This is a genomic window from Saccharothrix sp. NBAS 001 (assembly GCF_056640475.1).
The window spans coordinates 2,284,458-2,399,800 of record NZ_CM153251.1 but is presented as its reverse complement, the minus strand read 5'-3'; the positions used below and the strand labels follow the sequence as shown (position 1 = coordinate 2,399,800).

Annotated in this window: 68 protein-coding genes (2 of these 68 cut by a window edge); 27 read left to right on the top strand and 41 right to left on the bottom strand. The window is 74.4% G+C overall.

Annotation, left to right across the window (positions count from 1 at the left end; all coding sequences use genetic code 11):
* From AC0HI0_RS09955 to eccD, 12 genes are all read right to left on the bottom strand, one after another.
* On the bottom strand, window positions 1-334 hold the 5' portion of the coding sequence (locus AC0HI0_RS09955) for a hypothetical protein (protein WP_480932006.1). It extends 122 nt beyond the left edge of the window; 334 of the gene's 456 nt are visible here — the first part of the coding sequence; its start codon is at window positions 332-334; its stop codon lies off the left edge, out of view.
* A gap of 90 nt (window positions 335-424) precedes the next feature.
* Window positions 425-24,439, bottom strand: a complete 24,015-nt coding sequence (locus AC0HI0_RS09950; protein ID WP_480932005.1) for a WXG100-like domain-containing protein — start codon at window positions 24,437-24,439, stop codon at window positions 425-427.
* A gap of 116 nt (window positions 24,440-24,555) precedes the next feature.
* Window positions 24,556-25,653 carry a hypothetical protein gene (locus tag AC0HI0_RS09945; protein WP_480932004.1) on the bottom strand — a complete coding sequence of 366 codons (1,098 nt, stop codon included), beginning with the start codon at window positions 25,651-25,653 and terminating at the stop codon, window positions 24,556-24,558.
* A 27-nt stretch (window positions 25,654-25,680) separates the two neighbouring features.
* Window positions 25,681-25,998, bottom strand: a complete 318-nt coding sequence (locus AC0HI0_RS09940; RefSeq protein WP_480932003.1) for a hypothetical protein — start codon at window positions 25,996-25,998, stop codon at window positions 25,681-25,683.
* Window positions 25,937-27,904: a hypothetical protein gene (locus AC0HI0_RS09935; RefSeq protein ID WP_480932002.1), complete on the bottom strand. Its 1,968-nt coding sequence runs from the start codon at window positions 27,902-27,904 to the stop codon at window positions 25,937-25,939. Before AC0HI0_RS09935 ends, AC0HI0_RS09940 begins: the two co-directional genes overlap by 62 nt.
* A gap of 3 nt (window positions 27,905-27,907) precedes the next feature.
* Window positions 27,908-28,282, bottom strand: coding sequence for a YbaB/EbfC family nucleoid-associated protein (locus AC0HI0_RS09930; RefSeq protein ID WP_480932001.1), 375 nt, complete (start codon window positions 28,280-28,282; stop codon window positions 27,908-27,910).
* Window positions 28,257-30,326, bottom strand: coding sequence for a hypothetical protein (locus AC0HI0_RS09925; RefSeq protein ID WP_480932000.1), 2,070 nt, complete (start codon window positions 30,324-30,326; stop codon window positions 28,257-28,259). The genes AC0HI0_RS09930 and AC0HI0_RS09925 overlap by 26 nt, the downstream gene beginning before the upstream one ends.
* 6 nt (window positions 30,327-30,332) lie before the next feature.
* Complete coding sequence (locus AC0HI0_RS09920; protein ID WP_480931999.1) at window positions 30,333-30,758, bottom strand: hypothetical protein; 426 nt, start codon at window positions 30,756-30,758, stop codon at window positions 30,333-30,335.
* Window positions 30,759-30,794: 36 nt separating this feature from the next.
* Window positions 30,795-31,085, bottom strand: coding sequence for a WXG100 family type VII secretion target (locus tag AC0HI0_RS09915; RefSeq protein ID WP_480931998.1), 291 nt, complete (start codon window positions 31,083-31,085; stop codon window positions 30,795-30,797).
* 14 nt (window positions 31,086-31,099) lie between these two features.
* Window positions 31,100-31,456, bottom strand: coding sequence for a WXG100 family type VII secretion target (locus AC0HI0_RS09910; RefSeq protein ID WP_480931997.1), 357 nt, complete (start codon window positions 31,454-31,456; stop codon window positions 31,100-31,102).
* A 105-nt stretch (window positions 31,457-31,561) separates the two neighbouring features.
* Window positions 31,562-32,962, bottom strand: a complete 1,401-nt coding sequence (gene eccB, locus AC0HI0_RS09905; protein WP_480931996.1) for a type VII secretion protein EccB — start codon at window positions 32,960-32,962, stop codon at window positions 31,562-31,564.
* A 3-nt stretch (window positions 32,963-32,965) separates the two neighbouring features.
* A complete protein-coding gene (eccD, locus tag AC0HI0_RS09900) occupies window positions 32,966-34,336 on the bottom strand; it encodes a type VII secretion integral membrane protein EccD (RefSeq protein ID WP_480931995.1) in 1,371 nt (456 codons plus the stop codon).
* A 129-nt stretch (window positions 34,337-34,465) separates the two neighbouring features.
* Here eccD and eccCa point away from each other — a divergent pair, with 129 nt between their 5' ends.
* Window positions 34,466-38,434, top strand: a complete 3,969-nt coding sequence (gene eccCa / locus AC0HI0_RS09895) for a type VII secretion protein EccCa (protein WP_480931994.1) — start codon at window positions 34,466-34,468, stop codon at window positions 38,432-38,434.
* An 897-nt stretch (window positions 38,435-39,331) separates the two neighbouring features.
* Here the strand turns inward: eccCa and AC0HI0_RS09890 are convergent.
* Complete coding sequence (locus tag AC0HI0_RS09890) at window positions 39,332-40,498, bottom strand: S8 family serine peptidase (RefSeq protein WP_480931993.1); 1,167 nt, start codon at window positions 40,496-40,498, stop codon at window positions 39,332-39,334.
* Between the two features lie 145 nt (window positions 40,499-40,643).
* Here AC0HI0_RS09890 and AC0HI0_RS09885 point away from each other — a divergent pair, with 145 nt between their 5' ends.
* Window positions 40,644-43,943 carry a right-handed parallel beta-helix repeat-containing protein gene (locus AC0HI0_RS09885; RefSeq protein WP_480931992.1) on the top strand — a complete coding sequence of 1,100 codons (3,300 nt, stop codon included), beginning with the start codon at window positions 40,644-40,646 and terminating at the stop codon, window positions 43,941-43,943.
* Window positions 43,940-46,291: an ATP-binding protein gene (locus tag AC0HI0_RS09880; RefSeq protein WP_480931991.1), complete on the top strand. Its 2,352-nt coding sequence runs from the start codon at window positions 43,940-43,942 to the stop codon at window positions 46,289-46,291. The genes AC0HI0_RS09885 and AC0HI0_RS09880 overlap by 4 nt, the downstream gene beginning before the upstream one ends.
* A 1-nt stretch (window position 46,292) precedes the next feature.
* Here the strand turns inward: AC0HI0_RS09880 and AC0HI0_RS09875 are convergent, their stop codons facing one another.
* Both AC0HI0_RS09875 and AC0HI0_RS09870 read right to left on the bottom strand, forming a co-directional pair.
* The gene (locus tag AC0HI0_RS09875) at window positions 46,293-47,327 is read right to left on the bottom strand and encodes a peptidoglycan recognition protein family protein (RefSeq protein WP_480931990.1); all 1,035 of its coding nucleotides are present in this window, start codon (window positions 47,325-47,327) and stop codon (window positions 46,293-46,295) included.
* 211 nt (window positions 47,328-47,538) lie between these two features.
* Window positions 47,539-48,540, bottom strand: coding sequence for a hypothetical protein (locus AC0HI0_RS09870; RefSeq protein ID WP_480931989.1), 1,002 nt, complete (start codon window positions 48,538-48,540; stop codon window positions 47,539-47,541).
* A gap of 526 nt (window positions 48,541-49,066) precedes the next feature.
* On the opposite strand from AC0HI0_RS09870, the gene AC0HI0_RS09865 reads away from it, so the two are divergent.
* On the top strand, window positions 49,067-50,230 hold the full coding sequence (locus tag AC0HI0_RS09865; protein ID WP_480931988.1) for a S8 family peptidase: 1,164 nt from the start codon (window positions 49,067-49,069) through the stop codon (window positions 50,228-50,230).
* 930 nt (window positions 50,231-51,160) lie between these two features.
* Here AC0HI0_RS09865 and AC0HI0_RS09860 read toward each other — a convergent pair.
* The 5 genes from AC0HI0_RS09860 to AC0HI0_RS09840 form a co-directional block, all read right to left on the bottom strand.
* Window positions 51,161-56,632 (bottom strand): ATP-binding protein, encoded by a 5,472-nt coding sequence (locus tag AC0HI0_RS09860; protein WP_480931987.1) that lies wholly within the window; start codon window positions 56,630-56,632, stop codon window positions 51,161-51,163.
* Window positions 56,633-56,923: 291 nt separating this feature from the next.
* The gene (locus AC0HI0_RS09855; RefSeq protein ID WP_480931986.1) at window positions 56,924-60,184 is read right to left on the bottom strand and encodes an NACHT domain-containing protein; all 3,261 of its coding nucleotides are present in this window, start codon (window positions 60,182-60,184) and stop codon (window positions 56,924-56,926) included.
* Window positions 60,185-60,267: 83 nt separating this feature from the next.
* Window positions 60,268-62,439 carry a glycoside hydrolase family 3 C-terminal domain-containing protein gene (locus tag AC0HI0_RS09850; RefSeq protein ID WP_480931985.1) on the bottom strand — a complete coding sequence of 724 codons (2,172 nt, stop codon included), beginning with the start codon at window positions 62,437-62,439 and terminating at the stop codon, window positions 60,268-60,270.
* Between the two features lie 90 nt (window positions 62,440-62,529).
* Window positions 62,530-63,435 (bottom strand): serine hydrolase, encoded by a 906-nt coding sequence (locus AC0HI0_RS09845; RefSeq protein ID WP_480931984.1) that lies wholly within the window; start codon window positions 63,433-63,435, stop codon window positions 62,530-62,532.
* Window positions 63,432-64,334, bottom strand: a complete 903-nt coding sequence (locus AC0HI0_RS09840) for a LysR family transcriptional regulator (protein WP_480934276.1) — start codon at window positions 64,332-64,334, stop codon at window positions 63,432-63,434. The genes AC0HI0_RS09845 and AC0HI0_RS09840 overlap by 4 nt, the downstream gene beginning before the upstream one ends.
* A gap of 100 nt (window positions 64,335-64,434) precedes the next feature.
* Here AC0HI0_RS09840 and AC0HI0_RS09835 point away from each other — a divergent pair, with 100 nt between their 5' ends.
* The 3 genes from AC0HI0_RS09835 to AC0HI0_RS09825 are packed head-to-tail and all read left to right on the top strand — an operon-like array spanning window position 64,435 to window position 66,338.
* The gene (locus AC0HI0_RS09835) at window positions 64,435-64,761 is read left to right on the top strand and encodes a hypothetical protein (protein WP_480931983.1); all 327 of its coding nucleotides are present in this window, start codon (window positions 64,435-64,437) and stop codon (window positions 64,759-64,761) included.
* Between the two features lie 49 nt (window positions 64,762-64,810).
* Window positions 64,811-65,734: a class A beta-lactamase gene (gene bla / locus AC0HI0_RS09830; protein ID WP_480934275.1), complete on the top strand. Its 924-nt coding sequence runs from the start codon at window positions 64,811-64,813 to the stop codon at window positions 65,732-65,734.
* 34 nt (window positions 65,735-65,768) lie between these two features.
* Window positions 65,769-66,338 (top strand): D-alanyl-D-alanine carboxypeptidase family protein, encoded by a 570-nt coding sequence (locus AC0HI0_RS09825; RefSeq protein WP_480931982.1) that lies wholly within the window; start codon window positions 65,769-65,771, stop codon window positions 66,336-66,338.
* Between the two features lie 106 nt (window positions 66,339-66,444).
* Here the strand turns inward: AC0HI0_RS09825 and AC0HI0_RS09820 are convergent, their stop codons facing one another.
* A complete protein-coding gene (locus AC0HI0_RS09820) occupies window positions 66,445-66,993 on the bottom strand; it encodes an EF-hand domain-containing protein (RefSeq protein WP_480931981.1) in 549 nt (182 codons plus the stop codon).
* A gap of 294 nt (window positions 66,994-67,287) precedes the next feature.
* A complete protein-coding gene (locus AC0HI0_RS09815; RefSeq protein WP_480931980.1) occupies window positions 67,288-70,470 on the bottom strand; it encodes a S8 family peptidase in 3,183 nt (1,060 codons plus the stop codon).
* A 249-nt stretch (window positions 70,471-70,719) separates the two neighbouring features.
* Here AC0HI0_RS09815 and AC0HI0_RS09810 point away from each other — a divergent pair, with 249 nt between their 5' ends.
* The 4 genes from AC0HI0_RS09810 (at window position 70,720) to AC0HI0_RS09795 (ending at window position 74,776) form a co-directional block, all read left to right on the top strand.
* Window positions 70,720-71,247, top strand: coding sequence for a hypothetical protein (locus tag AC0HI0_RS09810; RefSeq protein WP_480931979.1), 528 nt, complete (start codon window positions 70,720-70,722; stop codon window positions 71,245-71,247).
* Window positions 71,244-71,684 carry a hypothetical protein gene (locus AC0HI0_RS09805; RefSeq protein WP_480931978.1) on the top strand — a complete coding sequence of 147 codons (441 nt, stop codon included), beginning with the start codon at window positions 71,244-71,246 and terminating at the stop codon, window positions 71,682-71,684. The genes AC0HI0_RS09810 and AC0HI0_RS09805 overlap by 4 nt, the downstream gene beginning before the upstream one ends.
* A gap of 78 nt (window positions 71,685-71,762) precedes the next feature.
* Window positions 71,763-74,495: an AfsR/SARP family transcriptional regulator gene (locus AC0HI0_RS09800; RefSeq protein WP_480931977.1), complete on the top strand. Its 2,733-nt coding sequence runs from the start codon at window positions 71,763-71,765 to the stop codon at window positions 74,493-74,495.
* A gap of 101 nt (window positions 74,496-74,596) precedes the next feature.
* The gene (locus AC0HI0_RS09795) at window positions 74,597-74,776 is read left to right on the top strand and encodes a hypothetical protein (protein WP_480931976.1); all 180 of its coding nucleotides are present in this window, start codon (window positions 74,597-74,599) and stop codon (window positions 74,774-74,776) included.
* A gap of 16 nt (window positions 74,777-74,792) precedes the next feature.
* Here AC0HI0_RS09795 and AC0HI0_RS09790 read toward each other — a convergent pair whose 3' ends face one another.
* Entirely contained in the window at window positions 74,793-75,605 is an 813-nt protein-coding gene (locus AC0HI0_RS09790; RefSeq protein WP_480931975.1) for a hypothetical protein, read from the bottom strand.
* A 177-nt stretch (window positions 75,606-75,782) separates the two neighbouring features.
* Here AC0HI0_RS09790 and AC0HI0_RS09785 point away from each other — a divergent pair, with 177 nt between their 5' ends.
* Complete coding sequence (locus AC0HI0_RS09785; protein ID WP_480931974.1) at window positions 75,783-76,928, top strand: cytochrome P450; 1,146 nt, start codon at window positions 75,783-75,785, stop codon at window positions 76,926-76,928.
* Window positions 76,929-77,046: 118 nt separating this feature from the next.
* Here AC0HI0_RS09785 and AC0HI0_RS09780 read toward each other — a convergent pair whose 3' ends face one another.
* On the bottom strand, window positions 77,047-78,960 hold the full coding sequence (locus AC0HI0_RS09780) for a Xaa-Pro dipeptidyl-peptidase (RefSeq protein ID WP_480931973.1): 1,914 nt from the start codon (window positions 78,958-78,960) through the stop codon (window positions 77,047-77,049).
* A gap of 124 nt (window positions 78,961-79,084) precedes the next feature.
* Here AC0HI0_RS09780 and AC0HI0_RS09775 point away from each other — a divergent pair, with 124 nt between their 5' ends.
* On the top strand, window positions 79,085-79,450 hold the full coding sequence (locus tag AC0HI0_RS09775; RefSeq protein WP_480931972.1) for a PIN-like domain-containing protein: 366 nt from the start codon (window positions 79,085-79,087) through the stop codon (window positions 79,448-79,450).
* Window positions 79,342-80,277: a PIN-like domain-containing protein gene (locus tag AC0HI0_RS09770; protein WP_480934274.1), complete on the top strand. Its 936-nt coding sequence runs from the start codon at window positions 79,342-79,344 to the stop codon at window positions 80,275-80,277. The genes AC0HI0_RS09775 and AC0HI0_RS09770 overlap by 109 nt, the downstream gene beginning before the upstream one ends.
* 101 nt (window positions 80,278-80,378) lie before the next feature.
* Here the strand turns inward: AC0HI0_RS09770 and AC0HI0_RS09765 are convergent, their stop codons facing one another.
* The 4 genes from AC0HI0_RS09765 to AC0HI0_RS09750 all read right to left on the bottom strand — a co-directional run bounded on the left by AC0HI0_RS09765 (window position 80,379) and on the right by AC0HI0_RS09750 (window position 83,954).
* Window positions 80,379-81,626, bottom strand: coding sequence for an MFS transporter (locus tag AC0HI0_RS09765; RefSeq protein WP_480931971.1), 1,248 nt, complete (start codon window positions 81,624-81,626; stop codon window positions 80,379-80,381).
* Window positions 81,623-82,786: a PLP-dependent cysteine synthase family protein gene (locus tag AC0HI0_RS09760; protein WP_480931970.1), complete on the bottom strand. Its 1,164-nt coding sequence runs from the start codon at window positions 82,784-82,786 to the stop codon at window positions 81,623-81,625. Before AC0HI0_RS09760 ends, AC0HI0_RS09765 begins: the two co-directional genes overlap by 4 nt.
* A gap of 283 nt (window positions 82,787-83,069) precedes the next feature.
* Entirely contained in the window at window positions 83,070-83,489 is a 420-nt protein-coding gene (locus tag AC0HI0_RS09755; RefSeq protein WP_480931969.1) for a hypothetical protein, read from the bottom strand.
* A 315-nt stretch (window positions 83,490-83,804) separates the two neighbouring features.
* On the bottom strand, window positions 83,805-83,954 hold the full coding sequence (locus AC0HI0_RS09750) for a hypothetical protein (RefSeq protein ID WP_480931968.1): 150 nt from the start codon (window positions 83,952-83,954) through the stop codon (window positions 83,805-83,807).
* A gap of 317 nt (window positions 83,955-84,271) precedes the next feature.
* On the opposite strand from AC0HI0_RS09750, the gene AC0HI0_RS09745 reads away from it, so the two are divergent.
* A complete protein-coding gene (locus AC0HI0_RS09745; RefSeq protein WP_480931967.1) occupies window positions 84,272-85,126 on the top strand; it encodes an NYN domain-containing protein in 855 nt (284 codons plus the stop codon).
* Between the two features lie 500 nt (window positions 85,127-85,626).
* Here AC0HI0_RS09745 and AC0HI0_RS09740 read toward each other — a convergent pair whose 3' ends face one another.
* The gene (locus AC0HI0_RS09740) at window positions 85,627-85,998 is read right to left on the bottom strand and encodes a hypothetical protein (protein ID WP_480931966.1); all 372 of its coding nucleotides are present in this window, start codon (window positions 85,996-85,998) and stop codon (window positions 85,627-85,629) included.
* Window positions 85,999-86,128: 130 nt separating this feature from the next.
* Between AC0HI0_RS09740 and AC0HI0_RS09735 the strand changes: the two genes are divergently transcribed.
* Window positions 86,129-88,888 carry an AfsR/SARP family transcriptional regulator gene (locus tag AC0HI0_RS09735; protein WP_480931965.1) on the top strand — a complete coding sequence of 920 codons (2,760 nt, stop codon included), beginning with the start codon at window positions 86,129-86,131 and terminating at the stop codon, window positions 88,886-88,888.
* Window positions 88,889-88,904: 16 nt separating this feature from the next.
* Here the strand turns inward: AC0HI0_RS09735 and AC0HI0_RS09730 are convergent, their stop codons facing one another.
* From AC0HI0_RS09730 to AC0HI0_RS09720, 3 genes are read right to left on the bottom strand one after another with little or no spacing between them, the layout of a single operon-like run.
* Window positions 88,905-89,531: a response regulator gene (locus tag AC0HI0_RS09730; RefSeq protein ID WP_480931964.1), complete on the bottom strand. Its 627-nt coding sequence runs from the start codon at window positions 89,529-89,531 to the stop codon at window positions 88,905-88,907.
* A 2-nt stretch (window positions 89,532-89,533) separates the two neighbouring features.
* Entirely contained in the window at window positions 89,534-90,646 is a 1,113-nt protein-coding gene (locus tag AC0HI0_RS09725) for a sensor histidine kinase (RefSeq protein ID WP_480931963.1), read from the bottom strand.
* A gap of 33 nt (window positions 90,647-90,679) precedes the next feature.
* Complete coding sequence (locus tag AC0HI0_RS09720; RefSeq protein ID WP_480931962.1) at window positions 90,680-91,879, bottom strand: hypothetical protein; 1,200 nt, start codon at window positions 91,877-91,879, stop codon at window positions 90,680-90,682.
* A 234-nt stretch (window positions 91,880-92,113) separates the two neighbouring features.
* On the opposite strand from AC0HI0_RS09720, the gene AC0HI0_RS09715 reads away from it, so the two are divergent.
* A complete protein-coding gene (locus AC0HI0_RS09715; protein ID WP_480931961.1) occupies window positions 92,114-94,819 on the top strand; it encodes an RICIN domain-containing protein in 2,706 nt (901 codons plus the stop codon).
* A 16-nt stretch (window positions 94,820-94,835) separates the two neighbouring features.
* On the opposite strand, the gene AC0HI0_RS09710 is transcribed toward AC0HI0_RS09715, so the two are convergent.
* Entirely contained in the window at window positions 94,836-95,564 is a 729-nt protein-coding gene (locus AC0HI0_RS09710) for a hypothetical protein (RefSeq protein WP_480931960.1), read from the bottom strand.
* 102 nt (window positions 95,565-95,666) lie between these two features.
* Complete coding sequence (locus AC0HI0_RS09705; protein ID WP_480931959.1) at window positions 95,667-96,617, bottom strand: DMT family transporter; 951 nt, start codon at window positions 96,615-96,617, stop codon at window positions 95,667-95,669.
* Here AC0HI0_RS09705 and AC0HI0_RS09700 point away from each other — a divergent pair.
* Complete coding sequence (locus AC0HI0_RS09700) at window positions 96,616-98,022, top strand: aminotransferase-like domain-containing protein (RefSeq protein WP_480931958.1); 1,407 nt, start codon at window positions 96,616-96,618, stop codon at window positions 98,020-98,022. The genes AC0HI0_RS09705 and AC0HI0_RS09700 overlap by 2 nt on opposite strands.
* A gap of 32 nt (window positions 98,023-98,054) precedes the next feature.
* On the opposite strand, the gene AC0HI0_RS09695 is transcribed toward AC0HI0_RS09700, so the two are convergent.
* Entirely contained in the window at window positions 98,055-99,437 is a 1,383-nt protein-coding gene (locus AC0HI0_RS09695; protein WP_480931957.1) for a 4-hydroxyphenylacetate 3-hydroxylase family protein, read from the bottom strand.
* Window positions 99,438-99,446: 9 nt separating this feature from the next.
* Window positions 99,447-100,094: a GntR family transcriptional regulator gene (locus AC0HI0_RS09690; protein ID WP_480931956.1), complete on the bottom strand. Its 648-nt coding sequence runs from the start codon at window positions 100,092-100,094 to the stop codon at window positions 99,447-99,449.
* A 120-nt stretch (window positions 100,095-100,214) separates the two neighbouring features.
* Here AC0HI0_RS09690 and AC0HI0_RS09685 point away from each other — a divergent pair, with 120 nt between their 5' ends.
* Both AC0HI0_RS09685 and AC0HI0_RS09680 read left to right on the top strand, forming a co-directional pair.
* On the top strand, window positions 100,215-100,823 hold the full coding sequence (locus tag AC0HI0_RS09685) for a PadR family transcriptional regulator (RefSeq protein WP_480931955.1): 609 nt from the start codon (window positions 100,215-100,217) through the stop codon (window positions 100,821-100,823).
* An 18-nt stretch (window positions 100,824-100,841) separates the two neighbouring features.
* A complete protein-coding gene (locus AC0HI0_RS09680; RefSeq protein ID WP_480931954.1) occupies window positions 100,842-101,255 on the top strand; it encodes an SgcJ/EcaC family oxidoreductase in 414 nt (137 codons plus the stop codon).
* A 4-nt stretch (window positions 101,256-101,259) separates the two neighbouring features.
* Here the strand turns inward: AC0HI0_RS09680 and AC0HI0_RS09675 are convergent, their stop codons facing one another.
* Both AC0HI0_RS09675 and AC0HI0_RS09670 read right to left on the bottom strand, forming a co-directional pair.
* Window positions 101,260-102,861, bottom strand: coding sequence for an amidohydrolase (locus AC0HI0_RS09675; RefSeq protein WP_480931953.1), 1,602 nt, complete (start codon window positions 102,859-102,861; stop codon window positions 101,260-101,262).
* Window positions 102,858-104,384: an APC family permease gene (locus AC0HI0_RS09670; protein WP_480931952.1), complete on the bottom strand. Its 1,527-nt coding sequence runs from the start codon at window positions 104,382-104,384 to the stop codon at window positions 102,858-102,860. Before AC0HI0_RS09670 ends, AC0HI0_RS09675 begins: the two co-directional genes overlap by 4 nt.
* Before the next feature lie 130 nt (window positions 104,385-104,514).
* Between AC0HI0_RS09670 and AC0HI0_RS09665 the strand changes: the two genes are divergently transcribed.
* The 5 genes from AC0HI0_RS09665 (at window position 104,515) to AC0HI0_RS09645 (ending at window position 110,746) form a co-directional block, all read left to right on the top strand.
* Window positions 104,515-106,035 carry a PucR family transcriptional regulator gene (locus AC0HI0_RS09665; protein ID WP_480931951.1) on the top strand — a complete coding sequence of 507 codons (1,521 nt, stop codon included), beginning with the start codon at window positions 104,515-104,517 and terminating at the stop codon, window positions 106,033-106,035.
* Window positions 106,036-106,220: 185 nt separating this feature from the next.
* Window positions 106,221-107,516: a flavin monoamine oxidase family protein gene (locus AC0HI0_RS09660; protein ID WP_480931950.1), complete on the top strand. Its 1,296-nt coding sequence runs from the start codon at window positions 106,221-106,223 to the stop codon at window positions 107,514-107,516.
* Window positions 107,516-108,454, top strand: a complete 939-nt coding sequence (speB, locus tag AC0HI0_RS09655; protein ID WP_480931949.1) for an agmatinase — start codon at window positions 107,516-107,518, stop codon at window positions 108,452-108,454. The genes AC0HI0_RS09660 and speB overlap by 1 nt, the downstream gene beginning before the upstream one ends.
* A complete protein-coding gene (locus tag AC0HI0_RS09650) occupies window positions 108,451-109,878 on the top strand; it encodes an aminobutyraldehyde dehydrogenase (RefSeq protein WP_480931948.1) in 1,428 nt (475 codons plus the stop codon). Before speB ends, AC0HI0_RS09650 begins: the two co-directional genes overlap by 4 nt.
* A gap of 202 nt (window positions 109,879-110,080) precedes the next feature.
* Window positions 110,081-110,746, top strand: coding sequence for a hypothetical protein (locus tag AC0HI0_RS09645; RefSeq protein WP_480931947.1), 666 nt, complete (start codon window positions 110,081-110,083; stop codon window positions 110,744-110,746).
* 18 nt (window positions 110,747-110,764) lie between these two features.
* Here the strand turns inward: AC0HI0_RS09645 and AC0HI0_RS09640 are convergent, their stop codons facing one another.
* The 3 genes from AC0HI0_RS09640 to AC0HI0_RS09630 form a co-directional block, all read right to left on the bottom strand.
* Complete coding sequence (locus tag AC0HI0_RS09640) at window positions 110,765-111,154, bottom strand: bacteriophage spanin2 family protein (RefSeq protein WP_480931946.1); 390 nt, start codon at window positions 111,152-111,154, stop codon at window positions 110,765-110,767.
* A 579-nt stretch (window positions 111,155-111,733) separates the two neighbouring features.
* Complete coding sequence (locus AC0HI0_RS09635) at window positions 111,734-112,300, bottom strand: M15 family metallopeptidase (RefSeq protein ID WP_480931945.1); 567 nt, start codon at window positions 112,298-112,300, stop codon at window positions 111,734-111,736.
* A 265-nt stretch (window positions 112,301-112,565) separates the two neighbouring features.
* A complete protein-coding gene (locus AC0HI0_RS09630; protein WP_480931944.1) occupies window positions 112,566-113,936 on the bottom strand; it encodes a serine hydrolase domain-containing protein in 1,371 nt (456 codons plus the stop codon).
* 106 nt (window positions 113,937-114,042) lie between these two features.
* Between AC0HI0_RS09630 and AC0HI0_RS09625 the strand changes: the two genes are divergently transcribed.
* Together AC0HI0_RS09625 and AC0HI0_RS09620 are read left to right on the top strand one after the other, a co-directional pair.
* Window positions 114,043-114,726 (top strand): TetR/AcrR family transcriptional regulator, encoded by a 684-nt coding sequence (locus tag AC0HI0_RS09625; protein ID WP_480931943.1) that lies wholly within the window; start codon window positions 114,043-114,045, stop codon window positions 114,724-114,726.
* Window positions 114,727-114,918: 192 nt separating this feature from the next.
* Window positions 114,919-115,343 carry the 5' end (the start) of an S-(hydroxymethyl)mycothiol dehydrogenase gene (locus AC0HI0_RS09620; protein ID WP_480931942.1) on the top strand. Its footprint extends 661 nt past the window's final position, so the window shows 425 of its 1,086 coding nt (coding positions 1-425); it begins with the start codon at window positions 114,919-114,921; the stop codon falls past the right edge of the window.

Below are 115,343 nucleotides of genomic sequence, written 5' to 3'. Positions count from 1 at the left end.
GGACGTGCGCGAGCAGGCCGGGTTCCGGGGCCAGGCCGTAGCGTTCCAGGTAGTAGTGCACGGTGTCGGTCCACACCCACGTGCCGTCGGTGACGAAGTTCGTCGGCACGACCGCGCCGCGCGCGGGCTCCACCACGTCCTCCAGCAGGGTCGGGGTGACCAGCACGCGGGTACCGCTCGCCAGGTAGGCCGCCAGCCCGGCGCGCTCGGCCGGGTCGTCCACGCGCGGGTGGTCGGCGGTGAACCCCGGACCGGTCGCGGGGTCGACGAAGTCGAACACCCGGGCGAGTTCGAACGGGCGCGCGGCACCCGGGCGCTCTCCTGTCTGCTCCATTCGCCAAGCAGACCGCGTCCGGGGCCCCGGGTCAACGCAGGAGGACCGGCAGGACCCACCGGCAGTTCCGCGTGCCGCGACCCCGGCGGGCTACCAGCGCTGCGCGAAGGCACCCTGGCTCAGCGGGATTCCGGCGGCCACCAGCGCCTCCGCGACCTCCAGCACCCGGCGGCGGGCCGCCGCGCGGTCCCCGACCGGGCCGCCGACCGCCGCGGCCAGCGCGTCCACCCGGTGCAGGAGGCCGAACAGCTCGCTGGCCTCGAACCTCGGGCGCCCGGCGGCCGCCGCGATCGCGTGGACCGCCGCGATCCGCCCGGCGGTCACCTCCGCCGGAGCCCGGAACACCTCCTCCACCACCATCGCCGAGGTCCAGACGGACCGCCCGTCTACGACGCCGAGCCGCGCGGCGAGGGCGTCGAGGATGCCGGGGCCGACGACCGGCACCCCGCCGGACAGGGCGGTCAACGCCTCCAGCAGGTGGGCCCGGCCCTCGCGCCGCCGCCGCTCGTCCAGCACCTCCCGGTCGCCCGGGGGCTCGTCCGCGCCGATCGGCTCGTCGGCTGGCCGGGCCGGCGGGAAGGGCAGGTCCGGCCCGACCTCCACGACGGTGAGCAGCTCGTGCGCCGGTCCGGACAGGTCGGCCGGGACCGCCCGCCGGTCGGTCACCAGCGCCACCATGTCGGGCAGGGTCAGCACCTCGTCCTCCTCGATGCCCATCCGGGAGAACGGCTCGATGTGGAACCCTCCCCCGCCGGTGGTCTCCAGCCGCAGCAGCACCCGGTCCGGGGCCTTCATGAACTCGGCCGCACCGGCCCGGCTGCGGCTCGTGCTGGTGAACTCGCCCAGCGCGACCGGCACGCCGTCGCCGACGTGGTCGCGCGCCCGGTACGGGAAGGCACCGGGGTCCTCGGCGTACCCGGTGCCCCGCCACACCGGGCCGAGCGCGGGCGGCAGCTGGCGCAGCGCGTCGGCCAGCATGTGGCCGTGCAGCGCGGTCTCCCGCAGGATCGAGGGCAGGAAGGGTTCCAGCGCAGGCATCAAATCCTCCAGGAACTCGACCCGCTCGTCGGAGCGCGCGGGCGGCAGGCCGTCCTCGGTCGCGGCCATCACCACCTCGTTCTCGTTGAGGATCTTCGGCCAGTCGTCCGGTTCGCCCTTGTACAGCAGGCTCTCCACCTTGGTCCGCAGCACGTCCGGGGCCTGCGCCTCGGGCACCTCCAGCGCGTTGATCAGCTGGTGCATCTGGCCGGTGTAGACGTCGAGCGCGATGAAGTGCGCCAACCCCAGGCGGTCGACGACCTCGGCCCCGGTCGTCCGGTGCCGGGTGAGCCACTCCTGGACGCCCGCCGCGCCGGTCACGAACGCCTGCCGCCGCTCCTCGGCGTCGGCCCGCTCGTCCTCGGTCACCTCCAGCAACTGGCGGGAGTCCACGCGGGTCAGGTAGACCGACTCGTGCGGCAGCCCGCCCAGGGCCCGGAGGTCGTGCGCGGTCAGCCCCGGCACGCCCCGGTACAGCGCGGCGTCGTCGCCGGCCGTCGCGGCGGGCAGGGCCGGGAACGCACCGCCGAGCCGCGCGCCCACCAGCGCCTCGCGCAGCGTGCCGGGCCACCGCTCCAGCACGTGGCCGAGCACGCCGTGCAGGTAGTCCACCGGGTTGTGGCCGCCCACGACCTGGAACACGTACATGGCCTGGGCCACGACCACCGCGGCCTGCCCGCCCGGCCCGCCGGTCCACACCACCCGGGCCAGGTCGAACACGTCCCGCTCCCAGCCCTCGTCGCGGGTCACCATCGAGTCGATCACGGCCGCCCACCGCTCGACCGACGCGGGCGGCGGCGTGCCGAGCGGGTGCGCCCGGCGCAGCAGGTCCGCCACCGCGCCCGGTCCGGCGGCACGCCGCCGCGCCTGCCGCTCCAGCGGTTCCGGGGCCAGGCCGAGCACACCGGCCCGGGCCGGGCCGACGTCGTCGATCACCATGTCCACCATGGCCGACAGCGTCTGGGCGCCGCCGGTCGTCGGGTCGAGCAGCCAGCCCAGCCGGGCGGCGAGGGTGGTCGCGGTGGGCGGCAGCACCAGCACCCGCCCGAGCCGCTGCGCGGTGTCCAGGACGGCCGCCTGCGCGGCGGGTTCGTCGCGCAGGCGCGCGCCCAGGGCGTGCTCGAAGGCACCGCGGAACGTCGGGTAGAGCGGGTCCCGGAACAGCGCCTTGTCGGCGGCGGCGAACATCACCGCACCGGGCAGCTCGCCCAGCGGGCCCGGCCCGACCTCCGCGTACCCGGGCGGCACGTCGGCACCCGTCGTCGCGGGCCCCTCCTCCACGACGACGTGCGCGCCCGAAGGCACCGGCTCGGCGTCGTGCGCCAGCTTCAGCCACTGGCCGCCGCCGATCACCGACGGGCGACCGTCCGCGCCGATCCCCACGCCCGCCGACACGACCAGGTGGCCCGGCCCGTCCGCGTCCTGCCGGTCCGGCACGAAGAACACCGGGCCGTCCGGGGCCAGCGCCGTCGCGTCGATCCCGAGGCCGCGCAGCTCGGCCAGCACCTCGCCGACGAACGTACGACCGGAACCGCACGACACGAACATCACCGGGCGCACGCCGTCCCACGTGCCGCGCTCCCGGGCCTGCGCCAACAGCTCCGCCACCGCGCGCGCCGACACCGGCCGGCCGCCCACCACCGGGCGTCCGTCCGCGTCGCCGTGCGCGGCGAAGGTGAAGAACCGGTCGTCCACCGGGAACTTCGCGACCACGTCGGCCATCCGCCGGTCCGCGTCCGGGTCGTCCAGCCACAGGCCGCGACCGCCCTCGAACTCGCCGACCACCGGCCGCCGCTCCCCCGCCGGGGCGCCGAACTCGCGCGCGCCGGGCACCGGGGCCAGGACGTCCGCGCCGAGCGCCCGGCGTGGCCGGATCGCCTCGCCGTCCTCCGCCAGGTACGCGGAGTGGGCGAACTGCTCGACGCGACCGTCCGGCCCGCCCCGGAACTCGACCCAGAACCCGTTCTCCCGGTAGGACAGCGCCCCGCCGACCCCGCCGACCTCGGCACCGACGACGAGCAGCCCGGTCGGCGGCCCGGCCTCGACCGCCACCGGGATCGACCACACCGGACCGGTCGGCGCGAACACCCGCACGTCGGCCGCCGGCAGCGGGCGGTGCCGGGACAGCTCCAGCGCCAGGTCCGAGGCGACCGAGCGCAGCCCGCGCGGATCGGCCGACGCGCACGACACCAGCCGGATCGGCCGTGCGCCGTCCCACGTCCCGTCGAGCCTCGCGTGGAGCAGCACGTGGGCGAGCGAGCGCCCGTCGAGCCGCTGCCCGTGCCAACTCACCGTCGCCGCGCCGGGGGTCGTGTTGTGCACCACCAGCGTGAAGTAGGTCCCGCTCGGCCGGATGTCCGCAGCGGCCCGGTGCAACGCCCGCCGCTGGTCGACCCCCAGGCCCGGGTCGTCGACCAGCGCCCGGTCGTCGCCGAAGCGGTGCAGGTTGTCCACGACCTGCCACTGCGCCGCGGTGAGCACGGGGTGCGGCGGGCCGTCGCCCGACGTCGGCGCGGCCGGCCGGACGTGCCCGACCAGCGACGGCAGGTCGACCGGAGCCTGCCGGCGCACCAGCTCCTGCGCCGCCATGAGCGCGGCGTGGAACCGCGTCGGGCGGTTCGGCCCGGGCATCGCGACACCGATGCGCGCCTCGACCGAGCGCAGCACGTCGGCCGGCCGGCCCGGCGGGAACCGGTGCAGGCCGACGGCGTCGAGCAGCGAGCGCAGCGCGCCGAGCCGCTCGACGGCGATCGCGCCGGGCGTGCCCCGGTAGACCTCGTCCAGCACCAGTGCCAGGCCCCAGACGTGCCGGCCGTCCGCCGCGCCGACCCGGCGGGCGAGCGCGTCCAGGCGGTCGGCGGAGACCACCGGCACCTCGGAGTTCAGGCGCGTCAACGCCTCCGTCACGCGGGCGTGCGCGGCCCGCCTGCGCTGTTCGTCGGCGGCGTCGGGGTTCGGCCCGCGCGGCGGGAACGGCAGGTCGGGTTCGGCCTCGACGGCCCGGATGGCCAGGTGTTCCGGGAACCAGGACCCGTTCTGGCCGACCACGACCGGCGGGACGCGCACCCGCGCCGAGGCGTCCGGCAGGACCAGCACCTCCTCCTCGTCCTCGATCCGGGAGAACGGCGCGATGGAGTACGCCTTGCCGCCCGAGGTCTCCAGCGAGATCAGCACCGGGGCGTCCTTGTCCCGCAGGAAGTTCAGCGTCGCCTCGCGCAGGAACGTGGTGCTGGTGAACTCGCCGAGCCGCAGGTCCGCGCCCCGGCCCGCGTCCTGCACGACCCGGCGCACGAAGGTGTCCGGGTCGTCGTCGAACCCGGTGCCGCGCCACACGTCGCCCAGCGCGGGCGGCAGCTGCCCGAGCGCGTCGGCCAGCATGTGGCTGTGCAGCGCGACCTCCCGCGCCAGGTCGCCGAGCACGGGCTCCAGCTCCCGCACGACGGCCGCGATCTCCTCCTCGGTGGCGGACTCGCCCTCGGGCAGCCCGGCCCGCACGACGGGGTTGGCGCGCAGGACCTCGGGCCACTTCTCCTCGTCCTTGCCCAGCACGGTCGCGACCTTCGCGCGCAGCGCGTCCTCGACCCCGGGCCCCGGCTTCTCCAGCACGTTGATCAGCTGGTGCAGCTGGCCGGTGTAGACGTCGAGCGCGATGAAGTGCGCCGGTCCCAGGCGGTCGAGGAGTCCGTCCGGGGTGAGGCCGTGCCGGTCGAGCCAGGTCCGGATGTGCTCGGCCCGGTTCTGCGCGAAGGCCGTGCGCCGGCCGGCGGCGTCGTCCAGCTCGTCCTCGCCGACGTCGGCGAACCTGCCCTCCCGCGCGTAGGACAGGTAGACCCGCTCGTGCGGCAGGTCGCCCGCCTCCCTCAGGTCGCGCGCGGTCAGGCCCGGCACGCCCCGGTAGACGGCGGCGTCGTCATCGGCCAGGACCGCCGCCAGAGCGGGGAACTCGCCGCTGAGCCGGGCACCCGCGAGCGCCGCCCTGGCCGTGCCCGGCGCGGCGCCGAGCACGCCGCCCAGGACGCCGTGCAGGAACCCGGCCGCGTCACCGCCGCCCAGCACCTGGAACCCGTACAGCGCACGGGCGACGGTCATCGCCGTCACGGCCTCCGGGCCGCCGGACCACAGCACGGCCGCCAGCGCGCCGGCGTCGGCCTCCCACCCGGTGGCGCGGGTCAGCAACGGCCGGATCGCGGACGCGATCTCCTCGACCCGGCCGGGCGCGGCAGCGGCGGCGGCCGGGTGCGCCCCGGCCACCAGCCCGGCGAGCACCGCCGGGTCGGCCGCGCGGTGCGCCGCCTGCGCCCGCACCGGACCCGCCGCCAGGCCCAGCGCCGCCGCGCCGTCCCAGCGCCGCTGGTCGATCACGACGTCGACCAGGAAGTCCAGCGTCACCGGACCGGTCATCGTCGGGTTCAGCAGCCAGCCCAGCCGGTCGGTCACGGTCCGCACGGTGGACGGCACGCCCAGCTCCAGCGCGGCCGACAGCCGGGTCACGGTGTGGTCGACCGCGCGCACCGCACGTGCCCGCCCGCTCAACAGCTCGCCGAGCGACCGTTCGTAGGCCGTGCGTTCGGCGTGGTACCGCTCGTCGGTGAACAACGCCTTGTCCGCAGCGGCGAACATCACCGCGCCCGGCAGGTCGCGGGTCGGCGTGCCGACCTCGAAGCCGGCCGGCGCGTCCTGCGCCGCCGGCGTGGGTTCCCGTCCCACGACGAGGTGCGCGCCCAGCGGCACGGGCTCGGCGTCGTGCGCCAGCCGCAGCCAGTTGCCCTCGCCGCGCACCACGGGCAGGCCGGCCGCGTCGAACCCGACGCCCGCCGTCACGACCAGGTGCCCCGGCCCGTCCGCGTCCTGCCGGTCCGGCACGAAGAACACCGGGCCGTCCGGCGCGACCGCCGTCGCGTCGACGCCCAGGGCGTGCAGCTCGGCGAGCACCTCGCCGGCGAACGACTGCCCCGAACCGCACGACACGAACATCACCGGCTTGGCGACGTCCCAGTCGCCGCGCCGGCGCGCGCCGTCGAGCAGGTCGGCCACCGCGCGCGCCGACACCGGCTCGCCGCCCAGCACCGGGCGGCCGTTCGGGTCACCGTGCGCGGCGAAGGTGAAGAACCGGTTGTCCACCGGGAAGCGCCGGACCGTCGCGGCCACGTCGCCGTCCCCGTCCGGGTCGTCCAGCCACAGGCCCCGGCGGTCGGCGAACTCGCCGATCGAGGACGGGTCGACCTCGCCGAACGACTGGTGGTCCTCGGCCGCCCGGACGTCGTTGTCGAACGCCGTCGCGCCGGGGATCGGCGTCAGGTCGTCGTCCTCGTTGCGCGTCCACGATTCGCCCGGGTCCCGCGCGCCCGCCTCCGGCAGGAACGCCGGGTGCTTGGTGAACGCCACGTCCCCGTCGTCGTCCTGGTGGAACTCGACCCACCCGCCGCCCTCGCGGTAGGACGGCGCGCCGCCGACCGTGCCGACCTGCGCGGCGACCACGAGCACCGCGCCGGTGCCCGGGGCCGGGGCGGCCGCCCACACCGGGCCGGACGGCGCGAACACCCGCACCGGACCGGCCAGCAGGTCGGGGTGCGCCAGCAGCGCCTCGGCCAGGTCCGAGCCGACCGACGTCCCGTCCTCCGGGTCGGCGGTCAGCGAGGAGACCAGCCGGATGGGGCGGGCGCCGTCCCACGCGCCGGTCGCCTTCAGGTAGAGCACCACGTTGGCCAGGTGCCCGCCGGTCAGCGATTCCCCGTTCCAGCCGATGCCCTCCTCGCCCGGCGTCAGGTTGTCCACGGCCAGCGTGAAGTAGCCGTCGTCGGCCGGGAGGCCCGCCACGGCGGCGCGGAACGCCCACCTGCGCCGCAGGTCGAGCACCGGGTCCTCGATCAGCACCCGGTCCCGGCCGAAGTGCAGCAGGTGGTCGACCACCCGCCACTCCAGGTCGTCGAGCACCGGGTAGTCCACGGCCTCGATGACCGGCCCGGTGTCCTCGGCCGCCGCCGGTTCCGGTTCCGGCTGCCAGGCCGCGACCAGGGCCTGGTGGGTGACCGGGATTCCGTTGTCGGCCAGCTCCGCCGCCGTGTCGACCAGCAGGCGCAACCTCGTCGCGGCGTCGCCGGACGGCACGGCACCGCCCAGCACCAGGTCGAGCTGCCCCAGCACGCCGTAGAGCTGCGCGGCGGTGAACGACGGGATGCCGACGGCACCCACCAGGTCGTGCAGCGCGCCCATCCACTCGACGGTGATCGCGGCGGGCGTGCGGTACAGCTCCTCCAACGCCATGGCCAGGCTCCACACGTACCGGCCGTCGCGGACGCCGAGCTGCCCGGCCAGGTCGGCCAGGTCGGCGGACGAGGTCACCGGCACGCCGCCGTTGAGCGCCGTCAGCACCTCGACCAGGCGCGTGTGCGCTTCCCGGCGCCTGCGCTCGTCGGCGACGTCGTGCTGCCCCGAAGGAGGCGGGAACGGCAGGTCCGGCTCGACCTCCACCGCGCGGACGTAGTGGTGCGCCACGTAGCTGCCGTCCGTAGCCGGCCCGCGCACATCGCCGTCCTGCACCACGATCATGGCCTCGGGCAGCAGCACGACCTCGTTCTCGTCGGAGTACTTGACGAACGGGTCGATGTCGTAGCCGTGGCTGCCGGAGGTCTCCAGGTCCAGCAGGAGCGGGTCTTCCTTCCACCCCAGGAACTTCGCGGCGGCGGCGAAGTCGCGGCTGGTGCTGGTGAACTTCCCGACGCCGATCGGGACGCCGTCGGCGTAGTGGTCCCAGACCTGGTCGGCGAACCCGCCGGGTTCCGGGACGCCGGTGGTGCCGCGCCACACCCGGCCGAGCGCCTTGGGCAGTTGGCCCAGCGCGTCGGCCAGCATGTGGCTGTGCAGCGCCACCTCCCGCACCAGGTCGGCCAGGTCCGGTTCCACCGCCCGGACCGCCCGGTCCACGAACGCCGTCAGCTCCGGGGTGTTCGAGCCCGGCAGCCCGTTGGCCAGCTCCGCGACCACCGCGGGGTGCCCGCGCAGCCACGTCGGCCAGCTGCCGAGCGGCTGGTGGAACGTCCGCCGGATCCGGTTGCGCAGCGCCGGGAGGTTCGGCGGGCCCGGCTGCTCCAGCACGTTCATCAGCGGGTACAGCACGCCGGTGTAGACGTCCAGCGCGACGAAGTGCGCCACGCCCAGGCGGTCGAGCACGTAGCTGCCGGCGAGACCGTGCCGGTAGAGCCAGTTCGTGGTCTCCGGCCGGGTGGGGTTCGCGAACTCCTGACGCCGCGCGGTGACGATCGGCAGCTCCGCCGGGGGGAACTCGCGCAGCCCGCCCCGGTTCAGGACGTCGAGGAAGACGCGTTCGTGCGGCAGGTCGCCGAGCACGTGCCGCACGCTCGGCGGCACCCCGGGCACGCCTCGGTAGACCGCCGCCTCGTCGCCGGACAGCACCGTCGACAGCGTCGGGAACCGGCCGCTGAGCGCCGCGCCCGCGAGCGCCGCGCGCAGCGAGCCGGGGTCGTCCGTCAGCCGCGCGCCCAGCACGCAGTGCAGGAACGCCGCCGAGTCGACCCCGCCGAGCAGGCGGAACGCGAACATCGCCTCGGCGGTCATCGTCGCGGTGAGGACGGTCTGCGGGTCGTCGGACCACATCGCCGCGGCGTAGGTGCGGACGTCGGCTTCCCAGCCGTCCGCGCGGGTCAGCAGCGGCCGGATCTCCGCGGCGATGCCCAGGACCCGGCCGGGCTGGGCGGCGTGCCCGGCCGGTGCGGCCAGGGCCACCGCCGCCGCCAGGTCCCCGGTGCCCTGCCCGCGCAGCGCCGCCTGCGACCGCAGGACGTCGACGTCGAGCCCGAGGTCCTCGGCCCCGGTCCAGTCGCCCTGCGCGATCAGCCGGTCGACCAGGGCGGGCAGCCCGCCGTCGGGGTCGAACGCGTGCTCCTGCAACCACTCCACCTGCGCCCGGAGGTCGCCCGCGGGCGGCCCGGCCAGGCCCAGCGCGCCCGCCAGCCGGTCGTTGGTCGAGTGCACCACGATCTGCTCTTCGTTGGCCGCCAACAGGTGCAGGCCCAGGGCCCGCTCGTAGTCGACGCTCGCCCGCCGGTAGGCCGGGTGCCGGAAGATCGCCTTGTCGGCGGCGGCGAGCACGACGGCACCGGGCAGGTCGTCCACCGGCGTGCCCGCCTCGTAGCCCGGGGGCAGGCCGTCGCCCGGGGCGTCCGGTCCCACGTGCGGGCCGACCGGCACGGGTTCGGCGTCCGGCGCGAGGTGCAGCCACCGGCCGCCGTCGCGGACCACCGGGCGGCCGTGCGCGTCGACGCCGACGCCGGCCGTCACCACCAGGTGGCCCGGCCCGTCCGGGTTCGCCCGGTCCGGCACGAGGAACACCGGGCCGTCCGGGGCCAGCGCCGTCGCGTGGACGCCCCGGGCCGTCAACTCGGCCAGCACCTCGGCGACGAACGTGCGGCCGGCGCCGCAGGAGGCGAACAGCAGCGGTTTCGCGACGTCCCAGGTGCCGCGCTCCTCCGCGTCGGCCAGCAGGTCCGCCACCGCGCGGGCCGAGACCGGGCGGCCGGCCAGGACCGGCCGCCCGGCCGCGTCGCCGTGCGCGACGAAGGTGAAGAACCGGTCGTCCACCGGCAGGTGCGGCACGACGTCGTCCAGCGTCGGGTCGGCCAGGCGCACGCCGCGACCGCCGTCGAGTTCGCGGACCGCCGCCGGGTCGATCCGGCGGTACTCCGCCCGGTCCTGGTCGAACGGCACCGCGTCGACCGGGCCCAGCTCGGCGTCGTCGGCCGCGCGCCGCAGCCGGTCCGGGGTGTCCGCGCCGTCCTCCGGCAGGAACGCCGATCCCTCGACCTGCTCGACGGTGCCGTCGGGCATCTGCTCGAACAGCGTCCAGGACCCGCCCTCGCGGTAGGACAGCGCGCGGTCGGCCAGGCCGACCCGGTCGGCGACCACGAGCATCCCGGCGGGCAGCCCGGCCTCCGGCCTCGGCGCGACCGACCACACCGCACCGGTCGGCGCGTGGACCCGCACCGGGCCGGGCAGCAGCGTGCGGTACCGGGCGAGTTCGAGCGCCAGGTCCGACGCGACCGAGCGCAGCCCGTCCGGGTCCGCGGTGGCGCACGACACGAGCCTGATCGGGCGCGCGCCGTCCCAGCCCGCGCCGAACTGCCGCAGGCTCAGCAGGACGTGGGCCAGCGCCCGCCCGTCCAGTTCGGTCCCGCCCCAGCCCACGGTGGCGTGCCCGGGCCGGGTGTTGCGCACCGCCAGGGTGAAGTAGGTCCCGCTCGGCGGGATGTCGCCGACCGCGGTCTCCAACGCCGCCCGCTGGTCGGCGTCGAGGGCCGGGTCCTGGATCAGCATCCCGTCGCCGAACGGCCGCAGGTGCCCGATCACCCGCTGGACCAGCGCGTCGGGTTCCGGGTACCACAGGGTCTGCCCGGTCCCGGCGGGCTCGGCGGCGGACTCGGCGGGCTCGGCGGCCGGCGGGTCGACGGCGGGCGGCTCGGGTTCTGCCGGGGCCGACGCCGCCACCTCGTCGGCCAGGGTCTCGGCGGTGATCCCGATCCGGGCCCGCTGGAGGGATTCCGCCGCGTCGAGGACGGCGCGCGCCCGCGTCCGGACCTCACCGGGCGTGCCGGGCACCAGGTCCGCGACGGCGGCCACCGCGTCGTGCACGTCGGCCGCACCGACCGACCCGGGGAACCCGGTCGCCAGCAACGACTTCACCAGGCTCAGCCGGCCCGCGGTGATCGCCGCCGGATCCCGGAACACCTCCTCCACGACCATCGCCAGGCCCCAGACCTCGGCACCGCTCGCGGCGCGCACCTGGCGCGCCACGACGCGCAGGTCGCCTGCCGTGGCGACCGGCGCGCCCCGGTTGAGCGCGGTCAGCGCCGCCACCACGGTCGTGCGGGCCCGCCGACGGCGCTTCATCGCGGCGGTCGCCTCCCTCGACGCGTTCAGCCCGCGTTCGGCCGCCGGGATCGCCGACGCCGGCCGGACCGGCGGGAACGGCAGCTCCGGGCCGACCTCGACGACGGTGAGGACGGTGTGCGCCGGTCGGCCGAAGGGCGAAGCCGGGACCTCGGTGCGACCGTGCACGAGCGCGGCGGCGTCGGGCAGGACGAGCACCTCGTCCTCGCCGTGGTGGCTGGAGAACGCCCCGATGTCGTACGCGCCCGCGCCGGTCGCCTCCAGGCGCACCAGCACCGCGCCGGCCGCCGCCTTCTTGCGGAGGAACCCGCCCGCCACGGACTCGTCGCGGCTGGTGCTGGTGAACTTCCCGAACCTGACCGGGACGCCGTCGCCGACGTGCGCGGCCGCCGCGTCGGCGAAGACGTGCGACTCGTCGGTCCAGCTCGTGCCGCGCCACACCGGGCCGAGCGCGGGCGGCAGCTGCCCGAGCGCGTCGGCCAGCAGGTGGCTGTGCAGCGCCAGTTGCGCCACGAGGTCCGGCAGCCCGGGTTCCAGGTCGGCCATCACCCGGTCCACGAACTCCGCCCGTTGCGGGGAGTCCGCCGGCGGCAGCCCCCGGGCCAACCGGTCGGCCACCAGGTCCCTGGTGGTGAGGAACTTCGGCCAGTCGTCGCCGTTCGGCGCGGACAGCACGCTCCGGACCTTGTCCGCCACGTCGGACAGCGCGACGGGTCCGGGCCGCTCCAGGAAGTTGATCATCGAGTGCAGGTGGCCGGTGTAGACGTCGAGCGCGACGAAGTGCGCCAGGCCGAGCCGGTCGAGGACCTCCTGGCCGGTCAGGTCGTGACGCTCGCGCCACGACCGGACCTCGCGCCAGGTGTCGTCGCGGGCGAACGCGTCGCGCACGTCCTCGGCGCGTTCCAGTTCCGCCCGGCCGACTTCGGCGAACCTGCCGTCGTCCACGTAGGACAGGTAGACCTGTTCGTGCGGGAGCGCGCCGAGCGCCCGCAGGTCGTCGGCGGTCAGGCCCGGGACGCCCCGGTACACCGCCGCCTCGTCACCGGCCAGCACCGTCGGCAGCGCCCGGAACTCGCCGCTGAGCCGCGCCCCGGTCAACGCCGCCCGCAGCGTGCCGGGGTGCTCGGCCAGCACGTGCCCCAGCACCGCGTGCAGGAAGGCGGTGGCGTCGCCCTCGCCCGCCAACTGGAAGGCGAACACCATCTCCGCCGTGGTCGACGCCGCCGCCATCGCCTCCGGGTCGCCGGACAGCATCACGGCCGCGTAGGCGCGGAAGTCGGATTCCCAGCCCGAGACCCTGGTCAGCAGCGCCCGGGCCTCCTGCGCGACCCAGCCGGCCTGCTCCTGCCCGGCCCCGGGGGCCGAGTTCAACGCCTGGATGACGAACGGCGCGAAGTCCGACCGGTGGTGCTCGGCCACGATGTCGAGGCGGTCCTCGTCCAGGGCGAAACCGCTGCGGTCCGGCTGGGTGGTCAACCAGTCGACCAGGCCGGGCAGCCGCCGCTCCGGGCCGAACGCGACCGCGCGCGCGAACGCCACGAAGTCCTGGTCGACGCCGGCTTCCGGCGGCGCGAAACCCAGCACGGGCGCCAGGTGCGCCGCGAACCGGGCGGCGGTGTCGCGCGCGGCCTGCCCGCTCGACAGGTGCAGGCCCAGGCGGTTCTCGTAGTCCGTGCGCCGCCCCTCGTAGCGCTCGTCGTGGAACAGCGCGCGGTCGGCGGCGGCGAACTTGAACGCACCGGCCAGTTCCGGCGTCACCGACGATTCCCGCTCCGCCTCCTGGTAGCCGGACGGCGCGGCGGCGGTCGACACCTCGGCGTCGGTGTCCACGACCACGTGCGCGCCCAACCGCTCCGGCTCCGCGCCGTGCTCGAACCGCACCCACCCGCCGCCGGCGACCACCGCCGGCCGGCGGTCGCCGTCCAGGCCCACCGCCGCCGACACCACCAGGTGGCCCGGCCCGTCCGCGTACTCCGGATCCGGCACGTAGAACACCGGGCCGTCCGGGGCCAGCACCGTCGCCTCGACGCCCAAGCCGCGCAGCCCGGTCAGCACCTCGGCCGCGAACGACCCCGCACCGCCGCGCCCGGCACCGCACGAGACGAGCATCAGCGGCTTGGTGACGTCCCAGGCACCGCGTTTGCGCGCGCCGTCGAGCAGTTCGGCCACTGCGCGCGCCGACACCGGCCGGCCGCCCACGACCGGACGGCCGTCCGCGCCGCCGTGCGCGACGAAGGTGAAGAACCGGTCGTCCACCGGGAAGTCGCGGACCACCTCGGAGATCCCGTCCGGCGACGCCGGGTCCGCCAAGCGCACACCGGTCCCGCCGGGCAGGTCGTGCACCAGGTCGGGGTCGATTCGTCCCGTGGTCGACGTCTCGACGGGAGCGGCCACGAGCGCGTTGAACACCGAATCGCGCGCCGTCTCGGGAGCGGGCTCGACACCGACGACCTCGCGGACGGTGACGCGCATCCGTTCCAGGGCCAGCCGTTCGTCCGGGTGGTGCGGCGCGTTCGGGTCGTCGCGCAGTCCGGGGTCCGGGATGAGCGCGGCGGCACCGGCTGCGGGGTCGTCGGCGAACGCGGAGCCCCGCCGGTCCAGGCCGTGGGCGGCGGAGAGGGTCCGGAACGCTTCGGTGAGCACGTCGGCGTGAACGGCCAACTCCCGCATCAACGCGGGCAGGTGCTCGTCCACGGCGGCGCGCAACGCGTCGGGCGTCGCGCCGAGAGCGTCGCGGATGCCGGGTGCCCGGGACAGGATCGGCGGCAGCTCCCCGCCCGCTGCGGCCAGGCGCACGGCCAGGTCGCGCACGGCACCGGCGCGTTCCGGGCCGGAGTGGCGCAGGAACGCGTCGACCAGCGGGAAAGCCGGTCCACTGTGGACGGTGAGGGCGACGAAGTGCGCCTCCGACAGCCGGGCCGCCGGGCCGTCGCCCCGGGCGAGGCGCGCGAACCGGCGGGTGGCGGCGGCACGGGCCCGCGGGCCGGGTTCCCCGAGGTCCCCGCGCGCGGACCGGTCCAGGTAGAGCCGCTCGTGCGGCAGCGGGCCGTCGAGCACCTGCCGGGCCTCGATCAGCCCGATCCCGGGCAGGCTGCGGTACATCCGGGACACGTCGGCCAGGTCCACGGCCGGCAACGGCCACACCATGGACGTGCCGGCCAGGATCTCGTACAGGGAGTGGTCGTGCAGCGGCAGCATCCAGCCGATCAGCGCCTGCGTGAAGCCGTCGTGGTCCTCGATGCCCAGGAGCTTGGCGGCGTTGGCCATTCGCGCGGCCGTGCCGGACAGCCCGGCCACCAGCCGGAACCCGCGCGCGGTGCGCTCGTCGTACCAGGGTGTGGCGTCCCGCAGGGTGTGCGCCTGGCGGCCGGTGAGCCACGACAGCGGCAGTTCCGGCCCGGCCGCGCCGGGCAGCGGGTCGCCGATCCGCAGCGTGGGCACCGGGCCGTCGTCGCGCGTGCGCCCGCGCTGGAAGGCCCGTTCCCGGTCGCCGAGCCTCATCCCGAGGTCGCGGAGTTGGCGCGGGCCCCGGGTGATCGCGCCCTCGAACCGGAGGTCGGCCGGGCGCGGCGTCCGGCTCATCATGCTCGCCATGTACTCGGTCGCCGCCGCGAACCGCTGCGGGGCGGCGGCCATCACGTTGCCCGGGGCGAAGACGTCGCGGACGAACAGCCACCGCAGTTCCGGAACCGGCTGGACGATCTCGTGCAGCACCGTGCGCAGCGCGCCGTCGAGGTAGGCGGCCTGCTCCCGGAGCGCGCCGACGTCGAGGCCGAGCCGCCGCGCCCGGTCCCAGTCCTGCCGCCCGGCGATGTCCAGCAGCAGGTTCTTGAGGTTGTGCGGTGAATCCGCGTTGTAGGCGGCGTTGAAGAACGCCGTCATCAGCTCGCGCGGGTTGCCGTTGGCGAGCATCCGCTCGAACTGCCGGCGGGTCAGCTCGCCGACCTGGCCGGCGGAATCCGCGCCGGACCCGAGGAACGCCCGGTGCAGCACGTCCGCGTGGTCGGGGTGGGCCGCCCGCAGCAGGTCGTGCAGCCGGTGCAGGGCGGCGCGGGCGGCTTTGCGGACCCGGGGCGACCGGTAGGCCAGCGCACCGATCCGCTCCTCGAAGTCGGCCACCCGCTGCCGGTACTCGGCGTCGTGGCGCAGGTCGCCGAACACGGCCGACGCCACCGGGCCTGTTCCGTCCACAGTGGATGGACCGGGCTCGGCCAGGTAGGCGCCCAGGTCGGTGTGGGCGATCCCGGAGTCGTGCGTCCCGTGGTAGGCGTGCCACGCGCCGCGCCGGTCCGGGTCGGCGGTCCCGGAAGCCGGGGCGGCCACCAGCAGCCCGGTGGGCGGGTCGCCCGCCGGCGGACCGGGCACCGACCAGACGGGGCCCGCCGGGGCGAGCACCCGGACCTCGCCCTCGGCCGGGTCGCGCAGCCGGGCCAGCTCGACGGCCATCGCCTCGGCGAGCGCCGGCAGGCCGTCGTGGACCACGGCGGCGGTGGACACCAGCCGGATCGGCCGCGAGCCGTCCCAGCCGCCGCGCTGCCGCAGCGCGAGCACCTGGTGCGCGAGGTCGGCCCCGGTGACCGTGCGGCCGTTCCAGGGCAGGCCGGCCGAGCCCGGCGTGGTGTCGCCGACCACCAGCGTGAGGTAGGCCGGGTTCGGCCGGACCAGGTCGGCGGCGGTCCTGGCCGCCGCCCGCCGGTCCTCGGTCGCCGCCGGGTCCTCCAGCAGCACCCGCCCGCCGCCGAGGTCGACCACGTGCTCCGCCGGCTCGCGGTGCGCCCGGTCCGCGACCACGGGCGGCGCAGCGGTGTCGACCCGCGTCTCCGGCTCGGGGTCGGGGTGGTCGGGCCCGGTCACGATGGTGTCGAACACCGACTGGGACACCCGCACCGGGGACGGCTCGGGGGCGCGCCGGGTGGTCGTGCGGGGTTCGTCGGGGGCCGGGCCGGGCAGCGGGTCGGCGCCGCCGTCCAGCAGGCGGCTGCCGACCTGGTCGTGCAGGACCCGGTCGATCATCCAGGCGTGCCGGGGCAGCAGGGCGCCCTGGTCGGCGCTCATCAGGCCCCGGTCGGCCGCGGTGGACGCGCCGTCGTCACGGCGCTGGAACACCCGGTCCGGGTCGGTGTACTCGTCCCCCGGCCCCAGGTAGTGGACGACCTCGTGCACCAGGGCCGCGCCGGACGCGGTGGTCCGCCACGTCGTCTGCGAGGTGGGCTCGTCGTCGCGGACCACCACGTCGTAGCGCCCGTGCACGGGCCGGCCGGTCTCGTCGTGGCGCTGGTCGTGGGTGAACTCGACGCGCACGTGCAGCTGTTCGCCGCCGGGCAGCCGGTAGCGGCCGTTGACGGTCGTGTCGAGGTCGGCGGTGACCCGCTCGACCAGCTCCCGGACCTGGTCGGCGGTCACGCCCGGCCCCGGCACCACGTTGAGCGGCACGGTGAACTCCAGGACCGGGCGGCCCTCCACCACGAACCGGCTCACGCCGTACCGGACGAGACCGTCGTGCCGCTGCTCGGACGACGAATCCCGCACGGTGGTCAGCACGTCGGCGACGGAGGTGTCCACCACGCGCCGCGCGGCACCCTCCCGCTGCGCCGCCCACTGCTCGGGCCGCAACGGGTCCTCGGCCCGGAACCACGCCGCGGTCTCGACCCGGCTGTGCCGCCACGCCTCGTCACGCGGCGAGTCCGGTTCGGCCGTGGGCCGGTCGAGTTCGGCCGCCAGCTCCCGCTTGGCCTGCCACCACGCGTCCTGCCGGGCGTCCGCCAGGTCCAGCCACGCCGCCTGCAGGACCGTGTGCGCCCGCACGTGCTCGGCCGCCAGGCCGTCCTGGCGGGCCGCCTCGCGGGCGATCCGGTCCGGCAAGGCCGCCACCCGGCGCTCCAGCCGGCGCAACGTCCGCCGGGCGTGGTCGCGCAGCTCGCGCTCCTCCGCGAACGCCCGCACCTCGGCCGCCTCGTCCAGCCCGGCGGCCCGGCCGGCGCGCACCGCGCGCAGCCGGGCGGCCCGGTCCCGGACCTCCCGCTCGCCCTCCTCGACGATCGTCCGGACCCCGGCCAGGTCGGTCTCCAGCCCGGCCAGGTCCTGCCGGAGCCCGGCCAGCCGGGCGTCGTTGGCCGCCACGGCGTCGCGCGCCGCCTTCAGCCGCTGCTCCGCGAGCCGGTGCTCCCGCTGCGCGCGGGCCTCGTTCTCCGCGACCTCCCAGCCGCGCCGGGTCAGGTCCGCCCCGGTCGGCTCGACGCGCGGCGCCCGCAGCGCGTCCACCGACCCCTCCCACGACTCGCGCAGGCCGAGCCCGTCGAGCAGCGCCTCCGCCTCGTGCAGGTGCTTGCGGGCCTTCTCCTCCGCGTCCCGCCACGCCTTCGCGGTCCGGGTGACGTGCCCCGCCTTGGCCTGCACGGCGTGCGGCACCTTGCGCCCCAGCACCTGCTCGGCGTCCGCAACCGGCATCCGGACGTCCGCCGAGCCCGGCAGCCGGACCTCGACCACCTCGCGGCGCCCGCCGGCCTCGACCACCACCCGGTAGGCCACGTCGAACCGCACCAGCCCGGTCCGCCCGGTGGGTTTGAGGTTGCCGACGTCGGCGGAGGTCGCGCCGTCCACCTCGGCGTCGGCCGGTTCCCCCGCCCAGCGCGCCTCGGCCGGGTTGACCAGGCCGGTGAGCGTGTCGTCCAGGTTCGCGGGGGTGACCGTCGGACCCGCCAGACCCAGCTCGCCGACGTCGACGTGCCGGCTCTCGGCGGACGTGGTGGCCGACCCGCCCGTCCGGTTCTCGTGCTTCACGCCGTCGCTGAGGGCGACCAGGCGGGGCGCGTCGACCCGGGCGTGCACCTCGACGGTCGCCTTGCCGCCGCGCAGCGGCACCGAGTCGCGGAGCACCACCACGGGCAGGCTGCCGGAGGTCATCGCGGGCAGGAACGCGTGCAGCGCCTGCGGGCTCAGCGACGACCACAGGGCGTTGAGCGGGGCCGTGCCGTAGCCGGTGATGCCCAGGCCCGCGCGCGCCCGCGTCAGCGCGTCCCGGGCGGCCTCGCGCAGGGTGCGCGCGCCGTGCACGGACTCCACCGACGCGTTCGCCGGGAGTTCCGCGACACCGCCGCGCCGCCACTCCTCCAGCGACCCGGCCTCGGCGGGCGACAGGGGCAGCGTGACGACCCCGGCGTCCTCCGCGTGCGCGGGCCCCGCCGTCGGCAGCGGCGGGAGGTTGTCGGCGACGAACCACACGCCGAGCGGCTGCGCGGGCGACGCCGCCCGCGCGACCACGTCGTCGCCCCGCCGCACTTCGAGGACGAACTCCACGTCCACGTCGAAGCGCGCCGCCGGGCCGCTCCCGGTGCGCTGCCGGGCTTCCTGGTCGACGGTGACCGAGGTCGCGGCGGTCGTGCGGACGGCCCCGGCCGCCGCCGACCCCGTCCCGCCGACGCCCGCCTTCGGGTCGTCGAACTTGTGCTGCCCGCCCAGCCGGGGCGCGACCGACCACGACCGGGACGTGCCGCGCAGCGCGGTCTCCCGGGTGGAGCGCACGGTGTTGTGCTCGACCGCGCGGCCGTCGTGCACGACGTCGCGGAACACCGCCGGGCCGACCACCCGCGCGCTGAGCAGCACCAGGTAGCCGTCGTCCACGAACACCCCGGGCAGGTGGGCGTGCAGCGGCGCGCCGCCGTCCAGCGCGCTGTCCACCAGGGCTTCGACGCTGCCCGGCGACATCAGGTCCAGCAGCCGCACCCAGTTGTTCATCGCGTCGTCCACCGACGCGGTCGGCAGCAGGTCCACCCCGGCCCGGGTCAACTCCCGGCCCAGGTCGGCCACCAGGTTCGACAGGTCGGGCAGCCGCTCCACCGCGCCCAGCCCGAGCACGCCGCGACCGGAGGTGAGCACGGACGGCGCGGCCAGCCGGTCGGCCCGGGGCGACGCGCCGCGCGGTTCGGGCACCAGCAGCCCGCCGGCCCGCGCCCGCTCCTCGGTCAGCCACAGGTAGGCCGCGCCGGGCAGCACCGCGCGCTGCCCGGCGACCTGCGGCTGCGGCCGGTACACGGCGTTCTGCTGCCGCGACTCGGCCAGCACGGTCACGTCGAGGTCGTAGCGGACCAGCACGCGCCGCGTCCCGGACGCGGCGGTGACCTTCCGGTCCACGGTCACCGTGGTCTCCAGGCCGGTGGCCCGGTTCGACCCGGCCGCCCACGGCTTGCCGCCCACGCCACCGGTCCCGGTCCGGGCCCGGTCGTCGGCCGAGGTGCCGCTGAGCGCGACCCCGCCGGTCAGCGCCGCGCCCGAGGACCGCGCGGACCCGTGCTCGACCCGGTGGCCGCCGCTGGACAGCCGTTCCAGCGCCGAGTCGTCCGCGACCAGCACCAGCCGGGGCCGGGCCAGCCGCGCCACCACACCCAGCCGGCCGACCCGGTCGGCGACCCGGCGCGGGTAGACCAGGTCGGTGCCCAGCGTGCCCTGCACGAACGCGCGCAGCGCCGCCTTCACGTTGTCGGGGCTGAACATCGCGTCCAGGGCGGTCCGGGCGTCGCTGCCCGGCAGGGTCAGCGCCCGGTCCCCGTCCGACGCCTCCACCAGCGCGGCGACCGCGGCGGCCGCCATCCGGTCGGTGTGCAGGACGGTCTCCACGGCCAGCCAGTCGGCGTGCTCCGGCCGGCCCAGCGCGGACAGGTGCGCGGTGATCGACGCGGGCGGCTCGGCCAGCGGGTCGACTCGCGGGTCGGGCAGCGGGAGCGCGTCGCGGACGGCACGCGCGGCCGTGCCCGGCGTGGCCGGCGACGTGAGGCTGTGCGGCACCAGGAGCGTGTAGACCACCGGAACCGCCGGCAGCGCGGCGGATTCCCGCACCGTCGGGGTCTGGGTGCCGGGCAGGCCGGGCGTGACGTGCCGGAGCATCGGGTTGGGGCGGGAGAACGACGTGATCGAGATCCGCAGCACGCCCCGGTGCCGGAACACCTGCGCGTCCGCACTGCCGATGCCGGTCACCGTGGAGTCCGCGACCGGGCCGGCGGCGGTGCGCCGGGTGCGCGTCCGCCCGCCCTTGAGCGCGGCGTTCGCGCCGAAGCCGAGCTTGCCGGCGTCGGTGTCGAACCCGACCGCCACCCGGCCCTCCGGCCCGACCGACCAGCCCTTGGTCGTGGCGGACGAGGAGGTCAGCGCGGGACCGGTGGTGGTGGCCGAGCGGATCGCCCGGCCGGGCGCGCGGCCCAGGTGCTCCCCCGGACCGGGTTCGAGCCGCACCGAGATCCGGATCCGGTCGTGGCGCAACGCGTCGCGGTGCCGCAGCACCACCGACACGCCCGTGCTGAGCAGGGCGTCCATGCGGTTGCGCAGCGCCGCCGACGACAGCAGGTCGCGCAGCCGGCGCTCGTTGGACAGCAGGTGCTCGACCTCGGTCTTGTCCTTGAGGCCGGTGCCCCGGGCGTCCCAGTCGGGCAGCAGCCCGCCGTAGCGGGGGTGCCCGGCGAGGTGCCGGTGCACCTCGGCCAGCACCTGGTCGGCACCGGCGAACCGGCTCACCTTGGCGCTGCCGACCGCCAAGCCGTCCACCAGGTACTGGGGCTCGACCCGGGGCGCCGGGGTCGGCACGGGTGCCGACGGCGTGCCTGGCGGGACCTCCAGCCCGTGGTCGGCGGCCTCGGACAGGCCGACCCGGGTGTAGACGGTGGCGGTGGTCGTCTCCTTGCCGCCGTCGAGGGTCTCGACCTCCAGCCGGACGGACATCCGGTACAGCGCCACGTCCCCGGTGACGTCCAGCCCGGACCGCAGGGTCGACGTCCGGCCGGCCGTCGTCGTGTCCACCACGTGCGCGGACAGCCCGCCGCCGACCCCCGCCTGGACGCGTGCCACGCCCGCCTCGAAACCGACCCCGACGCCGAGCGAGCCGTCCACGCCGCGCTTGCTGGAGGACGACACGGCCGAGCTGGTGCCCACCGACTCGTTGAGCCGCAGCACCGCCTTCTTGGTGGTGCCGAGCAGTTCCGCACCGGTCAGCGTGGCCCGCATCCGGACCGCCGCCGCGCGCTCGTCGCGGCGGCTGGACAGCGACGGCGACGCGACCCAGCCCTCCAGCAGCGCGCCGAAGTTGTTGCGGACGCTGGTCCCGCCGAGGAAGTCGCGCAGGGCGTCCCGGCCGGGCGCGCCCAGCTTCGTGACCGACCGGGGCAGCCGCGCGGCCACCTCGGCGAACACGTCCCCCAGGTCGGTGATCGCCTCGGCTGCCGGGAACAGCAGCGCGCCGGGGTTCGGGGCGGGCTTGACGACCGCCGCCGGGCGGGTGACGCCGATCAGGTCGTCGGGCACGCGCAGCGCGACCTCGCCGTCCGCCGTGCCGCCGCGCAGCTCCCGGCCGCTCTCGTCGAACGCGGTCACCTGGAAGGTCACCGGCAGGTCGACCTGCCGCGCGCCCTCCCCGGACCGGATCTCCCGCTGGTCGGCGGTGGACCGGGTGACCACCTGCGACGAGCCGGGCGCGGCGAACGCGACCTTGGCACCGGCCGAGGCGTAGATCCCGCCCACGGACTGCACCATGCCGCTGAGCCCGAGGTCGCCGGTCTTGTAGGCGGTCAGGTTCTCGGTGTTCGCGCTGCCCGCCTGGGAGGTGAGGTCGACCTTCGTCTTCTCCCGCCCGGTGCCGATCGCGGTGCCCTCCGGCGGCCGGCCCAGCGTCGCCACCACCCGGACCTCGAACTGCCGCTTGCCGTCGCGGACCCGGAAGTACCGGCCGCCCAGCAGCGACTCGAAGTCGTCGGCCACGGCCCGCGCGACGGTGTCGAGGTCCGCCTCCCGCACGCCGGGCAGCAGCTGCCGGACCTCCGCCCGGACCCGCTCGTCACCCTGCACGGCGAGCACCGCCGCCGAGCCGATGGCGTTGCCCGAGGTGAGGAACGGCGGCAGGGCGTCCCACGCGACACCGCGGTCCCCGGTGGCGACGGGCGCCGCGCCCTGCGGCAGCGGCGGCGGGACGTTCGGCGGGGTGTCCTCGCCCGACGCACCGGCCGCCACGATCGTCGCGGGCGCCACCTCCTCCACCGTCTCGACCGGCTCCCTCTCGACGTGCTCGGTCTCGACGTGCTCCGTCTCGACCTGTTCGGTGACGACCTGTTCGTTCTCGACCTGTTGCGTGACGACCTGTTCGGTCTCGACGTGCTCGGTCACGACCTGGGTGACCTCGACGGCAGAGGTCGTGATGGTCGTGGTCTGGACGGAAGTCTCCTGCTCGGTCACGTGGGCCGGCGCGTCCTCCGCCGACACCGTCGCCACCGGGGACGCGGACTGCCCGGCCTCGGCCGACACCACCTCGCCGGTCCCGTCCACCTCGGACAGCGACGGCACGGACTCCGACTGCGTCCGAGGGGCGTCCGGGACCGGCACCGCGCCGTCCACAGTGGACTCATCCTGGGACGCCGCATCAGTCGTGCCGACGGTCGACCTGCTGCCGCCCGCAGCCGCGCCCCCGCCTTCGGTCCGCGGACGGGTGACCCCGGCAGCCGCCGCCGCGCCCGTCGCACCGGCCGCCGCCGTGCTGCCGCCCGCCGTGGACCCGCCCGCCGCGACCACGTTCGAACCGCCCGCCGCCACCGTGTTCGCCGACGTGGACGGGGTCATCGTGCGCGGCTGGGCGGAGTTCTGGCCGCCGGCCGGGGCGTAGGGCGGCGGTTGGTCCGTCGGCACGTCTTTCCCGGGCGGCCCCGACGGATCGTCCTTGCGGTACAGCGGAAGGCTCTCGTCGCCCGGGCTGTAGGCGGGCGGGCCCGCGTCGGTGGTGCTCGTGGCGTCCGGGAGCGAGAAGTCGCCGCGCAGGCTGCCGAGCTTGTCCTTGAGCGCGCCGAGCGTCGAGTCCAACGCCTTGGTGCCCAGGTGTTCCAGGCCGTGGCCGATACCGCCCATCACGACCCCGCTCGCGAACCCCATGCCGAACTCCTCGGCACCGGGCTGCTCGCCCTCGATCGCGCCCATCACGCCCATCGTCACCAGGCCGGACACGCCCTCGGACAGGAACATCGTGCTGTACATGGCGGCCTTGGCCGCGAGGTCGCCGCCGAGCCGGTCGACGGCGTTGCGGGACAGCACGTCCGGCAGCTGCTTGGTGAGCAGGTCCGCGGTGCCCGCGCCCAGGTCGTCGGCGCGCTTGCCCAGCGCCCGGCCCAGCGAGTCCGACAGCGCGCCGGTCGCGGCCCGGGTCAGGCCCTGCGCGCCCCAGCCCTCCACGAACGCGCGGGCGTACTCGCGGCCGAGCCGCCGCGCCGACTCGTCACCGAGTTCCTTGCCGAAGGACTTGACGAACTGCTTCTCCACCGCCTCGGCGAAGCCGTCGACCATCTTCCTGGTGAACGCCACGCCGGGGTTGCCCAGTTGCAGCGCGGCGCGGTCGGCGAGGATCTTGCCCAGGTCGCCGGACAACCCCGGCGGGAGCGTGGTCGGCAGGTCGAGGTCTTCGAGGTCCTTGAGGACGAACTTCGTGAAGTCCTTGCCCAGCAGGCCCGCGACCTTCTTGGCCAGGTGCTCGCCGAGTTCGCCCAGCACGCCGCCGATCGCGCCGCCGATCAGGCCGGAGATCAGGGTCTGCGTGGTGGCCTCGGTGTTCCACTCCTGGCGTTCCTTCTGCAGCCGCTGCACCACGACGTCGACGATCAGGCCGCCGGTCACGCCGATGAACGTCTCCAGGCTCACCACCCGCACCATCTGCTTGAACAGCGCGACCAGGAAGCTGCGGGTCGCGGCGGTCTGCCAGGTGAGGTTGGCCAGCGAGAGCCCGCCGGTGACCGACGCCAGCGCGTACTCCAGCGCGATCTCGTAGGCCAGCAGGAAGAGCTGGCCGATCGCCGAGTACTTCGCGTACTCGATCTCCAGCGCGGCTTTGCGGCTGCCGTCGGCGATCCCGTTGGCCGCCGTGGTCAGCTCGTCGAACAGGCTGGGCGACCCGTGCGCCAGCGGGGCCATGTGGCGGTCGAACTCCTGCGCCGTCTCCATGTCGATCTCGGCGAGGATCCGCTGCTTGACGCTGTTGACCTCGTCGGACATCTTCGAGATCTTCTTGGCGACGCCCTCGTACTCCGCGCCGGCGGCCCGGAACTTGTGCTGGTTCGCGGCGGGCCACGACATGCCCAGGATCTCCAGGATGGTCCTCGCCCAGGGCGGCAGGTCGCCCATGCCGCCTTCGTCGACCCGGATGGGCAAGGCACAACCTCCTGACCAGAACACCGCTCCGCCCTCGGCAACGCGGGGCGGGCGGTGTTCGGTTCACTCGACTTGCCGGACCGTCCCGATCGGACGGTCCGGGAGTTGCGGACGGGTCAGGCCTGGCAACGCGCCTTGACCGCCGCCGCCGCGTGGTGGGCGTAGGTCCTGGTCGAACCGGACCAGTCCTGGCCCCTGGTCAGCAGCTGCACGGCGAGCTTCGCCCCGTCGATCCGGAACGTGCCCACCTCGACCCACTGCCCGCGCCGGTCGACCTGCTTGACGTCGAACGCGCCGACCTGGCCGCCCTTCGCCACCTCGAACCGGTTGAACACGCGGTAGGACGTCGGGCTCCCGCCGACCTCCTGGACGTCGCCGTTGGGCACGAACACCGACACGGTGCACGAACCCGCCGTCACCGGGCCGGTGTTGAACGTCCACAGGCCGTGGGCACTGGCGTCGTCCTTGCCCGCGTCGCCGGACATCGGGATCGACACGAACGCCGTGCCGCAGCCGCTGCCGTGGTCGACCCAGCCCTCCTTGCCCTTGCTGTACGCGCCGACGCCGGTGAACTTCGTGCTGCCGCCGCACCCCGGCCCGGCGGTCGCCTCGTAGGTCGGGGCCGCCTTCTGCGCCTGGGCGGGCGGAGCCGGGTTGTTCGCCGCGCCGGGCTGTCCGGCCGGGTTCGGCTGCCCCGGCCGGGCGGCCTGCTCGCCGCCCGCCGGCGCGGTGTTCCCGGTCTCGCCCGGGACGCCCGCCGGGTCACCCTGCGCGGTGCCGCTCTCGCCGGTCGTCCCGGGAGGCTGGGCCGAGCCGGACGGCGTCTGCCGGTCGTCCTGCCGGTCGGCCACCCCGGGCACGAAACCCGAGCCGGAGCCGGGTTCCTGGGCGTAGCCGGCGACCGACGGTCCCCCGGTGCCGGGATCGGTGCCGTCGTCGAAGCCGGACAGCGCCAGCGGCACGGCGATCAGCACGACGCCCGCGATGGCTGCGGCCACGATCACCGGCTTGGGCACGCGCCCCGGCACGGTGGTGACGACCGTCGAACCGCCCTCGGTGACCGGGGGCACCGCGCCGGCGGCGGCGACCGCCTTCGGCGCGGCCTCGGCGACGGGTGCGGCGGGCGGGGCCGCCGCACCCGGTGCCGGCGGTGCGGGCCGGGCCTCCGGTGGCGCGACCGCCGCCGCGGCCTGGGCCTGTGTCTGTGTGGACATGGGTCTTCGCTTTCCCCGCCGGGCCGGCTAGTGCCGGAACCCTTGGCGGACGTTCATCACGTTGGTCAGTTCGGTGGCCTTCAGGTGGGCGGACAGCGAGGTCATCACGTCGACCTTGTTGCGCACCTCCGCGCCGAGGAACGCGATCGCCTCCTCGAACGCCTTGGCCCCCGAGAACTGCTCGCGCATCTCCAGCCCGTCGGAGTCGTCGCCGCACGCGTCCATCAGCAGCGAGTACCGGTCGTCGGACTGCTCGCCGAGCGCGTCGATGGGATCGGCGACGTCACCGAAGTGGCGTCCCAGACTCTCGATCGCCTCCGGGTTCGCGCCGATTCTGGATGCCATGGTCGTCCTCTCGTCCGGACGCGGTGGTGGGCCCGACCGCGTGCTGTTGCAGGCTTGCGGGGCGGATGCCGCGGATCGCGCGCAGCGGACCGGGGCCGAGCGGCACCGGGACCGGCGTCGGGCGTCGGGCCCGGCCGCCCAGGACGGCCGGGGCGGCGCCGGGGTCGGTGCCCCAGTTCCGCTCGTCCTCGGCCAGCCAGCTGGTGCGCTCGCGGTCCTTGCGCCCGCCCGCCTCCGCGCCGACGCCGCCGACCGTGGCCGGCGGCAGGTAGTTCACGCCGCCGCTGCCGCGCGCGCCCTGGCCGCCCGCCGTCGACACGGTGGCGGGGTGCCCGGTCTCGGCGGACGGCGGCAGCGCGGCGGTCGGCGACATGCCGACCCGGACCCCGGCCGGTGCCGGTCCGCCGATGAGCCGCAGCGGATCGGCACCGCCGACCGGCAACGCGGACGCCGGACCCGGCGGTGCCGGGGACGGGTTGCGGCGCAACGACTTCAGGTAGGTCTCCAGCACCGCGCCATCGCCCGGCACGCCGTCGTCCGGGCCGGCTCCGGCGCGCGTGCGGCCCCGGTCGCGGGACCGGCCGGCGGTCGCGCCGACCACGCCGAACGGCCCCAGCCACGCCCCCGGCGGCACCGCGACCGGGCGGCCGTCGCCGTCGAGCACGATCCTGCCGTCCGGGCCGATCACCGTGCCGTCGCCGGAGATCCGCGATCCCGCCGGCAGCCCCGGCACGCCTCGGGGTGTGCGCGACGGGAACGTGGAGCCGTTCGTCGGCACGGTGGTCGGGCCGGGCGGGCCCGGCGGCGGCGCAACGGTCGGCGGCGGCACGGAAAGCGTGGTGACGTGCGGGGACCCGCCGCCGTCGACCGGGCCCGCCGACGGACCGTCCGGCGGGCCGGTGCCCTCGGGCGGCGGCGGGGCCGACGCCTCGGTCGCCGACCGCGTGACGACCGTCGGCAGGTACCGGCCCGCGTCGGTGTAGGCGGTTTCCAGCTGCCGCACCGCCGGTGCCGCCGCGTTGTCCAGCACGGCCACCTGGTGCGCCACCCAGACCCGCTTCGCGGCCTCCTCCAGCCTGCCCCACACCGCCGCGTCGGAGACCTCGCCGCCCAGCAGCGAACTCTCCGGGTAGCCCGGCGCCCCCGCGACCGGTGCGGTCGGCCGGTGCGCCGCGAAGTCCCGGACGAGTTCCGGCGCGGACCAGATCGCGCTGATCACCCCGTTGGGCCAGGCCAGTTGCGAGCCCGTGGCGGTGATCCGCAGGCCGCCCAGCCCGGTGTCGTAGGTGAAGGACTCGCCACCCTCCCACCGGTCGAACGCCCGCGCCACCGTGCCGACGAACGCGGCTTCGGCGTCCTTCGCCCCCCGCAGCGCGTCCCAGACGGTGCGCTCACGGCTGAGCTGGGCGACCAGGTTCGTGCAGCGGTACACCAGGTCGTCCATCTCGGACCAGTACGCCGCCGCCGTGCTGCCCTGGAAGTCGTCGCCGCCGTGCGCGGTCCGGTCCCGCCACGTCCGCAGCACCGGCGCTTTCGCGGTCAGCCAGTTCGCGACGCCCTCCAGCGTGCCGGCCGCGGTGTCGAAACTGGACCGCCTGCCCGCCGAGTTGGTGTCGTTCGCCAGCGTGCCCAGGATGTGCGACGCGTTGTCCCGGTAGGACTTCGCGGCGGCGAGACCGGCGGGGGTCGGGTCGGCCACACCCGCGTACGAGGTGGGCGGCACGGTGTTGACCACGTGCCAGGTGTTGCCCGGCGCGGCCACGCCGGTCAGCGCCTGCCACGACAGCCAGCTCTGCGACACGACCGCGCGCCGGTCGGGCACCGGCGGGTCCGACGGGCCGCTGAACAGGTTGAGCGCCTGGTGCCACCACCATCCGCCCGGACCGCCGAGCAGGTCCTCCGCCACCGGTCAGCTCTTCCGGCCGTCGGGGAAGATCGGCGGGGCCTGCTCCCAGACCTGCGCGAAGGCCCGGTCCACCGGGGTCTCGCCGGCCATCGCGGCGCGCAGCTCGTCGCGCTGCGCCACGAACGGCCGGAACACCTCCTCGACCGCGCCCGCCATCGAACGGCGGGCCTGGCCGAGGGTGTCGACGAGCAGCTCGGACAGCTGGGCGGGCGGCATCGAGCGGTACCTGGTGGTGTGGAACTCGATGCCCACCACGGCGTTCTGCGCGTCCACGGTCACGGTCACCATGCGGTCGCGGGAGGTCGCCGACGCCGTGCGGGTCTCGATCTCGGCCTTGGCCGCCTCCAACCGGTCACGCTGTTCCCTCAACGTGACCATGGTCCGCCGAACGTGATCCTCCAGCCATTCCGCCATCGAACCCTCCCATCGCGTGGTTGCGCGTCGTCGTGGCCGGGGCCGGCCTGCCCCGCCGGCGGCGGCCGAGCACGGCGGGGCCGACCTTCGGGTCGGTGCCCCACGTCTGCTCGTCCTCGGCCAGCCAGGTGGTCCGGTCCCGCTCGCCCTTGCCCTGGTCCCCCGCGCCGCCCGCGCCGGGACCGCCCGCCGTGGGCGGGTAGAACGGCACGCCGCCCATCCCGTTCGCCGCGCCGCCCGCCGCGGTGCCGCCCTTGAGCAGCGACGGGCCGCTCTCCGTGGCGACCGTCTTGACCGGGGTGCCCGCCGGCGCGGGCGGTTCCCTGACCGGTTGCAGCTGGCCGAGTCCGGATCCCTTGCGCAGCGCGGCTTCCAGCGCGCTGCCGGACAGCGGAGCGCCCGACGGGCCGCCGGGTGTCAGCAGCGTCGGCAGCGACACCTGGTCGCGGCCGGTCAGCGATTTGAGGTACCGGTCGAAATCGGTCTCCACCGGCTTCGGCGTGCCGGTGACCGGGCGGGCGACCCGGTCCTTCTCGGTGAGCTTGGCCCCGCCGGGGCCGACGATCTCGCCGTCCGGGTTGACCCGCGAGCCCGGCGGCACCACGATCGGCCGGCCGTTGCGGTCCAGCACCGGTTTGCCGTCCGGGCCGAGCACCGTGCCGTCCTCGCCGATCCGCGAGCCGGTCGGCACCTTCAGCAGGTCGTTCGGCCCGGTCGGCTTCGGGAGCCCGGGGACGTTGCCACCGGGACCGGGCACACCGGGACCGGGCGGCTTCTTGCCACCGTCGAGGCCGGGCGGCTTCTTGCCGTCGCCCAGCCCCGGGACGGGCTGCGGACCCGACGGGCCGAGGATGTCCTTCGGGTCGGGGACGTTGCCGCCGCCCTTCTTGTCCTTCAGGTCCTTCAGGTCCGGCGCGCCCTTGTCGGGGTCCTTGGTCGGGTCCTTCGTCGGATCCTTGGTGGGGTCCTTGGTCGGGTCGACCACCGGGGGCGGCGGCAGCGAGACGGGCGTGCGGATCGGCGGCAGGTGCTTGGCGACGTCCGGCAGGCTGCCGCCCTTCTCGTAGGCGCCCAGCAGCGTCAACGCCTCCTTGGCCGCCGTGTCGAGCTTCTGCTGGTGCAGCAGCCAGACCTGCTTGGCGACCGAGTCCATCGACTCCCAGAAGGTGGCGAGCTTGACCGACGAGCCGAACAGCGTGCTGCTCGGGTAGGTCTCGCCGCCCTTGCGGTTCTTCCACGCCTGGCTCATGTCCTCGACCAGGGTCGTGCTGGTGCGCACGGCCCGGATCGCGCCGGAGGGCCAGGCCAGCGCGGACGGCTTGCCGGTGACCGGCCCGAAGCCCGGGACGGTGACGGTGACCTCGGCGTCCCCGTCCATCCCGAGCCACTGCCGGTAGGCGGTGAGCAGCTTGCCGATGGCGGCGGAGAGCTGCCCCTTGCCGGTGTCCAGGTGTTCCCAGGGCTTCGTCGCGTCGAGCTTGGTCACCACCTCGGCGCACCCCGACCTCAGGTCCTCGAACGCGGTCCAGTAGGCCGAGGCGGTGTTGCCCTGGAAGTCGTCCCCGTCGTGCGCGACCCCGTTCCGGTGCCCCAGGAACACACCGGTCTTCTTGTCCAGCCACTCGCGGACGCCGAACAGCACCTCGCGGGCCGTCTGGAACGTCCCGGGCACCGCCGGTTTGCCCCCGAAGTTGTTGGCCACCTGCGAAACCGCGCCGTAGAACTTGTCCATCGGGTCTTTCAAGCCCTCTTCGTTGATGCTCGCCACCCCGTAGCACGAGTAGCCCGGGGGTTGGGTTTCGAAGAGGATCTGGTGCTTGCCGCTGGTCGCGTGGTCGTTCCAGACGCCGACGAGCGTCCAGAAGTAGTTCGCGTTGATGATCCACGGCGGTGTCGTGACGCTGTGCCGGTCCGGGACGTCGCCCTCGACCTGGAAGACCTTGAACGCCTGCTCCCAGGTCGGGCTGCCGATCCCGGACTCGCTGCCCCACGGCGGAAAGGCGACCACGTCCGGTCAGCCCCCCTGGCCGGGGTCGGGCTTGACCGGGTCGGGGCGGAAGATCTGCGCCACCTGCTCGGGCTTGAGCTCGGCGGCGATCTTGAAGTTCTCCCCCTCTACCCGCATGGCCTCCTTGCGCACCAGGTAGATGTGGTCGTCGATGGACTTGAGCCGGCCGTCGAGCCAGTCCAGCGCGGCGCACAGCGACGGCGCCGTCCCGGTCGGCCCCTGGTAGCGGTCGACCAGCAGGGCCACCGCGCCCCAGGCCGGGTTGCCCGCCTGGAGCTTGGCCTCCTCGTTCTTGGGGTCCTTCGCGTTGCGCAGCCGCACCATGAACTGGTCGGTGCGCAGCTCCTCGCGGATCGCCGCCAGCTCCACCTGGAGGCCCTCCAGGAACTCGAACGATATCTTGATGTTGCGGCTGCCCGGCTCGACCGACACCGCCGCCACCTCCCTCCGCGCGGCCCTTCCGCCGCTCTAGAACTTCGCCGAGAGCGTCTTGTCCATGTGCTGGTAGTTGCCCAGCACGTGGCCGAGCGCGAGCTGCGCGCCGCCGAACCGGGACGTCATCTCGTCGAACTCGGTGTTCCAGTTGCCCTGCGCCGTTTCCCAGGCCGCGGCGGCCTCGCCGGACCAGGTGGCCTTCATCGGCTTGATCTCGTCCTGGAGCGCGTCGAGCGCGCCGCGGATCTCGCTGGTGATGCCCGCCATCCGGTCGACCAGCTCCGCCACGTAGGCGTTGACCGTGAAACCGTCCTGTGCCACCATTTTCCGCTCCTTCTTCAGCGCGCGTCGGGGGCCATGACCCCGAAGACGTGGTTGCCGGCGCCACCGGAGAACGCGCTCTTGGACACGATCGTGGCGTCGTGCTCGGTGTTGGTCATCTGCACGTCGCTGGACTTGACGTCCTCGCCGATCTTGTCGAGCACGGCGACGATGTCGCGGTAGTCCTGCTCCCACATGGTCAAGCTGTCCAGGAACGACTGGGAGGCCGCGCCCACCCAGTTGTCCTTCAGGTCCTTGCGGACGTCGGTCACCTTCGCGTGCGCGCGCTCGCAGGCGCTCAGGCACGTGTCCAGCGCGGTCTGACCGCTCTTCATCCCCGAGTCGGTCTTCTGGATGGCTGGGTTGTAGACCATCGGCGGTCTCCTCCTCCGGACGGGTTGCTCCGCACAGGACACCAGAGCGCCGGTCCGGCCGACCAGGAAGATCGACCGGCAGAAAGCCGCCGGCGGTTCCTCCGGTCAGGAGCCGCACACGCCGACCGGCGGCAGCACCGTCCCGCCGGTGCCCAGCGCCGCCGGGTCCAGCGGCCCGCCGGTGGCCAGCAGCTCCAGCAGCGGCGCGGGCAGGCCGATCGCGGACGCGCCGGAGTAGCCCAGGGTCTGGGCGGCCTCGCCGGGCAGCGGGTACTTCACCCCGTTGTCCGCCACCAGGTACTGCGCGTCGCCGGGCCGTCCGGCCGCCGTCGTCGCCCGGACGAGCGCGCCCGAACCGGGGCGCACCCCGATCCGGTCCACGCGCGCGCACGGCGGCGTGACGCCCGGTCGCTGCGACATCGCCGCACCGCCGCCGGGCATCGTCGCGGCCAGCGCGACGTGCGTGCGCGGGGTGTTGCCGTCCGGGGTGACGCGGGCGCACAAACCCTGCTGCCCCACCAGCTTCGCCGCGCGCGGGGGCGCGCCGGACAGCAGCTCCGGGCTCGGGTCGGCGGACAGGTGGTCGCTGACCACGCGCCCGGGCAGCGCCGTCACCTCCGCCGGAACCTGGCGGCGGGTCTGCGGGTCGACGGTGAGCAGGCGCGCGCCCAGCGCCGAGACCGGCACCAGGCCGGTGGCGGTCGCCACGTACTGCTGCGCCTCGCCGTGCACGGTGAACAGCTGGCCGATGCGGGAGTCCACCGCGCCGAGCTTCGGTCCCGGCCCGCCCAGGCCGGCGATCGCCGGTGGCGCGAAGTCCGGGCCCACCGGCAGGGCGTCGAGCAGCGACGCGGGCACCGGCACCGGCTGCACGACACCGTCCACCGCGTCCAAGGCGTTGCGGTCGGTGGCGATCCGCGACCGCCGCCCCTTCCAGAGCAGGGCGGTCGCCCCGTCCGGGGTGGTCGCCACCACCGCCTCGTCGTCGGTGACGGGCGTGCCGGACAGCGGGCCGCCGATCCACACCCGGACCTCGCCCGGCCGGTCGCGCCCGATCGACGCGCACACCTCCCACGGGTCGGCGGCCAGCCCCGGCAGCGCGTCGGGCGCGCCGACGATGCCCAGCGGGTCGCCGCGCGGCACGTCCTTGAGCGACGCCTCGGCGACGTGGTGCACCACCAGCTTGTCGCCGGCGACCAGCTTGGCGGAGACGAGGTTGAGCACCGGCAGCAGCCGGCCGCCCGCGTACAGGAAGCGCGCCCCGGTTTCGTCCACCACGACCAGCGCGCCGTCGACCCGCCACGTCTTGTTGCCGCCGGGCGAGACCAGCCCGAAGATCAGCAGCCCGACGCACGCCAGCGCGGCGACCAGCGCGCCGATGAAGCTGCCCCGGTAGGTGCGCCGCAGCGGGCTCTCCTGGGCGTCCGGGTCGATCCGGAGCAGCGCCGAGGACAGCCGCTCCAGCATGAACTTGTGGGCCTGGACCTGGTCGGTCTTGGAGTTCACCGGTCAGCCCCCGATACCGCGGACGTAGCCGAACACGCCCAGCAGCCACAGCGCCAGCGGCAGCAGCGAGATCGCGGCCAGGCTCTCCGCGATGTCGGCGAGCCTGCCCCACTGCGGCGCCACCCGCCGGCCGGGCAGCGTCCAGCGCGCCACCAGCAGCACGGCGGCCAGCCCGAACAGGCACGCCACGGCGGTCACCGAGCGGTCGGTGTGCAGCACGAGCGCCACCACGCCGTAGATCCCCGGCGTGACCACCGAGAGCCGCTGCCACACGCTGCCCAGCGCACGCCCGTGCACCAGCAGCAACGCGCTGAGCACCGCGACGAACGCGGTGGCCTGCCACGCCTGGTCGGGCGCGACGAACGTGATCACCACCACGCACGCCGCGCCGATGGCGGCGAACAGCGCGGTCACGTACCCGTCCGCGATCCTCCCCCGGACCACGACCTCGTCGCCGGCGTGCGGCTGGAGGTCTTCCTGGAGTTCCTGCGCGTTGGTGGGCAGCGCGGGCAACCGCAGACCGGCCATCCGGAACGCGATGCGCGGCACGAACGCGCCCAGGACCACCGCGACGACCGCGATCACCGCGGCCGACGCGGCGGCGCTCGCGCCGGTGAGCATCATCACCAGGCCGCCGGTCGCGCACAGCAGGGCGAACGTCGCCACCGACACGAACACCGGGGCCGCGCCCGCCACCGCGGCCAGCGCCAGGGCCGCCGCGCCCGCGCAGGTCACGCTCGCCGCCAGCGCCCGCGCGCCGAACAGCACCTCCCCCGCCGGGCCGTCCGGGACCAGCGCGCCGGCCAGCCCGAAGAACGGGATCGCGGCCAGGCCGAGCGCGAGCCCGGCCGGGCCGTCGCCCAGCGCGCGGGCCGCCGTCGCCGCGCACACCAGCAGGAACACCGCGCCGACGGCGGCGGCGAGCAGCCGTTCCCCGGACCCGGTCGAGGTGGCCAGCAGGCCGAAGCCCACCACCACCGCGACCAGCGCGCAGCCCAGCAGCGTCCAGCGGGCGGCGGCCGGCCGCCACGAGTCCGGCCGGGCGCGGGCCTCGGTGGACAGCCCGTCGATGATGTCGTCGAAGTGCACGGCCGGGATGTGGTCCCGGCGCGGCCGCAGGTGCAGCGTCTCGCCGTCGCGCAGCTTGAGCGACTCGGCGGTCGCCTCCTGGTCCAGCGGCGGCTCGCCGAGTCGTTGCAGGATCCAGCCGTCGTGGTCGAGCCCCTGCTCGGCCAGGCCGGTCCCGGCGTAGCCGAGGATGGTCGGCATCAGGTCGACCAGCGGTATGTCGGTGGGCACCGCGAGCGCGAAGCCCTTGTCGGGGCCCCGCACCCGGAGCCGGCACAGCCCGGGGGACGGCGAGGTGGTCGCCATGTCACGCGCCTTCCGTCGACGACCGGCGCGCGGGCACGCAGAGCAGTGAACCGCGGCGTGGTCGGATTTCGTCACCTGTTGCGGAGCTGCCACCACAGCGCGTCCGCGACGGAACGGAAGGAATCCGGGTTGAGTGTAATCCTGTTCCGCAAGGGGCCCCGCCGCCCCGGCCCGGAGATGCCCGAGGGCGAGCTGAGCATCCAGGAACCGCCCACCCTGCCCGAGGTGCAGCGCAGCGCGGGCACCGTGCTGATGTACCTGCCGATGGCGCTGTCCTCGACGGCGACCGTGCTGCTGTTCGTGCGGCCCGGCGAGAACGGCGCGTTCAGCTACCTGGCGGCGGGCCTGATGACGGTGTCGTCGATGGCCATGCTGGTCGGCCAGCTGGGGCGCAGCGCGGGCGAGCGCAAGCAGAAGCTCAACGACGCCCGCCGCGACTACCTGCGCTACCTGGCGCAGTCCCGCAAGAAGGTGCGGGAGGTCGTGGTGCGGCAGCGGCAGGCGCTGGCGTGGCGGCACCCCGACCCGACGTCGCTGTGGTCCGTGCCGGGCACCTCCCGGATGTGGGAGCGCGGCGTGGACGACGAGGACTTCGGCGAGATCCGGATGGCGCTGGGCCCGCAGCGGCTGGCGTGGCGGCTCAACCCGCTGTCCACCAAACCGGTGGACGACCTGGAGCCGCTGTCCGCGCACGCGCTGCGCCGCTTCATCCACGCCTACGCGACGGTCACCGACCAGCCGGTGGCGGTGTTCCTGCTGTCGTTCTCGCGCATCCTGATCCAGTCCTCGGGCCAGGGGCAGGACCACCGCGCGCGGGCGCTGGCGCGCGCGATGATCGCCCACCTCGCGGTCTTCCACTCCCCCGCCGAGCTGCGGATCGTGGTGCTCGCGCCGGCCGAGCGGCGGGCCGACTGGGAGTGGGTGAAGTGGCTGCCGCACAACCAGCACGCCACCGAGACCGACGGCGCGGGCGCGTCCCGGCTGCTGCTGGAGTCGGTCGCGCACCTGGAGACCGCGCTCGGCGACGAGTTCGCGGGCAGGCCCGGGTTCGACCCCGACGCGCTGCCCGACCGCGACGAGCCGTGCCTGATCCTGTTCCTCGACGGCGTCGCGGTGCCCGGCACGTCCCGCCTGGCGGGCGAGGGGTACCGCAACGCGACCGTGGTGGACCTGTCCGGCGCGCTGCCCGACCGGGACGACCCGCAGACGCTGCGGCTGCGCGTCGAGGACGGGACGCTGCGGCTGATCACCGTCGACCAGCACAACAACGAGGTGGCGGGCGACCTGGGCGCGCCGGACGGGCTGGGCCTGGGTTCGGCGACGGCCCTGGCGATGCGGCTCGCGCCGTACCGGGTGGGCGCGCCGCAGCGCTCCGCCGAGCCGCTGGCCGCCGACTTCGACCTGACGGCCCTGCTGGGCATCAAGGACCTGCACACGCACGACGTCGCCGCCGGGTGGGCGCGGCTGCGCCCCGCCGAGCGGCTGCGGGTGCCGCTGGGCCTGGGCGGCAACGGCCACCCGATCCACCTGGACATCAAGGAGTCCGCCCAGTCCGGCATGGGCCCGCACGGGATGCTGATCGGCGCGACCGGCTCCGGCAAGTCCGAGCTGCTGCGCACCCTCGTGCTGGCGCTGGCGCTGACCCACTCGTCGGAGATCCTCAACTTCGTCCTGGTCGACTTCAAGGGCGGCGCGACGTTCCTCGGCCTCGACGCCCTGCCGCACACCTCCGCGGTGATCACCAACCTGGCCGACGAGGCCACGCTGGTGTCCCGGATGGGCGAGGCGCTGCACGGCGAACTGGTGCGGCGGCAGGAGCTGCTGCGCAAGGCGGGCAACTACAGCTCGGCGCTGGACTACGAGAAGGCGCGCGCGGCGGGCACGCCGCTCGACCCGCTGCCGACGCTGTTCGTGGTGGTGGACGAGTTCAGCGAGCTGCTGGCCGCGCACCGCGACTTCATGGACCTGTTCATCATGATCGGCCGGTTGGGGCGGTCGCTGGGCGTGCACCTGCTGCTGGCCTCGCAGCGCCTCGACGAGGGCCGCATCCACCAGTTGGAGTCGCACCTGTCCTACCGGATCGGCCTGCGCACGTTCTCGGCCATGGAGAGCCGGGGCGTGCTGGGCGTGCCGGACGCCTACCAGCTGCCGTCCGACCCCGGCAACGGGTTCCTCAAGAGCGGCATCGGCTCGCTGGACCGCTTCAAGGCCGCCTACGTCTCCGGCTCGTACCGGACGACCCGGCGCGGGGTGGAGCAGGCGGTCGTGGCCCGCCAGATCGTGCCGTTCACGGCCGGGTTCGCCGCCCGGCGGGAAGCGCCGCCCACCCCCGACCCGGACCCGCCGGTCGAGGACGAGACCGGGCCGAGCCTGCTGGAGGTGGCCGTGGGCCGGCTGCTCGACAGCGGACCCCCGGCCCACCAGGTGTGGCTGCCGCCGCTGGACGAGCCGGGCTCGCTGGCCGCACTGCTGCCGCCGCTGGTCGAGACGGCCGCGCACGGGCTGTCCGCGGTGGGCTGGCCGGGGCGCGGCGGGCTGACCGTGCCGGTCGGCCTGGTGGACCGCCCGTTCGAGCAGGCCCGCGAGCCGCTGGTGGTGGACCTGTCGGGCGGTGGCGGCCACGTCGGCGTGGTGGGCGGACCGCAGGCCGGCAAGAGCACCGCGCTGCGCACGCTCATCACCGCGCTGGCGGTCACCCACAGCCCGGTCGAGGTGCAGTTCTACTGCCTGGACTTCGGCGGCGGCGGGCTCAACGCGCTGCGCGACCTGCCGCACGTCGGCGGGGTGACCGGCCGGCTGGACGTCGAGCGGATCAACCGCACGATCGGCGAGGTGACCGCGCTGCTCGCCCACCGGGAACGGCTGTTCGCCGCGCACGGCGTCGACTCGATGGCGTCGTTCCGCCGGATGCGCGCGGCGGGCGAGTTCCCCGACGAGCGGCACGGCGACGTGTTCCTGGTGGTGGACGGCTGGTCCACGATCCGGCAGGACTTCATGGACCTGCTGGGCGTGTTCGCCGAGCTGGCCGGGCGCGGCCTCAACTACGGCATCCACCTGGTGGTGGCCTCCAGCCGGTGGAGCGAGATCGTCGGCGCCGTGCGCGACCAGCTGGGCACCCAGCTGGAGCTGCGGCTGGGCGACCCGGTCGACTCGTCGATCAACATGCGGGCGGCGGCGACCGTGCCGAAGATCCCCGGCCGGGGGTTGACCGACAAGCACCTGCACTTCCTGCTGGCGCTGCCGACCCTCCAGGAGGACGGTGAACCGGCCGACCGGCTCACCGCCGCCGTGCGGCGGATCGCGGCGGCCTGGTCGGGGCCGTCCGCGCCGCCCGTGCGGATGCTGCCCGCCGTGCTCGACCGGGCCGCGCTGCCCGCGCCGGACGCGGACGTGCGGGTCGCGCTCGGCCTGGACGACCAACTGCTGGCCCCGGTGTGGCACGACTTCGACGAGAACCCGCACCTGCTGGTGGTCGGCGACGTGGGCGCGGGCAAGACCAACCTGCTGCGGCTGGTGGTCGACGCGGTCACCGCCCGGTACACGCCGGAAGAGGCCCGGATCATCACCGTCGACTACCGGCGCGGCCTGTTCGACGCGGTGCCCGAGCCCTACCGGCTGGGGTACGCGGTGGCCGCCGACCCGGTGCGCGAGCTGGTGGACGGCGTGGCGCGGGCCGTGGAGACCCGGATGCCGGGCCCGGAGATCACCCCGGCGCGGCTGCGCGCGCGGGACTGGTGGACCGGGCCGCAGGTGTTCCTGGTCGTGGACGACTACGACATGGTGACCTCGTCGGCGGCGAACCCGTTCCAGCAGCTGTTCGACGCGCTGGCGCAGGGCAGCGCGGTGGGGCTGCACCTGGTCGTGGCGCGGGGCGCGAACGGTGTCGGGCGCGGCTCCAACGACCCGCTGTTCCGCCGGCTGGTCGAGGTGAACACGCCGGCGGTGCTGATGTCGTGCCCGACGACGGAAGGAACGGTGTTCGGCAACGTCAAGCCGCGCCAACTCATCCCGGGCCGGGCCCAGTACGTGACGCGACGCGGCACGACCATGGTGCAGACCGCGCTGTCGGCCTACGAGGCCGACCTCGCCGGCGACTGACCCCCGTCACGCCGGCCGCCCCGCGCCCTGGGCGGTCGGCGTGACGGGCCTGCGGCCGGGAGCCGCCAAGAGATCGGTTCACGATGAGTTGGCGTGTCGGCTTTGCCACTGCTGCAGTGTGTTCCCCCATCGTCCCGTACGCGAGGTGGTCCCGACCGACGAGCCGCGGGCACGGCTCGGGCCGATGATCCCGTTGCGCCCGAGGCGTTTCCACCATGTGGGAGCACACCGGGCGCCACCGCAACGACCTCACCCGACCGGTGCCGCCGATCGACGCCGTCCAAACTGAGCTGGGGTGTCGGGCGCGACGTGTCGGCGGCGGTCGACCAAGTGGCACGAGGCCGGCGTGTGGCAACGGTTGCACGAACGCCTGCTCGCCGAACTGCGCACCGCCGGGCCGCTGGACCTGTCCACCGCGCGGGAGGACTCGACACATCCGCGCGCCCTCACAAGGGGGAGCACACCGGGCCGAGCCCGATCGACCCGCGCAGACCGGGCCCCAGGCACCACCTGACCACCGACGCCACCGGCATCCCACTCGCCGCCACGCCGACACGTGGACACCGCAACGATGTCACCCGGTTGATCCCGTTGATCGATGCGGTCCCTCCGATCCGCGGGGCGGTCGACAAGCCCAGGCGACGCCCGCACCGGCTCCACGCCCACCGCGACCACGACCGCGACCACGACAAGCACCGCCGCCTGGTCCGCACCCGCGACATCACGCCCGTGATCGCCCACCGCCGCGTCGAACACGGCTCCGACCTCGGCCGCAGCCGATGGCCCGTCGGACGTACCTTCACTCCACCCAAGGGCCTCCGACGACCCCGCGTCCGCACCGAACGCCGAGCCGACGTCCACCAGGCGATCCCCAGCCTGACCCGCCCGATCATCTGCCTACGAAAACTCCTTCTGAACTGATCCCTGAGCCCGGTCGGCCCACGCGCCGCGCCAGCCGCGACGGCGTCCCCTGGGGATCACCACGGCCAGCGCGCCCAGCAGCAGCGCCGCGCCGACGACCACTCCGGACACCACCACCGCGTCCGACCGCGCGCCCGCCACGTCCGGCGGCGCGGCGACGGTCAACGGCGGGCGTTCCGGGTCCGGCCGCGCGCCGGTCTGCGAACCCGAGGTCACGGCCGCCAGCGGGTCGACCACCGCCCGCCCGGCCTGCCGGTACGCCGTCGCGCGCAGCCGCTTGGCCACCTCGGGCCCGCTGACCTCCGGCCGGTACGCCCACACCAGGGCGGCCGCCGCGGCGACGAACCCGGCCGCGAACGCCGACCCGGAGCCCACCACCTTGCCGCCGCCCGGTCCCACGCCGACCACCAGCGTCCCCGGCGCGGCCAGCGACCCGCCCACACCGTCCGGAGTGGACTTGCCGTCCGGCCCGATCGCCACCACCGGCAGCACGCCGGGGAACCCGGCCGGGTAGACCAGGCCGGCGGGCACGTCGTCCTTGCGCGGCTCGGTGTCCGGCCCGGTCGCCGCGACCACCACGGCACCCGCCGCGAGGGCGCGTTCCACGGCCTGGCGCAGCGCCGGGGCCGCGTCGCCGACCACGGGGGCGACGCACACGACCCGCGCGCCCGCCGCCACCGCCGCGTCGATCGCCGACGCCAGGCCCGCCGCCGTGACCGCGCCCCGGTCGTCGGTGGCGCGGACCGCCAGCACCCGCGCGCCCGGCGCGAGACCGGCGAACCCGTCGCCGTCCTGGCGCGCGGCGGCGACGATCCCGGCCACGACCGTGCCGTGCCCGACGCAGTCCGCGCCGCCCTCCCCCACCGCCGACGCGCGGCCCGGCAGGACCGACAGGTCGACCCCGGTGTCCACGACCGCGACCGGGACGCCCTGCCCGGTGGTCAGCGGCCACACCGCCGCCGCGCCCAGCACCTGCTGCTGCCACGGCGGTTCGGCCACCGTCCGGCCGGACGAGCCGGTGCACGGCTGCCCCGCCCGCAGCACCTGCGGGATCTGCGGCAGGTCGGTGGATCGCGCGGACGCCGTGCCGGGCGTTGCCACGAGGGTGAACGCGACGCACGTCGCCGCCAGCTGTCGCCTCATCGGGCCATCGCACCACGGGTCCCGGGACCGCCGACATGAAGAACCACCGGCAGGAACCGGCCCGGGTGAACCGGATGGCGGGCCCGCCACGTTGGCCGGTGTGGAGCGGTGGGCCCACGCCCGACGACAGACGAGGGGAGTTCCCGTGTCACGGCACGTGCTCGTGGTGGACCGGCAGCAGAACGACGGGTACCGCACGATCTCCGCCGCGTTGCTCGACGCGCGCAACGGCACGGTGATCTCCGTGCTGCCCGGCCGCTACGACGAGTCCCTCACGGTGACCAAGGTGGTCACCATCGCCGCCGGGGACGCCGCCGGCAGCGTGGAGGTCGTGGCGCGCGGGGACAGCGTGGTCCGGCTGGAGGCCGAGGCGGTGAAGCTCACCGGCCTGGTGCTGCGCGGGCTGCACGAGGAGCTGCCCGCCCTCGACGTGGCCCGGGGCCAGGCGGCCGTCGAGGACTGCGAGGTGGTCGGCGCGGGCTGGACGGCCGTGCTGGCGCGCGATTCGGGGTCGCTGGCGATGCGCGGCTGCCGGGTGACCAACCCGGCCGGCGCCGGGATCGTGGTGACCTCGCCCATGGCCAGCACCATCGAGGACTGCACGGTCGAGCACGTGGGCACCTCCGCCGTCGTCATCGCCGATCGCGGCAACCCGGTGGTGCGCAACAGCACCCTGCGTCACGCAGGCGGCAACGGCGTGTGCGCGAACGGCCGGGCCCGGGGCACCGTGCAGAACTGCGAGATCTCCGGCACCCAGCGCCCCGGCATCGCGCTGGAGGAGGACAGCGCCACGCACGTGCTGGACACGTCGGTGAGCGACACCGCGATCGGGGTGTTCCTGAGCACGCGCGCGTCACCGGTCCTGGAGGACTGCCGGGTGTCGGGCACCGGCGGCGACGGGATCACCGTCGCGGAGGGCTCCGACCCGACCCTGCGCCGCTGCCGCACGACCGCCACGGGCGGGGTCGGCATCCGGGTGGCCGGCAAGTCGCGCGGCACGTTCGAGGAGTGCGAGGTCGCCAACCCGGTCGGCGCGGGCATCCACGTGGACGAGTCGAGCAGCCCGTCGTTCAGCCGGACCGCGGTGGACGGCGGCAAGTCGGTCGGCGTGCTGATCACCGGGGCCGCGACCGCCGAGTTCGACCGGATCGAGATCCGGGACACCGCCGGGCACGGCGTGGTCGTGGACGCGGGCGCGAACCCGCTGCTGCGCCGCGCGACCCTGGACGGCTGCCGGGGCCACGGGATCGAGGTGACCGGCAACGGGCGCGGCCGGCTGGAGGACTGCGAGGTGCGCGGCGCGGGCGGGTCGGGGCTGAGCCTGTCCGAGGGCGGCAACCCGTACGTGGGCTCGCTGCGGGTGCACCGGTCGGGCGCGGCCGGCGTGCTGGTCGGCCCGGGTGGCGTGGGATCGTTGCGGGACTGCGAGATCGGCGAGTCGACCGGGGACGGCGTGCGCGTCGAGGACGGCGGCGAGCTGGTGCTGACCCGGTCGCGGGTGCGCCGCTCCGGCGGGCACGGCGTGCACCTGGCGGGCGGTGCGCGGGCCAAGCTGACCGCGGCCGACGTGAGCGGCAACGGCCGCGACGGCGTGCGCGCGGAGACCGCGGAGCCGGTGACCCTGGTCGACTGCACGACGGCGGACAACACCGGCAGCGGGCTGCGGGTGACGGTGCCGTCCGCGCGGTTGAGCGTGGAGAACCTGACCAGCCGGGGCAACGGCGCGCCGGACGTGGACGGCAGCACGGCCGCCGCGACCCAGGCCGTGGCGCAGGAGCCCAGCCCGGCGCCCGCCGGGGGCGCCGAGGCCGACAAACCGTTGGCGCAGCTGGAGGCGCTGGTCGGGCTGACCGCCGTCAAGCACCAGGTGAAGACCCTGGTGAACCTCAACGAGATGGCCCGGAGGCGGCAGCAGGCGGGGTTGATCGCGCCGCCGACCAGCCGGCACCTGATCTTCGCCGGGCCGCCCGGCACCGGCAAGACCACCGTGGCCCGCCTGTACGGCAGCATCCTCGCCGAGCTGGGCGTGCTGCGCAGCGGCCACCTGGTCGAGGTGGCGCGCGCGGACCTGGTCGCGCAGATCATCGGCGGCACCGCGATCAAGACCACGGAGACGTTCACCAAGGCGTTGGGCGGCGTGCTGTTCATCGACGAGGCGTACACGCTCACCGCGCAGACCGGCGGTTCCGGCCACGACTTCGGGCGTGAGGCCGTCGACACGCTGGTGAAGCTGATGGAGGACCACCGCGACGAGCTGGTCGTGGTCGCCGCCGGCTACTCGCCGGAGATGGCGACGTTCCTCCAGTCCAACCCCGGCCTGGCGTCCCGGTTCACCCGCACCGTCGAGTTCGAGAACTACACGACCGGCGAGCTGGTCACGATCGTGGAGCGGATGTGCGCCGCGCACCAGTACCAGGTGCCGGAGGAGACCGGCGCGGCCCTGGCCGCGCACTTCGGGCGCATCGAGCGCGGCCACGACTTCGGCAACGGCCGCGACGCCCGCAAGGTGTTCGAGGAAATGGTGGACCGGCAGGCGTTCCGGCTCGCCGAGCGGTCCGATGTGGACGACCAGAGCCTGTCGCTGCTGCTGCCGTCGGACGTGCCCGGCGGCGAGGACGCGGGCGCGACCGCCGGCGACGAGGCCGGCCTGGCGGCGCTGCGCCAGAAGCTGGACGCGATGATCGGCCTGGGCGAGGTCAAGGAGGCGATCAACGACCTGGTGAACCTCATCGCCACGGCCCGCCGGCGCAGGCAGGCCGGGCTCCCGGTGCCCGCGATCAGCCAGCACCTGGTGTTCGCGGGCGCTCCCGGCACCGGCAAGACCACGGTCGCCCGGCTGTACGGCGAACTGCTGGCCGCGTTGGGCGTGCTGCGCAAGGGGCACCTGGTCGAGGTGGCGCGCGCGGACCTCGTCGGCCGGTACATCGGCCACACCGCGCACCTGACCCGCGAGGCGTTCGAGAACGCCCGGGGCGGCGTGCTGTTCATCGACGAGGCGTACACCCTCACCCCGGCCGGCGCGTCGGGCGGTGATTTCGGCCAGGAGGCGGTGGACACCCTGGTGAAGCTCATGGAGGACCACCGCGACGACACGGTGGTGATCGTGGCCGGGTACTCGGCGGAGATGCGGGCGTTCCTGGCGTCCAACACCGGTCTGGCGTCGCGGTTCTCGCGGCACGTGGAGTTCGCCAACTACGGCACCGACGACCTCGTCACGATCGTGCACCGGATGGCCACGTCCAACGGGTACGAGTGCGCGCCGGACACCGTCGCCGCGCTGCGCGGGCACTTCGACGCCGTGCACCGCGACGAGACGTTCGGCAACGCGCGCTACGCCCGTCAGGTCATGGAGACGATGATGACCAGGCAGGCGGGCCGGCTCAGCTCGCTCCCCGCGCCCACCCTGCACCAACTGCGGCTGCTGGTGCCCGCGGACCTGCCGTGACACCGGAGCACGACTTCGGCCCGCTCCTGCGGGCCCACCGCCGGGATCGCGGGCTCACCCAGCAGGAACTCGCCGACGCGGCGGGTGTGAGCGTGCGGGCCATCAGCGACATGGAGCGCGGGATCGCCCGGAACCCGCAGCGGCGCACCGTCGAGGCGTTGGCGGGCCCGCTCGGGCTGGCCGACGCCGAGCTGGTGCCGTTCCTCGCGGCGGCCCGGCGGAGCAGGCCCGGACCCGCGCCGCGGCCGCCGGTCTTCACCGGGGCCGCGACCGGTGCCCTGCCGCCCGACCTGCACGACCTGGTGGGGCGGCGGGACGTCCTCGCGGACCTGCTCGACGCCGCCGGGGAGGCGGCGTCCGGCCGGCGGCACACGGGCAGCGTCGTGGTGCTCGGCGGCTCCCCCGGCACCGGCAAGACCAGCCTCGCGGTCCACGCCGCCCACCGGATGGCCGCGCTGTTCCCGGACGGCCCGCTGTTCCTGAAGCTGCGCGGGATGTCGGCCGACCCGGCGCGGCCGGCCGACGTGCTGTACCTGGTGCTGCGGGCGCTGGGCGTGGACGTGGTGCGGATCCCGTCGGACGAGGAGCAGCGGACGGCCCTGTGCCGGTGGCTGCTGCGCGACCGCGCCGCGCTGATCGTGCTGGACGACGCCGCCGACGAGGCCCAGGTGCGACCGCTGCTGGTGGGCGGGCGGCGGTGCCTGACCCTGGTGACCGGCCGGCGGTTGCTGGTGGGCCTGGTGGGCGTGCGCCGGCACGTCCTCGACGTGCTGGGCACCGACGACGCGGTGGCCCTGCTCGCGGGCATCGCCGGGGCGGACCGGGTGGCGGCGCAGCGGGCCGAGGCGGACGAGCTGGTCGAGCTGTGCGGGCGGCTGCCGTTCGCGCTGCGCATCGCGGGCAACCGGCTGGCGAGCCGCCCGCAGTGGCACGTCGGCCGCCTGGTCGGGCAGCTGCGCACCCGGCGGCTGACCGGGCTGACCGCCGGCGACCTGGACGTGCGCGGCGTGTTCGAGTTGTCCTACCGGCAGCTCGGCCCGGCCGCCACCACGGCGTTCCGCCGGCTCAGCCTGGTGCCGGGCGCGGACTTCTCGGCGGGCGCGGTCGCCGCGCTGACCGGCGCGCGGGACGAGGACGAGGCCACGGCGGTGCTGGAGGGGCTGGCCGACGCGAGCCTGTTGCAGCCGGCCCAGCAGGAGGGCCGCTACCAGTTCCACCACCTGCTGCACGTGTTCGCCGCCGAACGGCTGGCCCGGGACGAGACGCCGCGCGAGGTGCGCGACGCCGAGCAGCGCCTGGCCCGGTGGCTGGTGCACACCGCGACCCGGGCGGGCGGCCACTTCCAGCCGTCGTGGGAGACCCGGGAACCGCCCGCCTGCCCGTGGTACGCCGACCACGTCGGCGCGGCCCGGTGGCTGGAGGCCGAATCGGCGAACTGGCTGCCCGCCGTGCGCTCGACCGCGGCGCGCGGCGGGCACCGCGAGGTGGTCGACCTGACCGCGGCGATGCGCTGGTACCCGGAGTTCGGCGGCACGTCCGCGCTGTGGCACGAGGTCTTCCGGCTGGGTCTGGACGCCGCGTTGGCGCTGGGCTGCAAGCACGCCGAGGCCGTGCAGCGCAACCTGATGTCGTGGACGCAGCTGAACATCCTGGGGCGCAAGGGCGACGCGGTCCGGATGGCCGGGCGGGCGTGGGAGGCGGCGGTCGCGGCGGGCTGCCTGCGCGAGCAGGGCTGGGCCCGGATGCACCTGGCCAACTCGTCGCGGCGGACCGACCTGCGCGCCGCGCACGCCCTGTTCGACGAGGCGCTGGACCTGTTCGACCGGGCGGACTTCCCGCTCGGCCTGCACGTCGCCCGCGCGCACCGGGCCGGCGTGCTGCACCTGGGCGGCAGGTTCGACGAGGCGGCCGGGGAGTTCGCGACCTGCGTCGACTACTTCCGCGAGGAACCGGGGACGCGCGCGACCCCCGTGGACACGAACATGCGCGCGTACCTGTTGCTGTGGTCGGCGCAGAACCTGGCGGCGCTGGGCTCGACGGACCTGGCGTTGCGGCAGTGCGAGGAATCGCTGGAACTGTTCCGCGCCAACGGAGCGGCGATGGGCCACGCCCGCGCGTCGCAGTTCTGCGGGGTGCTGCTGCGCGGCCGGGACGAGCCCGACCGCGCGCACGCCCGCCTGACGTCGGCGCTGTCGCTGTTCGAACGGATCGGCCAGCCGCGCAAGCAGATCGGCGCGCTGCGCGAACTGGCCTCGCTGGCGGCCGAGTCCGGTGACCTGGCGACAGCGCGCGTCCACCGTGAACGCGCGCTGTCGTTGTGCGCCGACCTGCACGACGAGCAGGCGTGAGTCAGCCGCCGAGCAGTTCCGCGACGCGCCGCCGGATCTCGGGCAGCCCGGGGTGGAAGGTGTTGCCCGGACACTCCGTGGCCAGCCAGTCCCGGTGGCCGGAGATGGTCCGCACGGTGGCCGTGCTGCCGCTGATGGGGTTGACGTAATCGGTGGTGCCCAACGGGTCCAGCCCGGACGGGCCCGCGATCAGCGCCAACACCGCGACCAGGGACCGCAGCGCGGCGGGGGTCGGCGGGGCCGAGGTGAAGTCGCCCATGACGCAGACGCCGACGTTGCCCGCGTTGTACCCGCCCACGTGGGCGGCGTTGCACATCAGCAGCGGCCGGCCGGGCCGCCACGGCCCGAACACCGGCAGGTGGTCGACCCCGGACCAGCGCCCTTCGTAGACCGACCCGGACGGGTCGATCAGCAGGTGGTAGCCGATGTCGCCGAACTCCCGGTGCACGGTGTGGTCGCGGTAGATCGCCCGCACGTCGGCGGCCGGGTCCGGGCCGACCGGGAGCGCGGTGTGGTGCACGGTCAGCGTCTGCACCGGGAAGTACGCGGCCGGGAAGCGCTCGGTGCCGTCCTCGGCGAACCGCAGCGCTTCGTCCGCGCCCCACGCGGACCGCGAGTAGTACGGCCGGTGCAGTTCCTGGCCCGCGATCCGGACGCCGTCGGCGGGACGCGCGGTCCGGCCGGCCGCGCTGACCGGTGCCACCGCGGCGGGCGTCGCCAGGTCGAGTTCGTACTCCAGCGCCCCGTCGCCGATCGGCAGGAGCGCCCCGCCACCCGGCTCGTCGCGCCCCGCCGGGCAGGACGCCGTCGTGCGCCAGGCACCCCAGCCGTCGGCGGTGCGCGTCCGCCACGCCTTGGGCGCGGGCGTGACGTTCACGTAGCCGCGCGCGGCGGTGCCCGTGAGGCCCTGCCGGTGCCGCCCGGCCGACAGGACGCGCCCGGCAGGCGTCCCCGAGGCCCCGGCCGTCCCCGCCGAACCGACGGTGAGCGCCGCCGCCGCGCCCACCGTCAACTGGAACGCCGCCCGTCGCGACATCTCCGGCATTCGTGCCCCCACTTCTGCCTGTTCTGCCTTTTCTGCCTACCTACAAAGGAGTTCCGCCCCCACGCTAGATCATTTCGCCGACCGGCGACACCCGGCACGTCGCACACCCGGCACCATCCACTGTGGAACACCGGCCATCCGGCGCGACAAGCGAATCGGCGTCCTCCGCGACAAGCGAATCGGCGTCCTCATTGGTCGGGGATCAGGTCGTGCAACTGCGGCCGACCTCGACGGACTGGGTCAGGTCGAAGTAGCTTTCCGGCGACCGGTTGTCCTTGTCGGCGAGGCCCGAGTTGGTGCGCTCGGACAGCCACGGTGCCAGGAACCCCTCCTTCGCCGCGCCGCACGCCATCGAGAACAGGTAGCCCGACGACCCCCGGTACCAGACCCCGACGCTCGACTCCCGGACCTTGCCCGGGAACACCACCGCGTACTCGGCCTGCGACCGCTGGACCACGACCACGTCCAGCGGACCCGACACCAGGTCCGGGTGATCCGCCGCGAACGCGTAGGCGAAGATGAAGTCGGTCTTCACGACCAACTCCCCGTCCGCCCCGACCTCGGCCCGCATGGTGCCGTTCACCTTGGGCGAGACGGTGGACAGCCGACTGCCCTTCGCGACCCGCGACGCCAACCCCCGGGCGTCGTCACCCCCGGCCGCGAACCGCTGCCGGAACCACTCCCGCTGGTCCTCGGCCACCGCCGCGACCAACGCCGTGCTGTCGTGCGTTTCGAGCATCGCGCGATCCAGCCGTGCCGCGACCAGCGCCCGCCGAACCTGCGCGTAGGCGTCCACGACCTGCTCCGCCGAGTACTGCCCCACCGCTTCCCCGGGTCCCCCCACCAGCCCCGTTTCACCGTCCGCCCAGCCCGCGGCTGGTGTGCCGACGAACGGCGCGTTCGGGTCGTAACGCGGCTTGGCCAACGTGGTCGCGACCGCCGTGGTCGTCGCCGCGTCACCGGCCTCGGCCACCGACGACTCCGCCTCCCACGGCCGCCGGACGACCACCCACCCGGCCCCCACCGCGATCACCACCGCCAACACGATGAGCCTGGTCCGCCGCCGTCGACGGACCTTGAGCCGGGCCACCAGGTCGTCCCGCACGGCTCGCCGCTCGGCCTCCAAGGCCCACTCTTCGCTCAACTGCTTCAGCGGATCCTCGAACCCGTGCTCGCCCACCCTGATCTCCGTTTCGCCAGGCACCGCAGTCACTCGATCGGACCAGGGGTATTCCGCGTTACGGGTAATCACGAACAACTTTCACACCTCAGGATCCAACGCCGGCCCAAGACCCGCTCGCCCCCCTCGAAGCCAGGCGACGACAGCCCGAGCACCCCCGCTACCGCCCTTCGAACGCCCCCACCCGACACCCGACGTGGCAACAGGCCCCCGACAGCAACCTCCGACAACAACGACCATCGAACATCAAAACAAACCAGTCGATCACCCCCCGCACCAGATTCACCCAGCCCTTCCCCAATGAACCGGTTAAATGTTTAACTCCTCCCCCGGAGACCACAACCGTGTCCGACTCATGAAACAGCGCCGTTTTCGGACAACAGCCCCAGAAAATGACCCGGTCCGCCATTCGACGCGATTCCCGAACGATGGTAGGGCGACCGTTCGCGCTAATTCCGATCGGGCACGGAGCAATCGTCCCGCCGGACTTGTCAGCACACCTCCGAACCGCCCTAGCCTGCCGATGTCCGGAAGACGCACAGGAGGTGCGATGAGGACGAGATCCTGGTTGGCGGTCACGGCGGTGGTAGCCGGCGGGCTGGTGGGTGTCACGCCGGTCGCGGTGGCCGATGTGCTGGGGGCGAACGCCCCCGGCGCGATCGATGGCAGTTATGTGGTGGTGCTCAAGGGAAATCACGCGGCGAACGACCTGGCAGCCCGGTACTCCGGGACCGTCGTGCACACGTTCTCCCATGTGTTCCAAGGGTTCTCGGCACGCATGACGGCATCCGACGCACGGCGGCTCGCCGCCGACCCGGCGGTGTCGTACGTGCAGCAGAACCAGCGGGTGCGGGTGGCGGGCGAGCAGCGCAACCCGCCGTCGTGGGGACTGGACCGGATCGACCAGCGGCGACTGCCGCTGGACGACAACTACCGGTACCCCAACACGGCGTCGAACGTCACCGTGTACGTGGTCGACACCGGGGTCCGGGTCACCCACCGGGACTTCGGCGGGCGTGCGGTGTGGGGCACGAACACCGTGGACAGCCAGAACGAGGACTGCCACGGGCACGGCACGCACGTCGCCGGCACCATCGGCGGAAACTCCTACGGTGTGGCGAAGAACGTCAAACTGGTCTCGGCGAAGGTCTTCGACTGCGGCGGCAACGGCAGCAGCGAGGACGTCGCGGAGGCGCTGGACTGGGTGGTCGCGAACCACGTGTCCGGCCCGGCGGTGGCGAACATGAGCCTCGGCGGCGACGCCCCGGACCAGGTCATCGAAGACGCGGTACGGCGGACCATCGCCGACGGCGTGGTGGCCGTGGTCGCAGCGGGCAACGAATCAGACGACGCGTGCCGGCACTCACCGTCACGGGTCCGGGAGGCGCTGACCGCAGCGGCCACCGACTGGACCGACCGCCGTGCGTACTTCTCCAACTACGGCAGTTGCGTCGACCTGTTCGCGCCGGGCGACAGCATCACCTCGGCGTACAACGGCAGCGACACGGACTCGGCGGACCTTTCCGGCACGTCCATGGCGACACCGCACGTTTCCGGTGCGGCAGCCCTGCTGCTGTCGGTCAACCCCGCCCTGACACCCACCCAGGTGGCCACCGCGCTGGTGAACGATTCCACCAAGAGCGCGGTGTCCGACCCGAGGGGATCGCCGAACCGGCTCCTGACGGTGAACCCCGCCTACCGGCCCGGTAGCTGACCGGCCGGAAACCGGCCCGCCCGCACTCCCCGGACCCCCTGCCGACCACGCCCACGCACCCGGTCGGCCGCCAGGGTCATCGCGTCGGGAAAGTGCGGGCGGGCCGCCGCCGTACCCCCAAACCACGAACAGCCCACCGCCACCACACCACCCACCAGAGCACCACACCGCACCACCGCACCACCACCGCCGCACCGCACCAGCACCACCGCAGCGCAGCAGCACCACCGCCCCAGCACCACCCCACCGCCACCGCCGACTGGCCGCCGACGCCCCAACCCACCCCCAAATCTCCGCGCGGGCTCTTCCCCTCCGGCCCCCTGTCCTGGCCGCAGTCAGCACCGGGCCGTCGGTGTCAAGGGTGGCCGAAGGCCATCGCGCAGCGACGCGAAGCGCCCTTGATACCGACGGCCCGGTGTTGAACAATCGCGGCCTCCGGGGGCGAGCCCACGCTCGGCATCCACCCCCGACAACACCCCACCCCCTGTGACCGAGACCACATTCCAGGCCGGGGAACAACCAGGGCACCACTCCCGTTGTACGAATCGGTCGGTGCGGTCCGTGTCCCCGGGCCTCACCAGAAATGCCTTCGCGGAACACCGTTCGGCTGGAGCCGCGTCGCGCACACCGCCGAGAGGCGACCGCCGTGCCGACCCCTGGCGTGTCGCGGGCGTGACCGGCTTCGGCCGGCACGCACCGCCACCGACGGCCCACATCCTCACGCAGCCCTCGGCCTCCGCAGGCTCACCCGCGCGTGCTCCCAGCACCACCCCGGCCCCGACGCCCCGGCCCCGGACACCCCCGACACACACCCAAAACGAACCAGGAACCACAAAACCGAGCCCCGTGCGCCAAACGCACGGGGCTCGTCCGTCACCCCCGAAACCACCCCGAAACCACCCCGGGATCACCCCGGGGATCGCCCGGGGATCACCCCAAATCCCGACCCAGCCGCGCCTCGATCGCCTCGATGATCCGCGGCCGCAGCTCAGCGGCCCGGATGACCGCGTCGACCGACCCGACCTCCACCGCCCGCCGGATGTTGTGCACCCGGTCGAACTCCGCGGCCACCTCACCCAGCTTCTCCGCCCGCACCGACGACCGCACCTCGTCCAACTCCGCGGTCAACGCCGCGCGGTCCGCCCCCGACGCCGCCACGACCCGGGCCTCCAACTCCCGCACCCGCGAGTCCTTGGCGGTACGGGCGTTGACGTCACCGGCGAACACCGCCGCAGCGGCCGGCGCGCCGCCGAGCACCGACGCGAACGACCCTTCCAACGCCAGCACCGTCATGTTCGGGTTCAACGCCTTCGAGAACACCACGAACGCTCCGCCGTGGTACCGCGAGATCACGCAGAACACGATCGGCCCCCGGAAGTTCACGATCGCGCGGCCGATCTCCGCGCCGTACTCCAGCTGGAGCTTGCGCATCGACTCCGGCGAGCCGTCGAACCCGGACAGGTTCGCCAGCACCACCAGCGGCCGGTTGCCGCTGGCCGCGTTGATCGCCCGCGCCGCCTTCTTGGACGAGCGTGGGAACAGCGTGCCCGCCGTGTAGGTGTCCGGCCCGTCGGTGGGCGGGAAGCCGCGGCGCGGCACCGCCCGCGACTCGATGCCCAGCAGGCACACCGGGATCCCGCCCAGGTGCACGTCCTGGACCGCCGCGGTGTCCGCGTCGGCCATGCCCGCCCAGCGCTCCAGCACCGGGTGGTCCTGGTCGGACAGCGCCCGCATCACGGTCCGGATGTCGAACGGCTTCTTGCGGTCCGGGTTGGCCTCGGCGGAGAAGATCTGGCCGACGGTGGTGAAGTCGCTGTCGGGCACCGAGTGCGGGAAGTCCGAGACGTCCCGGTCGACCGGGTCGGACGTGCGCGCCCGGCGCGGCCCGTCCTCGCCCGGCGCCACGTAGGTGTGGTCGTAGTACGACATCAGCACGCCGCGCGCGGCGGACAGGTTCGGCGCCCAGTACTGCGCCTGCCCGTTCGGGCCCATCACCCGGTCGTAGCCGCCGATGCCGAAGTTGTCCTCGGCCGACACGCCGCCGGAGAAGTCCAGCGCCTGCTTGCCGGTGAGCACCATGGCCGAGTCCGGCGTCATCACCAGGATCCCCCTGGTGTGCATGAGCATGGTCGCCTCGGCGTTCCAGTACGGCTGCGCGCCGACGTTGATGCCCGCGACCACGATGTTGATCTCGCCGCCGTCCTGGGTGAACTCCACGATCCGCTTGAGCGCCGCGGCCACCCAGTCCATGTTCTCGGTGCCGGACTCCATCGAGATCCGGGCCCCGGCGGACAGCGCGTACCACTCCAGCGGCACCCGCATCGACTCCGCGAGGTCCAGCGCCGCGATCACCCGGCGGCACTCCGGCTCGGACAGCGCCCCGAGCGACTTGGTCGGGTCGCCCAGCAGCACGACCCGGGTGACGCCCTGCGGGTGCCGGCGGGTCGGCGTGGTGACCACACCGGCGACGATCGCCGCGCTGTTGCGGCCCTTCGGCCGGTCGACGGGCACCAGCGCGTGGTCCGCGTCGAGGTCGTGCTCGACGAAGTCGCCGAGCAGGCCGGTGAGTTCGTACGGGTAGACCGTGTTGCGGCTGCTCGCCCGCAGCACCTTCTGCCGGTAGTCGTCCAGCGGTTCGAGCGGCTCGGACGACGGCTCGCCCACGGTCAGCGTCGACCCGCCCGCGGCGTCGAACGAGACCCGCACCGCGATCTTGGTCAGCTCACCGGTCTTGCGGCTGCGCTGCCGCGCGATGAACAGGATCTCCTCCAGCCCGGCACCGGCCGTCGTCGGCAGCACGCGCCCGGCGATCATCTGCAACTCGGCGCGGGTGATGTCGCTCGGCGGCCAGACGTAGACCACGATCCGGTTGGTGTTGAAGCGCTTGTTCGACGGCCGCTGCGCCTGCGCGCGCCGGATCGAGTCCAGGCACATCGCCACGGTGTCCTCGGCGGTGGGCAGCGCGACCAGCCGGCCGTCCTGCTCGCGCAGCTCGGTCAGGTCGCGGACCTGCGCGAAGGCCACGAGCCGGTCGTCGGAGGGGTTCTCCCGCGCCACGCACTGGAACAGGTAGACCTCCTCGTCGGAGGACGGCACCCGGGTGAGGTCGAACTTGCGCAGCCGCTCCAGCTGCATCCGCTGCGCGATGTAGGGGTGCAGGCCGCGGATCAGCCGCTCCTCGGTCATCCCGGCGGTGGACGGGCGGAACGTGAAGTGGTGGTGCATCACCGCGCCGCCGCTGCCCGCGACGGTGGCGGTCACCCGGCGGACCTGGTTGGGCAGCGTGAACGCGCCGACGACCTCGGCCAGCTCCGCCGCCATCGCCTCCGAGTCCTGGGGCTGGTTCTCCCAGGCCAGGTAGATGTCGGCGTCGATGGCGTGCTCGCCGTCCGCGAGTTCGGCCAGCCCGCGCAGCGCGCTGCCCAGCGCGTCGAAGGCGACCGCCGTGGACACCACCGACGAGTCGGCCCGCTCGGCGACGACGAAGGTGCAGCCGGAGACCTCGTTGCGGCGCACCAGGGTGAGGCCCTTGTTGCCGTAGTACCGGCGGGTCAGCACCTCCAGCATGATCGCGTTGTCGAGGTCGGCGCGGATCAGCCGCTGGCCGAGCAGGCGCACCAGCGGTTCGGTGCTGCGCACCATCTCGGCGATCCGGTCGGCGCGGTCGGCCGCGTCCGGGTTGGCGTCGAGGTGGCGCAGGTGCTTGCGGACGTCGGCGTACACGCGGGCCCGGTTGCGGCGCAGCAGCGGCCGGCCGAACCAGGCGAACACCACGCCCCGGGCGAGGTCGGCGACCACCGGGAAGCGCACCTGGGTGGCGGCGACCAGGCGCTCCAGGGCGAGACCGGCGGTCTCCCGCAGCGCCTCGTCCGGCGGCAGTTCGCGCAGCCAGGCGCGCAGCAGCGTGGTCACGACGGTCGCGTCGGTGGCCGCGCGCTGCTGGGCCAGGAAGATCCGGAACACCGCGGCTTCCAGCTCCGGCGAGCGCTCCAGCTCGGTGACGCCGTAGTGGCCGAGCGCCTTGGCGAGCTTGGCCTGGAACGACTCCGGCAGGCCGGCGCGCTCCACGTCGAGGCTCTGCAAGTAGGTGTGGAAGTACTCGCGGGCGCTGTGCACGTGCCCTTCGCCCGGCCCGGCCTCCTCGCCCGCCGGCCGGTTGCGGCTCAGCTCGGCGAGGTCGGCGAACACCGCGACGAGTTCCAGTTCCTCGGCGGGCGGGCGACGGCCGTCGTCGCCGGCGGCCCGGCGCGCGGCGAGGTAGTCCGCCAGCACGCGGCCCTCGTCGTGCGGGTCGACGTCGAAGCCGAGCAGCAGGCTGCGCAGGTCCTCCTGGCCGCGCGAGACGCGCTCCCGCGCGGAGACCTCGCCCGCCGCCGGCAGGTCGAGTTCGACCGACGTCCCGGTCGCGGCCTCCTCGGCGTCGGCGTCGGCGATCGGCTCCAGCCGCAGCAGCGGCGCGCCGGTCTCGACCTGGCTGCCGACCGAGACCACGCACTCCTTGAGCCGGGCCTTGAACGGTGCGCGCAGCACCGTCTCCATCTTCATGCTCTCCAGCACCAGCACCGGCGCGCCGGCCTCGACCTCCGCGCCGACGGCCAGCGGCGTGGCGACGACCAGCGCGGGCGCGGGCGAGCGGACCACGCCGCCCTCGTCCCGGCTGACCCGGTGCGTGACGCCGTCCACCTCGACCAGGTGCACCGACCCGAACGTGTCGGTGAGCAGCCGGTACCGGGTGCCGTTGACCACGATCCGGCCGGTGTGCCGGTCGAAGCGCTCCAGTTCGACGTCGGCCAGGCGGGTGTCGTCGCCGGCTTCCACGCCGACCCGGAACCGGTGCGCGCCGACCCGGGCGACCCGCACCCGGTAGTCCGCGCCGCGCAGCTTGAGGTCCAGCGGCCGGCCGCTCTCGTGCCGGACCTGCGGGCGTCCGCCGAACGCGGTGGACAGCAGCCGCTGCCGCTCGACGCGCTCCTCCTCCTCGTACGCCTCGATGGCGGCGGCCACCAGCGCGACGGCGGAGTGCCGGTGCGAGACCAGCCGGCCCTCGGCGCGGACCCGGTCGATCCAGCCGGTGTCGGCGCTGGCGTCGATCACCTCGGGCTGGTCGAGCAGGTCGAGCACGAAGCTCTTGTTGGTGGCGCCGCCCTCGATGATCACGGTGGTCTGCGCCATGGCCCGGCGCAGCCGGCCGAGCGCCTCGTCCCGGTCCCGGCCGTGGGCGATGATCTTGGCGATCATCGAGTCGAAGTCGGCGGGGATGGTGTCGCCCTCGCTGACCCCGGTGTCCACCCGGATGCCGGGCCCGGCGGGCAGGTCCAGCCGGGCGATCCGGCCGGGCGAGGGCGCGAAGTCGCGGTCGGGGTCCTCGGCGTTGAGCCGGGCCTCGATGGCGTGCCCGCGCTCGACCGGCGGCGCGCCTTCCAGCCGACCGCCCGAGGCGACCCACAGCTGGGCCTTGACCAGGTCGAACCCGGTGGTGGACTCGGTGATCGGGTGCTCGACCTGGAGCCGGGTGTTGACCTCCAGGAACGCGAACAGCCGGTCGCCCGGGTGGTAGAGGAACTCGACGGTCGCCGCGCCCCGGTAGCCGACCGCGACGGCCAGCCGCTCGGCGGAGGTCTTCAGCTCGGCGGTCTGCTCCGGGCCGAGCACCGGGGAGGCGGACTCCTCGATGACCTTCTGGTTGCGCCGCTGCACCGAGCAGTCGCGCACGCCCAGCGCCCACGCCGTGCCCTGGCCGTCGGCGATGACCTGCACCTCGACGTGCCGCGCACCGGTGACCAGGCGCTCCAGGAACACCACGCCGCTGCCGAACGCCCGCGCGGCCTCCTGGCTGGTGCGTTCGTAGGCATCCGCCAACTCGGCCTCGTTGGTGATCACCCGGATTCCGCGCCCGCCGCCGCCCGCGGTGGCCTTGAGCATGAGCGGGTAGCCGATCCCGGCGGCCGACTCGATCGCGGCCTCCAGCGACTCGACCGCGCCCCGGCTCCACGGCGCGACCGGCACGCCGACCTCCTCGGCGATCAGCTTCGCGCCGATCTTGTCGCCGAGCTTGCGCATGGCGTCGGGGCTGGGCCCGACGAAGGTCACGCCGACCTTCTCGCACAGCTCCGCGAACGCCGGGTCCTCGGCGACGAAGCCCCAGCCGACCCACGCGGCGTCGGCACCGGTCTCGACCAGGGCGCGTTCGAGCACCTTGAGGTCGAGGTACGGGCGCGCGGACGCGGGACCGAGGTCGTAGGCGATGTCCGCCTCGCGCACGAATGTGGCCGTGCGGTCGACATCGGTGTGCAGCGCTACCGTTTCGATCGTGGTGTTGGTCTCCGCGGCCAGGTCCCTGACCGCGTGGATGAGCCGCATGGCGGCCTCACCACGGTTGACGATGACGACACGACTGAACACCGAACGAACCCTCCTGTTGACTGTGCGCACCCTCTTGGGGCGCCCCCACCGCGCCTGTACAGCCTTGCCTCTACTGGCCAGTAGGGGAATGTCGCAGAGGAAGCATGACACGGCTCCGCATTTGTGGAGAACGTCCAAAAGCCCAGGTGCGCGGATGCCTCGGTTTGGGATACGAGCCGAAGATCAGGGTGTGACCTGCGCAATAGCCCGCTCCGGGCTCGCGCGCCCCCGCCGTGCGGGGGTCACGAAGGTCACCTGGTCGCGCGACACGCGCGCGGTGCGCGCGCGCCCTCAACCGCCACCGAACCCGTCCGGCCACCCCACCTGGTCGGCGAGACCGGCGCTCTCCATCGCCCAGCGCAACCGCCAGACCAGCCCCGGGTCCCGCTCGACGAGACGACCGAGGTCGACCTGCGAGTTCAGGAACTGCGCCGGATCGCGCAGCACTCGCAGCCTCTCCCACGCCTCGGCCGCCCGTCCCATCTCCACCAACCTGACGATCGCTCGTACCCCGAGCACCGGGACTTCCTCCTCCAGCGCGGTGGAGAGCACGTCCTCCAGGGCAACGAAGCCCCTCGTGCTGCCGGATCGCGAGATGACGTTCAACACCACTTCCATCGCCGGCTCCAGCGTCTGCGGTCCCATCACGCAGGCATGAACCACAGCGAGTTGGGTCCTGACCGGAACGTCCTGGTCGCTGACGAGTTGCCGGAGAACAGCCGCATCCAGAACACCCGGGCTCGGCTGACTTGCCGGGGCGTCCACGTACTCCTCGTACGCCGCATGACGCGTTTCCGCCGATTCGGCGCTCAGCAACTTCATGAACAGGTGCGCCCGGGACACCATCCCCAGACCGTCGACACGGGAAACGTGGGTGAACGCCAACCCCTCGCGCTGGGCCAGTGGCTCCAGAGCGTGCTGGAACAGGTCTTGGTGCGGATCGCACTGCAAGTACGTCGCCCGCCGGTACTTCTCCACGTCGTCGTAAACCACCGCGTGGACATCGCCGCCATCGCCGGCGAAACGCGCCGTCACCTGCTCGCCCGACGCCAGCGACACCGAGTTCAGCTCGACCACGGGCCAGGTGCGGTCGACCGTCAACGCCGCGACCACGCCGTTCCACTCCTCGTAGGTGAGCTGTGATCGCCACAGCTGCGCGAGCCTGCGCCATTCGTCCGACGGTTGTCCACCGGGCAGGTCGTCCGGCGTCAGCGGTCCTCCGACGATCACGAGAAGCAGCACGAGATTCGCGGTGTAGGCCGCGATCCTCGTCGGCACGGTCAAGCGACGCGGCTCGTACGGGACGACCGAAGGCCGGGGGTATTGGGCCGCCGCCAACAATCCGACCAGCGCGCGCCGCAGGATCTCCCGATCACCCGCCGGGAGTTCCGCGAACAACTCCAACAAGAACCCCACCACCGCCGCGCGCGTGGTCACCGGCGCGAACGACAGCAACGAGTACACCGTGTCGTCGTCAACGGCCGTCCGGCCCCCGAAGTGCGCTTCGGCGGCGGCCCGCTCCCGGGCGACCAGGTCGCACAACACCCGGTGCACGAGCCTGGCCACCAGGTACTCGCCGAACGTGGCGTGCAGGAATTCGTAGGTCTGCAACACCTCGCCCTCACGCGCCGCCCGAGCTTCGTGGATGAAGAAGAACCGGCCCACCACCAGTTCGGCGGCGCTGAGCCGGCGGCGCGTCCCCGGTTCGGCGACGACTCCCCGGTCCGGCAGCAGGTTCGCCAGGTCGCGGTCGAGATCGGCCTCGCCGACCCACTGCGCGCCCCGGTTGAACATCGCGAACGCCACCACGGACAGCCGCACCAACTCGTCGTTCACCCCGTGCACGACCTCGCGCCGGTCCGCGCCGGGGATCTCCCGGACGACTTCCCGCCGGGCGAACCGCGTGATCAGCTCCTCGTACAGCTGCGCGTGCCCCAGCGTGGCGTGCTCGCGCTGGAGCGGGTTCCCCTCGGCGTCGTAGAGGGCGAGCATGAACAGCAGCAACGGCTGGCGCGCCAGGTCGTCGTGCTCCAGCGCGACCTCCGCCGTCAGCGGGGACAGCGACCGGTCCGGGTAGTAGGCGCTGTTCGTCTCGTTCCACACGTCGAGCCACGCCCGGACCTGGTCGTCCTGGAACGGCTCCAGCCGCAGCACGATGCTCTCCTCGGGCACCGTCGCCCGGTCGGCGACGGCGGTCCGGCTGGTCACCAGCACGATCACCGACCGGCCCTGGTCGTGCTCGCGGCGCTGGAACTCGCGGATCTTGACCAGGTAGTCGGTGCGGCTGACACCGGTCGCCTGGAGCAGTTCGTCGAACCCGTCGAGCATGACGACCGGGACGGCGCGGCCGGCGGCGCGCGTCAACGCGGGCCAGTCCAGCCGTTCACCGGTCAGGTCCCTGATCGCGTGCTCCACCTGGGACTGGAGGTCGGCCTCGACGGGCGCCTCCCGCAGCACGACCCGGATCGGCAGGAAGTCGCGCGGGGGCAGCAGCGCGGCCAGCATCTTGGTGAGCACGGACTTGCCCGATCCCGGCTGCCCCAGGACCACCAGCGGCGCGCGGGTCGCCTGCGAGGAGGCGAAGTAGCCGGCCAGGTAGCCCTGGACGTCGGTGCGCACCGGGTGCCGCGCCCACCACAAGTCGCTGCCGAGGCCGGTGCCGCCGTCCGCACCGGCCTCGGCGACCCGGAACACCGGTGCCACGTAGGCGCTGCCCAACGTCGGGATGGTCAGGCCGTGCGGCAGGTCGCCGGACTCGACCAGCGGCCGGTCGAGGGCGGCGCGGTGGGCCTTGGCGAGGCTCTGGCGGCGCTCGTCGGGCGCGGTGTGGCCCGCGACGCTCGCCAGCAGGTCGTGCAGGTGGTCCAGCTTCAACCGGGTGGCCGCCTGGTCCTTCTTGGCCGTCCACACCGCGAATTCCGGGCAGTCCCGCTCAAGCTGCGAGTAGAGCTGTTCGTAGTGCACGACCGCGCGCGGCGGAACGGTCTTCGTGATCGTGGCGCGGAGCCGTTCCCGGTCACGCGCGGAGAGCTGGTCCTCCACGTCGAGGCCCAGGATGAAGTCGGCGAGCACGACGGCGGTGAGTGTGAAGCACTCGGTGACGTGGTCGATCAGCACCTCGTAGGGGGTCTGCGGACCGGGCAACGGGAGGGCGTCGACCAGCAGCGCCTCGACGGCCGTGGCCGTCCTGGAGTCGGCCGGGCGCCCGCCGGTGAACAGGGTGATCTGCTCGGACCTGGTGATCTTGAGCTGCTTCAGGTCCACCGGCAGGTCGACGTCGTCCAACGCCTCGAACAGCGCGGTGATCAGCACGATGCTGTGCGCCGCCTCCAGCAGCCGGGTGCGGTCGACCCGGTGCAGGCCCTTCACGCGGTCGCGCAGCGACGACACGGCGGCCTTGCCCAGGCGGGCCACCTCGATCCGGGCGTCGAGCAGCTCGATGCCGCCCGTGGCGAGCACACCGACCGCGGACAGCCGTTCGACGAGGGTGGTCAGCACGCTGTCGCCACCGAGCAGCGTCACCGCGTCGTTGTAGGAGAAGCCTCGGCGCATCGGAGCAGTCTGGCCGGATTCGCCCCGAGGTGGTCCGCAAAAACCGCGCGGCGGGCCGACCCGACGGCGGCACCGGTGTCCGCTCAGGAGTTCGCCGCCGCCACCAGGGCGTCCACGGCGGCCTGGTCGAGCGGGCCGCCGGGCAGCAGCCGGGCCACCCGGTCCAGCGGCATCGCGGCGGCGATGGTGAGCAGGTTCGGGTCGACCGACGGCGACCCGGACGGGCCGGCCAGCGCTTCGGCGAGCAGCCGCGAGCCGCGCGGGTCGGCGAACCACTCGCCGAGGCTGGACTGCGCGGTGAGCGGCAGGCGCGCGTCGTCGCCCGCCACCTCGACCACCACCGTCGTGCGCAGGTCGCGGGAGGACGCGCCGACCGCCACGTGGTGCGGCCCGCCCTCGACCACCCACCGGCCGAGCTTGAGGTCCCAGTGCGCGAGGTCGTCCCGGGCGACGTCCAGCACCACCTCGACGGTCCGCCCGGCCTCGATCGGGACGTTCGCGAACGCCTTCAGCTCGCGCGGCGCGCGCCGGACCCGGGAGCCCGGCCGGCTCACGTACACCTGCACGACCTCGCGCCCCTCGCGGGCTCCGGTGTTGGTCACCTCGACCCGCACCCGGATCCCGGTGTCATCGGCGGTCGCGGTGGCGGTGCCGTACTCGAAGGTGGTGTAGGACAGGCCGAACCCGAACGGGTAGGCCACGTCCTGCTCGCGCGCGTCGAACCCCCGGTAGCCGACGTGGATGCCCTCGCCGTAGCGCAGGTGCCCGTCGGTACCCGGCAGGTCCAGGTAGGACGGGTGGTCGGCGGTCCGCAGCGGGATCGTCTCGGCGAGCCGGCCGGACGGGTTGACCAGCCCGAACAGCACGTCGGCGAGCGCGCTGCCGCCCGCCTGGCCCGGCAGCCAGCTCTCCAGCACCGCGGCCACGTCCGCGTCCCACGGCGTCGTGCGCACCACGCCGCCGTTGCACAGCACGACGACCGTGCGCGGGTTGGCCGCCGCGACCTCGCGGACGAGTTCCAGCTGGTCGGCGGGCAGGTCGAGGGTCGTGCGGTCCAGGCCCTCGGTCTCCTCGGGCGTGCCGAGGAACACCAGCGCGACGTCGCTGTCCCGCGCCGCCGCCACCGCGTCGGCGATCAGCCGCTCGTCGCGCCCGTCGCCGCCGTAGCCGGGCGCGAACCGGACCGGTGCCGACGTGGCGGTGGCGATGCAGGTCAGCGGGTCGTCCAGCCTGGTCGGCGTGATGGTCGAGCTGCCGCCGCCCTGGTAGCGGGGCGTGCGGGCGTACTCGCCGACCACCGCGACCGACGTGCCGACGACCGGCAGCGGCAACACCCCGCCGTCGTTCTTGAGCAGCACCGCGCCGCGCGCGGCGATCTCCCGCGCCAACGCGTGGTGGGCGTCGACGTCGTACTCCCCCGCCTCCCGTGCACCGGCACGTCGGACCAGGTCACGCACCCGCTGCGCGGCCGTGGCGAGCGCTTCCGGCGCCAGCTCGCCCGCAGCGACCGCCTCGACCAGGGCGCGGTCGCCGTCGTCGTCGGGTCCGGGCATGGTCAGGTCGAGGCCGGCCGCGACGGACGCGACCCGGTCGACCACCGCGCCCCAGTCCGACACCACCAGGCCGTCGAACCCCCACTCGCCGCGCAGCACGTCGGTGAGCAGGAAGCGGTTCTGGCTCGCGTGCACGCCGTCGACCCGGTTGTAGGAGCACATCACCGTCCACGGCCGCGCGTCGCGCACGACCCGGTGGAACGCGCTCAGGTACAGCTCGCGCAAGGTGCGTTCGTCCAGGTCGGCGCTGACCGTCATCCGGTCGGTCTCCTGGCTGTTGGCCGCGAAGTGCTTCACCGACGCGCCCACGCCCCGGCTCTGCACGCCGCGCACCCACGCGGTCGCCAGCACGCCGGTCAGCAGCGGGTCCTCGGAGAAGTACTCGAAGTTGCGCCCGCACAGCGGGCTGCGCTTGAGGTTGACGCCCGGCCCGAGCAGCACCGCCACGTCCGACGCCCGCGCCTCGTCGCCCAGCGCCTCGCCCATCCGGCGCAGCAGGTCCGGGTCCCAGGTCGAGGCCGTGGTCACGGCGGGCGGGAAGCACGTCGCGGGCCGCCCGGTCAGCGGGTCGCCGGGGGTGGCGGCCACCCGCACGCCGTGCGGCCCGTCGGTCAGGGTGATCGCCGGGGTCCCGGCGACCGCGCCGGCGTGCCAGAAGTCGACGCCGCTGGTGAGCGCGGCCTGCTCGGCGTGCGGAGTCATGCGGCAACCCTTCGCCGTTGCGCGGTGCCTACCGGTTGGCGACAGTCGGTAACCTAACTCCGGTCCGCGGGGTGCGCACGAGATGCCGGTTCAGGACATCCGGAGCTGGTCACGCAGGGTGCGGGCGACGTGCGCCATCAGCGCTTCCGCGCCGGGCTGCACGACGGCCGGCACGCTCGACTCGGTGAACGCGGCCACCGCGTACGCCTGCCCGTCCGCGTGCTCCACGACGCCGGCTTCGTGCCGCAGGTTGAGCAGCGTGCCGGTCTTGGACGACCAGCGCGACGCGTCGGAGACGAAGTCCGGGGCCAGGCGCTGGCGCAGCAGGTTGTCCCCCATCAGGCCGCGCACCCGCTCGGCCACCGCCGGGTCGATCGTCGTCGGCCGCCACAGCCCGCGCAGCAGGTCCGCGAACGCCCGCGCCGACCCGGTGTTGGCCAGGCTGATGTCGAGCTGGGGCACCGGGTGGCCCTGCCCGGCGGTGCCCGCCGTGATCGCCAGCGAGTGGGCCAGGTGCGCCTCGGGCGGCGCGAACCGCTCGGCCGGGGTGTCGGTCAGGTCCGCCATCAGGTGGCGGACCGCGATGCCGTCGTAGCCGAGCCGGCGCAGCTCGGCGGTCACCGAGGCGGGCGGGGTCAGCGCGAACAGGGCGTCGGCGGCGATGCTGTCGCTGATCGCCGTGCTCAGGTAGAGCAGGTCGGCCAGCGCGATCGTGGCCGGGTGCCGGAACCGGGCCAGCCCGGTCGGCCCCGGCACGGTGCTGCGGCCCGGCTGGACGGTGATCGGCATCGCCTCGTCCAGCTCGCCGCGCGCGACGCGTTCCAGCGTGGCGACCGCGAGCGGCACCTTCACCAGGGACGCGACCGGGAACTCCACGTCCGCGTCGATCCCGAGTTCGTCCCCGGTGTCGAGGTCGCGGACCAGGAACGACCCGCGCAGCCCGCCGGCCGCCAACGCCTCGCGCGCGTCGCGCACCACCTTCGCCGTCGCCGTCACCCCGCACCCGCCCCGTCGTCCACGGCACCGAGACAAGCACCGATCAGCGCCGCCGGCAGGGCGCGGATCCGCTGGACGTCCTCGCGCGAGCGCGCCGTGACGTCGTAGCCGCGCGCCAGGGTCAGCTCGCCGATCGGCCGCCAGTGCAGGCCCAGCTCGGTGGCCTGGCCCGGCGAGCAGAGCAGCAGGTCGGCCGACCCGAGCACCTCGGCGGTGGCGGCGACCAGCGAGTCCGCCGCGACGACCTGGGCCGGGAGCAGGCCGACGGCGTCCCGCAGCCGGGTGACCCGGTCGCGGACGTGCGGCACGTCGTCCTCGGCGTGGATCCAGACCCGCCGCCGCGCGCCCCGGGCCGCCCGGCCCGCGCGCAGCGTCTCCAGGTAGAGCGCGGACGTGCCGTCCGCGTCGGTCCGGGCGGCCAGGCCCAGCGGCACCCGCCAGACGCCGTCGTCCGGCGGCACCGCGACCAGGGCCGCGCGCACCTCCAGCGTGCGGGCGAGTTCGGCGCGCTGCCCGGAATCGGCCTGGCGCAGGTCCAGGGTCAGGCCGTGCCCGCGCGCGGCGGCGACCAGCCGGGCCAGCCGGTGCGGCGCGCACACGGCGGGCACGGCCAGCCGGAACGGCCGCAGCCTGGCCTGCTCGGCGTCGTGCTCCAGCGCCTCGGCCAGTTCGACCAGCCGGCGCGCGGACGGCAGCATCTCGCGGCCGAACGGCGTCAGCGCGACGCTGCGCGACGACCGGGTGAGCAGCCGCGCGCCGAAGTACTTCTCCAGCGCCGCGATCCGCCGGCTGGCCACCGACTGCGGGATCCGCGCCACCGACGCGCCGACCGTGAAGCTGCCGTGCCCGCTCACGGCGACGAAGGCCCGACAAGCCGCGACGACGTCCACGCCGGACATCATATGCCGGATCGGCATCGATCCGGCGGTTCGCGTCTTGGACGCGATGCACCGCAGGCTGGGAGGCTGTCCGGGGACAGACCGCAGATCGGGGGATTTCGTGGAAAGCCGCCAACCGGCGCGCGGGGACGGGCCGACGGGGTTCGAGATCGGCGTCGCCGTGCTGATCGCCGGCGTGGCCGGGGTCCTCGGGGCCGTGCTGTTCGGCTTCGAGGTGTTCGCCATCGCGCTGTTCCTCGTGCCCGTCGTGGGTCACGTCGTCGGGCCAGTGCTGCTCGCCGGCATGGCGGGCGCGGGCGTGTGGTGCGCGGTGCGGCGTCGCCGGTCGTGGCGCGGCTTCGGCGTCGGCCTGGTGATCGGGTGGGTGCTGCTGGCGGTCTGGACGTCCGGCGCGACGGTCGGCCTGGCCCCGTTGTTCCGCGACTGACCAGGGCCTCTTCCCGAACCCGGTCCACTCCTACTCGCCCAGGGGGCACATCATCGCACCGATCACCCGCCGCGCCCTGCTCGGGACGGCACTGCTGTCACTGGCCGCGTGCACCGCCGGGGAGCAGCCGCGTCCATCCGGGACGTCCACTCCGGCCGGAACGCCCGCCCCGACCACGACCCCGTCACTCGTGCCGCCCGACGGCCGGTGGGAGGAGCTGGAACGCAAGTACGGCGCGCGGTTGGGCGTCTACGCCGTCGCCACCGGGTCCGGGACGACCATCGACCACCGCGCGGACGAGCGGTTCGCGTTCTGCTCGACGTTCAAGGGCTTGGCGGCGGCGGCCGTGCTCCAGCGCAACCCCTTGGCGCACCTGGACACCGTCGTCACCTACACCGCAGCGGACCTGATGAAGAGTTCCACGATCACCCGCGAGCACGTGGCGACCGGGATGACGATCCGCGAGCTGTGCGACGCCGCCGTCCGCTACAGCGACGGCACGGCCGGCAACCTGCTGCTGCGCGACGTGGGCGGGCCGGCCGAACTCACCGCGTTCCTGCGCGGCCTGGGCGACGACGTGACCCGCATGGACCGCACCGAGCCCGGCATCGTGGAGGCCACGCCGGGTGATCTTCGCGACACCACGTCGCCGCGGGCGATCGGGACGGACTACCGGCGGATCGTGCTGGGCGACGTGCTGCCCGACGACAAGCGCGCGTTCCTGCGCGACCTGTTGGCGCGCAACACGACCGGCGACCGGCGCATCCGCGCGGGCGTGCCGGGCGGGTGGGCGGTGGCCGACAAGACCGGGTCCGGCTTCCACGGCACGGTCAATGACATCGGACTCGTCTGGCAACCGAACGCCGCCCCACTCGTCATATCCGTCATGTCCAGTAAACCGGCTCAGGACGCGGAGTACGACGAGGCGCTCATCGCCGAGACCGCGGCGCACGTCGTGGAGGTGTTGACATGACACCGCGCGAGGTCGTCGGCGATCGGGGGGTCCGATGCGCCTGTGGGTGGTGATCGCGCTGGTGGTGGTGCTGATCGGGGCCGGGGCGGCGGGAGGTCTGGGGCTGACCGGCCGGTTGGAGTTCGTCCCGGACCCGGCCCCCGGGCGGCCGTCGGCGATCCTGGAGGAGATCCCCGGCCCCGAGACCGGTCCGGTGTGCGCGGTCGACGGGCGGTACGTGGACGAGCCCGCCACCGGCCTGCACCCCGAGGTCCACGCCGCGTGGCAGCGCCTGGTCGAGGCGGCCGGCGGCAAGGGGATCCGGCTGTGCCTCAACGACGGCAAGCGCAGCAACGGCCAGCAGCAACGGGAGTTCGACGCGTCGGTGCGGCAGCTCGGGTCGCCGGAGCTGGCCGCGAAGTACGTCCTGCCGCCGGAGAAGTCCATGCACGTCAAGGGACGCGCGGTGGACATCCAGCCGCAGGACTCGGCGATCTGGGTCGAGCGCAACGCGGTCGCCCTGGGCTGGTGCCGCCGCTACGACAACGAGTACTGGCACTTCGAGTACTCCCCGTCCTACACCTCCGGCTGCCCCGCGCTGCTCCCCAGCGCGATCGGCTCCTGATCCTCGCGCACGGCGTCCACTGCGGACCGTCCCGGTCGCCCGCGCGGTGAGCGGGGAAGGGGCCACAGCGCCGCGCGACGGCACGTCCACCGCGCGGCGCACGTGGTCAGCCGAGCAGGGCGGCGCCCGGCGCGTCGGGGTCGGTGGTGGTGAACAGCTCCTGGATGGCCGCGCGGAACTCGGTGAAGTCGATCACGCCGTCGCCGTTGACGTCGATCCGCTCGAACGCCGCGCCGGCGATGTCGGTGCCGACGTCCGCCGAGGTGTACAGGTCGACGTACTCGTCCCGGTCGATCAGGCCGTCGCCGTCCCGGTCCAGGACGTCGAACACGGCCCTGGCCACGGAGGACACCGACTCCTCCAGGTAGTCCGGGTTGCCGACCAGCCCGCGCCCGGTGGCCGCCACGAACTCCTCGCGGCCGACCCGGCCGTCCCCGTCGAGGTCGGCGTCCCGGGCCAGCTGCGCCCACCACTCGCCGAACGCGGTGGTGATGCCCTTCCGGCGCGCCTGCTCCGCACCGGGCACCAGGCGCGCGGCCACCTGTTCGGCCAGGACGGTGAAGTCGTCCGCCGAGACGACGCCGTCCCGGGTCACGTCGAGCACGTCGAAGATCTTGCCGAGGTTGTCGTCCTGGATACCGGAACCACTGGTCACAGAAGCCTCCAGATCGTGGATTCTGCTTGGGAGTAAACCGGTTGCGACGGTCGGCGGGCCAGGGTGATTCCGGAGTGCACGCGTTCGGCCGAACCGCGCTCGCGCAACCGGCACCCGGCGGTGCCGCGTTCACCGGTCCGGCGCAGCCCGCCACCCCGAACGGCGGTCGAGCACCCCTCGCGTCCGGATGTCCCGCTCGCCTTGGAACAGCATCGGTCCACGACGGACGGGGCGGGGGCGCGCGCCCCCGCCCCGTCCGTCCGAAGCGGCCTCAGGGCCGGTCGGCCACGGCCGTCAGCCCGAGATCCGGTAGGCGTGGATGACGGTCACCTCGCCGGTGTTGCCCGCCGCGTCGGTCGTCTTCGCGCGCAACGACGCGAACTTCGCGCCCGCGACGTGCCGCACGAGCGCCGTGCCGCCGACGACCGGCACCTTGCGCCAGGTCGCCCCGTCGTCGAACGACGCCTCGACCTCGGTGCCGGTGACCTTCGGCGTGCCGGGCTGCTGCTCGACCTTCACCGGCACCGGCCACACCCCGCCGCACGCCGCGTTGTCTGCGTCGAGCCTGGGCAGGAACCGCACCACCGACATCGGCAACACCTGATCGGCCACGCGCGCCGACCGGAACGTCCACACACCACTGGTCCTCGTCGAGAGGTCCGACTCGGCGTGGGTCTGCTCGACCTCGACCCGGTAGCCGCCCTCGGCTTCCGGGACCCGGAAGCCGGCCGTCGACAAGGCTTCCTCGCCGACCTTCACCCCGTCGCGGAACAGCCTGATCCGGCTCGCCGCGAACGGCCGGGCGCCGTCGCCGCCGTTGGCGTCGGCGTACATCGGCACGCGGACGCCGATGTCGTCACCGCGCCGGGTCAACCCCCGGTCCGATGTGGACGGTCCGAACACGGCGGCGTTGAGCGTCTGCTCGTAGGACCTGCCGGGTTTCGTGGCACGCGACGGCGCGGTCAGCACGACCTCGGTGCTCCCCTCGGCGGACCACTGCTCGAAGTTCCACCGCCACTTGACGCCGTCCCCGGCGGTGACCAGGTCGACCAGCCGGGTGCCCGCAGGCACCGGCGAACTCCAGCCGCGACTGCCGATCTGCTCGGGCAGCACGCCCAGCCGGTACTGCTTCCCGGACCCGCCGGGCCGCACCACGGTGGTCACCTCGGCCAGCTCGGACCTCTTCGCGGTGCGGGTGTAGCCGACCGGCACGCCGCCGCGCTCCTGCCAGAGCAGCCGGTAGGTCACCGGGGTCCCGTCCGCGCGCGGCGTGCCGGTGAGCTGCGTGCCGAACGAGGTGGTGAAGTCCGCCGAGCCCGGTCCGACCTGCCCGGTGAACACCTTGCCGCCGAACCCCGCGCCGAGCCACGTCGCGAAGGCCGCCGACCGGCCCGCCTCCGGCGCGGTGAACACCACGTAGCCGGCCCGCTCCCGCGCCGCCGGGTCCGGGCCGGCCAGCGTGACGGGTTTGGCGGCGCGCGCGTCGAACACCGCCCGCGTGTCCCGGTCCAGCACGAGTTTCGGCTGCGCGATCAGCGCCTGCTCGCGGTCGGGACCCATCACGCTCGCGTACACCCGGTACTCGCCCCTGGGCAGGCGCAGCGTCTTCGGCTGGTTCGAGCCACCGTCGTCGAGCCGCTTGCGCCCGGTGGCCACGTCCACGATCGTCGTGCGGTAGTAGTCGGTCGGCTGCCCGTCGAAACCGAGGTGGCTGATCGTGTAGTCGTAGCTCTCGGCCTCCCGGGTGAACCCGACCAGCGTCCGCAGGTCCGCCCCGCCGGACGCGACCACCGCGCCGGTGTAGCGCCCGTCCGGCGCGGACACCGCGGTGTTCGCGGTGACGGTCGTCGTCGCCTCGCCGCCGGCCGGCACGGTCACCCTGGCCGGCGTCGCGGTGACCATCCCCGCCGGGGCCGCGCCGCCCGGCCCCCGGACGTCCACCGCGACGTCGAGCACCACCGGCTCGGTGCCGGAGTTGCGGTAGGTCACCGTGCGGGTGAGCACCGCGTCGTCCTCGTGCGGCCACCGCTGGAGGCCGAAGTCGACGTTGCCCGGTTCGGCGACGACCCGCTGCGCCAGCGCCCGGGGCACGTCGACCCGGCCGAAGCCCTGGTCGGTCACCGCGAGCGCCGGGTTGGCGGCGGCGGACGCCGTGATGGTCGCCTTGATCCGCTCGCCCGACCAGTCCGGGTGCAGTTGCTTGAGCAGGGCGGCGACCCCGGCGACGTGCGGCGTGGCCATCGACGTGCCGGTCATCGCGCGGTGCTCGGCCGTGCCCGCCTTGGCGGCCACGATGTCCACACCGGGAGCCGTGACGTCCGGCTTCACCGCGCCGGTCGCGGTCGGGCCGCGCCCGGAGAACGGCGCGATGTCGTCGGACCGGTCCACCGCGCCCACGCTCAGCGCGCGCTCCGCGCTGCCCGGCGAGTGGATCGTGCCCGGCGCCGCACCTTCGTTGCCCGCGGCGGCCACGAACAGGATCCCCTTCTCCGCGGAGAGCCGGTTGACCGCCTCCTCCAACGGGTCGACCTCCGGGGTGTCGGTGTCGCCCAGGCTCAGGTTGACGATCTGCGCGCCCTCGTCGGCGGCCCACTGCATCCCGGCGAGGATCGCCGAGTCCGAGCAGCCGCCGAACGCGGCCACGCAGACCTTGCCGTCGAGCAGCCGGGCCTCCGGCGCGACACCCCGGTACCGCTCGCCCCGGCCGGCGATCGTGGACGCGACGTGCGTGCCGTGGCCGGCGGTGTCGGTGGTGTCCGGGTCGTCGGTGAAGTTCCGCTCGGCGACCTGGCTGCCGACCAGGTCCGGGTGCCGCTCGTCGACGCCGGTGTCCAGCACCGCGACCGTCACGCCCCGGCCGGTGAGCCCGGCCTGCCACGCGGCCGGCGCGCCGATCTGCCTGGTGCTCCGGTCGAGCGCGAGCCGTCGGCGCCCGTCCAGCCACACCTTCTCGACGGCACCGCCGCGCAGCGTTTCCCACGCGCCGCCGGACTTGTCCGCGGTGGCGGCCACCACGCCCACGGCGGGCAGCCGAGCCTCGACCGACAGCGCGCCGATCTCGGCCCGCGCGCCCGCCGCCGGGCGCACGATCACCGGCACGGTGGACCGCCGCGCGTCGTCGTAACCGGACTCCACCAACGACGTCACGTCGAACAGCCGCCGGTCCAGCCGGCCCCCGGCCACCAGCGCGGCGGCGTCGCCCGGCACGGCGAACTGGTGCCCGTCCTCCTGGTAGACGTCGACGGGCACGTCCGCACGGCCCGCGCCGGGCTCGTACGAGACGATCCGGTCACCGGCCGACACCACCCGGTCGCCGGTGATCAACGTGACGGTGTGGCGCTGCGGCCCCGTCTCCGCCGCCGGCTCGCCGGCGGGCTCCGCCCGTGCCGACGACAGCCCACCGGCCACCAGACCGGCCGAGACGACGAGCGCGACGATCCTCTTGTGCCCTCTGCGATCCGGACCTGCTTGACCCACCCAGTGCCTCCCTGTGTTCCCCTCGCTGCGGCACAGGCGACCGTATTGGCCGACGGCACCGGCCCCCTCGTCCGATGAGCCCGGAAAACCCCGCGCGCGGTCGGCCGTTGGGGCGAGGAGAACCAGCCGATCGACCGATGGCGGGCCGCCCGGACCGTGCTCGCCCCCGACCGTCCGCCCGCGCCCGGCCGGGTCGGCGGCGGTGCCGGATCCGGTGGCGACCGGCGCACCCGCCGAGAAATCGCGGTCGTGACGATCACCGCGGACCGACTCCCGCGCTCGCTCGACCCGCTGCCCCACGGCGCGCGGCAGCGGCTGCTCTCCGGCACGGCGCGCGACCTGGCGGGCACGCCCGGGTTGGACGTGCTGCTGCACGACCTGTCCGGACGCGCCCGCGCGATCACCTCGCCCGACAGCAACGTGGCCCGGCGCGCGCCTGCGCCGTCCGGCTCGGCGTGCCCGCCGGAGTGTTCCTCGACCTCCTGCCGCAGCTGTCCGGGGACCTGCGCCGGGTGCTCTACCTCGCGGTGCGCCGCCGTGGCCTCAGCGGACGCGCTGCTGCCCGTGGTGCGGGCCGCGTACGGCGACATGGAGGCCGCGAGCCTGCCGGCGTCGTGCCCGGCGCAGACCGTGCGGGCGCTCCTGCCGGACCTGGAGCACGCCGTTCGGACGTGGACCGCGATCGGCCACCCGGTACCCGGTGGTGCTGCCGGACTTCGTGGACGCCGAGTTGGACGGGTGCGCGCCGACCTGGTGGGCGGACGCGCCGGGCGGTGACCGGTCTGCCGGCCGGCGCGGACCGGTACGACGCCGAGGCCGAGCGCGACCTGCCCGATCGGCGGCGGATCGAGGCGCTGGTGCGGCAGGTCGCGGACCTGGCCGACTCCGCGGTGCGGCGGGCGAGCCGGGCGCGGACCTGGCCGGACTGCGGGACGTGGCCCGGTTCGCCGACCGGCCGACCACCCGCCGGCAGGCGGGCGCGGAGGTCGCGGCGACCTTGGCCGAGGTGCTGGACCGGCTCCGGCCGGACCGGCTGCCCGTGCTCGCCGACGCGCTCGCGGGCGGGCAGCCGGAGCCGGCGCTCGCGGTGGCGACGGCCGCGACGGTGGCGCGACCTGGTGCGCGGGCTGCGCCGGCACGACGACCCGGACGGCCGCGAGGCAGCCCTGGCCGTCCGCACGGACGGAGGGGTCGGCGGACGGCCGATCGGGTGAACCCACGGCAACCCGGCGCGCCGCCCCGGGCTGACCGGCGACCCTGGTCCGGCAGTCGTGTTCGCGAGGGGGACGGCGATGGCGACAGTGTTCACCTTGCTCGGCGAGGTGACCGCGCGGGTGGACGGGCAGCCGGTCGACCTGGGACCCGCGCGGCAGCGGTGCGTGCTGGCCGCGCTGGCGGTGGACGCCGGGCAGGTGGTGCCGGTCGACCGGGTGGTGTCGCGGGTCTGGGGCCCCGAACCGCCGCTGCGGGCGCGGGCCTCCTTGCACAGCTACATCTCCCGGCTGCGCCCGCTGCTCGGGTCGGTCGGGCTGGTCCGGCGGGCCGGCGGCTACCTGCTCGACGTCGACCGGGACGCCGTGGACCTGCACCGGTTCCGGGGCCTGTGCGCGCGGTCGCGCACCGAGGCGGACCGGGCCGAGGCGCTGCTGACCGACGCGCTGCAGCTGTGGCGCGGGGAGGCGCTGGCCGGGCTGGGCGGCGAGTGGGCGCTCGCCGAGCGGGACCGCTCCGCCGGGGAGCGGCTGACCGCCGAGTGCGACCTGGTCGACGCCCGGCTGAAGTCCGGGCAGGGCGGGAACCTGGTGGCGGAGCTGGCCGCGCGGGCCGTCGAGCACCCGCTGGACGAACGGGTCGCGGCCCAGTACCTGCTCGCGCTGTGCCGGGCGGGCCGGCCCAGCGAGGCGCTGGAGCACTACCGCCGCCTGCGCGCCCGGATGATCACCGAGATCGGCACCGATCCCGGTGTCGCGCTGCGGCACCTGCACCAGCGGATCGTCGACGACGACCGGACCCTGACCACGCCGGCGTCGTGCGGCGAAACCGCGCCGGCACCGCACCGGCTGCCGCCCGCACCGCCGGGGTTCACCGGCCGGGCGGCGGAACTCGCCGCGCTCACCGCCCACCTGGACGGCTCCGCGCCGGGCGGCACCATGGTGGTCTCGGCGGTGGCCGGGGCGGGCGGCATCGGCAAGACCTGGCTGGCGCTGCACTGGGCCCACCAGAACGCGCACCGGTTCCCCGACGGCCAGTTGTTCGTGGACCTCCAGGGGTTCAGCCCGACCGCGACCCCGGTGGACTCGACCGCCGCCGTGCGCGGGTTCCTCGACGCGCTCGGCGTCGACCCGCGCGCCGTCCCGCCCGACCCGCACGCCCAGGCCGGTCTGTACCGGAGCCTGGTGGCCGACAAGCGGATGCTGATCGTGGCGGACAACGCGCGCAACGCCGAGCAGGTGATCCCCCTGCTGCCGGGCAGCCCGACGTGCACCGTGCTGGTCACCAGCCGGCACCGGCTCACCGGGCTGGCCACCGGCCACGGCGCCCGGCCGCTGCGGGTGGACGTGCTCTCCGCCGCCGAGGCGCACCAGGTCCTGGTGGACCGGCTGGGTGCCGCGCGGGCCGCCGCCGAACCGGACGCGGTGGCCGCGCTGCTGGCCTGCTGCCACGGTTTCCCGCTGGCGCTGGCACTGGTGGCCGGGCGCGCCCGCGCCGACCCGGCGTCCCCGCTGGCCGCGCTGGCGACCGAGCTGCACGCGGCGCGCCTGGACGTGCTGGACGCCGAGAACCCGGCCGCCGGCCTGCGGGCCGTGCTGTCCTGGTCGCACCAGGCGCTGACCGCCGACCAGGCGCGGGTGTTCGCGCTGCTGGGCCGCACGCCCGGCCCGGACGTCGACCTCGCGGCGGCGGCCGTGCTCGCGGGCCTGTCCGAGGCCGCGACCCGTTCGGTGCTGCGGGCCCTGGAGGACATGCACCTGGTGCAGCAGCGCAGCCCGGCGCGGTGGCAGCTGCACGACCTGATCAAGCTGCACGCGGCCGACCAGGAAGTCGCCGAGCGCGAACTGGAGCGGGCGCTGTCCCGGCTGGCCGACCACTACCTGCACACCGCGCACGCCGCCGACCGGCTGCTCAACCCGCACCGCCCGCCGATCCCGTTCGGCGCGCCCGCGCCGCACTCCCACCCGCGCCCCCTGGGCGACACGGGCGCGGCGCTGGAGTGGTTCACCGCCGAGCACCGCAACCTGCTGGCCATCGCCCGGTGCGCGTCGTCCTCGCGGGTCTGGCAGCTCGCCTGGGCGCTGGACACGTTCCTCTACCGGCAAGGGCACCTGCACGACGCGGTCGTGGTGTGGCGCGAGGGGCTGGCGGCGGCCGACCGGCAGGGCGACCCGGCGGTCCGCGTGCTGGCCCACCGCCTGCTCGGTGCCGCGGTCACCTACGCGGGCCTGCACGACGAGGCCGAGGCGCACCTGTCCGAGGCGCTGGCCCTGGCCGAAGACCTCGGTGACGCGCTCGCCCAGGCCCACACCCACCGGTCGCTGGCCCAGATCGCCGAGCGGCTGGGCCACGACCGGCGGGCCCTGGCGCACGCCACCAGCGCGCTGGACCTGTACCGGAAGCTGGAGCTGCCGGTGCTGGAGGCGTTGGCGCTCAACGCGGTCGGCTGGTACCAGGCCCGGCTCGGCGAGTTCGACGCGGCCCGCGCGCACTGCACGGCCGCGCTGCACCGGGCGGGCCGCGAGGTGGACGCCGCCGCGCTGGACAGCCTCGGCTACATCGCCCACCGGACCGGCGACCACGCCACCGCCGTGGACCACTACCGGCGGGCCCTGGCGCTGTTCCGGGAGGACGGCGACGCGTTCAGCGAGTCGCACACCCTCGACCGCCTGGGCCACCCCTACCGCGCGCTGGGCCGGCTGGACGAGGCACGTGACGCGTGGCGGGAGGCCGTCCGGCTGTTCGAGGCCCAGCACCGGGGCGACGAGGCGCGGCGGGTCCGGCAGCTGATCGCCGGTCTGGGCCGGGCCTGAACGGACCCCTGGGTTCGCCTGGCCGGGCGGTGGACCGGCCCCGGTCGGGGAGAGGACACTTCGCGGTGGCTTTCCGGGCGGCGGCCTACAGGAGGACCGGTATGCGCGCTCATCGGCGGTTCGCGGTGGCGGTGGCGTTGACGGCGGCGCTCGGTGTCGCGTCGGTCGCGGTGGTGGTCGAGACGGTGTCGGCGGCCGATCGCGGCACGACGTCGACGAACAGCGGAGCCGGCGTGGCGGACCCGCCCACGACGACGTCCGACCCGAAGCCCGGCGAGTAGCGCCCGCCGGCGCGGGTCACGGCGACCTGGCGGAGGATCCGTCCGAGGTCCGTCCGGTCGGCGCGCCCCGCAACCGGTGATCGGGCGGGAAGCCGCCCGTCCTGAGCCACACCCGCCAGTCGGCCGCGCCGAACACGCAGTTGCCGGACCGGACCCGCGCGAAGTCCCCGCCCACCGCGAGCACCGCCCGCCACAGTTGCGGCTGCCGGGCGCGGTAGTCCTCGAACGTGACGGCGTCCTCGCGCGAACGCGCGCAGAACACTCCGTGGTCGGTGGTGGCCAACAGGTCGCGCACCTGGAGGAAGCAGCCTTCGGTACCCGACCCCGGCGCGCGCGGCAGCCGGGCGCCGATCACCCGCCACACCACCGGCGCGCCCAGTTCCTCGCCCACGCGGCGCGCCCAGTACCGGTCGTCGTGCTCCGGTCCGGTGACGACCGACAGGTCCCGCCCCGCCCGAGGCCGCACCGACCGGGTCCCGGTACCGACCCGCCGCGCGGTGAACCCGTCCGCGACCAGCCGCAGCAGGCCACCGGGCACGTCCACCACGACGGCCATCCGCCCGCCCACCTGCTCGGCGTCCACCTGCTCCTGGACGTGCCCGGGGTCGTACGGGGGCCCGTCGAGCACGGCGGGCGCGTCGGCGACCAGCTCGTGCACCTCGACCGACGTGGTGTCGCCGGGCAACAGCCCCAGCCGGACGGTCTGCTCCAGGCGCCAGGTGACCGCACCGCCCGGTGACCGCTCGACGCTCACCAGGCGGCCGTCCGCGAAACCGCGCGTGTCGTCCAACCACGCGTTCAGCGCGTCCGGGGTGTCGATGCGGATCACGTCCCCATCGTGCCGGACGGCGTCACGCGAACACCCCGGATTTCCCCGCCGTCCGACCGCACCCGCCCGGCCGACCGGGTTCGGCAATCCCCGAACTTGGGGATACGCAGACCGCCCGCCGCCCCGCCACGCTCGTCCTCGGCAGGATCGACACCTCTCGCGGAAGTGGTTCGTCCGATGAGGATCGGGGACAAGCGGCGGTTCCGGCGTGATCCGTACGCGTACATCGAGAAGCTGCGCCGGGACGCCGAGGTCGTGTTCCCGCTGCCCCGGGGCGGGTGGTGCGTGGGCGACCCGGAACTGGCGCAGGAGGTGCTGCGCGGGCCGGAGTTCAACGACGGGCCGTCCGACTTCTTCGGGCCGCTGCTGCCGACCAGGTCCGCCCAGGTCGCCGTCGGCCACGCGGTGCGCGACCTCCTGCGGGCCCACGCGGCGGGGTTCGGCGACCGGTCGGCGGCGGCCGTGGCCGCGATGCCGGCGGTCGGCCGCTGGCCCACCGCCGGCCTGGAGCTGGTGTACCGATGCCTGGCCGACCTCCTGCTGCACCCCGCGACGCACGCCGGCACCCGGCGGCTGCTGGAACGGGCCGTCGCCGGCGGCGTGGTGATCCGCCCGCACGGCGTGTGGCGGCGGGCACGGGCGGAAGCGCTGCGCGGGCGGCTGGTCGCGGCGGTGGCCGCGCGGGTGCGGGAGCGCCGGAGCGCGCCCGCCGACGTGCCGGGGGACGTGCTGGACGCGGTGGTCGGCGCGTGCCCGGACGGGATCACCGACCGGGGCGTGGCCGAGGTGTTCCTGGTGCTGTTCCGGTCGATCGTCGCGCCCGTCGGCGGCTCCCTGGCGTGGTCGGTGCTGCTGGCCTGCCTGCACCACCCGGCGGGCACGCGGTGGCCGTGGCCGGCCGACGCGGTCGTGCGCGAAGCGTTGCGGCACCGGCCGATGGCGTGGATGGTCGGCCGCACGGTCCCGCGCCCCACCGAGGTCGGCGGCCTGCCGTTGCGGCCCGGCGACGTCCTGTCGGTCAGCCCCTACCTGCTGCACCACGACGAACGCCGCTGGACCGACCCGGCCGCGTTCCGGCCGCAGCGCTGGGCTGAACCCGGCGTGCGCGGCCCCTACCTGCCCTTCGGCGCGGGCCCGTTCGCCTGCGCCGGGGCGGCCGTCGCGCGGGCGCTGACCGCCGAGGCCCTGGCCGCGCTGGGCCGGGACGCCCGGCTGACCGTGACCGGCGGCGACACCCGACCCGTCCTGGCCGACGGCGCGGTGCCCCGCCCCTTCGTCCTGCACCGGGCACGAACCGCACCGGGAGGAGGTGAACAGCCATGACCGCCGTGTTGCGCCGCGTCTTCCGCAACAAGCCGAGCCGCCACTGGAACTGGGCGTAGGCCGACCGGTGGTCCGGACCCCCGCACCCCGTGGCGGCGTCCGGACCACCGGGTCCTGCTCAGCCCCGGTCCAGGCCCACCGGCTCGTCCGGCACGACCTGCGCCGGGTGCGCGGGCAGCGCCCCCGCCCCGCCGGACACCGGCACCGCGCCCTCGACCGGGAGCGTGACGAACGTCTTCGCCAGGTCGACGGTGAGCCGTCCGGGCTGGGTCGGCGCGCCGACGAACCCGGCGTCGGTCCCACCGATGATCACCGCGAGCTGGTGGCCCCTGGGCACCACCTTGTCGGTGCTCGCCAGCCGGAACGTCATCGTGTACGGCCGGCCCGCGACCAGTTGCACCTCCTCGCTCAGCGAGCGGTGGTTCGCCAGGTCCGCCCAGCCCCGGCTGAAGATGTGCAGCCCGACGTTGGCGGTGTCGGTGGCGGCGATCCGGTAGCACGCGTCGTCGCCGGTGGTGCTCGACCCCCAGCAGTTCTCGGCGGTCCCGAACTTCACGCCCTCGCCCGCCCCGCCGTAGTTGCGGATGCTCTGCTGCCCGTAGTCCACGAGCACCGCCGAGACCCGCGCGGTGGTGGTGCTCGGCGTGACGGTCACGGTGATCGTGCCGGTGCCCGACAGGTGCAGGTCCTGCGCCAGCACGCCGGTCGAGTACAGCACGCGGGACGTGGACGTCGCGGTCGGCCCGGTGGCCCAGGTCGTCTCGCTCACCCGCCCGGTGTCGGTGAACGACGCGCTGCCCGCCACCGCCGCGCCCGAGGTCAACCGCCCGACCCCGGCCGTCGACCCGGCGACCGGCCGCAGCACCACGTCCCGGGTGCCCGCCGCGGGCCACGCGGTCTGGTCGGCCCACACGTCCGGCTGCCGCTCGACGCTCACCCGGGGCGAGTCCCCGACCCCGTTGTCCAGGCCCAGCAGGTAGTGGTCGAACCACTGGTGCAGGGCCGCCACCCACTCGGCGCGCCGGAAGTCGAACGGGTCGACGTGCCCGGTCTGCGACAGCCACAGCTTCCGGTCCACGCCGGTCGAGGCCAGCGCGCTCCACCACTGGCCGAAGTTGACCGACTTGACGTTGAGGTCGTTGACCCCGTGCGTGGCGAACACGCTCGCCTTGACGTTCTTGGCGGCGGCGACGTAGTCCCGTTCCAGCCAGCCTGCCGAGTAGTCGCCGTTGGCCGGGAAGATCTGCCGCAGCCGCTGGCCCGCGGCGGAGCAGTCCTGCCCCTGGTTGCGCGCCGAGACGGTCTGCGCGAGCCCGGCGGGCGAACCGGAGTTGCCCACCGCGCCGTCGGTCCGGTAGTAGTCGTACCAGCTGGAGATGGCGGCGATGGGCACGATCGTCTTCAACCCGGCGACCCCGGTGGCCGCGACGCCGTTGGCGATCGTGCCGTCGTAGGACTTGCCGATCATGCCGACGTTCCCGGTGCTCCAGCTCGCGCTCACGGCCGTGCCGCCGGTCGCCGCCGAGTAGCCGGTGGCGCGCCCGTTGAGCCAGTCGACGACCGACTTGGCCGAGCCGATGTCCGACGCCCCGCCGATGTCGACGCACCCCCGCGACCGGTTCGTGCCGGCGAGGTCGACCAGCACCACCGCGTACCCGCGCGGCACGAAGAAGTTGTCGTAGTAGAGCGGGAAGCCGACCGGGCGACCGGCGCTGTCGTAGGTCTTGACCTCCTTCTCGCCACCTCGCCCGCAGCACGAGTAATAGGGGCTGGCGTCCATGATCACCGGCACCTTGACGCCCTTGGCGGCGGCCTCGCGGGGCCGCACGAGATCGGCCGCCACCCGGTCGGCGCGCCCGTCCGCGTCGCCGTCGCGCCCGGTGTCCACCCACACCGTTTCCCTGATGGCGGAAGCGAAGTCGTACACCGGATCGCTGGCCACCCGCCCGGCCGCCGCCGTCGCGGTCCCCGGTACCGCCGTGGCGGCCAGGACCAGGGCCGCCGTCACCAGATTCACCAAACCTGAGCGCATGTGCTCCGCCTTCCCGACGTGAAGCCCCCGCCCGATCGAGCTTGGAGGGAAAGGCGCAGCCCGCAGTAGGGCGGAACGTACGGGGACAACCGGGCTAAGATCACGTGACCGGTCAGGGGGCACCGTGACGACCGACGCCACCCCGTCGAGCGGGGGCGTCTTCGAGGGGTTCGAGGAGTACCGGACCCCGCGCGACGAGGACTACCAGCGAGTTCTGGCCGAGGGCCTGGTGGTCCTGGACGCCAACGTCCTGCTCAACCTGTACCGGTACAACGCCGGGGCGCGCGACGACCTGCTGTCGGTGATGGAGCGCATCGGCGACCACCTCCGGGTCCCCCACCAGGCGGTGCGCGAGTTCTGGCGCAACCGGGACTCGGCGCGCTGCGGGACGCGGCCCGGGAAGCCGACACGACCCTGGAGAAGCCCTACCGCTCCGCCGAGAACGCCATCTCGGTGTGGACCAAGAAGGCGGCGCTGCCGGACCAGCTGAGGGACGACCTGCGAACCCGGCTCGAACGGGCCTTCGACGCCGTGCGCCAGGCCATCGCGCAGCAGACCGACATCGACGCGTCGGCGCACACGCACGACACCAACGAGGACCACGTCCTCGACCGGCCGGCCGGACTGCTCGCCCGGCGCGTCGGGCCGCCGCTGCCACCCGAGCGGCACGAGGCGGCGTTGCGGGAGGCCGAGTCCCGCATCCAGGCCCGGCGACCGCCCGGATACCGGGACGAGGACAAGGAACCCGACCTCCGCGTCGGCGACTACCTGGTCTGGGAACAACTGCTGTGCGAGGCCGAGTCTCGTCGGTGCGACGTCCTGTTCGTCACCAGCGACACGAAAGAAGACTGGTGGCACCGGGTGCGCGAGGACCTGCGAGGTCCCCGGCACGAGCTGTCCGCGGAGTTCCGCGAACGCACCGGGCGGCGACTGTCCATGTTGCAGCCCGGGGGACCGGAGCGAGCAGGACGAGATCGTCGCGGAGGTGTTCCGACGGGCCGACGAGGCCGACTGGTCCACGCTGACCGGAGCCGAGAGGGCCGGCCTGCTGTGGCATTGGGGCGACGACCCCGCCATCGGCGGCAAACTCTTCGCCCAGGGCTATTCGAGGCGTGCTGCCCACGGCTGGCTCAAGGACGTCCCGATGAAGGAGTATGCGCGCGCGAAGGAGGGCTCGGACGGTATGCCCGCTTCACGCGGTACCGGTACCAAGGCCCTGACCAGTTCCTTCGCGAGATCTACGGAGACGGGTGGACCGTCGAACCCGACTCGTTGCGCAGCAAACCGAACAGTCGGGGGTGGAGTTGCACTACGTGACGCGATTCCCGATCCCCAACCCCGAGTTCGGTTCCGGCGGCTGAGAACCTTCCGCCCGCCGCCGTGCCCGGCCACGACCGTGACCGGGCACGGCGGGCGCGTCACCCGGACCGGCCGCCGTCCGGGACGGTGGGCCGCTCCCCCGTGCGGAAGCGGGCCATCCCCGGCACGATCAAGGTTCCGACGCACGCGACCAGCACCACGAGTGCGGTGCCGACCAACGCGTTGCGCTCACCGGTCGCCTCCACGACCAGCGGCAGCAGCGCGAGCCCCAGCGGACTCATGGAGTAGGAGACCATGAAGTCCAAAGAGGACACCCGGGCCTGGAGTTCCGGCGGCACCTCCCGTTGGACCGCGCTGAACCACGGGACGTTGAACAGCTCCATCCCGATCCCGGCCACCGCGTACGCCGCCACCACCGGCCAGGACTGCGACGACAGCGCCAACGCCAGCGGGATCCCGGCGTACAGCGCCAGTCCCAGCACGGCGACCGCCCCGGGCCGCCTCGGCGTCCACCGGGTCATCACCGCACCACCGGCCAGCGCCCCCACCGAGTAGCCGGTGAGCGCCGCGGCGAACACCAGGTCGGTCCCGAACCGGTCGCGGCTGATCACCGGGAGCAGCACCATCTGCGCCGCCTCCCCCACCGCGAGCACGAACACCAGCATCACCAGACCGGCGACGAACCACCGGTGCCGGCGGGCTTCGCGCACCCCGGCCATGAACTGCGCCGCGAACGACTCGTCCGCCCGCACGCCCGGCACGGCCCGCTCCGGCAGCCCGCGCGCGGCCAGCGCCACGAGGCACCACAACACCGCCGTCAGCACCAGGACGGCCCAGGGCCCGACCCAGACCACCGCCCCGGTCGCCACCCCCGGTGCCAGCACGAGCGCCAGCCGGAAGGTGATCGTGGACAGCGCGTTGGCCGACTGCCGCTGCGGCTCCGGGACCAGCTCACCCACCAGGGCCTGGTAGGACGGCCGGAAAGCGCCCTCACCGGCACCGACCAGGAACACGCACAGCACGCTCCCCCACCCCGGCCCGGTCAACGCGACCGGCAGGGCGAGCGCCGCGACGACCCGGACCAGGCACGCCAGCAGGATCGCCCGCCGCCGTGACCACCGGTCGGCCAGCACACCCCCGGGCACGGTCGCCAGCACGAACCCGACGGTCTTGGCGGCCAGCACCGGACCCAGCACCGTCGCGCCGGATCCCTGGTGCACCAACGCCAACGTCACCGCGGCGGGCAGCAACGAGACCGCCCAGGCGTCGGCGGTGTTGGCCAGCCACAGCCGGCGGAACGCCGGGACCGACCACGCCCCGCGCGTCGCCTGCCCGACGGCGGTCACGAGGTCGGCCGGCCGACGACCGTGCCGTCGACGGCCGGCAGGTCGGCGGGCGCGTGCGGCGAGCCCAGCTGCCCGGCCAGCTCGGGCCGGTAGTTGGCGGTCCGCGCCGGTTCGAGGCTGTGCGGGACCAGCGATCCCGCCCTGCGGTGCAGCTCGTCGGGCGAGGTGTCGAGGGTCAGCCCGTGCTCCTTCATCCAGTCGTCGTTGTAGATCGTGTGCAGGTAGCGCTCACCGCTGTCGGCGGCGAGGATCGCGACCGAACGGCCCGAGCCGTGCTGCCGGGCCAACCGCAGCGCGACGCACAGCGCCGCTCCGGTGGAGCCGCCGACCAGGATCCCCTCCGAGCGGGCCAGCACGCGGCACGCGACGAACGCGTCCTCGTCCGAGACCTTGTACACCGAGTCGAGCCGGGACAGGTCGTCCAGGTTCGCCGGCGTCCACCCCAGGCCGACGCCCGGGATGAGGTAGGAGTGCGAATCGCCGCCGAACACCGCCGACCCGATCGCGTCCACCCCGACCACGTGCACGTCGGGCGCGTGCTCGCGCAGGTAGCGCGAGATCCCGCCGAGCTGGCCGCCGGTGCTCACGGTGGCCACCACGGCGGCCAGGCCCGGCCCGGTCTGGTCGACCAGCTCCACGGCCGTCCCGTCGTAGTGCGCCAGCGAGTTGAGCGGGTTGAAGCACTGGTCGGGCCGGAACGAGCCGGCGATCTCCCGGTGCAGCTGGTTGGCCAGCGCGATCCGGGTCTTGTGGTACGAGCCGGTGTCGTCCTGTTCGTGCACGACGATCACCTCCGCGCCGAACGCCTGCAACATCGCCAGGTTGGTCGCCGTGACCTTCGGGTCGACGATGACGATCACCCGGTAGCCCCGGGCCGCGCCGATCATCGCCAGGGAGATGCCGAAGTTGCCCGAGGAGGACTCGATGACGGTCCCCCCGGGCCGCAGCAGCCCCTCCTCCTCGGCGCGCCGCACGATGTACCAGGCCGGGCGGTCCTTGATGCTCCCGCCGGGGTTGCACCGCTCCAGCTTGACGACCACGGACGCGTCGGATCGCCCGGTCAGGTGCCGCAGACCGATCATCGGGGTGGCGCCGACGGTGTCGAGCACCGTCGGCGGTCCGCCGTTCACACCGGTGCAGGGATGCGGGACGTGTGCCATACGAACTCCAAGAATTGTGCTCAGCAGATGAGCGCAGGGACGATTGCGACAGCAACCAGCGCGAAATGGGGCGCACAGGAGTGTGCGGCGGCACAATGCCCTCTCACGGAGGAGGGCAGCGGGTGGCGATGTGACGTGATCGCAGTGGTCCGCGCACGGCGAGGAGCCCCCGGAAGCCGACCCGGCGACAATCCGCGCGAGGCGGTCGGCGGTCGGCGCCCGGGGAACGCGCGAACAGGTCCGGCAGCGGGAGGGCGGCCGGGAACGCCACGGGAAAGGCCGATCAGGTCCGGGCGACGCACAGGGACAGCAGGACGTCCCGGCCGCCGGTGGTGATCGGCGGCGGGCGCGTCCGGTCGACGCCGGGCGGGCCGTGCCCGCGCGCGGGCCGTACCGCCGGGTCCGGGCAGGTCCACAGCGCGAGCAGGAGCACCACGCCGGCGAAGACGTCGCCGCCGAGCAGCAGAAAGCAGTCGGAGTGCCGGATCAGGACGCCGAACCCGTCGGCGCTGCCGTGGTGGTGGTCGGTGGGCGAGGGCGCTGTCACGGACACGACGGCGGCCGGGTTCGGCGGGCCGGCGACGTCGTCGGTCGCGCACACGGCCAGGTACAGGTAGAGGAACCCCACCAGCAGCACCCAGGGCGCGGACCGCCGCGACCACCGGGCACTCCGCCGGGTGCCGATTCCACCTTCCACAGTCATGTGAACATACTGATCTCGCGGTGCGCCCGATACACCTGATCGTAGGTATCGAATTGCCCGGTGAACGGCAACGGTCAACTCTGGATCCAGAGGAAAGCCGGAACACCCCCGTTGCCCATTCCCCTTTCGGCGAATCCGCGCGGACGGCCACCGATCGCACTCGTGGAATCGCTTTCCACACCGTCCGGCCGGGAGCGCACGCCCCTGATGGAGCAGGGCGGGCGGCAAATCCCGGAGGTCGACGACGAACAGTGACGTTCCGGGGGCGGTGATCGACCGGAAGGTGACGCGGCCGGCCGACGAACCCGCCGGGCGCTAGCCCCGGAACGGGTTGAGGCTCTTGAGCCGGGCCAGGAGCGGCGCGACCAGGTCGGCGGCCCATTCCCGCAACGGCGGCACGAACAGCACCAACGCCACCGCCAGCGCCACGTACAGCGCCATCCCGCCCCCGCGTTTCCGTGCCACGAACGCCTCCTCGACTCGTCGCCCCCTCACCACGATGGCACAAGACCCGCCCGCGCCACCGGCGCCCGGCCCGTGGGCGGCCGACTCCACCACTGCCCCGTGCGTCGAACGGCCCACCTCCGGCATCCCGCGGCGAACCGGGGATCGGCGGACGGCCCAGGCCGGGAACCCCTCGTCCCGGTCCCGCGCCCGGGTACCGCCGGACCGACGTCCCCACCGCACCGACCGCCGAGTCCACAGTGGTCGATCACCTCCGACCGGCCTCCACAACGGACGGGGCGCGGGCCGGGCCGGGCGTGGGCGGGTAAACTGGGCGGGTGGGGGAAGTCGCGCGCATCGGGGTGTTCTACGACGGGACGTGGTTCGCCTACCTGAGCGATTTCTACGCGACCGAGCACCCTCGGGCGGCGCGGATCGCGTTGGACGGCTTCCACGACGCCCTTCGCTGGTACGTGCACACCGAGACCGGGTTGCCGCTCGACGTCTGCACCGTGGACGAGGCGCACTACGTCCGGGGCCGCATCGAGACCCCCGCCACCTCCTTCGACGCCGCCCTGAGCGCGGCCGGGATCGTGCGGCACGACCTGCCGCTGCACGGCGGCAAGGAGAAGGGCGTCGACGTCCACTTCGCGCTTGAGGTGTGGGAGCGCGCGACCGCCGTGCCGTTGCAGTGGGTGGTGCTGGTGACCGGAGACGCCGATTTCACGCCGCTGGCCACCCGGCTGACCGGGCGCGGGGTGCGGGTGGTCGTGCCGGTGGTCGACATCCGGTCCTCGCCGCTCCCGCCCGCCTGGACGCCGCGCACGGCGGCACCGCTGCGGGCCGCGGCGAGTCGGACGCCGGGGTTCGACGCGCTGTTCGCGCCCGCCGACCGCGACGACTACCCGCTGCGGCCACCGTTCTTCCGGTCGACGGGGGTGGTGGCGTCCCCGGTCGGGTCGCCGCGCGGACGGCGGCGCGGGACGGTGACCGGGTGGCGGGCCGGGCAGCCGCACGGGTTCATCACCGACAGCCGGGGCGGGTCGTGGTTCGTCTCCAGCGACGACCTGCCGGCCGGGCGGTCCGCGCTGGCCACCGGCACGCCGGTGTCGTTCACCGGGTCGCCGACGCCCAACCCCGGCCGCAAGTACCCCCGGGCCTTCTCGGTGCAGCCCGAGCCGGCCGACCGCTGAGCGCGGGTTCCCGTCGTACGCGTGCTCCTCGCCGGCCTCGGCCGCACCTACCCGCTGATCCCGCTCGCGATCGCCGCCGGCCAGGAGGTCCACGGGCCGCCGCCGGACCTGGTGGTGCACGAGTGGGCCTGCCGGGTGCCGCCGACGCCGCGCGCGACGCGGGGATCGGCCTGGCCACGGCCGAGCGGATCCCGCTGCGGCCGGTCGCGTTCGGCACGCCGGAAGTGCTCGCGACGGCGATTCGCGGCGTGGCGGGGTGGCGGGGTGGCGCGGTTGTCACTGCCGTAGGGGCCGACCAGTCCGCCAACGCCGACGCGCTCGCCCGCGCACTGCCCGACCACGTGCCCGGCCAAGACGCCACGGGGCGGGGCACTGTGGTCACCGGGCCGGCGGACCGCCCGGTGACCACAGCGGGCGAAGCGCACAGCCGAAGCTCCGCCGGCGCCCCATGGGGGGAAGGCGCGGGCGGCACTGGGGACTCGGCCGCGGCTTCGAGCCGATCAGGCCCAGGAGGAGCAGCGCTTGCCGTCGCAGACGCGGGTGACGAAGTCGCGGGCGCGGGCGTAGGTGCCTTGGGCACCGAGGTCGCGCACCTTGCCGTCGAACCGGCCCTGCGCGGTGATGTTCACGTTGGTCCGCACCACCTCCCAGGTGCCGTGGTAGGTGCCGTCGCCGTTCGGGATCCACGTGCGGCACACCTCCGCGCCGCGCCCGTCGGGCAGGAGGTGCACGTTGCACGCGGAGTAGTAAGGCGTCATGCCGCCGGCACCCGGCGCGGCGGCGGCCGCGGCGGCTCCGCCGAGCAGGAGCGAGGCGGCGGCGGCCGTGACGGCGAGGGCGGAGGTCAGCCTGCTGGTCAGCGCGGTGGGCACGGTGGATCCCTTCGTATCGGCAGCGTTCGGCCGTGGTGTTGGATCGCTGCGTGCGCCACCTTGCTCGGCTGATCATGTGGAAACCGTGCGCGGAACCTGGAACTCGCAGGTCGCCGGGGGTCGAGGGGCGGTGACGGCGATCGAGTTCCGGCTGGCGGGCGAGGTCGAGGCGGAGTTCGGCGGGGTCCGGGTCGACCTGGGGCACCCCAAGCAGCGCGGGGTGCTGGCCGTGCTGCTGGTCGAGGCCAACCGGCCGGTGCCGGTCGACCGGCTGATCGACCGGGTGTGGGGCGGGCAGCCTCCCGCCCGGGGCCGGAACACGCTCTACAACTACCTGTCGAGGCTGCGCGCGGTGCTGCCGGACGCCGAAGGGGTGGCGCTGGTCCGGCGGTCCGGCGGCTACCTGGTCACGGTGGACGAGCAGCGCGTGGACCTGCACCGGTTCCGCCACCTGCTGGCCCGCGCCCGCGCGTGCCGCGACGACCACGAGGCGCTGGGGCTCTACGTCCGGGCGCTGGAGTCGTGGCGGGGCGAGCCGTTGGCCGACCTCGACACGCCCTGGGCGCGCGACCTGCGGGACACCGTGGCGGGCGAACTGCTGGCGGCCGAGCTGGACCACGCCGACCTGGCGCTGCGCTGCGGGCGGCACGCGGGTCTGCTGCCCGGTCTGTCCGCCCGCGCCGCCCGGCACCCGCTGGACGAGCGGGCCGCCGCCCACCTGATGCTCGCGCTCTACCGCGACGGCCGCCAGGCCGACGCCCTGGAGCACTACCAGCGGGTCCGCGCCCGGCTGGCCGCCGACCTGGGCACCGACCCCGGCCCGCCGCTGCGCGCGCTGCACCAGCGGATCCTGACCACCGATCCCGGCCTGCACGCCCCGGCGCACGCCGCGCCCGCGGTCCCGGTGCCGCGCCAGCTGCCCGCCGCGCCGGGGTCGTTCACCGGCCGGGACGGCGAACTCGCCGCGTTGAGCGCGGTCCTGGACGCGGTGCCGGTGTTCGCGATCGGCGGGGCGGGCGGGATCGGCAAGACGGCCCTGGTGCTGCACTGGGCGCACCGCGACGCGCACCGTTTCCCCGACGGTCAGCTGTTCGTCGACCTGCACGGGTTCAGCCCGGCCAACCAGCCGGTCGCCCCGGACGAGGCGCTGCGCGGGTTCCTGGCCGCGCTCGGCGTGCCGCCCGACCGCGTCCCGGAGGGCGTGCAGACCAAGGCGGCGCTCTACCGCAGCCTGGCGGCGGGCCGGCGGATGCTGGTGGTGCTGGACAACGCGGCCGGTACCGACCAGGTGATCCCGCTGCTGCCCGGCACCCCCGGCTGCACGGTGGTGGTCACCGGCCGCAACCGGCCGGCGTCGCTGATCGACCGCTACGACGCCCGCCACCTCCAGCTCGACGTGCTCGGCCACGCCGAGGCGCACGCGCTGCTGTCCGCGCGGCTGGGCGCGCCCCGGGTCGCCGCCGAGCCCGGGGCGACCGACGAGCTGGTCGAGCTGTGCGGGCGCTACCCGCTCGCGCTGTCGATCACCGCCCGCCACGCCCGCACCCGGCCCGCCGTGCCGTTGGCGGAACTGGCCGCCGAGCTGCGCGAACTCGGCCTGGACATGCTCGACCACGACGACCCGACGGCGAGCCTGCCCGCCGTGCTGTCCTGGTCGCTGCGCGGGCTGACCCCCGACCAGCGGCGGGTGTTCGCGCTGCTGGGCGTCGCGCCCGGCCCGGACACCGGTCTGCCCGCCGCGGTCTCGCTGACCGGGCTGCCGGCGGCCCGCGCGCAGCGGACCCTCAACGCGCTGGAGGACGCGTCGCTGCTGGACCGGCGCACGGGCGGCCGTTACGCCATGCACGACCTGATCCGGGACTACGCGGCCACGCTCGCCCGCGACCTGGAGCCCTCGGTGCGCGAGGCCGCGCTGCGCCGGGCCGTGGACTGCTACCTGCACACCTCGCACGCCGCCCAGCGGCTGCTGGACCCCCACCACGAGCCGGTCGAACTCGACCCGCCCGCGCCCGGCGTGCACGTCGTCCGGCCGACCACCGCGCCGGCGGCGCTGTCGTGGCTGGACGTCGAGCACCCGCACCTGTCGGCCGCGCAGCACACCGCGCACGCGCACGGGTGGCACCGCCAGGTGTGGCAGCTCGCGTGGACCATGACCACCTTCCACTCCCGGCGCGGGGTCCAGCCCGACGAGCCGGCCCTGTGGCGCAACGCGCTGGAGGCCGCCGGGCACCTGGCCGACCCGTCCGCCCGGCTGCACGCCCACCTGTTCCTGGGCCGCGCGCACATCCGGCTGGGCCGGCCGGCGGAGGCGATCGGCCACCTGGACCGGTCGCTCGACCTGGCCCGCGCGCACGGCTTCCCGGTGCACGAGGCGCTCACCCACCGGGTGCTGGCCGAGGCCCGGTCCCGGTGCGGCGACGACCGGCGGGCGCTCGACCACGTCCTGCTCGCGCTGGACCTGTACCGCGCCCTGGACCACCCGGTGGGCCAGGCCGCGGCGCACTCCGACGCGGGCTGGGTCGCCGCGCTGCTGGGCGACTACGACACCGCCCGCACCCACTGCCGGACCGCCATCGAGCTGAACCGCGCGCACCGCGACGACCCCGAGGTGGAGGCCCACATCCGGGACAGCCTCGGGTACGTCGACCACCACACCGGGCGGCACCGGCGGGCCGTCGAGCACTACGGCCGGGCGCTCGCGCTGTACCGGCCGCTGGGCAGCACGTACTACGTCGCGGACACCCTCGACCGGATCGGCCACCCCCACCTCGCGCTGGGCGAGCACGACCGGGCGCGCGCGGCGTGGCGGGAAGCCCTGGAGCTGTACCGGGGCCAGGGCCGCGACACCGAGGCCGGGCGACTGCGGCAGCGCCTCGCCGACCTCGGCTGAAACCGCTCCGGGCCGGCTACCAGGAGGAGGCCCGGCGGGCGATCCGGATCAGCTCGGAGCGGCGGTGCCGGCCGAGCTTCGCGCGGATGTTTTCCAGGTGCCGGTTGACCGTGCGCACCGCGATGCCCAGGTCGTCGGCGATCTCGCGGTTGTCGTAGCCCTTGGCCAGGCAGCGCAGCACGTCCTGCTCGCGGCCGGTGAGCGCCGGGGTCGTCCGGTGCAGTTCGCCGATCAGGTGCGCGGCGAGTTCGGCGGGGATCACCGGGGCGGTGCGCACGGCGGCGACCGCGTCCCCCAGTTCCGCCGCCGTGGCCGCCTTGGTGAGCCAGCCGTGCGCGCCGGCCCGGATCGCGGTCAGCACCTCGTCCGGCGCGGCCTGCGACAGCACCAGGACCCGGACGTCGGGCCGGTGCCGGCGCAGGTGCCGGACCACGTCGAGGCCGCCCGCGCCGGGCTCGCCGAGCCGCAGGTCCACCACCGCGACGTCGAGCGGCACCCGGTCGGCCAGCGCGCACGCGGTCGCCGCGTCGGCGGCCTCGGCCACCACGACCGCGCGGCCGTCGCGGTCCAGGCCCGTCCGCACGCCGTCGCGGGTGACCGGGTGGTCGTCCACCACCAGGACCCGGAGCGGTTCGTCGGCCACGGTCAACTCCTCCCGATCGGCACCCGCAACTCGACCTCCGCGCCGTGGCCGGGCCGGCTGCGCACCCGCACCTGGCCGGCCAGCCGCTCCACCCTGGCCCGCACGGACAGCCGCAGGCCGACCCCGGCGGTGTCCTGGTCGGGCGTGAACCCCACGCCGTCGTCGCGGACGGTCACGATCAGGTGGCCGGGTTCGGGCAGCACGGTGAGCCACACCTGGCGGGCCCGCGCGTGCTTGGCCACGTTGGTGAGCAGCTCGTGGACCGCGGCGGCGATCTCGTCCACCACGTCGCACGGCAGCCGGTCCGGCCCGCCGGCGACCAGGCGGACCGGCAGGTCCCGGTGCCGGTCGGCGACGCCCGCGAGCCGGTCGCGCAGCGACACCGTGTCGCGCGGCGACACGGCGAGGTCGGTGTGGGCGTCGGCCAGGCCGCGCAACGCGGTCTCCTGGCGGGCGATCCCCTCCGCCACGGCGGCCAGCGCCGGCCCGGCCGACAGCTCCCCGATCCGGGCCCGCAGCCGGGCGAGGTCCTGGAGCACGTCGTCGTGGATCCGCGCGGCGAGCCGTTCCCGCTCGGCCAGCCGCGCGGCCCGCTCGCCGCTGCGCACGGCCTGCCGGTGCAGCAGGTCGAGCTGCCCGGCGACCGCGCCGAGCACGCCGCCCAGCAGCACGTAGGACAGTCCCCAGCCGACGGCGGTGAGCAGGTGGAGGAACGACATGTCGTCCGACGCGACCTTGTTGGCGGCGTAGGCGAACGGCAGCGCGAGGGCCAACGCGGCACCGGCCAGCAGGCCGCCGCGCAGCCGGTAGACGACCCCGCACGCGGCGACCGCGGCGGCCGGGTAGGCGCCCATGAACGACGGGTGGTCGGTGAGCATGGCGTGCGGCGGGTGGATGTGGCCGGCCAGCACGATCAGCGCGACCGCCACGCCCAGGTCGACCGCCAGCACGAGCGCGACCCGCCGGACCGCCGCCGCGGTGAGCCAGGCCGTCCAGATCCCGGTGCCCAGCAACGCGATCCCGGCCTCCACCGGCCGCTGCACCTGCCCGCCGAGCAGCGCGACCAGCACCATCCAGCCGAGCGCCAGCCACCGCAGGGCCAGCACCAGCAGCATCGGCGCAGGGTGGCGCACCTCTCGCGCGGTCACCTAGTCGACCCGGACGAGCACGCGGGCCGACGGCCAGGTGCACGCGGAGCGCCGCAGGAACCGCTTGTGGCAGGCCGCGACCTCGACCACGTACGCGGTCGCCGGGCGTGGATCGGGCACGGTGAATTCGTACCCGGCCACCTCCCGCTGGGTGACCGATTCCGGTGACGCGCCTTCGGCCCACCAGGCGACGTTGAACGCGTCCGCGTCGCCATACTGCCAGGCGACCCGGATGCCGTCGGCGTCGGCGTGCGCGGCGGTGATGCACGGCCGATCCTGCTTCACGCAGGCGCTGCCGGGTGGCCGCGCGTCCGAATACCGTTGTCCGGTCAGGATTCGCGGGGTTCCGCCGACCGGGATGACGACCGCACCGCCGGCGAAGTTCTGGTAGGCGACGGTGTCGTTGACCCCGGAGTCGGCGGGTTGGCCGAGCCGTCCCGCCGGGCCGCCTTCGGCCGTCCACACCGCGAAGACGGCTTCGAGGATCACTACGGGCCCGGCGTCCGGCAGCGCGTACACCACGAACTCCGGCCGCTTCCCGTCCACCTGCGGCGCGATGTTCCACGGCGTGTAGCGCACACCCGTCGCGCCGGTCGTGGTGTCGCCGGCCGGGCAGCCCACCCCGCCGCGCTCCCCCCACTCGCGCACCGGGGCGTCCACCGCGAAGTGCGGGCAGTCCAGCCTGCTCGACCGGTCGTAGCCGATGGTGGCGGCCAACATCGTCGCCGACAGCAACGCGACCAGCGCCACCACCAGGCCGTGCACCGCCCGCTGCTGGCCGGACACCCGGTCCGGCAGGCGGTCCGCGTCGGGGTCCGTCCCGACGAGCAGCCGGGCGTCCCGGCCCTGCCGCCGCAGCCACCACGCGACCGGCGGCAGGCAACCGGCGATCGCGCCGGTCAGCGCGACCTCGCCGGACAGCTCGACCATCACGTGCGCCAACGCGGCCGAGCAGACCACGGCCAGCACCGCCGAGCCGACGTCGCGGACCACCCGCCACCAGCGCGGTGCGGTCAGCCACTGCCACGCCCAGCACACCCCGACGTCCCACGCGTCCCGGTCGGCGGACCGCAGCCCGCGCCGGGCGTCGCGCAGCACCGCGCGGCGCACCGCGAACCCCAGTTGCCACCAGGCGATCTGGGCACCCAGGACCTCCACGAGCACCCGGTGCCCGCCACCGGCACCGGACGTCGACGCCACGCGGCCAAGTCTGGCCGCGCCGGCCACCGACCGCACTAGCCCGGACGGGCGCTCGGCGCAGCGGTGGTGGGCAACCTCGCCCACGCCGCCGTGGGTGAACCCGGACGCTTACCGCCCGGCCGCATCGGGGTGACGATTCACCGCGACGGCCGGGCGCGCACCCGCCGGAGTCGACGCGGATCCCTGCCGCGCGGAGAAGTCCGACCACGCCTTTGCGGACCCCAGGAGCACCACATGAGGTTCTCTCCGAAAACCAGACCAGGACCGCGCGCCGCGACCGTGGCCCTGCTGCTGGCCGCCCTGCTCTCCCCCACCCCGGCCGCCGCCGCGGGGAAGGACGTCATCGCGACCGGTGACGTCGTGCCGGGCAGCTACGTCGTCGTCCTGCGCGACGACGTCACCGCGACCGCGTCGAGCCTCACCGGGACCTACGGCGGCACGGTCGCGGCCACCTGGCACGACGCCGTCAACGGGTACTCCGCGCGGATGTCCGCCGAGCAGGCACGCCGGGTCGCCGCCGATCCGCGAGTCGCCTACGTGCAGCAGGACCACCTCGTGCGCGCGGCCGACGTCCAGCTCAACCCGCCGTCGTGGGGGCTGGACCGGGTGGACCAGCGCGACCGCCCGCTGTCGGGCTCCTACGCCTTCGACAACGCGGCCGAGGACGTGCGCGTGTTCGTCGTCGACAGCGGCATCCGCCTGTCCCACGGTTCGTTCGGCGGCCGGGCGGTCTGGGGCGTCAACACCATCGACAAGATCGACACCGACTGCCACTGGCACGGCACGCACGTCGCGGGCATCATCGGCGGCACCGACTTCGGCATCGCGAAGGGCGTCTCGCTGACCGCCGTCAAGGTGCTGGACTGCCACGGCGTCGGCACGTTGAGCAGCGTGGTCGGCGGCATCGACTGGGTGACCCGGTTCTCGACCAGGCCCGCCGTGGCGAACCTGAGCCTCAGCGGGCCGCAGAGCCCGACGCTGGACAACGTCGTGGCGAACTCCATCGCGTCGGGCGTCACGTTCGTCGTCCCGTCCGGCAACGACGACCGCGACGCCTGCCAGTACTCGCCCGCCCGGCTGCCCGCCGCGATCACCGTGAACGCGTCCGACCAGAACGACGCCGAGACCGGTTTCTCCAACCACGGGCCGTGCACCGACCTGTACGCGCCCGGCTCGGCGATCCTGTCCGCGAGCATGGAGAACGACCGCGCCTACCGCGTGGAGTACGGCACCTCACAGGCCGCCGCGCACGTGACCGGGGCGGCGGCGCTGTGGCTGGCGCTGCACCCCGACGACACCCCGGCCCAGGTCGGCGCCGCAATCCTGGGCAACGCGACCAAAGACCGGATCACCAGGGTGATCCCCGGAACCCCCAACCGCCTGCTCCACACCGCGCCCGGCGGCGGCGTGCCCGGACAACCGTGGATCACCAACCCCGGACGCCGGTACGGCGCGGTCGGCACCGCGGCTGCCCTGTCCCCCAACGCGACCGACGGGACGCCCGCCTACACGTGGAGCGCGAGCGGGTTGCCCGCCGGCCTGGCGATCGACGCCGCGACCGGCCGGATCACCGGGGTTCCCACGGCGGCGGGCGTGTTCCGCGTGACGCTGAACGTGACCGACACGGGCGCGCGCGTCGGCTCCACGTCGTTCGACTGGACCATCGCCGCATCGGGCCGGTCGACCGTGCGCAACGACAACAGCGGCCTGTGCCTGACGCCGTCGGGTTCGGCCACCACGGCGCTCGTGCAGGTGGTGCAGGTCGCCTGTGACGTCGACCCGGGCAGGCAGTGGACGTGGACCCCGTCGCCGTTGGGCGGCTACTACGTCCAGAACGTCAAGAGCGGCCTGTGCCTGAGCCCGATCAACAGCTCGACCGCCGTGAACGCCAACCTCGCGCAGGACTACTGCGACGGTCGGCGTTCCCGGACGTGGCGGGTGTTCCAGTCGGGCGATTCGGTCCAGCTCAGGAACCTCGACAGCGGCCTGTGCGCCACGATCCTGGGCAACGCGACGAACCTCGGTGCCGCCGCCGTGCAGAACCGCTGCGGCACCGACCCGGCCAAGCTGTGGAAGCCGAACCCCTACCCCGCGTACCAGGAGGAGCACGTCGCCAACGCCAACAGCGGGCTGTGCCTGTCCCCCGCCGGCGGCTCGGTCGGCAGCGACGTCGACGTCGTCCAGTTCACCTGTGACGTCGACCCGGCCCGGCGCTGGTCGGTCGTCCCGTCGCCGCTGGGCGGGCACCACCTGCTCAACGCCAAGAGCGGGCTGTGCCTGACGCCCGCCGGCGGTTCCCCGGCGTTGAACGCCAAAGCGGTGCAGTCGCCCTGCGACAACCACCCGGCCCGGCGCTGGACCCTCGCCACCTCGGGTGCCGGAATCCAGCTCCGCAACGACAACAGCGGCCTGTGCCTGACCATCTCCGGCGGTGCCACCACCAAGAACGCCCTCGCGATCCAGACCGCGTGCGACACGAACGCCGCACGGCTCTGGCAACGCACCCCGTACCCCTTTTACCAGAAGGAAAAGCTCCAGAACATCCACAGTGGACTGTGCCTGTCACCGTTGAACGGGAGCACCGTCGCGGACGTCAACGCCGAAATCATCCAGTACACCTGCGACATCGACCCGGCGCGGCGCTGGTCGGTCATCCCCTCGCCGCTGGGCGGGCACCACGTCCTCAACGCCCGCAGCGGCCTCTGCCTGACCATCGCGGGCGGCACGACGACACCCGGCGCGGCGGCGGTCCAGTACTACTGCGACGACGACCCGTCCCGCCGCTGGACCCTCGCCGCCTCGGGCACGCAGTTCCAACTGCGCAACAACAACAGCGGCCTCTGCCTGAGCATCGACGGCGACGCCACCACCGTCAACAGCCGCGCGGTCCAAGTCGCCTGCGACTCCCACGCGGCCCGGCAGTGGCAGCGGGTCCGGTAGCGATGGGGACGGAGGGTCACCTCGCGGAGCCGACCGGAGTCCGCTCCGGTCGGCCCGACCGCGCCGGCCAGTGCTCGTGGCAGCGGTCGATGTGCAGCTCCGCGTGCCCGTTGCGCCGGTGGCGGCTCCCCGTCTTCCACGACCCCAGGTCCATCTCCACGCAGCAGTACGAATCGGGGCGCTCGACGATCTCGGCCGGGGAGTCCTCGGCGAGCGCCCGGATGTGCTCGCCCTGGAGGTCGTAGGCGTGCCGGCTCCCGACGAGGAACAGCGTGTCGGCGGCGACGGCCCAGCGCAGGTGGTCCCGGAACCCCCGGTACGACGTGCGCCAGTGCTCCTCGCGGTCGAACGCGCGGAACGCGTTGGGCGGCAACGTCACCGTGTGGGCGGCGGCCGGGCGCAGGCGGGCCCGCACCTGCTTCCACCGGGACACCGGGAACCCGAGGCTGTGGTGCAGCAGCACGAGGTCGAGCTTGCGCTCGGGGACGACGTCCGTGCCGTCGCACGAGTAGCGGCTCGACCGCAGCGGCAGGTGCACGAGGCTGCGAGGCGAGCGCGCGGCCAGCCACCAGGCGAACGCGAGGTCGACCGTGGCGGCCCGGTCCACCAGCATCCTCGGCCCGTACCGGCCGTCGTGCAGCACCCCGTGGGCGATCGGCCGCGCCGGGCGGATCACCCGGTAGCTCTCGCCGCCCAACCGCACGGCGCTGACCAGCGTCCGCCACTCCTGCCCGGCCAGCCGCACCCCGACACCCCTTCCCCGGTCCTGATCGACGACACCGTAGACAACGCCGCCGACCGGTGACCAGCGAATTGATCGTGCCGGACGCCGGGTCCGGCACGGCCGTCAGGAACGGGGCCGCACGGCCCCGCCTGCCGTCCGCCCCAACCGGGCGCGGACGGCGGTGGCGGCGCAGGCGATCACCGCGATCCCGCCGAGCACGGTGGGCCAGGTGAGCCCCTCGCGCAGCAGGAGCACGGCCCAGCCCAGCGTCAGCACCGGTTGGACGAGTTGGACCTGGCTCACCTGCGCCATCGGCCCGATCGCGAGACCCCGGTACCACGCGAAGAACCCGAGGTACATGCTCACCACGGCGAGGTAGCCGAACGCGGCCCACTCCAGCGGCGTCCCGGTCGGCGGCCGCTGCGCGATCGAGAACCCGGCGAGCACCACCATCAGCGGCGCGGAGAGCACCAGCGCCCACGACACCGTCTGCCACGCCCCGAGTTCACGGGCGAGCAGCCCGCCTTCCGCGTAGCCGATCCCGGCCGCGAGGACCGCGCCGAGCAGCAGCAGGTCGGAGCCGTGCAGCCCGCCGAAACCGCCGCCCTGCAACGCCGCGAACAGCACCGCGGCGGCCGCGCCCACCGCCGCCATGACCCAGAACGACGTCGGGGGCCGTTCCCGGGTGCGCAGCACGACGATCACCGCCGTGACGGCGGGCAGGAGCGCGATCACCACCGCGCTGTGCCCGGCCGACGCGGTGGTGAGCGCGAACGAGGTCAACACCGGGAACCCGACCACCACGCCCCCGGCGACCACCGCGAGCCGTGCCCACTGGACACCGCGCGGCAGGCGCTGCCTCGTCCACGCCAGGGCCGCGGCGGCGAGCACCGCCGCGACGACCGCGCGGCCGCAGCCCACGAACAGCGGCGGCATCCCGCCGCCGACCACGACCCGGGTGAACGGGACGGTGAACGAAAACGCCACGACCCCGAGCAGGCCCCACCCCAGACCCGCCCGCGACGGGGATAGCACTGCCGCCCGATCGAGAGTAGCGCTACTGTTGACACTCATGTCCGACGATAGCAGCTCACGGATCGTGGCCGACCTCCGCGACTGGCTCGCCGGCGCGCCGCCCGGCGCGAAGCTGCCGTCCACCCGGGAACTGGTCGCGCGGTACGCGGCGAGCCCGGTCACCGTGCAGAAGGCGCTGCGCACCCTGGCGGCGCACGGCCTGGTGGAGAGCCGCCCCGGCGTCGGGACGTTCGCCCGGACGGTCCGCGCCGCCCGCCCGAACGACTACGGCTGGCAGACCGCCGCGCTGGGGTCGCCGGGATTCCGGGGCACCCGGCGGTCGACGGCGCTGCGCAGCACCCCGAACGACGTGATCGCGCTGCACTCGGGCTACCCGGACCGCGAACTGCTGCCCGAGCGGCTGGTCCGCGCCGCGTTCACCCGCGCCGCGCGCGGCGACGCCGCGGTGAGCCGGCCGCCGACCGCCGGCCTGCCGGAGTTGCAGGCGTGGTTCGCGGCCGAACTGGGCGCGCTCGGGGCCGCCGCGCCCTCGCCCGGCGACGTGGTGGTCTTCCCCGGCAGCCAGAGCGGGTTGAGCACGGTCTTCCGCGCCCTGGTCGGCCCGGACCGGCCGCTGCTGGTGGAGTCGCCGACGTACTGGGGTGCGCTGCTGGCCGCCGCGCAGGCGGGCGTGCGGGTGGTGCCCGTCCCGAGCAGCTCGCACGGCCCCGACCCGGACGAGCTGGCCCGCGCGTTCGCGCAGACCGGGGCGCGGGCGTTCTACGCCCAGCCGAACTTCGCCAACCCCACCGGCGCGCGGTGGTCGCCCGACCTGGCGGAGCGGGTGCTCGACGTGGTGCGCCGGCACGGGGCGTTCCTGGTCGAGGACGACTGGGCGCACGACTTCGGGATCACCGCCGACCCGGTGCCGATCGCCGCCCGTGACGACGGCGGGCACGTCGTCTACCTGCGGTCGCTGACCAAGAGCGTGTCACCGGCGGTGCGGGTGGCCGGGATCGTCGCGCGCGGCCCGGCCCGGGAGCGGATCCTGGCCGACGTCGAGGCGGTGTCCATGTACGTCAGCGGGGTGCTCCAGGCGGTCGCGCTGGACGTCGTCACCCAGCCCGCCTGGCGCACCTACCTGCGCGACCTCCGCCACCGGCTCGCCGCCCGGCGCGACCTGCTGGTGGCGGCCCTGCACGAGCACGTCCCCGCCGCTCGGCTGGAGGCCGTGCCGCAGGGCGGGCTCAACCTGTGGCTGCGGCTGCCCGACGGCACCGACCTGGCCCGGCTGGTGCGGGACTGCGACGCGGCCGGGGTCGTGCTCGCGCCCGGCGACGAGTGGTTCCCCGCCGAGCCGACCGGTGCCTACCTGCGGCTCAACTACTCCGGCCCGAACCCCGGAGCCTTCCCGGACGGGGCCCGCGAGATCGGCCGCGCGCTGGCCCGGCAGGCGGTGCGGTGACCGCCCACCTCGGCGTGGCGGACGTCCGACCGCTAGTAGCTGCCCAGGAACGATTCGACCTCCGCGACGGCCTTGTCGTAGCCGTAGTTGCGGTAGGCGTAGCCCTTGGCCACGAACGGCGCGCCCGCGTAGAACATCTCGTACTGGTGGTGCCGCCCGGCGAACTCGCTCCCGATCGCGTCCCACACCAGCTTGAACAACTTCACCCTTTCCTCTGCGGGCACGCCGGGGCTGTGCACGTACCGGTCGATCATCGGCCGCGTCTCCGCGCTCGTCATGTCCGCGATGCTCGACGGCACCTGCAAGACACCGCCGCCCACCAGGTCCCGCAGAATCGCCAACACCCTCGGGTACAACTCGGCTTGCAGCCCCATCACGCCGTACAACGCCTGCGCGCCGGGCCGCCACAGGCCCTGGTCGTCAGGTTCCGCGGTGTGTTCGGCCGCCAGTACCGCCGATTCGACCAGCGTCACCAACGACGCGAGTTCACCGAGTTTTTCCACCACACCGGGGAACTTGTCGACCCCGTTGACCGCCGCGACCTTCCGCGCCAACCCCGCCAGGAACCGCAACTTCACCCCGAACCGGATCTGCGCCTGCCAATTCCCCAACACATGCGCACCCGTGTCGAAGAACTGCCTCCGCAAACCCGCCACATCCCGATAGACGAACACCCGCTCCCACGGAACGAACACATCATCGAACACCAACAACGCATCCGTCTCGTCGAACCGCGACGACAACGGATAGTCGTACCCACTCGTCGCAGCAGGAGCATACGGCCTGCGACACAACAACTTCAGACCAGCAGCACCCACCGGAACAGCGAAGCTCACCGCGAAATCGGAGTCGTCCGGCCCGAGCGGCTTGATGCAGGACACCAGGATCTCGTCGGCCACCGCACCACCGGTCGCCAACATCTGCGCACCACGCACCACGATCCCGTCGGCACGCTCCTCCACCACACCCACCTGGACGAACTCACCCTCCCAACCACTCGCCGTCGACGCACGAGACACCTGCGGCGGAATGATCGCGTACGAGACATACAGACTCTCCGCCACCATCCGACGCTGGAACGCGACCACGTTGCCCGCGAACCGCTCGTCAAAAGCCTCCGGATGCGCCGCGAACGCCGCCACGAAAGCACCCACATGATCCGGACTCCGACCAACCCACCCGTGCGAATGCTCCGCCCACACCGACGCCGCAGCCCGAAACGCCGCCAAATCCGCACGCGAACGCGGCGCGGTGAACAGCGGCCCGACATCCGGGACGAGGTCGAGCAGTTCCGCGATCGTGCGGGCGATCGGCGCGAACGCCGGGTGGTCGGCCACGTCGGCGACCGCCTCGCCGTCGACGTAGACCCGCCGGTCGTCCTTCAACGACGCCAGGTACTCGGCTCCAGTGCGCATCACGTGCTCCTAGCGTTCGGACAGGTGCAGCGCGGTCAACGTGCTCGCGAGGTGCGCGGCCACCGCGCGGCCCGCCTCCTCGGGGTCGCCCGAGCGCAGCGCCGCCACTATCGCGGCGTGCTCGTCGAGCACCCGGCGGGCGCGGTCCGCGCTGTTGGCGACCGCCCGCAGGCCCATCCGGACCTGCCGCTCCCGCAACGTCTCGTAGAAGTCGGCGAGCACCGGGTTGGCGGCCCGCCGCACGATCGTCCGGTGGAACACCCGGTCGCGCTCGATGAAGCCGAGCGGGTCGGCGATCGCCGCCTCCTGGTCGGCCACCAGCCGGTCGAGTTCGTCGGTGAACGCCGGGTCGGCGGGCACCGCGCGGCGCACGCACCAGTCCTCGACCAGGGCCCGCGCCTCCATCACCGCGCGCACCTCGGCGTCGGAGATGGGCGGCACGAACGCGCCCTTCTTGGGCATGATCCGCAGGAACCCCTCGGCCTCCAGCCGCAGCAGCGCCTCGCGGACCGGCGTGCGGGACGTGCCCGCCGCCTGCGCCACCCCGGACTCGGTGAGGAACGTGCCGTCGTCGGGCGGCAGCGTGGCGATGTGCTGCTTGAGCCAGCGGTAGGTGGTGTCCTGCGCCGACCCGCCCGGCAGTTGTGAACCGCTCATGGACTAGATGTATACAAGCCGTGGACAAGCTGCGCAAGAGCGAAAACCGCCGGTCGCCGCTATGGCATGTTGCCATAGTGCAGCTTGCACTATATGGTCGGCGGTGAAGGAGGTGCGGAGTTGTCCACACTGCCCAGGGCCGACCGCGATCTGGTGGGGCTGGCGGTGCTCGCGCTGCTGTCGCAGGGCGAGCGGCACGTCTACGACATGCACCGGCAGATCATCGACACGCACATGGACTTCGTCACCGGCCTGCCGCGCAGCATGTACCACGCCGTCGAACGCCTCACCCGCGACGGCCTGGTCACCCCGGTCGACACCAGCCGGGAGGGCAACCGGCCCGAGCGGACGCTCTACCGCCTCACCGACGACGGCCGGGCGGAACTGCGCTCCCGGACCCGGCGGCTGATCGCCACCCCCGACCCCGACACCACGCTGTTCACCGCCGCGCTGTCGTTCCTCGGCTGCCTGCGGGTCGCCGAGGCGCGCGAGGCGCTGAGCAGCCGGGCCTCGGCGTTGGCCGCGACCGCCGCCGGGAAGGGCGCGGTGCTGCCCGACCTGACGGCCCGGCTGCCCCGGCTGCTGGTGGTCGAGGTGGAGTACGAACTGGCCCGGGTGACCGCCGAGCGGGACTGGACCCGCGCCCTGGTCGCCGACCTGGACAGCGGCGCGCTGGCCTGGCCGGACGACCTCGCCGACCTGTTCACCGAGCAGGCACCGCCTGCCTGAGACCCACGAGGAGACACCATGTCCCCGAAGCACGACGCGGACCGCGACACCACCGGGATCCAGACCCTGCTGACCCGGATGACCGAGGCGTGGAACGCCGGCGACGCCACCGCGTACGCCGAGCAGTTCACCGAGGACGCCGAGCACGTCAACTGGCTGGGCAGCCGCGACACCGGCCGGGCCGCCATCGAGGCCACCCACCGGTTCCTGTTCGACGGCCCGCTCAAGGGCGTGCGGCTGGACGGCGCCGTCGACGCGGCGCTGCACATCCGCCACCTGGCACCGGATGTCGCCCTGGTGATCGTCGACGGCGGCAAGCCGTCGCACGCGGCCGAGGCGTCGGTGATCACCTTCACCGCCGTCCGCCGGGACGACGCGTGGCGGTTCGCCTCGTTCCAGAACACCCGCAAGACGGCCGTGCCGACGCGCTGAGCGATCAGCCCGCCCGGTGGGCGACCCGCCCGGCGACCACGGTCAGCTCCACCGGCAGGTCCGGCAGTTCCTCGGCCGGGCACGCGAGCGGGTCGCCCCGGAACACCGTGAGGTCCGCCCGGAATCCCTCCCGCACCCGGCCCGCGACCCGCTCCTCCCCCGCCCCGTAGGCGGCCCACGTGGTGTAGCCGGCCAAGCCCTGGCGGGCGGTGAGGGCCTGCTCCGGGCCGACCGGGGCGCGGCCGTGCTCGGCGGCGGGGCGGCGCAGCCGGGCCCCGGCCATCACCACCCTCGGGTCGTAGGCCGCGACCGGCCAGTCCGAGCCGAGCGCGATCCGGCCGCCCGCGCGGACGATGTCGGCGCACCGCCAGCCGTGCCCGCAGCGGTCCGGGCCGAGCCGCTCGGACCAGTTGTCGGTGTGCTCGGGCAGCGTCCAGTCCATGTGGGTGGGCTGCATCGAGGCCACCACGTCGAGCCCGGCGAAGCGGGTGACGTCCCGGTCGGTGAGCAGTTCGGCGTGCTCGACGCGGTGCCGGCCGCGCCGCGGGCGGCCGACGGCCTCGTAGGCGTCCAGGACCGCGGTGACCGCGCGGTCGCCGATCGCGTGGGTGAAGCTGGGCAGGCCCAGCGCGGCCACCCGCCGCACCGCGTCCCGGTACCGGTCCAGGTCCGTCCACATCGGACGGGTGCCCTCGCCGGCGCAGTCCGGGTGCCCCAGCCAGGCCGAGCCGCCGTCGATGGTGCCGTCGAGGAAGAACTTGACCGCGCCGGTCCGCCACAGCCCGCCGCCGCCGGCGCGGGTGCGCACGTCGCGGACGGCGTCGAGCGTCTCCTCGATCCGGGCCGGGAACAGCCACGGGGCGCGCAGCACCCGCAGCGGCAGCCGGTCCCGCTCGGCCAGCGCGTCGAGCACCGCCTCGGTGCCGACCCAGCTGTCCGGCACGTGGATCGCGGTGATGCCGCAGGAAGCCTGGTCGGCGAACAGGTCGGCGGCGGCGCGGCCGATGTCCTCCGTGGACGGCGGCGGGACGGCGGCGTAGCCGTGCAGCACGGCGGACATCTCGTGCAGCCGGCCGGTGGGCACGCCGTCCTCGTCCACCACGACCTCCGACCGGTCGCCGAAGTCGATCGGCCCGGTGATGCCCGCCAAGTGCAGCGCCCGGGTGCTCATCAGGGCGGTGTGCGAGTCGGCGAGCCACAGGAACGCGGGCCGGCCGGCCACGGCGTCGTCCAGGAACCGCCGGGGCCGGTCCGGCAGCGCCGGGTACTCGACGCCGTTGACCACCACCCAGCCGTCGGCCGGCAGCGCGCGGGCGGTGCGGTGCAGCAGGTCGCGCAACTGCTCCTGGGTGGTGAGCCCGGCGGCGTCGACACCGCCGGCGTCGGCGAGCCCGTGCATCGGGTGCTGGTGCGAGTCGACCAGGCCCGGCGTGACGACCAGCCCGGTCCCGTCTACCACCTCGGTCCGGGAGCCCACGGGCATGTCGCGGGCGTCGCCCACGGCAACGATCAGGCCGTCCCGGACGGCGACGGCACCGGCCACCGGGCGGTCCGGGTCCATGGTGTGGACGGTGGCCCCCCGGATCACCAGGTCGGCGGCGGTCATCGGTCGGTCCCTTCGGTGCGGGTCGCGAACGCGGCGCTGACCAGCACCTTGTCCTGCGGGCGGGCGACGAGCAGGTACAGCAGGCCGAGCGCCACCACCACCGCGGACACCAGCGGTGCCGCCCAGACCTGGTACCAGGGCGCGCCGACCGGGGCGAGGACGGCCCGGGGCCAGGCGATGTTGACGAACTCGAAGCCCAGCCACACCACCGCCAGGGCGTTGATCACGGTACCGGTCCGGCCCAGCCGCACGTACCCGGCGGGCACCCACGTGCCGCGCAGCCGGGCGACCAGCGCCGCCAGCGCGGTCAGGAAGAACACCAGGTAGAGCACGGCGGTGCCGAACGCGATCAGGCTGCCGATGGCCGCGCTGTTCAACGCCAACAGCAGTCCCGCGCAGCCCACCACGGTCACCGCCACCACCGCGCCGATCGGCACCTGACGGCGGCTGACGGTCGACAGCAGCCGCGAGCCCGGCAGCACGCCGTCACGGGCGATCGAGTAGACGCCGCGCGCCGTAGAGCCCTGCGAGGCCAGTCCGCAGGCGAAGAACGCGATGACCACCACGACCACGAACGGCTTGGCCGACCAGCTGCCGAACGAGGCGATCACGGCCGTGGACACCGGGTCCGGGTCCTGGCCGGCGACCACCGACGCGAGGTCGGGGTGGACCAGCGTGGTCGCGAAGGCGTTCAGGATGACCAGCGCGCCGACGCTGAGCAGCGCCCACCAGATGGCCCTCGGCACGTGCCGCGCGGCGTTGCGGGTCTCCTCCGAGGTCGCCACGCACGCGTCGAAGCCGATGAACGCCCACCCGCCGACGGCCAGCGCGGCGAGCAGCGCGGCCGGCACCGAGCCGTCCGAGGTCGCCTCCGCGCCCATCGTGACGGTCAGGATGGAGAACGGCTGCTCCCGGAACGCCAGCAGCAGCACCACGCCGACCAGCACCGACGCGACCGCCTCGGCCGCGACGCCGAGCGCGACGACGCGCCGCAGCACCTCGATGCCGAAGGTGTTGACCAGGGCGCACACCACGATGAACCCGGCGGCGACGGCCACCAGCAGGTTGGGGGTGGGGGTGATGCCGAACAGGCCGAGGATCCACGGCGCGGACAGGTAGCCGATGGTGGTGTTGGCGACCAGCGGCCCGCACAGCGACAGCCACCCGGTCATCCAGGCGTAGCCCGGCCCGATCAGCCGCCGGGTCCACTGGTAGGCCCCGCCGGACACCGGGAACTCCGAGGCGAGTTCGGAGTAGACGGTCAGCAGCAGGCACTGGCCGAGCAGGCAGACCGGCAGCGCCCACACCCACGCGGGGCCGGCGACCGTCATGCCGACCAGCACCACCGCGTAGAGGCCGACCACCGGGGACACGGTCGCGAAGCCCATCCCGATGTTGCCCAGCACGCCCAGCCGCCGGTTGAGCCGCTGCTCGTAGCCCAGCTCCCGCAGCCGGGCGTCGTCGGCCGCGCCCGGATCGGCCTGCGGGGGTGGTGCGGTCGTGCTGGTCGGGTCGTCGATCACGGTGGGGCCTCCTGCGGTGTCCTCAGCGGACTGAGACGCGGATCACGTGGAGTGGGACGGTAGGTCGGCGCGGCCGGCCCCGTCGATGGACGCCGCGTTGAACTTTCCCGGCAGGGTGGACACTGTGTCCATGCCGCTGACTGTGGACGCCCTGCTCGCCGTGCGCGAACTGCGCCTGACGCTGGTCGCCGGCGAGGGCGGGCGGAACCGGGTGATCGAGGCCGCGCACGTCTCGGAGCTGGCCCGGCCCGGCGAGTGGCTGCACGGCGGCGAGCTGCTGATGACCGCCGGGGTGGTGCTGCCGACCGATCCCCGGTCGTGCCGCGAGTTCGTGCGGGACGTGGTGGACGGCGGGGCGGCGGCGCTGGGGTTCGGCGTGGGCCACGGCCAACCCCACCGGGAACCGCCCGCCGGGCTGGTGGCCGCCGCCGAGGAGGCCGGGCTGCCGCTGCTGGTCGTGCCGGACGAGGTGCCGTTCATCGCGGTGACCAAGGCGGTGTTCGCCGCGCTGGCCGCCGAGGACCGGCGCGCCCTGGAGCACACCGTGGACGTGCAGCGCCGGCTCACCGTCGCCGCGACCTCGGGCGGCGGCCTGAACGCGATCCTCAAGGTGTGGCTGGCCGCCACCGGCCGGGCCGCCGTGGTGACCGACCTGCTCGGCCGGGAGCTGGCCGGTGTCGGACCGGCGGCGAAGGCGCTGCTGGCGGCCGGTCGCCCGGTGCTGGACGAGCTGAGCGCGCGCGGGCTGCTGGGCAGCGCGTCGGTCGCGGCGGACGGGCTGACGGTGGGCGTGCAGCCGATCGGCGCGCGCCGGCTGCGCGGGCACGTCCTGCTCGCCAGGCCGCCGCAGCCCACGCCCGGCACGGTGGACGCCGCGCTGGTGTCCCTGCTGACGCTGGAGCTGGAGCGCCGGCACCTGGCCGACGAGCCGCGCCGGCGGGCCGGTGCGGACGCGGTCGCACGGCTGCTCGCCGGGCTGCCCGACGACCAGGCCGGGGCGACGCTCGCCGCGTTCGGCCTGTCCTCGCCGGTGGTGCGCGGTCTGGCGGTGCGGGCGCGAGCCGGCGACCCGGCGGACGACGCCGCGGAGCTGGCCGCCGACCTCGCGCTGGTGCTGCCCGGCGGTCTCGTCCGGTGGACCGGCGACACGGTGGAGGCGCTGGTGGTCGACGAGGTGGACGTGCCGGCGCTGCTCGCCCGGTTCGCGCCGGGCCGGCCCGCCGGGGTCGGCGCGGCACTGCGGCCGGGCGCGGCGGCGGTGTCCCTGCGGCAGGCGCGGGCGTTGCTGGCCACCAGCACCCGGCTCGGCAGGCCCGCCGAGGCCGGCGAGCACAGCACCAGCCGGCTGCTGCTCACCCTGGGCCCGCCGGAGCTGCTGGCGTCCTTCGCCGACACCGTGCTGGCGCCGATCGACGCGGCCGACCCGCGCGGGCAGCTGCTCGCCACGCTGCGGGTGTGGCTGGACGCGAACGGCGCGTGGGACGTCACCGCCCAGCGCCTGGGCGTGCACCGGCACACGGTGCGCAACCGCGTCGACCGGATCGAGCAGCTCACCGGCCGGGCGCTGGCCACCGCGGCCGCGCGCTACGAGCTGTGGCTGGCCTTGGAGGCGCGCGACGCGCTCGCCTACGCCGGCACCGCCCCTCGCTGATCCCGCGAGACCCCGCCCGGCTGCGGCGGCGCGATCCGCCACCACCGGACAGACTGTCCGTGACGGCCAACTGCGGCACCGAAGTTGGACACCACGTCGATCGACCGGGTGACGCGGCCGAACGTACGTTGCCCGACACGGCCCGCAGCGGCGCGCCGTGCACGGTGACAGGAGGCGGGTGCTCGATGGGTTCTCCGGAAGTCGATGTCGCGATCGTGGGTGCCGGGTTCGCCGGTCTGACGGCGGCGCGCGACCTGGGCGCGGCCGGGCGCACGGTGCGCGTGCTGGAGGCCCGGGACCGGATCGGCGGCCGCACCTGGTACCGGACCGACCTGGTGGACGGGGTCGGGCTGGAGATGGGCGGGACGTGGATCGTCCCCGAGCAGACCTTCGTCACCGACGAGGTCCGCCGGTACGGCATCGCGGTCGGCGACAGCGACCTCCCCGGGCGGATGACCTGGTCGGCCCGCGGCGAGGTGCTGGAGTCGCTGCTGCCGGTGCCGCCCGCCGAACTCGACGACCTGGAGCACGCGGTCCGCGCGCTGGTGGCCGCCGGCGCGCGGCTGGACGTGGACCGGCCGCTGTCCGAGCAGGGCCTGGCCGACCTCGACGTGCCGATCCGCGAGTGGGCGGACGCGGCCGGGCTGCGCGGCAACGCGCGCGAGCTGCTGATCTCCTGGTTCTGCGGGTGCGGCAACGCCTCCGCCGACACCGGGTCCGCGCTGGACGTGCTGCGCTGGCTGGCCGCGATGGGCAACTCGGTGTGGGGCATGGTGCGGGCCAGCGTGCTCGGCCAGACCTTCGAGGCCGGGACCGCGTCGCTGGCCGAGGCGATCGCGCACGACAGCGGCGCGGAAATCCTGCTCAACGCCCCCGTGCGGGCGATCCGCCAGGAGGCCGACCGGGTCGTGGTGGTCCACGACGGCGGTCAGGTCACCGCCCGCCGGGTGCTGGTCACCGTGCCCGTCGGGGTGCTGCGGCACATCGACTTCCGGCCCGCCCTCTCCCCCGGCAAGCTCGCCGTGTCCACCGAGAACCACGCCGGGCAGGGGCAGAAGGTGTGGGCGGTGGCCCGCAACGTGCCGGCGGACCTGAGCGGCTACGGGTGGGGCACCGCGTTCGACTACGTGGGCGCGATGAAGACCCTGCCCGAGGGCGTGCTGCTGGTGTGCTTCGCGCCCGAGCACGACCGGGTGGACGGCCACGACCCGGCGGACGTGCAGCGCGCGGTCCGCGAGTTCGCGCCGGACGCCGAGGTCGTCGCCACCGCCACCCACGAGTGGGTGGACGACGAGTGGTCGCGCGGCACCTGGACGACGTTCCGGGCGGGCCAGATCTCCCGCTACGAGCGCGACCTCGCCGTCCCGGAGGGCCTGGTGCACTTCGCCGGGGCGCACACCGCGCGGCGCTGGCCGGGGTTCATCGACGGCGCGATCGACAGCGGCCGGCGCGCCGCCGCGGAACTGCTGGCGGTGCTGTGATGCCGATCAGTCCCGCCGACGCCACCCGCGTCCCCCGCTACGCCGGGGACGGCAGCTTCGCCCGGCTGCCCCGGCTGGCCGACCTGCCCGACGCCGACGTCCTGGTGTGGGGCGTGCCGTTCGACGCGGGCGTGAGCTACCGGCCCGGTGCCCGCTTCGGCCCGTCGCACGTGCGGCAGAGTTCACGGCTGCTGCGGCCCTACAACCCGGCGCTGGACGTGGAACCGTTCAACGCGCGGCAGGTCGCCGACGCCGGGGACGTCGGGGTCAACCCGTTCGACATCGGCGAGGCGGTGGCCGCGATCGAGGCCGCGGCGCGCGAACTCGGCGGGACGCGGCGCAGGCTGCTCACGATCGGCGGCGACCACACCATCGCGTTGCCGCTGCTGCGCGTGCAGCACGAGCGGCACGGCCCGGTGGCGGTGCTGCACTTCGACGCGCACCTGGACACGTGGGACACCTACTTCGGTGCCGCCTACACGCACGGCACGCCGTTCCGCCGGGCCGGCGAGGAGGGGCTGATCGACGCCGGGCACTCGGTGCACGTCGGCATCCGGGGACCGCTGTACTCGAAGCTCGACCTCGCCGAGAGCGAGGAGATCGGGTTCACCACCGTGCACGCCCGCGACTTCGCCCGGCAGCCGATCGACTCGATCATCGACCGCGTCCGCGCCCGGCTGGGCGAGCGCCCGGTGTACGTGTCGGTCGACATCGACGTGCTCGACCCGGGTTTCGCCCCGGGCACCGGCACCCCGGAAGCGGGCGGGTTGTCCAGCCGCGAACTGCTGGAGGTGCTGCGCGGCCTGTCCGGTCTCAACGTGGTGGGCGCGGACGTGGTCGAGGTCTCCCCGGCCTACGACCACGCCGAGATCACCGGCATCGCCGCCGCGCACGTGCTCTACGAATTGCTGTCCGTGCTGCCCGAGGAGGAACGGTGACCGACACCGTCGTGCACAACATCGTCGACGGCGCGACCCGTGACGCGCTCTCCGGGGCGACCACGAACCTGGTCGACCCCAGCACGGGCAACACCTGCGGCACCGCCCCTTTGTCCACTGTGGACGATGTCGACGCGGCCTATCGCGCGGCGGCCGACGCGTTCGAGGTGTGGCGCGACACCACGCCGGGGCAGCGCCAGGCCGTGCTGCTGCGGTGCGCGGACGCGCTGGAGAGCCGTGCGGCCGAGTTCGTCGCCGCGGAGTGCCGCAACACCGGCAAACCGACCGCGACCACGCACACCGACGAGGTGCTGGCGTCGGTCGACGCGCTGCGCTTCTTCGCGGGCGCGGCACGCGTGCTGCCGGGCATCGGTGCCACCGAGTACGCACCAGGCCACACCTCCTACGTGCGACGGGAACCGGTCGGTGTGGTCGGCCAGGTCGCGCCGTGGAACTACCCGCTGCTCATGGCCATGTGGAAGATCGCGCCCGCGCTGGCGGCGGGCAACACCGTCGTGCTCAAGCCCGCCGACACCACCCCGGTGACCGCCGCGATGTTCGGCGCGCTCGCGGCCGAATTCCTCCCGCCCGGCGTGCTCAACGTCGTCTGCGGCGACCGCGACACCGGTCGCGCGGTCGTCGCGCACCCGACCGCCGCGATGGTGTCGATCACCGGCTCGACCCGCGCGGGCGTCGAAGTGGCCCGCAGCGCCGCCGACCGGGTCGCCCGGACCCACCTGGAACTGGGCGGAAACGCCCCCGTGGTGGTGTTCGCGGACGCCGACCTCGACGCGGCCGTGGAAGGCATCGTCGCCACGGGTTTCTTCAACGCCGGCCAGGACTGCACCGCGGCGTCGAGAGTCCTCGTGGACCAGCGCGTGCACGACGAGTTCACCGAACGCCTGACCGCGCGCACCCGCACCGTCCACACAGGACCACCGACCGACCCGACCGCCCACTACGGCCCGCTCAACAACCCCGACCAGTTCGCCCGCGTCCGCGCCATCCTCGACAACCTGCCCGCCCACGCCCGGATCGCCACCGGCGGCGAGACCGTGGGCGAACTCGGCTACTTCCTCGCCCCGACCGTGGTGACCGGTGTGCGGCAGGAGGATTCCATCGTCCAGCAGGAGACCTTCGGCCCCGTGCTGACCGTTCAGCCGTTCACCGACGAGCCCGACGCGCTGCGGATGGCGTGCGGAGTCGAACAGGGACTGGCCGCGAGCGTCTGGACCGGCGACCACGGCCGGGCCATGCGCATGTCCGCAAGGCTCGACTTCGGGTGCGTCTGGATCAACACCCACATGGTCCTGGTCCCCGAGATGCCCCACGGCGGCTTCAAGCGATCCGGCTACGGGAAGGACCTGTCGCAGTACAGCCTGGAGGAGTACACGCGCGTCAAGCACGTCATGCACAAGCTCTGACCGCCCGAGGTTCGCCGATCTCCTCGCGGCGATCAGGATCCCGCCCCGCAAAGCCCCAGTCCGTTGGAATACAGTCGGTTTTCCGCATTCCCCCGCCACCCGACCGCCGCCCGTCGGTACCCTCGCACGTGGCCGGGACGGCCGGCACCCGGGCCGCCCCGGGCCGTGGAATCCATTGCGACAGAAGGATGATCCGCTCGCGATGAACGCACCGACCGGACCTCCCCCGCACCCCCGGCCACCGCGTCGGATCAGGAACGGCCACCAATGGCGGTGGTGGACGGCACTGGGTTCGCTGGCAGGCGTCGGTGCCCTGCTGGTGGCGCTGCTGGCCTGGAAATACCCGACCCAACCCACGGCGACCCCGGACACGACCACGTCACCACCGGCCCCGACCTCGTCCGGGACCGCACCCGCCCCGTCCGGGATGGCGGTCACGGCCGAGGCGCTGGGCGACGACGGGTGGCGGACGTCGATCACCACGAGCCCGTCGCGGATCTTCCTCGTCCGCGCGCGCTACCAGGAGAGGAGCGGCCGTCCCCACCGGCACCTCTGGATCAGGGTGCGCCCGCCGGCCGTCGCCGGGTTCATCGTCGACTCGACCACCGTGTTCGACCGGATGTCCCCCAACGGCCTCTCCTTCCCCGGCGACCTGGCCAAGCCGCCCGGAATCCGGATCGGCGACTTCAGCCCGAGCCCGCAGGGGGCGGAGTTCGCGGTCCGGGTCGGCCACCCGTCGGAGTTCGAGTGCGGCCCGAGGACGTTCCAGTTCCTGGTCGACGTGACCGCCGACGACGTCCCCGACGCGGCCCAGGACGACCAGACGGTCACCGGCATCGTGGACCTGACCGTCCAGAAGACCTGCTGACCGACTCAGCGACACAGGTCACGGCGCGCAGGCGCTGGTGAGCGCCGCCACCTGGTCGGCCTTGGTGGCGAGCCAGGCCGCCGGACGGCCGACCAGGTCGTCCACGGTGACGTCCCGCAACGTGCCGGCGAGGGCGGAAATGGCCTGGTTGACGGAGGTGTCGGCGGCCGACGCGGCGAGGTCGGACAACGACGTCGCCGCAGCGTGCGCGCTGTCCACGGTCCGCTGCGGCGAGCCGGCGTCGAAGATCGCGCCGACCTGGGACAACGCGTCGGTGCAGACCTGCACGGTGGTCGCGGTGTTCGAGATGGCGTTGGCCGTGTTCGCCACTTCCTGCGCAGCACCACAACCACTCACGACAACTGCGAGGGTGGCGACGGACAACGCGACAGCGACAGGGGAACGCATCGAAACTCCTCCGGCTCAACCGAACCAGAGGTCTCCCCGGTCGTCGCGAGGCGACGACGTCGTGACCGAGCCGCTGTGGAGCGACCGTAATGACGATCACGAACCGGGCGGGTACTCCCCTCCGCACCACAAGCATCCGGGATTCCACCCCCCGCGTCAAGCCAAGATCCCTGCGCCACGAACCGGCTGTGCTGACGACAGACGCGGTCGGGCCAGAAACACGGGACCAGTCACCCGCCTCAACCGGTGACGGTCATGGCGGTGGTCTTCATGATGTACCGACCGTTCGTCGACATCGGGTCTCGGGCGCTTCGGTGGCCAGTCGCCCCCGTCCCCCGGTCCTGGCAGCGGTTAGCACCGGGTCGGCGGTGTCAACGGTGCCCGTAGGGCATCGCGCAGCGACGCGAAGCGCCCTTGATGCCGTCGACCCGGTGTTGAACAATCGGACCGTCCGGGGGACGGGTCACCGACCGAACAGGGGCGTCCATCGCCGCCGGCACCGAGATCAACTCGTGCGTGGTCGTGGTGCCAACCGGTGTTGTCCGAGCTGATGTTCCACGTAAACATCTTCGATCAAGGTCACCCGGCCGCGTCGCTACGGGGCGTCGGACACTCCCCACCCGGAGTCGTCAACAACTCGAAGTGCCACATCTCGTTCGCGTAGGTCTGGCAGAGCCCGTAGTCCGCGCCGTGCCGGATCAGCCAGTCGGCCGCGTTGGTCGGCCCGATGTCGATCGCCTTGCCGACCACGTGCTGCGACGTCTCCGGCGTGCTGACGAGCTTGCGCGCCTCCTCGACACCGCCCAACCTGGTGACCGCCTCGTCCAGCAGCCGCTGCTGGTACGCCTTGCTCCGCCACCCCGACGTCACCCGCAACTCGGTCCCCGCCGCCCCGGCGTCGGCCGCCGCCTTCCGCACCGCCGCCAAGAGATCGGGGTCCAGGTTCCGGATCGCCGGGTGCCCCGACTCGGACAGCGCGATGCTGGAGTTGTCGGGAATGCTGCCGTCCTCCTCGGCACGCCCCGCCGCGTGCCCCGACCCCGCCCTGCCCGGGAAGAACTCCCCGCCACAGCCCGACAACGCCACGGCGAGCACCCCGACAACCGCCACCAGGGCCCGCCGCCCACCGTCCACTCGATCACGCACCCCTTGGCAGGACATGTCTTCCTCACTGGTAGAGCCGGAACCCGACCTCTCCGACCCTGCCCGCGCGATGTCCGCACGCCATGTGCGCGATGTCCGCGTTCTGCAACAGCCACCAACGGACCCCCAACCACCCCCCGACCCTCCGACCCCTCCCGACCGACCCCTCCGACCACTCCCCGACCGGCCCTCCGACCGCCCCTCCAAACCAGGCCGCCACCCACCGGCACCCTGCCGGATCCCTCGCGCGCAAGGGATCCGGCAGTGATCAGGCGCGGACGCGGGTGAACAGGCGGCCCGCGAGGTCGACGCCCGCGATCGCACCGTGCTCGTCACGGCTGAAGTAGCCGCGCTGCCCCTTCAACCCGCCTTCGGTGAGGATGTACTCGTCGCCGTCGCCGGGCAGGAAGCCGAACGCGGCCGGCGCGTAGTCCGGGGGCATGTCGGCCTCCGACGCGGCGCGGATCTCCGGCTTGATCCCGACCGCCAGCGTCGAGCGGGTGCCGTCGGTGTCCACGTCCAGGTACATGGCGTCGATCTCGTAGCGACCCGACGCCTCCCGGGCCCGCGCGTCGTCGTACGGGATCGGCTCCGGGTCCCGCTCGACCACGCCGAGGTGGTGTTCGAGCGCCCACCGCACGACGTCCTGGTTGAACCGGAAGCCGTCGGGGCCGACGTTGGCCAGCGAGACGACCGCGAAGTCCCGTTCCGGCACGATCAGCAGTTCGGCGAACTGGCCGTTGCCCGAACCCCCGTGGCCGATGGTGCGCACGCCGTCGACGCCGCGCAGGAACCACGAGATGCCGAAGCTGTCGCCGAGGGTGCTGGCGCGCAGCTCGACGGTCGGTTCCTTCATGCGCCGCAACGCGTCGGCGGACAGCACGCCGTCCCCGGTCCCGAGGTGGAACCCGGCCCAGCGCAGCAGGTCGCTCACGGACGACACGGCACCACCGCCGGGGTTGTTGCCACGCGCGCCGGCCCGCCACGCCGCCCACGGCCGGGCCGGGGCCGACGTGCCGTCCTCGGCGACGTTGTGCCCCACGGCGAACTTGCGGATCATGACGTCGTCCAGGTCGAAGAACGTGTTCGACAGCCCGAGCGGCTCCAGCACCAGCGTGGCCACGGACTTCTCGTAGCTCAGGCCGGTGACCTTCTCGATCACCCGCCCGGCGAGGTTGTAGCCCGCCTGGCTGTAGGACGCGCGGGTGCCGGGCGGCGCGATCGTGCCCAGGCCGGCCATCCGGGCCACGAACCCGGGCAGCGAGTCGTCGTCGCCGTCCGCGTCGATCAGGTTCCAGTCCAGCCCGGACGTGTGGTTGAGCAGCTGGGCGACGGTGATCGCGGCGGTGGCCCGCTCGTCGGAGAGGACGAGTTCGGGGACGTACCGGCGCACCGGGGCGTCCAGGTCGACCCGGCCCTCCTCGGCGAGCCGCACCAGCGCGGTGCCGGTGAAGGTCTTGGTCACCGACGCGAGGTGGAACAGCGTCTTCTCGTCCACCGGGGCCGGGTGCGCGAGGCTGGTCACGCCGTGGTTGGCGTAGACCTCCCGGCCGCCCACCAGCACCCCGACCGAGGCACCGGGCACCCGGTACTCCCCCGCCTTCGCCGCGACGAACCCGGACAGCGTCTCCTGTGGCATCGTGCTCCCCCTCGTTGACTTGAACTAAGTACAAGACCGACCCTAGAGGCCGACTTGAACAAAGTGCAAGTCCTTCGCTGAACTTAGTTCAACTAGGCTGCGGGCCATGCCGCGAGACACGCTGACCGCCGACCAGATCGTGCGCGCCGCCATCGACCTGCTCGACGACGAGGGCCTCGACGGCCTCAACATGCGCAGCCTGGGCAAACGCCTGGACTCGGCGGCCACCGCGATCTACTGGCACATCAAGACCAAGGACGACCTCGTCCGGCTGGCCGGCGACGCGATCTGGGACGAGGTCGACCTGCCCGACCCCGAGGCCGACGACTGGCGCACCGCCGCCACCGCCATGGCCGTCGGCGTGCACGCGATGCTCACCCGCCACCCGTGGCTGGGCCAGGCGTTCGGCAGCCACCTGCTCTACGGCCCCGGCAAGTCCCGCCACGACGACCGCAGCCTGGCCGTCTACGAGAAGGCCGGTTTCGCCCCCGCCGACGCCGACCGCGCCGCGGCCACCGTGTTCATCTACGTGCTGGGCAGCGCCCTGGGGCCCGCCGCCCACGTCTCGCTGACCCGACGCCTGAACAAGAACGGCGACGCCGAGCAACTGATGGCCGACACCATGGCGCGCGCCACCGAGATCGCCCGGCAGTTCCCCCGCCTGCGCGAACGCATCGCGACCACCGACTACCTCGGTGCCCCCGACCGCAGCTTCGAGTTCGGCCTGAACGCCATCCTCGACGGCTTCGAAGCCCGCCTGTCCCGCCACACCGGGCCGGACGGCACGTGACGAACCCGACGCCGTACCCAATCCCATGTCCGACGCCGGACCCGACCCGGATGTGACGCGGACCCCACGCGGTCCCGCCGACGAGCCGGGTTCGGGGTTCCACTGTGGAACGGGCCGGGGGGCGGGTTTTCGGGTGCGCGGGTGCGTGGCATAGAACAGACTCGGACTGCACGCATTCGAGGAGGAAACTTCGTGGCTCAGACGGTTCGCGGCGTGGTCGCACGGGGCAAGGGCGCTCCGGTCGAGGTGGTGGACGTGGTGGTCCCCGATCCCGGTCCGGGCGAGGCCGTGGTGAAGGTGCAGGCCTGCGGGGTCTGCCACACCGACCTGCACTACCGGGAAGGCGGCATCAACGACGAGTTCCCGTTCCTGCTCGGCCACGAGGCGGCCGGGGTGGTGGAGTCGGTCGGCGAGGGCGTCACCGACGTCGCGCCCGGCGACTTCGTGGTGCTGAACTGGCGTGCGGTCTGCGGCGCGTGCCGGGCCTGTCTCAAGGGCAAGCCGTGGTACTGCTTCGCGACCCACAACGCCGGCCAACCGATGACGCTGGCCGACGGCACGCCGCTCTCGCCCGCGCTGGGCATCGGGGCGTTCGCGGAGAAGACGCTGGTGCACGC

What these genes read in the sequence shown, in the direction of transcription:
- AC0HI0_RS09945 (WP_480932004.1), bottom strand. Translation starts at nt 25,653, where the DNA reads ATGTCCACACAGACACAGGCCCAGGCCGCGGCGGCGGTCGCGCCACCG.
- AC0HI0_RS09940 (WP_480932003.1), bottom strand. Translation starts at nt 25,998, where the DNA reads ATGGCATCCAGAATCGGCGCGAACCCGGAGGCGATCGAGAGTCTGGGA.
- AC0HI0_RS09930 (WP_480932001.1), bottom strand. Translation starts at nt 28,282, where the DNA reads ATGGTCACGTTGAGGGAACAGCGTGACCGGTTGGAGGCGGCCAAGGCC.
- AC0HI0_RS09915 (WP_480931998.1), bottom strand. Translation starts at nt 31,085, where the DNA reads ATGGTGGCACAGGACGGTTTCACGGTCAACGCCTACGTGGCGGAGCTG.
- AC0HI0_RS09910 (WP_480931997.1), bottom strand. Translation starts at nt 31,456, where the DNA reads ATGGTCTACAACCCAGCCATCCAGAAGACCGACTCGGGGATGAAGAGC.
- eccD (WP_480931995.1), bottom strand. Translation starts at nt 34,336, where the DNA reads ATGGCGACCACCTCGCCGTCCCCCGGGCTGTGCCGGCTCCGGGTGCGG.
- AC0HI0_RS09890 (WP_480931993.1), bottom strand. Translation starts at nt 40,498, where the DNA reads ATGAGGCGACAGCTGGCGGCGACGTGCGTCGCGTTCACCCTCGTGGCA.
- AC0HI0_RS09875 (WP_480931990.1), bottom strand. Translation starts at nt 47,327, where the DNA reads ATGTCGCGACGGGCGGCGTTCCAGTTGACGGTGGGCGCGGCGGCGGCG.
- AC0HI0_RS09865 (WP_480931988.1), top strand. Translation starts at nt 49,067, where the DNA reads ATGAGGACGAGATCCTGGTTGGCGGTCACGGCGGTGGTAGCCGGCGGG.
- AC0HI0_RS09855 (WP_480931986.1), bottom strand. Translation starts at nt 60,184, where the DNA reads ATGCGCCGAGGCTTCTCCTACAACGACGCGGTGACGCTGCTCGGTGGC.
- AC0HI0_RS09850 (WP_480931985.1), bottom strand. Translation starts at nt 62,439, where the DNA reads ATGACTCCGCACGCCGAGCAGGCCGCGCTCACCAGCGGCGTCGACTTC.
- AC0HI0_RS09840 (WP_480934276.1), bottom strand. Translation starts at nt 64,334, where the DNA reads ATGTCCGGCGTGGACGTCGTCGCGGCTTGTCGGGCCTTCGTCGCCGTG.
- AC0HI0_RS09825 (WP_480931982.1), top strand. Translation starts at nt 65,769, where the DNA reads ATGCGCCTGTGGGTGGTGATCGCGCTGGTGGTGGTGCTGATCGGGGCC.
- AC0HI0_RS09800 (WP_480931977.1), top strand. Translation starts at nt 71,763, where the DNA reads ATGGCGACAGTGTTCACCTTGCTCGGCGAGGTGACCGCGCGGGTGGAC.
- AC0HI0_RS09795 (WP_480931976.1), top strand. Translation starts at nt 74,597, where the DNA reads ATGCGCGCTCATCGGCGGTTCGCGGTGGCGGTGGCGTTGACGGCGGCG.
- AC0HI0_RS09785 (WP_480931974.1), top strand. Translation starts at nt 75,783, where the DNA reads ATGAGGATCGGGGACAAGCGGCGGTTCCGGCGTGATCCGTACGCGTAC.
- AC0HI0_RS09780 (WP_480931973.1), bottom strand. Translation starts at nt 78,960, where the DNA reads ATGCGCTCAGGTTTGGTGAATCTGGTGACGGCGGCCCTGGTCCTGGCC.
- AC0HI0_RS09760 (WP_480931970.1), bottom strand. Translation starts at nt 82,786, where the DNA reads ATGGCACACGTCCCGCATCCCTGCACCGGTGTGAACGGCGGACCGCCG.
- AC0HI0_RS09755 (WP_480931969.1), bottom strand. Translation starts at nt 83,489, where the DNA reads ATGACTGTGGAAGGTGGAATCGGCACCCGGCGGAGTGCCCGGTGGTCG.
- AC0HI0_RS09725 (WP_480931963.1), bottom strand. Translation starts at nt 90,646, where the DNA reads ATGCTGCTGGTGCTGGCCCTGCGGTGGCTGGCGCTCGGCTGGATGGTG.
- AC0HI0_RS09715 (WP_480931961.1), top strand. Translation starts at nt 92,114, where the DNA reads ATGAGGTTCTCTCCGAAAACCAGACCAGGACCGCGCGCCGCGACCGTG.
- AC0HI0_RS09700 (WP_480931958.1), top strand. Translation starts at nt 96,616, where the DNA reads ATGTCCGACGATAGCAGCTCACGGATCGTGGCCGACCTCCGCGACTGG.
- AC0HI0_RS09705 (WP_480931959.1), bottom strand. Translation starts at nt 96,617, where the DNA reads ATGAGTGTCAACAGTAGCGCTACTCTCGATCGGGCGGCAGTGCTATCC.
- AC0HI0_RS09695 (WP_480931957.1), bottom strand. Translation starts at nt 99,437, where the DNA reads ATGCGCACTGGAGCCGAGTACCTGGCGTCGTTGAAGGACGACCGGCGG.
- AC0HI0_RS09690 (WP_480931956.1), bottom strand. Translation starts at nt 100,094, where the DNA reads ATGAGCGGTTCACAACTGCCGGGCGGGTCGGCGCAGGACACCACCTAC.
- AC0HI0_RS09680 (WP_480931954.1), top strand. Translation starts at nt 100,842, where the DNA reads ATGTCCCCGAAGCACGACGCGGACCGCGACACCACCGGGATCCAGACC.
- AC0HI0_RS09675 (WP_480931953.1), bottom strand. Translation starts at nt 102,861, where the DNA reads ATGACCGCCGCCGACCTGGTGATCCGGGGGGCCACCGTCCACACCATG.
- AC0HI0_RS09665 (WP_480931951.1), top strand. Translation starts at nt 104,515, where the DNA reads ATGCCGCTGACTGTGGACGCCCTGCTCGCCGTGCGCGAACTGCGCCTG.
- AC0HI0_RS09660 (WP_480931950.1), top strand. Translation starts at nt 106,221, where the DNA reads ATGGGTTCTCCGGAAGTCGATGTCGCGATCGTGGGTGCCGGGTTCGCC.
- speB (WP_480931949.1), top strand. Translation starts at nt 107,516, where the DNA reads ATGCCGATCAGTCCCGCCGACGCCACCCGCGTCCCCCGCTACGCCGGG.
- AC0HI0_RS09645 (WP_480931947.1), top strand. Translation starts at nt 110,081, where the DNA reads ATGAACGCACCGACCGGACCTCCCCCGCACCCCCGGCCACCGCGTCGG.
- AC0HI0_RS09640 (WP_480931946.1), bottom strand. Translation starts at nt 111,154, where the DNA reads ATGCGTTCCCCTGTCGCTGTCGCGTTGTCCGTCGCCACCCTCGCAGTT.
- AC0HI0_RS09630 (WP_480931944.1), bottom strand. Translation starts at nt 113,936, where the DNA reads ATGCCACAGGAGACGCTGTCCGGGTTCGTCGCGGCGAAGGCGGGGGAG.
- AC0HI0_RS09625 (WP_480931943.1), top strand. Translation starts at nt 114,043, where the DNA reads ATGCCGCGAGACACGCTGACCGCCGACCAGATCGTGCGCGCCGCCATC.